Genomic DNA, 115,343 nt, shown 5'->3' on the forward strand with positions numbered 1-115,343 from the left:
GTGCGCGCCACCGGGCAGTCGGTGGCGTTTTTGTTTGGTTTGGGGATCCCAGAAGTTGCCGGTGATATACTCAATTAGTAAACACGACGAAGTGGCGATCGAGGTGGCCACTGCAACAATTAAACGTTACAATAACGAGTGATCGCAGTTACTTGGAGGATAATCGTGACAAAAACTATTGCAATCGTTGTACCCTGTCATAACGAAGAAGAAAATGTGCCGCTGTTTTATCAAGCGGTTGAAGAAACGTTCAAGGAAATTCCCGACTACCGGCCGGTGTTTTGGTATGTGAATGACGGTTCCGTCGATGGTACGTTGGCGGCAATTCAGCAGCTTCAGGCGCAAGACGCGGATGTTCACTACATTGACTTCTCCCGTGGGTTCGGCAAGGAAGCGGGGATGTATGCCGGGCTGCAAAACGCCAAGGGTGACCTGTACACCATCATGGACGCCGACTTGCAAGATCCGCCCAGCATGATTCCAGACATGCTGAAGGAAATTAACAACGGGTTTGAGATGGTCGGGGCCCAGCGGACGAATCGAGAAGGCGAGCCGCCGGTCCGGTCGTTTTTCTCGAACTTGTTCTACAAGCTGATCAACCGGATCTCCCAGACTAAAATCGTGCCAGGGGCGCGCGACTTTCGGTTGATGACGCCGAAAGTGGTTGAAGCGGTGCTGGCGATGAGCGAGCGCAATCGTTTCTCCAAGGGCATCTTTGGCTGGGTCGGGTTTCGGACGAAGTACCTACCTTACCAAAACGTGGAGCGGCAACATGGGGAGACATCGTGGTCGTTTTCCAGTCTGTTCCGGTATTCGCTGGATGGCATCGTCGATTTCTCTGATGCGCCGCTGACTTTCGTGTCGTGGCTGGGCCTGGCGAGCTTCGTCGGGGCCGCCATCGCTTTGATCGTGATCGTGGTGCGGGCTTTAACGTACGGGGACCCAACGCCTGGCTGGCCGTCAATGGTGTCGATTTTTCTGATGATCGGTGGGCTTCAGTTATTCGCCATCGGCATCTTAGGCCGCTACATTGGGCGGATCTATCTTGAGATTAAGCATCGCCCGATATACGTTGCGCGAGAAATTAAATAATGGATTCAATGCCGCGGATGCGGCTGTTTTTATGTCTAGACCAATTGACATCATCCACCTAGACCAGTATTCTGAGCGTAGACGAATAAAGGAGCTGAGAGTATGCAAGTGAAACCGACAGATTTGTTTAACATCACGACATTAAGCTACCCGTCACTAGCCGGTAACAGCGTTTTCTTTCAAGAAAACTGGATCGACCAAGCGACGAACCAATATTATAGTCGGATTCGGCAACTGGACCGGCGGACGCGGCACCAAACCGCGTACGGCCACGACGGTCAGCACGACCACGCGCCGCAAGTGAATGCGGCCGGGACGATTCTGGCGTTTTTGAGCCAGGATGCCGACCAGCATACGCAGGTCTTCACGCAGGCGGTCACCGGCGGCAACGCCACGCAGCTGACTCACGAGCGGCGCGATGTCGAGGCCTTCGAGTGGGCCGGCGACGCCGCGATTGCGTACGTCTCCAGCACCCGGCCGGACACCGACAGCAAGTTTCCGCAGGCGGTGACGGTGACCAAGGCGCAATACAAGCTCAACGGGGCCGGCTTGTTGCCAGAAGACGTGACGACGACCTTGAAGCTGCAGAAACTCAGCAATCAAACCGGCAAGCTCGTGTACGCCAGCACCGATGGCTTCTCACTGGGCGCCGTGGCGCCAGCCGGCGATCAGGCGGCAATTGCCTATGAGGCCAAGCCAGCCGATCCGAATAACTTCGCCACGGCCGCGGCGGTGGTGAACCTCACCACCGGCGAGCTGACCGAAATCACGACCAGCGTGCCCGGCGGCGAGTTTTCCCCGGCGGCGTTCAGCCACGACGGCCAGCAGTTGTTGCTGGTTGGCAAGCGCAACGAGCAGCCGAACATCGAGCAAACCGACCTGTGGCACTACGATATTGCCAGCGGTGAGCTGACGGATGCCACCGCTGACCAGAATCTGGAAATCGGCGGCTTGATCGTGGCCGACACCCAGCAAGGGTTGAGTGGCCGCATTACGGAATTTGTCACGACGGATTATTATCTCAGTCTGGGCTTTGATCACGGGGCAATCAGCTTGTATACCGGCGGCCCGGATCAGCCATTGACGCCGTTAGTTGGCGGCCAGCGCCACATCACGGACTGGGCGGTGGGCCCGGACCAGCGCGAGGTGGTGTTCACCAGCAGCAACTTGACCACGCCGAGTCAGTTGCGCGTGTTCGATTTGGTCAGCGAAGAAGAGACGTTGTTGTATGACCCGAATGCCCGGTATGCGCGCACCCACGACTTGGTGGCGCCAAGCGAATTCAGTTTTGAGCGCGCTGGCTATACCATCCAGGGCTGGTACTATGCGCCAGTCAAAACTGCCAAGAAGCATCCTGCCGTGTTGTACATTCACGGCGGGCCGCAAGCCGGCTACGGCTACACCTTTTTCCACGAGATGCAGGTCTTGGCCAGCGCTGGTTATGGCGTGATCAACGTCAACCCGCGCGGCGGGCTCGGCTACGGGCAGGACTTCACGGCCGCGGTGATTGGCCATTACGGTGAAGGCGACTACGAAGACTTGATGATGAGTGTCGACGAAGCCATGAAGCTCGACAAAACAATTGATGCCAAGCGCCTGTATGTCACTGGCGGTTCCTACGGCGGCTTCATGACCAACTGGGTGGTTGGGCATACCGACCGCTTCAAGGCGGCGGCCACGGCGCGGTCGATTGCCAACTGGATCAGCTTCTATGGCACCAGCGATATCGGCTACTACTTCACGCCGTGGGAAATCACCGGCGAGTGGACCGGCGATGTCAACGATATCGAGACGCTTTGGCGGTATTCGCCGCTGGCCTATGCCGACCACGTGAAGACGCCGACGCTTGTGTTACATGGCGAGCAGGATCAGCGCTGCCCAATCGGCCAAGGCGAGGAGTTCTACACGGCGCTGAAGCTGCGCGGCGTGGACACGAAGTTCATCCGCTTCCCGCAAAGTAACCACGAGTTGTCCCGGTCCGGGCTGCCGAATCTGCGCATTGTGCGGATGCAGGCGATCATGGACTGGTTCGACGCGCATCAATAAGGAGAACAATTGTGAAGTTAGGATTGATTGGGGCCGGCAACATGGCCCAAGCCATCGTGCGTGGGGTGGAAAAAACGCAGACGCTCACCGGCGCGGACATTATTTTGCACGGCGGCCATCCCGCCAACTACGAGCCAGTGGCCGCCAGCCTCGGCGCAACGGCCGTCGCCAGCAATCTGGCGGTGTACGAAGCCAGCGACCTGGTGATCCTGGCGGTGGAACCGAGCTTGGCGGCCACGGTGGCAGCGGAGTTGAAGCCGGCGTTGGCGCAACAAAAGCCACTGGTCTCCCTGTTGACCGGCGTTGCGCTAGCCGATTTGCAAACGGCTGTCGGCAGCGTCGACTACCCGCTGGTGCGCGTGATGCCAAATCTTAACGTCGAAATCGGTGAGGGGATGACGGCATATGCCGCCAACGCCGCCGGGGAAAAGTATTTGCCGGATGTGCTGAGTTTATTTGGCGCAATCGGCGACACGATTGCCTTACCGGAAAAAGATTTTTCCACGTTTGTCGCCTTAGCCGGCTCCAGCCCGGCCTTCGTGTACATGTTTATTGACGCGATGGCCCGGGCCGGCGTGAAGTACGGCCTGACCAAGCAGGCGGCCACGGCCATTGCCGCGCAAGCCGTGCTGGGTAGCGGGGCGATGGTCAAGGCCAGTGAGGCTAGTCCGTTCGACTTGATGGACAAGGTCTCCAGCCCGGGTGGCACGACCGTGGCCGGGGTGATTGCCATGGAATCCGCGGGCTTCATGCCGGCGGTATTCAAGGGCATCGACGCCACAATTAACAAGGATCGGGGGTAATCATGGTGGACGTTCCAGTTTATATCAAGATTCATAATGAGTTGCGCCGCGATATTGAAGGCGGCAAGTGGCGCGTTGGCGAGCGGATTCCCTCCGAGCGCGACTTGGCGGTGGATTTTCACGTCAGCCGCATGACGCTCCGCCAGGCGATTCAAACGCTGGTCGAGGAAGGTATCCTCGAGCGGCGGGTCGGCGCCGGCACCTATGTCGCCAGCCAAAAGGTGCAGGAAAAAGTGTCGGGGGTGACGAGTTTTACCGACCTGATCACCGCAGAAGGCAAGACGCCTTCCAGCAAGACGATTTCCTACCACGTCGCCAAGCCGTCGATTTCTGAGTGCAAGCATCTGAACATTCCGGAAACCGCGCAGGTTCTGCGCATGGAGCGCGTGCGCTACGGGGATGATGTGCCGATTTGTTTTGAAACCGCGACAGTGCCGTATGAGCTCGTCCGCGACTTTCCGAAGCGAGACGTGTCCAAGTCCTTGTACCACGTGTTGGAAAACAAGGCGGGGTTGACGCTCGGCGGTGCGCATCAAACCATCAGCGCGATGCTGGCCAGCGAGCAGGTCGCCGAATATCTGCAGGTCAAGCGCGGTTCGGCCATTTTGCGGGTGCGGCAGGTGTCGTACTTGCAGGATCACACGCCGTTTGAATATGTGCGGACGCAATACGTCGGCGAGCGGTTCGAGTTTACGCTCGACCGGTAATGAAAACGCGAGCCAATCGCTAATCGATTGGCTCGCGTATTTTTATTTATCTGTTGGTTTATGGCGGAAGATGATGAACTTACTGAAGGCGTAATTGGCGACGACAATCACCACTTGAGTGAGCACCTTGGCCACCAGGTTGCTTAAGTGCAAGCCGTCGATGAACAGGAACATGCAACCGTAGTCGATGCCCAGCGAGACAATGCGGGCGCCGAAGAACAGGACAATCTCAGCCATTAACGCCGCAAAGTCAGGTACATGGGAATGGAACACCCAGAGCTTATTGGTGATGAAGGCGAATAGTACCGACAAGAGCCAAGCCAAGAAATTGGCAATAATCCAGCTCAAGCCAAGTTTTGTGGCGATGGCGAAAACCACGATGTTCACTACGGTGGTCCAGCCACCGAAGAACACATAGGTAAAGACGTCCCACAAGTTATGGGCGATGAGCAACTCCTTGAACCATCGATATAAGCGCATCACGGACTCCTTCATGATTTCAATCATCGCTATATTATCCACTCCTGACCGCGGCTGGTCAACTGGATGCCGGTCTGGTCACGGAAAGGTGTGAGCAGACCGAGCTTTTCTGGTATACTATCCCCAAGTTCATGTCCATGTTGCAAAGGAGAACAGACTTGCCAACCATTGAAATTCTGGGGATCAACTTTAGCGCCACGACGCAGGCCCAGCTGGTGGCAACCGTCGACCAGCGCTTGCGTGACGGCCAAGGGACCTTTGTCGTCACGGCCAATCCCGAAATCGTGATGTACGCGCGCGCGCATCCCGAGTACGCTAAATTGTTGGCGACCCAGCCGGATGAGATTACGGCCGATGGCGTCGGCATTTTGCTGGGTGGAAAAATCCTGCACACGCCGCTGCCGGAGCGGGTGACCGGCTATGATTTGATGCTAGTGCTCTTGCAACAGGCCAATCAGGCGCATCGCCGCGTGTACCTCATCGGCGCCAAGGCCGCCGTCGTGGCGGCGTCCGCCGCGCGCGTCCGCCGCGACTACCCGAACCTCGAATTGGTGGGGACGCATGATGGGTATTTCGACCTCAGCGACGCCAAGGTGGCCCAAGCGGTGATCGATGCGCGGCCGGATTACGTCTTTGCCGCGTTGGGTTTTCCCAAGCAGGAGTATTTCCTCTCCGCGATTCGGCCCAAGTTGCCCCACGCTTTCCTGATGGGCGTCGGCGGCAGCTTCGATGTGCTAGCCGGCGTCGTGGCTCGAGCACCAGGGCGGGTGCAGCAATTGCGCCTGGAGTGGCTGTACCGGTTGATCAAGCAGCCCAGCCGCTTCGGGCGGATGCTGCAACTACCAAAATTTGTCCTGGCGGTGCGCCGTGAAGCGCGCCAGCGAGGCAAGATTGATTAAGGAGAAAATGATGGATTATCCAGATGATGGGTTAGCGTTACACACCGATTATTATGAATTGAATATGATGTACACGTATTGGCAGCAGGGGATCGACAAGAAGCAGGCCGTGTTTGAAGCCTACTTCCGCGACTTGCCGTTTGGCAGCGGCTACGCCGTGTCCGCCGGGCTGGAACACGCGGTGCAGTACCTGCAAAACCTGCGCTTTACCGCCAGCGACATCGATTACCTCCGCGAGGTCACCGAGTATCCCGAGGACTTTCTGACTTACCTGCGCAACTTTAAGTTCACGGCGACGGTGCGGGCGGCCATCGAAGGCGACTTGGTGTTCAACAACGAGCCGATTTTCCAAGTCGAAGGTGAATTGGCGCAAGGCCAGCTGGTCGAAACCGCAATTTTGAACATCCTCAACTACCAGACGCTGGTGGCCACCAAGGCGGCGCGGATTCGCTCCGTGGTCGGCGACGACCCGTTGATGGAATTCGGCACCCGGCGCGCGCAGGAAACCGCCGCGGCGATGTGGGGCACCCGCGCCGCGTACATTGGTGGGTTCAACTCCACCAGCAACGTCCGGGCCGGCAAGGTCTTCGGCATTCCCATCGCCGGCACTCACGCGCATTCGCTGGTGCAGGCCTACCGCGACGACTACACGGCGTTCAAGGCCTACGCCGAAAGCTTCCACGACGTAACCTTCCTGGTCGACACCTATGACACCTTGCGTTCCGGCGTGCCTGCGGCGATTCGCGTGGCCAACGAAATGGGCGACAAGATCAACTTCCAAGCCGTTCGCATCGATAGCGGCGACATGGCCTACATCTCTAAGCGCGTGCGTCAGCAACTCGACGCCGCCGGTTATACGAACACGAAGATTGTTGCGTCCAACGACCTGGACGAGAACACGATTCAAAACCTCAAGATGCAAGGCGCAAAAATCGACTTGTGGGGCGTCGGCACCAAGGTGATTACGGCCTATGATCACCCGGCGCTCGGTGCGGTGTACAAGCTCGTCGCCATCGAAGATGAGAATGGCCAGTTGGCCGACACCATTAAGTTGTCGAGCAACGCTGTCAAGGTATCGACGCCGGGTAAGAAGCAGGTGTGGCGCATTACCCGCAAGAGCAACGGCAAGTCCGAAGGCGACTATGTGGCGCTGGCTGACGAAGACGTCGCCGCGCAGCCGAAGGTGTACATGTTCCACCCGAACTACCCATACATCAACAAGATGGTCACGGACTTCGATGCCCGGCCGGTGCTGCGGACGATTTTTGATCACGGCGAGTTGGTCTATGACCTGCCAACGTTGACTGAGATTCGCGACTTTGCGATGCACTCTGTGGATTCGCTGTGGGACGAATACAAGCGCGTATTGAACCCGCAAGACTACCCGGTCGACTTATCGCAGGCGGCTTGGGACAACAAGATGAACCTCATCAAGGAGATTCACAACGCAGTGCACCAACCGGACCAACCTTTGTAAGCTAACCTGACAGGATTCATTGACACTCGTCACCCGGCGCTGTACGGTGACGAGTGTCTTAGTTAAAAGGAGAAAATAATGCGTCCATTACAACAACAAATCATCAATGCGCTGCGCGTCCAACCCACCATTGATCCGCAGGCGGAAATTCGCCGCAGCGTCGATTTTCTGAAGCAATATCTGCGCCATTTTGCCGGGCTGCACAGCTACGTGCTCGGCATTTCCGGCGGCCAAGACTCGACCTTGGCCGGTGCGCTGGCTGAGCAAGCCGTTACCGAGTTGCGCGCCGAAACCGGCGACGCCAGTTACCAATTCATCGCCGTGCGGTTGCCGTATGGTGAACAGGCCGACGAAGCCGATGCCATGGCGGCCATCGATTTTATGCATGCCGACCGCACCGAGCGCGTGAACATTAAACCAAGTGTCGATGCCATGGTCGCCGCGGTGCAGGCAAACAGCGAAACCGTGTCCGATTTTAACAAGGGCAACATCAAGGCCCGTGCGCGCATGATTGCGCAATACGCCATTGCCGGCGCCAATGCCGGCGTCGTCATCGGCACCGACCATGCCGCCGAGGCCGTCACCGGTTTTTACACCAAGTTTGGTGACGGTGGGGCCGATGTGACGCCGCTGTGGCGGTTGAATAAGCGCCAAGGCGCCAGCCTCTTGCAGGCCTTAGGCGCACCGGCGCACCTGTACGAAAAGGCGCCAACCGCCGATTTGGAGGAAAACCGGCCGGCGCTGCCTGACGAAGAGGCGCTCGGCGTGTCGTACTGTGACATCGACGACTACCTTGAAGGCAAAGCCGTTAGCGATGCAGCGGCGTCTACGATTGAGGGCTGGTACACGAAGAGTGCGCACAAGCGCCACCTGCCGATTACTGTGTTTGACACGTTTTGGCGAGAATAGTTGCCAGACGCCCGGTTGCCCTGTATACTGAACTTACACATAAGGGAGTAACTAGCGGCCTAGCCGTGGCAACATCATCAGCAAGACAAAATTCTGGTGTTGCCTTAAATAGTGAGACTTATGACCCTGTTTTTGACGGGTTATAAGTCTCACTTTTTTTCTCCCTGAGGCGCATCACAGCACGATTGAATCGTGTGAGCAAGGCGGCGCCTACGTTCCGTCCGCTAATCGCCTTTGCTCACAACTTAATCGTGCTCGCGGGGTCATGAGGTTGCACAGATGACCACCCGGTCGCCGAGTCGCAAAGTGCGCGACTCACCGCCCAGGCGGCGCATCTGTTCCACCTCATACCCGACCTCGCTCACAACTTTCATCCACAGGAGGAGAACACTTGACCAAACCTACTTATGCCGAATCTGCCGAAGCCGTGGTGGCAGCGCTCCAAACCGATACTAGCAAGGGCTTGACCGCCAGCGCCGCGCAGACGCGTCTGGAGCAAAATGGCCCTAACGCGCTCGCCAAGGGCAAGAAGAAGACGCTGTTGCAGCGTTTCCTCGACCAGTTCAAGGACTTTATGATTATCGTCTTGCTGGTGGCGGCGCTGATTGCCGGATTTGTCGTGCACGAATGGGCCGACGCCGGGATTATTCTGGCCGTCGTCATTTTGAACGCCATCTTCGGCGTGTTTCAGGAAAGTAAGGCCGAGGAAGCTATCGATGCCTTGGCGAAAATGGCGACGCCTAACGCCCACGTGCGCCGCGACAATCAAGTCGTGACGATTCCCAGCACGGAGCTGGTCACCGGCGACATCGTGTTGCTGGAAGCTGGGGACGTGGTGCCGGCGGACTTGCGCCTGCTGGAATCCGCCAACCTGAAAATCGAGGAATCCGCGCTCACCGGTGAAAGTGTCCCGGTGGAGAAAACCGTCGCGGCCTTGACCGCAGATAACGTCGGCATCGGCGACCGCACCAACATGGCGTTCATGAACAGTAACATCACCTATGGCCGCGGCGTCGGCGTCGTGGTGGCGACTGGCATGGACACCGAAGTTGGGCGTATCGCAGGGATGATCAACGCGGCGGACGAAACCACCACGCCGCTACAGGAAAACCTCAGCCAGCTCGGCAAGAGCCTGACCGTGATGATTCTGGTGATTGCGGCCATCGTGTTTGCCGTTGGCCTGTGGCGCCATGCCGCCAGCCTGCCGGAAATGTTCCTGACGGCGATTTCCTTGGCCGTCGCGGCGATTCCGGAAGGCTTGCCGGCCATCGTCACCGTGATTCTCGCCTTAGGCACCCAAAAGATGGCCAAGCGCCATGCCTTAGTGCGGAAATTGCCGGCGGTGGAAACGTTGGGCAGCACGGAAATCATCGCCTCCGATAAAACCGGGACGCTGACACAAAACAAAATGACCGTCGAACAGACTTATTATGATGGCGAGCTGCATCCGGCCACGGCCGGCGTCAGCGGCGACAACCCGCTGATGCGAATCATGAATTTTGCCAACGACACCCAGGTTCAAGAAGACGGCACGATGTTGGGGGACCCGACGGAAACGGCGCTGGTCGCCTTCGGGCAAGGGCATGACTTCCACCGCGATACCGAGCTGGAAGAACTGCCGCGCGTCGCCGAGGTGCCGTTTGATTCCGAACGCAAGCTGATGAGTACGATTCACCGACTTCCCGATGGCCGCTACTTTGTGGCCACCAAGGGTGCGCCGGATCAGCTGTTGAAGCGGGTGACGCAACTGGCCACCGGGCAAAACGTGCGACCGCTGACCGATACGGACCGCGCCACAATTCTGGCGACCAATACCGGCTTGGCCAAGCAGGCGCTGCGGGTCTTGGGAATGGCGTATCGCTACCTCGACGCGTTGCCTGAGCAAGTGGACAGCGATACCATCGAGCAGGACATGATTTTTGCCGGCTTGGTGGGGATGATCGATCCGGAACGGCCGGAAGCCAAGGACGCGGTGGCCGAGGCCAAGGCTGCCGGGATTCGGCCAATGATGATCACCGGCGACCACCAGGATACCGCCGAGGCGATCGCCGGGCGGCTGGGGATCATCGAACCCGGGGATGACGCCGCGGTGATCACCGGCGCCGAGCTCGACCAGCAAAGCGACGAGGAATTTGCCGAGAACGTCACGAAGTACAACGTCTACGCCCGGGTCGCGCCGGAACACAAGGTGCGCATCGTGAACGCCTGGCAAAAACGCGGCAAGGTCGTGGCGATGACCGGCGACGGCGTCAACGACGCGCCGGCGCTGAAGGCTGCTGATATCGGCATCGGCATGGGCATCACCGGCACCGAAGTCTCCAAAGGGGCCTCGGACATGGTGCTTGCCGATGACAACTTCAGCACCATCGTCGTTGCCGTGCGCGAAGGCCGCAAAGTCTTCTCCAACATTCAAAAATCGATTCAGTACCTCTTGTCCGCCAACCTCGGCGAAGTCCTCACGTTGTTCATGATGACGATGCTGGGCTGGGACATTCTGGCCCCGGTCCACATCTTGTGGATCAACCTTGTGACCGACACCTTCCCGGCAATTGCGCTGGGGGTTGAGCACACCGAACCGGGCATCATGAAGCAAAAGCCGCGCGGCCGCAAGTCGAACTTCTTCTCCGGCGGCGTCGGCCAAGCCGTGATTTGGCAGGGGCTGCTGGAAGGCTTGTTGACGCTTGGCGTGTACTTCATCGCCATCACCTGGCCGATTCATACCACCAGCGCGGCGATTCACGCCGACGCCTTGACCATGGCCTACGCAACGCTGGGCCTGATTCAGCTGTTCCACGCCTTCAACGTGAAGTCGATTCACCAAAGCATTTTCACCGTGGGCATCTTCCGCAACAAGGCCTTCAACTGGGCGATTCTTGCCTCGTTCCTGCTGCTGGCGGTGACGATTGTGGTGCCGGGCTTCAACGGCCTGTTCCACGTCACCCACCTCGACCTCGTGCAATGGGCGGTGGTGCTTGGCGCCGGCGTGGCCATCATCGTGATTGTCGAAATTGTGAAGTTCATCCAACGACGACTGAAAAAATAAGGTACACTGTTAGCAGACAGTGTTGGCAGCGCCTTTTGACCACTGGTCGAAGGGCGCTTTTTGCCACAAAAGGAGGACAAGTAAGTGAATAAAGCACAACAAAAATTGGTGCACTATGGCAACCTCATTGCCGCGGTGGTCCGCGGCATGGAGGCCGAGCAAGAAGCGTTGAACCCCAAGTTCGAGCAATTGCGCACGGCCATCGACACGGATAAGCTCGCCGACATCAACGCAGATGATTACGCGGCGACCAAGTCCGCCTTCGCTGAAGGCACCGCGACGTATCAACAACAACTGGATTCGCTGACCGCAGCGGACGCCCCGGCGCGCCTGATGGGTAACCATAAGCTGCTCGTGGCCGCGTACACCGACTTTGTCGCCGGCTGCCAGGCCATGACTGACAGCCTCGGCAAGGACAAGGCCAGCCTCGACGTCGCCGCGTTTAACGCCGCCGAGCAGGCGCAAGATGCCGCCACTGAACAGATTATGAAGCATCTGCAGCGGGTGAGTCAGCTCGCGTAACGAACAAGGCGCCTCGGCGCCTTTTTTGATGCTTAAGATTTGCCAAAGCTCGGCGCGAGGCGGGCGGGCGTAGTGTATCATTAAATGTAACGAAAACGGATCGGAGGGGTGCGAATGCTCGATGTTAAGGCAGCCGTGAATGCCGCCACCAAGGCGAGTTATCTGCATAGCCTGAAAGTATTGCCGGTGAACCGGCGCAAACAGGCTCAAGTCGTGTATTATCTCACCTTTAACGATAACGACGCCGGCTTGATTCGCCGCCTCGCCCACGAATATGGCGACCAATTCGTGGTGATTGCCACCCACAAAGCGGCCGCGCAAGCCAAGGCCCTTCAAGGCCGCGGCGTGCACGTCGAGCTGTTGGATCGCAAGCGCCTGTTGCTCGACAACGTCATCAGCTACCTGAAAAGCGCGCAGGTGATTCTCGTCGACGATTATCTGCCCGAACTTGAAGTGGTCGCCAAGCCGACGGTCATCATGTTGTGGCATGCCAACGGCGCCATCAAGCGCTTCGGCTGGGGCGACCCGGCGACCAGCACGCGCCCGGTCGCCGATCAGCGACGGTTTCAAGCCGTGTACGACAAATACACCGTCGTCGCCACCGGCTCACCGCGCATGGGCGAGTTATTCGCCGAGAGTTTTCGCCTGCAGCCCGGCGTCGTGCGGCCGCTGGGGTTTCTGCGTTCGGATACCTTGATTCAGCATCCGGCCAGCCCCAAGCCGGCGATTCCGGTGCTGTACGCGCCAACTTACCGCGACGACCCCGCCGCGATGCGCGCGGTGCTGCAATCGGCGTTCGGCGTGTTTGCCCGGCTGAGCGAACCGGTGGTGGTGAAGCTGCATCCGGCCGTCACGGCGGCGGTGTTGCCGCCGTTGCCGGATAACGTGACGGTGACCACGACGAATATCGAGGAACTGTTGCCGAAGGTCGGCACCTTGATCACCGACTATTCCTCCACCGTGTTCGACTACCTGTTATGCCGCGTCGTCCCGCGCGTCGTGTTCTACTGCCCGGACATCACGGCCTATGCGCAGACACCGGGTCTACAAGCCGCCTTCCGTAGCGGGGCGGTAGGGCCGGTGTGCGTTGACGCGGCCGCGTTGTATGATACAATGACTAACAGTTCTATCGCGTTAGACGCCGCGGCATTACAACGGGTCCGCGAGACTTGGAATCAATATAATGATGGGCATGTCGCTGATCGCTTATTGGCCCTGGTGGCCACGGCAATCGCCAACCAACCAAAGGAGAATGCAAGATGAAACGCGTCATCACATACGGGACTTTTGACTTGTTGCACTATGGACATATCGAGTTGTTGAAACGGGCCAAGGCCCTGGGTGATTACTTAGTCGTCGCCTTGTCGACAGACGAGTTTAACTGGGACAGTAAGCAGAAGAAGGCCTATTTCTCCTATGAAAAGCGTAAGCAACTCCTCGAAGCGATTCGCTACGTTGACTTGGTGATTCCAGAAAAGGCATGGGACCAGAAAGTCAACGACATCAAGCTTTATCAAATTGATACCTTCGTGATGGGGGACGACTGGAAGGGCAAATTCGACTTCCTGCGCGACGAAACCGACGCAGAAGTGATTTACTTGCCGCGGACCCCCGAAATATCGACAACGAAGATCAAAAAGGATCTCAACATGAAGTAATGACTTGGCTACAATCTTCTAAATGAGATTGTAGCCATCTTATTTTTAATCAAACTTTCGTGACAAGCAAAAACTGAACGCGTATGATACATAAGTTTGAAAAATGCGTCTGCGCAGAAGGGATCATTTTCATTTTGGAGAAGAAATTAAAAATTCGTGCCCGGTTCCTGACCAAGGAATACGACATGATGAAAACCAAAAGTGACATGTTAAAAACTTTGTTACCGTTCGGCAATACTAACATCGAGAAGTTCTGGGCGCTTAAAGGCGTCAGCTTCGACGTTTACGAAGGCGACAGTGTCGGCATCGTCGGCCTGAACGGTGGCGGGAAGTCCACGCTGCTCAACATCGTGTCCCAGATTATTCCGCCGACGTCAGGTGAACTGGAAGTCAACGGCCAAACCAACATTATTTCCGTTGGGGCGGGACTGAATTACAGCTTGACCGGGCGCGAAAATATCATTATGAAATGTGAAATGCTGGGGATGAGCGATGCTGAAATCAACGCTAAAATGGATGATATCATTAACTTTGCCGGCGACCAGGTCATTCAAAAGATTGACCAGCCAGTTAAGACCTATTCCAGCGGGATGAAGAGCCGGCTGGGTTTTAGTGTGCTCGTACATCAGGATCCCGATATTCTGATTATCGATGAAGCCCTATCTGTCGGCGATGCGCCGTTCTTTGAAAAAGGTGTCGCCCGGATGAAGCAGTTTAAGGCGGAAGGCAAGACGATTATGTTTGTCAGCCACAGCATCGCCCAAGTCGAGGAACTGTGCGACAAGGTGATTTGGATCGACCATGGCCGGGTCGTGATGGAAGGCGATACTAGCGAGGTGTTGCCAAAGTTTGATGAGTTCCAGAAGACCTATAACAAGAAGTCCAAGGCGGAGCGTAACAAGATTACCCATGATTCAGGCACCAACTTCACCTTGGAAGAACTGCGCGAAGCCAACCCAGACGAACCCGACCGTTATTTTTCCAAGCGGCTGTATGACAAGCCATTTAGCTGGCAGACTTGGACGGCAATGATATTCCTGATGTACGTCTTGGTGCTTACGATTGCTGCCAGCATCAAAAATAAGTCCATTCTGTTCGCCCTTATTCACCCGCTCGCCATTATTAGCATTCGTACTGTCATCATCTTCGCCATCGTCGTGGTGGCAATGATTCTGGCGGGCAAGCTGACTCGGCGGAATAAAGAAAGGCACGTGATGGACTGATGAAAGAAGTTTGGCTAGTAATCAAAGAGCAGCTCACCAATCTAGGCGTGATCAATCGGCTCGCCAAGTATGATGAAAAATCGACATTCCAAGCACACATTCTCGGCAACATCTGGCAGATTCTCGATCCGCTGATTAACATCTGTATTTATTGGGTGGTGTTCGGCATGATTCTTTACGGGAACCGCCCGATGGATGGCCATCCCTACATCGCCTGGTTGTTGCCCGGCTATATTGCTTGGCAGTTCATGCGCTCGGAAGTCCTTGGGGCCAGCCGGAGCATGGTTAGCCGGGTGCAAATGGTCAGTAAGATGCAGTTTCCGGTGTCGACCATTCCCAGCATGACGTTGGCTAATCACCTGATTAACTATTGGTGGATGTTAGGCATCACCGTCCTCATTGAATTAAAGTACGGCGTCTACCCAAGCGCTTCTTGGATTCAGTTCGTGTACTACTTCATCTGCATGATTGCGTTCCTTTACTCTGTTGGACTGATTACGTCGACTTTCACCGTTGTCGTCCGCGACTTCCACACGTTGTTGAACAGCATGATGCAGCTCATGTTCTGGGTCAGTGGGACGATATTTAACATGAATTCCAATAACGTCATGAATTCCCACCCGACCATCATGAAAATCATTCAAATCAACCCGTTTTACTACATCATTAATGGGATGCGTCAAGCCTTTCTGGGCACCGGTTGGTTCTATCAGGATCCCAAGGCAATGATTATCTTCTGGTCGATCATCGGCCTGTTCCTGATTATCGGCAGCCATATTCACCTGAAGTTCCGGAGCCGGTTCATCGACTATATCTAAAATTGAACTTAGTGTTAACGCAACATGTAACTCATTGGCTCGCGGCTCAGCGCGAGCCTTTTTGCTGGGATTTTGGTAATTTCACCGAATATTGGTATGATGAGTGACGATAACCAACAGAACTGTGGGAGTGTCCAATGGCTTACGTAAAGAAGATTGTCAGTTACGCGTACCGCATCATGTTCAATTTTATCGCGACCGTGACGCGTCCAGTGCCGAAAACGGTGCTCTTTGAGTCGTTTAGTGGCAAGTTGCCTGGCGATAGCCCGTATCCCGTCTATCAAGCGCTGCAGCAAGCGCATTCCGATTGGCGGTTGGTATTTGGCGTCAAGGCGCGGTATTACGATCAAGCAGTTCAGGCCTTTCCCGATGTTGTCTTTATGAAGCGATTTTCCGCGCGCTGGTTATTTTTTGCTCCGAGGGCGCAATACTGGATCTTTAATGCGCGGTTCCCGGAGTGGCTTAAAAAGAATTCTGGCACGACCTATATCCAGATCTGGCATGGCACACCGTTAAAAAAGCTCGGGTTGGATATCGATAATGTGACGATGCCAGGTTATACGACGGCGCAATACCATGAGCGCTTCGTGAAGGATAGCCACCGCTGGGATTATCTGGTCGCACAGAATTCGTATTCCGAGCAAATTTTCTCACGAGCATTCGATTTTCACGGCCAATACCTTGAGATTGGCTATCCGCGAAATGATCGCTTGGTCAAGCACCGGGATGACGCAGCTTATCAGCGTAAGCTGAGGGAACAACTGGTTGGCAGCGTTTCGGGTAAGGTAATCATGTACGCCCCGACTTGGCGCGATGATAACTTCGTCCGGCCAGGGGTTTATCGGTTGAATCTTCCGTTCGATTTGGGTAAGGTTTCGGCGCTGCTGGGTCCGGACAATCATCTGATCATTCGGCCTCATTACCTGGTGGCCGATGCCATCGATGTGAGCGCGTACTCGAACATTTCCGTTGAGTCAAGCGTGGATATCGCCGATTTATACTTAATTTCGGATGCCTTGGTTACCGACTACTCGTCCGTGATGTTTGACTATGCGATTATGGGCCGGCCAATGTTGTTCTTTCCGTACGATGAGGCCCACTATGAAGACGACACTCGGGGCTTCTATTTTGATTACGAACAGGTACCGGGCCCAATTATTCATTCTGCGACTGAATTTTACGATCAGTTGTCAAAGCTGATTGCTGGAGAGACAAAGAATTTAGCGGAAGTGGCCGCTTTTCAGCAACAATACTGTCCATGGGATAACGGTCAGGCGAGCAACGCCATTGCCACCCTGGTGGATGAAAAGCATCAATAAATTGGTCTCACGCATGACTGAAGCACGACGTCAGCGGCAAGGCGTCGTGCCTTTTATTGTCAAAAATGAGATATAAAGTCATGCCTACCAAGGCGTGTGCTAAACTACGAGGCATGCGCTGTGCAAATATATTAATATAATTTCAATTAGTTTACAGCATGACCAATTTACAGACAGCACAGGCACTATCCCGTTATAATGGGCATACATACCAGTGGGGACGAGGAGAACACTATGAATTTAGGCAAACATTTAACTGTTAAACATAAGTTGATCCGGCGAGTAGGTGGGATTGGTATTCTACTGTTGGCACTTGGCTTCGCGGGTGCCTTAAGTGTAAAACATTCGCAGGCAGATACGCACGTTGTGTCGGCAAGCGGGTACAATGTTAATAGCTATATTTCAACGCACAACATTAAGCCAGTAAAAAAAATAACCAAAGAGCTTCATAAGTTCGAGATGTTTAAGTACTCGACCAGCAATAAGCGACCGAATGGGATTGTCTTTCATTGGACAGCCAGCGGTAGCAAGTACGATACAGCGCGAAATGAAGCTGATTATGAGATCAATGGTGGCCGGTGGAAGAATGCCTTCGTCCATACTTTCATTGACAGTAAAACCATTTTAAACATTCACGATACGAGTTATGGGTGTTGGGGGGCTGGACCTAAAGCAAACGCGAGGTTTGTTCAGTTCGAGTTCTGTAATGTTGAGAAGGGAAACGAGAAAAAATTTGCCCAGTCTATTACTAACGCGGCTTACTACACGGCCTACCTCCTTCGACAATATGGGCTAAAACCAACTCTGGCCACAAAATCTGGTGGCGGGACGCTTTGGACACATCATCAGGTTTCTTCTTATTTAGGGGGGACGGATCACACTGATCCCGACGAACAATTTAGTCGATACAATTATTCGATGAGCCAGTTTTCCACTCTAGTTAAGAAATATTACGCTGAATTACTTGGAGCAAAGATTCCGGTTGATGACGGGCAGTACGTTACTGTTACCCAACCGTCATGGGATATGTGGCAGACATTGTCACCGTTTAAGTCAAAAGCCAAGGCAAGTTCGTTAGGTAGTGCCGTATATCAGTCTAGGGTCCTCTATTACAACGCCAATGGGAATACGTATCTTTCGCTGTATGATAACAAGGGCAACTGGCGCGGGTATATCAATGATAAAGGGACCCAGACTACTGGCGGACAAGGTAAGTATATTTCTTTTGGCAAATACGTGACATTTACTAAGTCTAACTACAATCTATATAAGGACTTTAGCTGGACTAAGAATGGGAACACTTCTACGAAGTTACTACATCACACCTATCTTGCTAAGGGTGAGTACAAGCATTTTAACGGTAGTACCTATTACTCTCTTTATGATCATAAAGATAAATGGGTTGGATACGTTAACGCCGATAGTATGACTGTCGCTAAGAACCAAGGCGGTGTTGCATACAACAATCCGAAGAATCAGTACGTTGCAATTACTCGCGATGATCTTAACCTTTGGAAAGATCTTGAGTTTAAGACGTCCTATGGTTTGTCAAAGAGCATTCGTACGCAACCGGTTATCGCCAGGGTCGCATATCAAGCGTATAACGGCATGACCTATGAGTCACTTTATACCAAATCGGGCAAGTGGCTTGGCTATATCAATAAGGACGGCGTTAAGACTACTGACGGCGTTACCATCAACTTATCGTTTAACAAGTACGTGACGATCACGAAGCCGAAGTATATTGTGTGGAATGATTTCACTTTCAAGAAACAGAAAGCAAATACAACGAACTTAATGAATCACGTCTATCTGGCAAAGTGGCAGTATAACCATCAGAATGGGAGTAGCTATTACTCGCTATACAATGATGGTGGGTCCTGGGCTGGTTACTTAAACCGAGACGCGACCAAGACAATTAGTGGGAAGACCGTCAAAGTTTCGGCAAATGAGTATGCTGCAATTGCCAAAAATGGGTATTCATTGTGGAAGGATCTCTCATTTAAAAAAGAGCTGAATAAGTCGCAGAAGCTATTAACTGTCCCGCTTAAGGTTAAAGCCAAGTATTATCACGCGAATGGCTCAACATACTATGAGTTATATGACCGTAATAATAAATTTCTTGGGTATATGAATTCGAAGGCTCTGAAGAAGACTGACGGTGTCAGTGCCATCCAGTCATACAATAAGTATGTCACGCTTAAGAAGACGGGATATTCACTCTGGAGTAACTTTCTCTGGGGTGGGCCAATGAACACCTCGAATGGCTTACTAAACAAGACTTTCTTAGCGAAGGGGAGGTATTTCCACGTCAACGGTTCGACCTATTTAACGTTGTATGATCACAATAACAAGTGGAAGGGGTATATCAATGCTTTAGGAGCCAGTGTGGCTAGCAATGCCGGTGGTGTTGCGATTAACTACAATAAGAGCGTGAAAGTTAGCCGTAAGAGTTACCCTTTCTGGAGTAGCTTTAGCTTTTCCCACCAGCGGGGGACTACCACTAAGTATCTGAATAAGACGGTTACCGCCAAATACAAGTATGTCCATTACAACGGTAGTACGTATTATTCCATATACTCTGGTAGTAAGTGGCTCGGCTATGTGAACGCTACAGCAACCGTCGCAAAGAAAAGCACAGGTTTATACGGGCTGAATGTGAGTAAACTCTCATCAGCGAACCAGTCTTTCCTGAAGACGTTGATTGCGTACGCGATTCCGTCAGCCAAAAAACACGGACTATACACATCAATTCTGGTTGCTCAGGCGGTCCGTGAGTCAGCATGGGGAACAAGCGAATTGGCGAAGAAGGCACACGCTTACTTTGGGGTCAAAGCTGATTCCACTTGGAAGGGCGCCACATATACAAAAGTCACTAAGGAGTATTACAACGGCGCTTATCACTCGGTGTCACAAAAATTTCGGAAGTACTCCTCGTTTAATGCATCGATTGATGACTATGGCGATAATATCTTAAAGAAAATGGCCGCAAATTCAAGCTTGAGTTATAAGTTGTTGCTAAAAAAGAACTCTAAGACGTGGACTGCGGCAGTTAAAGGGTTGAAATCTTACGCAACTTCACCGGCATATGTAACAGACACGACAAACTTTATTAATCAATACCAGCTTTATAAGCTTGATCAATATTAATGGAACAACCTCAACTGGGTTTTGGAGGAACGGCTTGGCCGTTCTTTTTTCTTGTTACAGAAACGTTGATTTTTCTTAACGTTTCAGCGTACCTCAAGCTTTTCTGGTATGATGGAAAATGTAAATTTTCAGGCGAACTGGAGCAATGTAGCGCACGAAAGGAATGAACAATGGTGTTGGATAAGTTGAGACGGTGGGTCAATTGGGTGCATCCATCATTGAAGAAGCATTTGGCCCGGACGTACGCAACCAAGTATGAGCAGGCCGCGATTGACCCTGATCTTGTCGTCTACGAAACACGCGATGGCCAGAATATTGTCGACTCGCCGTTGGCAATTTTCGAGTACCTCACGCAAACGCCAGAATACGCGCATTTTAAGCATATTTGGGTAGTGGACGGTGCTGAGAATCAAACTGAGATCAAACAGTCTATCCCGGCGGCTTTACGCGATCGCGCCACCTTTGTGCAACGGGACACTGACGCTTACGTTGAGGCCTTGCTGACTGCCAAGTACGTGATCAACAATTCAACTTACCAGTATTTTGTCAGCAAGCGTCCCGGGCAGATTTTTATCGACACCTGGCACGGCACACCATTGAAGCATATGGGTTTTGATGGCAACTTTCCGGCGGATGACGCGAAGAACGTCTTGCGGAGTCTGCTGATGACAGACTACCTGTTCTCGCCGAATCGGCATACGACCGATATCTTCCGTCGTGGCTACAAACTGGATGGCATTTTCCCTGGAACGATTGTAGAAGGTGGCTATCCGCGCATCGACCAGACGCTCAATACGCCTCGCGAGGACGTAATCAATGAATTGATTGCGCAGGGCTTGAATGTCGATCCAAAGAAGCAGACGATCCTGTATACGCCGACTTGGCGTGGCCAAAATGTTCATCAAGCAACCGACGATATTGAGCAGATTGTTCACGAGACGCAGGAGCTGGTGGCGCGCTTTGGCGACACCTATAATGTCTTGGTCAAGGTTCACCCATACGCCTTCGACAGTATTCGCCACGATGCGCGCGTGCAAAAGCAGCTGGTTTCAAACTACGCCGATCCAAATGTTTTGCTGGCAGCAGTCGACGTGCTGGTTACGGATTACTCGAGCATCTTCTTCGACTTCCTTGTCACCGACAAACCGATTATTTTTTACGCCTGGGACAAGGACCTTTATGATGTCCAGCGGGGGATGTACTTCGACCAAGCAGAGTTGCCTGGCCCGACCGCTGAAACCATGAATGAGCTATGCGATTTGATTGCCGCGTTGCCGGCAAGCTGTGCGCCTTACCGGCCACAGTATGAGGCGATGAAGGCGAAAATTGTGCCTTATGATGATGGCCAAGTGACCAAGCGTTACGTGGATTATATCTTCGGCCAGCACGAGGCAACTGGCTTAACGCTCATCAAGCCTAACTCCGACAAGATTAAGCTTCTCATCTATCCCGGCGCGATGAAGAAAAATGGTATCACTACTAGTTTTCTAAATCTCACTGCCAATATCGATTATTCTCGGTACGATGTTACCATGATTACCAGTACTCCACGATCATATCAAGCAAGAGCAACAATATCACGGCTTGATTCACACGTTCGTTCCATGTTTCGATTTGGGTATCCTTTGTTCAGTGCTCGTGATGAGCTACTTAATCATCAGTTGATGGTTCATGGGATTCCTAAGAATAAACGTTCAAAATTTCCTCTGAAAATGTATCAACGTGAGATGGATCGGCTCACAGGTGGGCTCACGTTTGACGTTGCAATTGATTTTAGTGGTTACTCATACTTCTGGAGCAGACACATTATTGGAGCTCGTGCAAAACATCATTATGTCTTTATGCATAATGACATGGATGCCAATGCGCACCGGGTTGTCGATGGTAAGATGCCAATGTTGCAGAGCTTACGCAATGAGTTCTCCACCTATTACCTCTATGACCGCATTTTTAGCGTCTCGCCTATGACGCGCGATGTGAACCTGAGCAAGTTAACTGATTACGTCACTCCGGAGCAGATGCACGACGTTGTTAACACGATTAACATTGAACACTTACTTCAACCAACCAATCGCGAAGCTGATGCAACGCAATCTTTGAGTATTGAGCGCGCAAAATTAATGGTTTCGAAGGAAATAACGGTGCCTGTAGCAACCAATTTGGAAAATCTAAGAACTAACCTAACTACGTCACTTTCCCTTAATCCAAATCAGCTGATAACCCAATATGCCACTTATCAATGGGGTGGGAGACAATATGCCAAAGTTGCGGTTGACTCTGACTATCGTGGCTGGATTCCAACTGATAAACTTATGGATGCCCCAATTCGAGTGCTCGAAGAACGGCGTACGTTCGGGATTGGTACCATGAAGACACGTCCTGTTGTTCCGGTTTGGGCCAGACCAGAACAGCAACCCTTGTTGAACAAAATGCGTGCAACTTCAGATTATCTCGCAAGGCATTACGTTAGGATAGATCGGTGCTTAATGACAAATCAAGGCGAGTTCTATCAAGTTCGACTTGCGCACAATGATAGTGGCGTCGTGGCTTCTGACGTAGTAGTTCGAATCCATTTTATGGCTTGGTGGTCCCCATTACGAATATACTTTTCATTTAGAGAGTGGCTATTGCAGCGTGCTCAGCCTGTGCGACTGCCGAAACAAATAATGCCCATTAATGAATACTACGTGGTGGCGTCAAAGCTGACGGACGACATGATTTGGACGCAACCCCCGCAAACGACAGGAGCACAACCTCTTAACCAACTGAGTAATTTTGCCGGTACGGTTTTTCTGGGCAAGTGCGACGTGGTGGTTGGCGATGTCCACTTTGTGGAATTGACGCTGAATGGTGAAGTGGTTGGCTACACCAACCAGAATAATCTCGTGGCCGCACCGGCACCGGCGAATGAGAGTCCTGAGTCAACTACGGCCGTTGCTGTACCGGAAGTTGATCTGACCGGGCGGCCATTGCCAGAGTTTGATCCCGATGCGTATAATGTGGTCAACATGGGCAGATTGTCCGTGGAGAAGAATCAAGCCAATCTCATCACCGCTTTTGAACAGTTCCACCGTGAGCACCCGCACAGTCGCTTGTATATCTTAGGCGACGGTATGCTGGCAGACGAGTTAATTGCTCAGGTGAAAGGCTTAGCCGACCCAGACATGGTGTATCTACTGGGACATGTGGATGGCCCTTACGCGTTCATGCGTAAGTGTCAGCTGTTCGTCTTGCCTTCGACCTTTGAAGGCCAACCGATGGTGTTGCTCGAGGCAATGACGTTGAAAATGACGATTCTCGCCTCCAACATTCCTGCGAATATCCAAGTCGTCGGGGCTGACGAACGCTATGGTCAGCTGACCAAGGGGACTGATGTCGCGGCGATTGCGGCCGGGCTTTCTCGCGTGTTCGAAACGGGCGAGCCGGCCAGCGATTTTGATCCTTATGCTTATAACCAAGCAGCGATTGAGAATTTCTATACTGAAATTGCGGGAAGCGAAGACAGGAGCTAGACATGGCAACAACGCAACCACGAAATCATAACTTGGACTATCTCCGGATTTTGGCGATGCTGATGATTGTCTGTCATCACATGTACCTGAAGCTTGGCGGTTACTTGACTGCGCCTGGCGTCGGCCGGGCCACTCGATTTATTTTGATGGTGTTCGGCAGTGGCGGGAAGCCCGCTGTCAATTTGTTCATGTTGATTACGGGCTATTTCTTGATTACCCGCACCTTTAAATGGCAGCGGTTGTTAGATTTTGTGGTTAAAGTCTACGTGGTGAATACGGCGCTCACGATTGCGGCAATTTTCCTCACGCAATCGAAGCCGTTGAACTTGCTGAATTTTGCGCTGACGCCTGTTTTCCCGCTGAATTCAGCAGGCTGGTGGTATATCACCGGCTATGCAGTTGTCCTGATTGCGATGCCAATGCTCAACCGGTGGTTTAATGGGTTATCCCAACGAGAAGCCACCTGGTTCATGGCGATTCTGCTCACGTTAACTTCAGTCTTGCCGTTTTTCAATTTTGCCACTTCGATTATTCCGATGTACGCTACAAACGGCGGGTTGTGGATGTTGGTGATGTATTGGGTGGGAGCGTATTTACGACGCTATCCGTTCTACCAGGACTGGTCTCTGCAACGTCTATTCGGCGTTCTTGGTGTTGTCTCCGTGGTGATTGTGGCGCGCTTCGGGTTGATGATTTGGCGGCCGGTTGGGTTTCGTGGACTGCTCGACACCCTTCACTGGATTCCCACTTGGCCATGGGCGGATCACGATCCAATGTTCTTAATCTGGGCGGTGGCGTTATTCCTCATTTGCCTCAAGCTTAAATCGTTGCCAATGCCAAAATTGTTCGTTTACTTGTCTGCTGAAACGCTGGCGCTATACATGCTGCACAATTCCAATCCAGTTTCCTTTAAATACACCTCTGCGTTGTTCGCCAACATCCGGCGGGCTCAGCTGCACGGCGCGGCCCTGATTGAACGGGTGGTGTTGATTGCCTTGGGGTTGTTCTTGATTGTGTGCGTAATTGCTTTGCTTTTGCGGCCGCTGGAGAACTGGGCGGTTCGTGCCAGCAACGCCTGGCTCTCCCGTCGCACTGCAGCCAAGCCCACAGATTCACCAAAATCAGTCTGATGAGGTATGGAGTAGACTTATTAACAGTCGGATGAGAAAGATGCTGCAATACAGAGTTTTATAGAATATCATGTTAGTTCTCCGACATATTAAGCCCTCAGTGGCAAGACATAGTCTGATTGATCTTAGATTATCGTGTGTTGTGGGCCTTGTGTCTGTCAATCAATTGTTTCTGTGCATGCTTCTTTTGAAATTGTTTCTCTTATCATTACGAAACAGACTCCTGAAAGAGATTTGTTTTTTAATTATGAATTAATGGTTCTCGTGGAGTTGTTCAGTAACCACTTCTAATTCAGCGTACTTTGTAAAAATGGGTCTTACCAGTTTACCAGTAAGTAATGTAATGACAATTAGAAAAAATTTCTTGACGGAATGTCCAAAGCGTGTTTATACTGTTGACAATCACATCGAAGGAGGAACCAACATGACCAATCTGATGACTACTGTAAATAAGAGCTGGCAAAGCCAACAGTAGGCAGGAGCGGAGACGCAACCTGCCAGACGCGCAGGTTGTGTCTATGTTGGCTTCTAGTTTGAACGTCCGCATAGATACCCATTCGTCGGGAATCCATGCGGACGTTTTGTTTTCTCCAAAACTTCCGCGAACCTGTGCGGGAGTTTTTTTGTTAGCTGAGAATTGAACAATTTGGAGGAGTAATCATGAAACGAATTTATGCCTTTATTGCCGTAATCGTTGTGTTCTTAGGGGCCGCGTTTTTCATCACCCGCAAGCCTGCCGCTGATACCACCAACAAGCCTCAGGTGAAAACCGTCGGGATCCTGCAGCTGATGACCCACCCGGCGCTGGACTCGATTCACAAGGGGATCATCGCCGGCCTCAAGGAACGGGGCTACACCGTCGGCAAGAACCTGAAGATCGACTACCAAAACGCGGAAGGCGATCAAAGTAACATGAAGACTATGTCCGAACGCTTCGTCAACGAAAAAGAAGACCTGGTCATCGGCATCGCGACGCCGGCCGCCCAGGCCCTCGCCAACGCGACCAAGAAGACGCCAATCATCCTCGGCGCCATCACGGATCCCAAAGGGGCCAAGCTGGTGTCCAACAATGAACGCCCCGGTGGTAACATCACCGGTGTGTCCGACCAAGCGCCAATCGAAGCGCAGCTGAAGCTGATTCGGAAGTTAATGCCAAAGGCGAAGACACTCGGGGTCATCGCCACCAGTTCCGACGATTCCGCCCAGACCCAGGCCAAGATGGTCGAAAATCTTGCGCCAAAGCAAGGCTTTACCGTGAAGCGCTACTCGATCAGCTCTACAAACGACTTGGAACAGGTTGGCGGCCAAATGGTGTCGCAAGTCGATGCCGTGTTCGTTCCGACTGATAACACGATTGCCAGCGCGATGCAGACGCTGGTTTCCGCGGCCAACGCCAAGAAGATTCCGGTGTTCCCAACCGTTGACACCATGGTCAAGGATGGTGGCTTGGCCACCATCGGCATTAACCAGTTCAAGCTCGGCGTGGAAACTGGTAAAATGGCAGGTGACGTGTTGAACGGCGACGGCAAGCCGGCGACGATGCCAATTCACTTCGAGAAGACCGGTCAGCTGATCGTCAACTTGAAGGAAGCTAAGAAGCTCGGCATCACCATTCCAGCTGACATTGTGGCGCAAGCGAAGAAAGACGGAGAGGTTATTCAATAATGGGACTCGGCGTATCGGCGATTGGCCAAGGATTACTATACGGATTGCTCGGCATCGGGTTATTCCTGACGTTTCGCATTCTGGATTTTCCCGACATGACGGTTGAAGGGACGTTTCCCTTCGGCGCGGCGGTGACAGTCAGTGCAATTACGCACGGCGTCAATCCGTTGCTGGCGACGGTGTTGGCCTTGCTGGCTGGGATGCTAGCGGGGTTGGTCACCGGGCTGCTGTCCACCAAGGGGCACATTCCCGTGCTGCTGGCGGGGATTCTGGTGATGACCGGGCTGTTTTCCGTCAATCTGCGGGTCATGGGCCGCGCCAATTTGTCCTTACTGAATCAACCGAATCTGTTTGAGGCCAAGTGGCTGAAAGCATTGCCGGAATATTTTGACAGCGTGGCGGTGGGGACTATCGTGGTCATCGTTGTGCTGACGCTGGTGATTCTGTTTCTCAACACGCAAATCGGCCAGGGCTTCATCGCCGCCGGGGATAACCCGACGATGGCGCGCAGCCTTGGCATTAACCCCGACGGCCAGCAAGTCTTGGGCCTTGTGGTCGGCAACGGTCTGATCGGCTTGTCTGGTGGCCTGATTGCGCAAAATAACGGGTATGCCGACGTCAACATGGGGATTGGCACCATCGTCATCGGCTTAGCCGCCATCATCATCGGGGAAGTCGTTTTCGGTGAGCTGACGTTGAGCCAGCGCCTAGTCGCCGTCATCCTCGGCAGTATCATCTACCGCTTCGTGTTGTTGTTGGTACTGAAGCTCGGCTTCAATCCAGACGACTTGAAGGTGCTATCCGCCGTCGTGCTCGCTGTGGCCATCATGGTGCCAAGTATCGAGCACAAGATTCACGTGCGGCAGGTGTTACGAAATGGGGTGCAGGCGCATGACTGAGGCACAGTTAAAGTTAGCCAACGTGAATATTAACGTGGTCGTCGGGCAAAGCGTGCGCGCGCTGATCCAAGACGTGAACCTCGAGATTCAACCCGGCGAATTCGTCACCGTGCTCGGGACCAACGGCGCTGGGAAATCGACGTTGTTCAACGCCATCACTGGAGACCTCCCCCTGGCTTCCGGGACAGTGACGCTGGCCGGCCAAGACATCAGCACCGAGCGTCCCGAACGCCGCGCGCGGCTCATCGCCCGCGTGTTTCAGGATCCGAAAATGGGTACCGCACCCCGCATGAGCGTGGCGGAAAACCTGGCGCTGGCCAGCCGCCGCGGGCAACGCCTCACGCTAGCCTCGCGGAAGCTGAACAGTCAGCTGGCGCACTTCAAGGAATTGGCGGCACAAACCGGCAACGGCTTGGAAGACGCCTTGAATAAGCCTACCGAGCAACTCTCCGGCGGCCAGCGCCAGGCGTTGTCGCTGTTGATGGCGACGATGCGGAATCCGGAGCTGTTGTTGCTGGATGAGCACACCGCGGCGCTGGATCCGCATACGAGTGCCGCCATCATGACGCTCACCGACAAGATCGTGCAACAGAATCACCTGACCTGCCTGATGATCACCCACCAGTTGGCCGATGCCCTGAAATACGGCAACCGGATGATCATTCTCGACGCCGGCCGTATCGTGGCGGATTACGACGCTGAAGCCAAGGCGGGCTTGCAAGAAGCGGACCTGTTGCAGTACTTTAATTAACGAACCGGCTCACACTGTCGTGCGAGCCGGATTTTTTGGTCAAGTAGCGGAATTACTTAATGCTATTCTGTCGATTCGGCGTCTTTCTGGAAACATGACGTCGTGTTCAGTTTAACGAGCGAGAAAACATTTCTATGGAGGTGGCATACTGTCATGTGTGCTAAGGTATGAGAGGGCCGTCCTTCTTCCGGGAATCGACCAAAGTAGTTAACGAAGGAGTAGTCTGATCAGTGCATGTAAAACAAACGAGCCATTCTAAATATTTGAAGTTCATCGTGTTGGTAGCAATCTTGGTCGTCGTAACGATTGGTGGGTTACTTGTTTTTCGATACCTGTCGAATGACAGCAAAGATTCACAAGCTACTTTACGCAGTCGCACAGTATCGGCCATCATCAAAAGTTGCGATCCTCAACATCCCATTGTCTTTTCTCATCGAGGGTCGATTTATGACAATCCTGAGCACAGTTTTGCTGGATATGATGCAGCCATTCGGGATGGTTCTGCATTCATTGAGCAAGATGTGATGTTGAGCAAAGATGGCAAATTATTCGTGACCCATGACGATAATTTGTTTCGGACGACCGGAAGAAACATTCAGGTCTCTAAAACTTCCGCAAAGCAGTTGCGCACTGTGCCACTGGGAAATGGCGAAAAATTGCACGAGCTTGCGGATGTCTTTAAGCACTATGGGAACAAGATTCACTACATTATTGAGGCGAAGCACAACAATGTAGTTGGTCAAAATGCGACTGAGGTCGATCGCCAGTTAGCACTGGCCATCCAAAAATTCGGCCAAGGGAAAAACGTCATCGTTCAGGACAGCTCGGTAGAAGGTTTAAAGGCCTTTCATGCAGAATCCGGAATGGGGACCGTGCCGCTGCTGTATTTAGGTCCGGCTTCGCTTAAATCGATTGAGCAAGCGCCAAGTTTCATTACGTTTTATTCCATGAATATCGCGCAGACGACACCACAACTGATGAGCGCCGTGAAGCAGCGCGGATTTCTGACGGATTTATGGACGCTACAGGAATATGCGGATAATCGGCGCGCGTTTAAAGACTTGCATCCGGATAGTGTCTTTACGAATGAAACAAAAATCACTTTGAAATATCTCAATCGCGTGTCAGAGTAACCGTGTTTGAATAGTAGTGAAGGCTTGTTTATGCGCAGGGTGAGAAAGTATGACCAATCAGGAGTTACAAGCATGGGTGGAGCGTGTGTCACTCGCCGACTTTCACCTGCCGTTCCGCCATCGAGCCACCTTTAACGCGCGGCTGCGAATCACAGGCGGCCGCTTCAATTTGCGTGACGAGAATCTCGACTTCAATCCGAGCATGTTTGCGACAATCACGGTGGCCCAACAGCTCGGCATCATTCGCCACGAGCTGGTGCATTATCATTTGTACCGGGCACATCAGGGCTACAAGCACCGCGACGCCGACTTCAAACAGCTGCTGGCGGCTGTTGGGGGGTCGCGCTACGCCCCAAGCGTTGCCCGGCGGGAGCCGCGGTATGTGTATGTCTGTACCCAATGTGGCCAGCAGTATCCGCGGCAGCGGCGGATTAATGTGCGCCGGTTTGGGTGCGGCCGGTGTGGCGGGAGGTTGAAATTAGTTAGTAGCCATTGAATCCAGGGGGACTTGGCTCTGAGCGATTAATGCCGTGTTATACTAATTAGTATCTGAAATTAGAAAGTTGGAATTGTTTTGCCGAAACAGACTCGTAATGGCAATATGGACGCCTTAAAAGTATTAAGTATCTTCCTCATCATCTTGCATCACTTTGCGTTGAGAACGCATTGGGTGCCCGTAACGTTGTTGAATCCCAATGGCCTGCCGGTGGGGTTAAGTGCCAGGACTATCGTTATTGACACGCTACTGGCCGGGGGCAAGCTCGGAGTCGACTTGTTCATCATGATTACCGGCTATTTTATGATTCGGTCCACGGCGAAGCTGAAGAGTATCATCACAGTGTGGGTCGAAGCGACGATAATTTCCTTACTGGTCCTTGCTGTGGTCAATATATTCGATATTAGCGGGCAGACATTTTCCATGACGTTGTTGATCAAAGCATTGTTTCCAGCAGTCTTTGCGCAATACTGGTTCATCACGGCCTACACGTTACTCTTCTTTGCCATTCCCTGGTTGAATCAATGGTTTCTCGGTTTAACCGACCAGCATCAGCGGCAGGCGCTGGGGTGGAGCTTTGCCATTCTGGCGGGATATGCGACCATCTATTACCGCTTCGGCATGACCTTTAGCTACGTGCTGTGGTTCTTCTTTCTTTACTTGAGCGGGGCGTACCTTCGGCTTCACCAACAGCAGGTGCAGACAATTGCCACTGGGAAAATCTGGCAATGGCTTGGTTGTGTACTGGTCGTTGGTGTCATCTTGAATGTCATCCTCGCGGCCGTCTTTGCGCACGCGCAGTCGCCAATCGCCCGGGTGCTGACGAACTTTAATTGGGACCAAACCATGTTTTACACGCGTGATGCCAGCCCTTGGGCGTTTGCCGCAGCGGTACCGATCTTCATGCTGTTCATGCGGGGCCACATTCAGGCGCGGCGTTGGTTACAATACGCTGCTCGTTGCGCGTTTGCCGCCTATCTGTTGCATGACTCAGCCTTTTTGGGTCAGGACTTCTTGTGGACGAACGTCGTGGGCGCCCGGCACTTGACGGCCAACTGGGCCATTGTGGGTACGGGACTGGTCAGCGCCGTCCTGATTTACTTCGGCAGTGTGATCATCTTTACTTGCTTGTTTCCGCTTCGTCAGGGACTTTTACGTCTGCTGACCCCGGTGATTACGAAGGGACAGCGCTGGTTCGTCTCGGTGGTACCTGGACCACCAACCGCTGGACGTGAACAATAAGCATTGGCGGTTCAATGCCGATTATCCCTGTAATTCAGCGATTTGCGTTGACTTTAGCATGGGGGTTTCATATAATATTTCTTGTGCTAATCGTCATGCGGGCATGGCGGAATTGGTAGACGCGCAAGATTAAGGATCTTGTGGCTAATTATAGCCGTGGAAGTTCGAGTCTTCTTGCCCGCAGACTTTGCCAACCTGGAAAAGGTTGGCTTTTTTGTTTTGTTTGGGTTTTTTGCCGAGTTGACCTTGACGTTGGCTATTCAAAGTCGCATATTAGGTTCTGGGGGAATTATTAATTAATAGGAAGTGTAAGCTATGAAGCGTAAAGATTTAACTGGCCAAACTTTTGGTCGGCTGACGGTCGTGGAGTACGCGGGACACGCAAAGAACGGCAATGCCCAGTGGCTTTGCCAGTGCACCTGCGGGAACACGGCTGTGGTAGATGGTTACCGGTTGCGTCGGGGGACAACAACCAGTTGCGGCTGCTATCGCCGGGAATACATGGCTAAGGCCATTCGGGAGAATCCGAAGACCGTTGCCCAAATGGGGAAGAAAGCCCAATTTAAGCAGACTGAAGGCGTCAACGTTGCCGCAGCGACGAAGCTGCGCTCGACGAATCGCTCCGGCGTGATTGGTGTCAGTTTCGATCGCCAGTCTGGTAAGTGGAACGCCCGCTTGTTCATGAAGGGCCGCCTGCTCCTTAATAAGCAATTTGTTAATTTTGATGAAGCGGTTCGCGCGCGTCATCAGGCCGAGAAAGAATTTCTTGAGCCACTGATTGCTCGCGTGAATGACGTTGCGCCTTGCGACGTGCCGGTGAACTCCCAACCGGTACGTCGCCAGACGCGCGCCAGTGCGAACTAAGACAAGTCAATAAACCGGTCGTTGATCGGTTTATTTTTTTGCCCTTTGTAGCCAAATCCACGCAGACTTGACCAAAATCCTTTCATGTGAGGACAAATTTGCTACAATTAAACTATTCATTAAGCAGGGGTAGAAAAATGAAAAATCAACGCAATACATTACTTCGGGGAATGAGTCAGTTAATTGCCGCTGCGGCTACCATGATTGTCATTAGCGGTGGGGAACCGAGCCAGCCAGTCGCGGCTGCAACAGCACCCGCACAGACAGTGGCGAAACCGACGACGAAAACAGTCGCAGTTCACCAGTATGTGACCGTGACAAAACACGCATCGGTTTGGCGCGGAATGGATCATTTTCAAACCGCTGATGTCGTCTTAAAGGACGCCTACCACAAGACCTATTTGGTGAGCGCGACCAATACGCTCGCCAATGGGAAGACCTACTATACTGTCCTGAATGCTGCTGGCCAGCAGTTAGGGTATCTAGATACGACTGCCGTTACGAATGCGGGTCAGCATCCGGAAGGCGTTAAACAGTCGGCGTCTGGCTATGCCTCTTTGACCCAGCGCAATCGCACGATTTATCGCGACTTGCTCGGGCACGTGAAGGCCAGCTCCAATTCGTTTCTTGGCCGGACCTATCGGGTCAAAGCCATGTATTACCCGAGTATCGGGGGCACCTATCTAGCGTTATACGACTCTCATAATCAGCTTTTTGGCTACATCAAGGCTGGCCAATACTCGGCCAGCAAGGTTTCGCAAGGCGTGTGGCAGCACTTTAACCAATACGCGAAGGTAAAGTCGCCGAGTTACACGATCTGGCGCACGTTCGGCTGGAAGAAAAGCACGACGACTGCCAAGTACAAACATGGTTATTTCAAAATCAATGGCGTTTATCGACATAGTAATGGTTCGACGTATTATTCTGTCTACACGCTATCGGGCAAGTGGCTGGGTTATTTGAACGCCAACGCGGTGTCGACGTTTGCCCATGCTGAAGGTAGCAAGCATGCGGATCATCGTTATGTGACGGTTAAACGCACCATCTACCCGTCATATACGAGCTTCAGTTGGGGCCGCCGGTATAGCGGCAAGACGCTTTACCATCACACGTACTTGTCTACCGGGAAGTACTATCACATCAATGGTTCAACCTATCTTGCCATCCAAGACCATACCGGGCGGTTCATGGGTTACATCAACCAAAAAGCGGTCGATGCCGGCACTAAACCGCAGGGCCGCTGGTATAAACTCAACAAGTATACAACGTTCACATCTACTCGCTACCCTGCATACAAGGGCTTTAATCAGTCAGTTCGGACCAGTGGAAAAAAACTTTATCACCACACGTATCGGGTCAATGCCGTTTACTATCATTATAATGGCACGCAATACTATTCCGTTTATAATGGTAAAACTTGGATTGGCTATGTGCCGGCCAAGACAGTTAAGCTGACTAGCAAAAGCACCGGGCTTTGGACGGCGGCCAATTACTATGCCACCACCACGCGGCGCGGTGAGAAGATGTGGTCGAGCTTCAGCTGGCGGTCAGGCAAGTCGACGTCAACCTACTATCAGAAAACTTATCACGTGACCGGACAATATTTCCGTTATCGTGGGGCGACTTACGCGTCCCTCACCAATGGCAAGAAGAAGTGGATGGGGTATCTCAATACTCGGTTCATGAAGAAGGCCAGTGGACAACAAGGTATCTGGCTGAGAGATAGCGGCAGCGTGATAATTGCTAGCAAGAATTACCGGATGTATAGCAACTTCGGCTGGAAGGTGATTCATCTCAGCAAAAATTATTACGGCAAGACTTACCGGGCCACTGGAAAGTACAACCATTTCAATGGCAGCGTCTATTATTCCTTGTACTCTGGCAGTAAGTGGATGGGGTACATCAACGCTTCCGCCACGCGGTCGACGGGCTATCGAATGATGGGTGTCCCGTGGCTCAGTCAGTTTACCCCTGTGAATGCGCCTGAAGGTTGTTCGGCCGTCGCCTTGGAGATGTTGTTGAAGTATAAGGGCAAAGACCCTGGCCACATGTATCTCCTGCGGCATCTGCCGATGTACCCACGATACTCTGGTGGTCAAATTGGCAACCCACTCACTGGGGCCGGCTTTAAGCGTGTTGTTTCTGTTGGCACGTTGACGAGCTATGGGCGCCGGTTCTATAAGGGGTTGAAGAATATCTCGGGTTGTTCTGAAAATACAATTGTGGCTGAGGTGTTAAGTGGCCATCCCGTCTTGTATTACGGCTTCAGCCCGTACCAAAAATCAGGCTATCGGAATCACTGCAAAGTGATTACTGGGTATAGCTCGAAAAAAGGGTTCCGCGTTTTGGATCCATGTTACTCGAGCAAGTCTTCACGTGCCCACAGTGGTGGCGGGTCCGCTTGGGATCGCGGTGCCGTCAGCTGGGTTTCGCTGGGTTCGTTCTATAATGAATGGGCGAGAAACACCAACGGCGGAGCCACTCGCCGGGCAATTGCGCTGGATTAACAAGTTAATGAAGTTGAATGAAAACCAGACGCTGGTCAACGTCTGGTTTTTGCTTTCTAGAAATAATTGATTCGTGAATCCAGCACCAGCCGACTGACAGCGGGCGGTAGAAATCGTCGGCCATTTTAAGACATCTAGTGAGACATCTGGTACAATACAAGGCAAAATCATCAGCTGGAGGCATCACCATGACCCGTAAAAGCTCAGCCTATACCATCAGCATCCTGGGCATCCTCGGTGCATTGATTATTTTACAGGCCTACATTCCGATGGTGGGCTACATCCGCATCATTCCCGGCTTGCCGGCGATTTCAACGATTCACCTCACCGTGATTTTAGGCGGGGTGATTCTCGGCGTGCGCGGTGGGGCGACGCTTGGCTTGTTGTGGGGATGCATCAGCCTGCTGAAGGCTTACACGAGTGCGGCGGATCCGGTGACGTTATTGCTGTTCCAGAATCCCATCATCGCCATCGTGCCGCGCATCATGGTCGGCGTCGTGGCGGCGCTGATTTTCAATCACATTGCCAGCAAGACGCGCACCGGACTCGGCGGTACGATCAAGATGGTGCTGGCCGGCATCGCTGGCGCGTTGACGAATACGCTATTGGTCATCGCCTTCACCTGGCTGCTTTTCGCCAGCCAAGCGGGCAAGGTGGTTCACGGCGCCAACGCCAGCAACCTCGGCTGGCTCTTGATTGCGTCGCTGGCGGTGAACGCCATTGCCGAGGCAACGATGGCCGGCATCGTCACGCCGATTCTGGGGCAGGCATTGTTGCGGTTCAAGCGGTAGGAGGACATTTTGACACACGAAAAAGCGATCCAGTTCTTGCAAACCTTGATTCAAGCCCCCACGGTGGCGGCCAATGAGGACCAAGTTGTTGCGGCCATTGTGGCGCAGCTGCAACCGGAACTCGACGCGGGCCTCATTCACCTTAAGCGGCTACCGTTTGCTCCGGGGCGCACGACGCTGGTGCTGAGCACCGGCGATGCGAAAGCGACGCGCGTGTTGGCCTTCGATGGCCACGCGGATGTCGTTTCGGCAGGGGATGAAGCGAACTGGACCTATCCGCCGTTTGCCGCCGAGATTCATGACGGCGAACTGTACGGCCGCGGCGCCACCGATATGAAGGCGGGCCTGGCCGCTGCCGTGCTGGCTTTTCAAGCCGCGGCACACGAGCCGCTGAAAATTCAGCTACGCCTGTTTGTCACCGTCGGGGAAGAAATCGACAACTATGGCGCGCGCCAAATTGCCGCCGCGGGCCTGGCGGATGACGTGACGGACTTACTGGTGGCGGAGCCAACGGCCGGCCACATCGCCACGGCGGAGCGAGGAATCATCGACTACACCGTCACCGCCCAAGGCAAGGCCGCCCATTCGTCGCGGCCGGAGCTCGGGGCGAATGCGATTCATGGCTTGTTAGCATATTTTCAGGTGGCCATGGCGGCCACGGCGCCGCTGACGGCACGAGTCGATCCGTTGCTGGGGCAGGCGACGCACAACGTCGACCTCATCGCCGGCGGCAACCAGATTAACAGCATTCCCGAGGCGGCGCATTATCGCGGTAACATCCGCAGCACACCTACGGCTTCCAACGAGGACTTTATTGCCGCCATGCAAGGGGCAGTGGCGGCCGTCGCCGTGCCTGGCGTCACCATCACGTTCCAGCCCGATTCTGTGTTGGCTGCGGTCAGCACCGATAGCGACAACGCGCTGGTCAGCGCCATCCAAGCGGCACGGGCGACGATTGGCGAAACGCCGTTGCCGGTACAGGCCGAAACCGGCATTACTGACGCGGCGGTGCTGTACCACCCGGAAATGGCGTTGACCATTGTTGGCCCGGGCAACGAGACCTCGCACCAAACCGACGAACACGTCAACGTGGCCGAATATCTCTCGTATATTGCGTTATATCGCACGTTGATGACGCAGAACTAAAAAATGATCAACCGCGGCTGCTGGCGGTTGATCATTTTTTAGTTAGTCCTTCATTTTCACGACGGCTTTCTTCAGGGCCTGATTGTCCTCCTGCACCGTGCCAAGGTTGGCGGTGAGGATGTCGGTTTGCTGACTGAGCGAGCCGATGTACTGGTTCAGTCGGGTTAAGGCAGCATCCGCGGCCTTGGCGGAAGGGTCGGTGGCGACGTCGCGGTAAAACTGGTTGACGGCTTCGCTGAGTTCCTTGTAATAAGTGGCGTAGGTGCGATTATCTAGCTTGGTCAACCGCAGGCTCGTTGCCAGGCTTTGCAGCGACGTGGTCGGGAGATTGCTGGCGTGCTGGTTGGCCAACTTGTTGAGCGCGGTTTGGCTGCTGTCCAGCGCATCATGTGCGGCTTCAAACTTGGCGAAGGCGGTTTTTGCGTCTTCGGTCAGCTGAGTTAAGGCCTGGTCTTGGGCGAAATCGGCTTTCGGGTCATCCTGATATGCGGTTTGGAAGGTTGAAGGGAAGGCGTTGAACGCCGCATCAATCGCGGATAGCGCCTTTTTCTCCTTAGTGACGGCGGTGCGCACGGCCGTCGTGTGCGTAGTCAAAGTTTGTTTCTGGTTGAACACCGGCCCGCACCCGGCCAAGAGGAATACTGTGCTAATGGCGAGTAATAGCTTCTTCACGTGGATGACCCCTTTCTTAAAGTTATCGTAGCGTACTCGGCGCGGAAATACTAGCGCAATCGCTTGGTAGCCGTAGTCGAATCGGCGTGGCTAAATTCTTGAATGCGCTCTCGCACGGTGGTACACTTTAGGTGTACTTTTTGAATGGTCATGTGGCAAGTTCCATTGGAATTTCTCCATTATGTACCAAACAGAAAATGCAATTTTATCAAACGCGCTTTGGCGCAAGGAGGATTCATCTAATGGAACACGGCACTGTGAAATGGTTCAACGCTGAAAAGGGTTACGGGTTCATCACTCGCGAAGACGGTAGCGATGTATTCGTACACTTCTCTGCAATCCAGGGTGATGGCTACAAGACGCTTGAAGAAGGCCAAGCGGTAACGTTCGAAATCGAACAATCCGATCGCGGTCCTCAGGCGGTTAACGTCAACAAAGACTAATTCGCCCGAATTGGCGTCGCGCTTGCGCGGCGCTTTTTTTGTTGGGTTGGACTAAAAAAGCCGCCATTGCGGCGGCTGTGAGTATTATTGATAATTTTCCATGTCAGATTCTTTAACGGTATCCCGCCCAGCGGCGCGCGCATTCTTAATGGCGGCTTTGATGTCATTGTCGCTCCATGCGCTGGCGTCAACGCCTTGGTCCTTCAGCTGTTGACGGGCTTTAGTGATGTCGGCGGCGGTGATACCGGTATCGGCATCATTCGTCGTATTCTCGTTACTTTCGCTATCGTTGGCTTTCGTCGATGTCGCCGGCTTGCTGCTGGCAGCAGTGGTGGCTAGCGTCGTTTTGAGTTGAGATTGAAGCAAGAGGACCTTGACCCGCAAGTCGCGGAAGGCTGGCTTCAACAGGCTGTCTTCATTCAGCACACTATTGGTGGCCGTTAAAGCGCCATTCGTGTCAGTATCTTGCTTGGCCGCAGCCGCCTGGTAGGCGTCGAACAGCTTAGTATAGGCAGTGCGTTCCTTCGTGATGGCTTGTTGCAACTTGTGCTTGGTTGTCTTCACTGTGGCGTTGGCGCCCTTAGCCGCTTTGACCTTATCTAAGGCGAGGCTGTAGTCATGCTTTTGCCGCGCCGATTCCGCAGCAACAAAATCGCCAGCCGCCGCTTTTGCCGCCTTAGCCGTTTTGTTTGCCTTCGTGGCGTTAGCTGCATCGTAGTAGGCTTTTGCCCCTGAATAATTGGCATTGGTTAAGGCGGTATCGCCTTTTTTGATCAATGCTGTCGCGCTAGTGCCGGAGCCCTTGCTGCACGCAGCCAAGGTGAGTAATCCTAGTGCAGCGACAAGTAGTGCAGTGCCCTTGATTTTCATGAATGTTCCTCCTTCTAATCATGGATATTATAACATGAAAAATTAGCCGGAGTGGGCAAGTACCAAGGCGTGTGGTATATTTGACGAGATAAGAATTGGGGATAAAGGGGCAAGATCGTGCAAGTAGCAAGTAAACGAAATCAATGGTGGGCTTGGGGCTTTGCCGTCATCAACTGGGTGGCGGTGGTCTTAAGTTTTGATGCCTTTCCGCTAAGTCGGCGGCTAGGCAGTCATGACTCATCGATGTTCATGTACTTTGGTCACGCGATGAACCACGGGATGACGCCATATCTTGATATGTTCGACCACAAGGGCATCGTGTTGTTTTGGTTAGAGCAGTTCGCAGACCTCATTGGCTTCGGGCATCAGATGACTGGCGTGTGGGTGTTAGAGGCTGTCTTTTATGCGGCATTTCTCATCATGCTGTGGCAATTGCTGATGGAATTGACCAAGCGAGCGGTGGTGACGGGCCTGACCATCCTCATGCTGACCCCGCTGACGATGCTATGCATTCAAGGGGGCAACCTGACCGAGCAATTATCATTGCCCTTTATTACATTGGCGTTGTATTTATTTGCCAAGCTCCTGCACCGTGATGCGTCCACTCGGGAAACGCTGGGCCTAGTCCTCATTGGCGTCACCGGTGGCTTGGTGTTCTTTATTCGAGCCAATATGATTGCTCCTTGGGTGGTAGGGTGCCTAGCCTTGGCCGCGCAAAGCATGATGCAACGAGACTGGCGAGAGTTGGGGCGGCGTTTTCTGTGGGTCTTTGTCGGCGGAGCCGGCGTGGTCGCGATTGTCGTGATATACGGACTGCTGGCAGGCAACCTGCGGCCGATGTTTGAGCAAACCTTCACCTTAAATCTGGCCTATTCGCGGCAGATCAGTCCTGCAGACCGTGCCGTGGCGATAAAATACTTTATCCACCAAGGTCTCACCTTTGGACTGCCACTGATCGGGTTGCTGTTTATCGCGGCGGGGTGGCTTTCTGGCGCTTCCTGGTGGGTGATCCTGACAGTATTGGCTTACGGCGGGCTCAACATGCTGACGGTGATTCTGTCTGGCCGGCCGTATCCGCATTACTTTGTCACGATGATTCCAGTATTGGCCATCATGGTTGCACTGGGGCTGGCCTGGTCGGTCACGTTGATGCGTGAGCGTCCCAGCACCGCCGTGGCAATGCTGGGGACGCTAGTGGCAGTGGGGACGGTCGTTTCGATCACGCCGCGGCTGACGCTATCGCAAGCTACTCGCTCTGTCAGACAGGGCCTGTACCGCTTGCCAATTGACCAGAAAACTAGCTCCGCTCAGATGCAAACGGCGCGGTACATCAAGCAACATTCGACAACGACGAGCAAAATTTACGTGCACCGCGTTGACGCCTTCATTTACTTGGCCAGTGACCGGTGGGCGAATTCACGCTACTTTACGCTGCCGTCATTGGATTATGCGAAGCATCCGCAGATCACCAAGGACTTCGAGCAGCGTTTGGTGCGGAATGCGCCACAATTCATCGTGACGCATCGCGGTTTCACCACCAATCCTCAAACCGGCATGAACCAATTCCTGAAGCAACGAATTCAAACCCGTTATCGCCTGGTGAAGACATTCAAAGATCCATTCATTGCGCTGACGCTTTACCAGAAACAGTAACCAGATTGGGGCTGGCGCGGCCAGTCCCTTTTTTGCTGGCTGCGGTTTGGTATAATGGGCTCTAACGAAAAGTGAGAGAGGCAACTATGCAAGGACAACGACAGACGTGGGTGACGCGGGGGATTAATAGCGTCATCATCTTAGGCATCATTTTTACCCAACTGATTATGGGCAGCGGCCGAATGTGGATGGCGGCAATTGGTGGAACCCACCTGACCCTCCTGTGGCTCGCCGGCGCATTATTATACTATGGCACCTTGGTGATGCTGGTTGTTGGCATTTTGTGGTGGTTGCTGGCGTTAGGCACCCGGCCGATCGCCTTCAAGCGGGTTGCCCAGGCCTGGTTGACGATCGTGGTGACTGGCGTTGGCATCGTGGCTACCGGTATTGCCACGAATAGCATCAACAGTGTCCAGACGATTTATGACGTCGTGATGCCGATTACTCGTCAAGCCCTGCCGTTAGTGACGGGACTCATCGCATTCCTGCTACTGCAACCTGGGCTCATTCGGTTAGCCAAGAACAAAGGCTTTTCAAGGCTGGTGTGGGGCCTGCTCGCCATCAATATCGTGTTTGGTCGCGACGGGCTAGGATTTGGCAGCGGTGCGACAGTTACCGGCGTCATCTTGCTGGGGGCGTTAGCGCTAACGCTGGCGCCGGCGACGCACTATCGACGGTCGATTGGTGTGACGTTGGCGAGTGGCGTGATTGGTTACGCGACCATTATCATCATGGCGTGGTTACGGGTTTCTCGGGAAGCGAGCATCGATGTGGCGTTCCGCTTCGTCACGGCTTTGTCTCCGTTGACGGTTCTGCCTGCTGTCGGGATTGTCTCGCTGTTGTTAGCGTGGCGCGGTGGCCAATCTGACCAGCCCAACGAGGAGATGCCGAGTTCGGTGACGAACTGGGGAATTTTCGTAGCCTTATTCTTGACGACACAGCCAAGTGTTGTTGGTCTGTTTCGGTGGCTACTCACCCTGATGCGCGTTCGCATCTTCAATTGGTGCGGGGGCTTGTGGGTCGTTCCCGCAGCCATCAGCATTTCGCTCCTTGTTTTTATTGGGGCTTGGCTGGTGTGGCAAATCGTCATGCGGTTGCCATGGTGGCAGGCGATGGGGCGTTGGCGCGAGGGAGATCTTCTCACTTTTGCAAATCAGCTGATGCCACAGTGGCTGCAGGCGCTGAAGAAGTTTTGGCACGTCAGTTGGCCAGCCGTTGTTGCGGGCCTCACGTTGTTTGTCGTGCAGTGTTCGTCAACAATGCTGCTGCACTTGTCCTTTAAATTTGTCGAAAAATGGGGTAGTGGCAACCAAAATATTTTTTCTAGTGTCATCTTTGGCGGCCCCAGCATTATGATCGCGGGGACGCTGGTGTTGCTCATGGCATTCTGGGTACTTCGCGGTTTAACCGGCCGGTACTGGTTATCTTTAGTCTTGGTGAGCGCGGCGACTTTAGTCTTCGGTGTCGCCAACCGCTTAAAAATTGAGAATCGCTCTGAGCCGGTGGTGCCTTCTGATATCGCAGAGTTAACTGGGATTCAAGAGTTGCTGGGCATGGTGAATCGTGGTGTCGTAATCGCTACGGTTATTGGGTTAGTTTTGTTGATTGGCGTCATTATCTGGCTTGAACGGCGGCACCAGGTTCAGGCCCCGGTGTGGTGGTGGCGCATCACCACAGTGGTGATTGGGCTCGCCTTTTTGGCTGGGAGTGCCTATATGCACGTTGCCCGTTCACCGCTCACCCGATTCTACCAGGTGCTGGGCATTCAGCCTGATAGCAATAAGGACATCTTGTATTACGCGCAAAAAGAAGGCCCGGTGACCTTCTTTCTGTCGCAGTTAAACGTGCCGACGATGGACCAGCCGACAGGATACAGCGAGGCGGCCATCAAGGCGTTGGTGACAAAGTATGACAAAACTGCTCAGGTGCTGAATCGCCAACGGACGACGGCGTCGAATCAATTGACGGTGTTGTTTAACCTGTCGGAAAGTTTTGCGACGCCGACACGGTTGGCTGGCGTGACCCTGAATCAAAATCCGATTCCAAACATCACCCAGTTGCGCCAACACGCCACCAGTGGCTCGATGATGAGCTTTGGGTATGGAGGGGGCACCGCCAATATGGAATACATGTCGCTAACCGGCATGTCGATGGGGCTATTTTCCTCGTCCACCTTGGTCCCGAATACGCAGGTGGTGCCAGCAGAGAAGATTGCGCCGAATGTCGGGGATTGGTTCGACTATGCTTCTGCCATTCATCCCTACAAGGGTGCCTTTTATAACCGAATCGGCGTGTACAAGAAATACCAGTTCAACAAGTTTGTCTATCTCGGCAGCGCGGATAAAATTATCGACCAAAAGCGCATCGGGACCTCTCCGTATTTGTCTGATGAAACGGCGTATGCGAATGCTTTGAATCAGATTAAGTCGCGTCAAGGTGGACAATTCATCAATTTGATCACCATGCAAAACCACATGCCGTTCACTCAGGATACTTACCCGGACCACCAATTCAAGGCGTCTGGCAAGCTTGTGAACTCGAGCAATCGCTTTGAAGTTGAGCATTATAGTCAGGGCATTCACTATACAGACACCGACGTCAAGCGCTTTGTGGCCCAGCTAGACCGCATCAACAAACCGATTATCTGGGTATTCTATGGTGATCACCTGCCGGCCATCTACAATCTGCCGACCTCGGTTGATAAATACGCCACTGATTACTTCATCTATGCTAATCGGTATGCCCGAGACCATGGTGCCCAACAGAAAATGACGACTAACACCAACTATGTCGGCACCAATGACTTCATTGCCATGGCGCTGGCCCAAGGTAATGCCAAGGTCGATGCGTATGGGGCATTGTTGACGAAGGTGCAACAAGAGCTGCCTACAGTTTGGTTTCCAGGCACCAATGCGCAAGGTAAGCAGGTGCCCCAATTTGTAAACGAGCAGGGCAAGCTCATTCCTCTCACGAAATTAACCAAGCGCCAACGCGTTCTGTTTCATGACTATCAATTGTTACAATACGATATCACTGCAGGGAAGCAATACGCGTTGAAGGCCGGTGTAATGAAGACGGTGAAAAAGTAATTGCCGTTACTTTGTCGCCGTTTCGTCACGTCTCCGCCTCGCGAATTTGCTACAATAGAGCCAGGAGGCGAGTCTCATGAATGATCAAACCCTACTGACCCTGGCGGCCGCGATTCTCACGGGCCGCATCGGTGACGGCCCGGCGGCGCTGACCAAGGCGCTGCATCTGGCCCCGACCGCGCTAACAGATGAGCACGTGACCTTGACGCACGCCCAGCGCGATCGGTTGCGCTATTTATTCACAGATTACGAATGGATGTTGGCGAAAAAAATGGCGGTGCTCGATGCGACGGATCCCGAGGAAGGCGGCATTGTGGCGCGGTACCAGGCGGCCAAGGCCCGCATTGCCCGCTCGTGGTTGGCGGCACCGAACTTGGCGACGCGCTACGTCAAGGAGCCGCTGCCGGATGGCGGCCAGCTGATGCACCTGCAACTGCGGCTGGATTACGGTGAACACGGCTTGGTGGATGTGCTGGATTTTGTGGTGCCAGAAACGGTGGCCAAGCATATCGAAGCTAAGCAAATCGACTTATTGACCTGGGCCAAGCAGTACTTGCTGGCCGAACCGAAGACTGAATAAACCCCACTGGAGGCATGTGAATGGCGCGTTGGCGCAAACGGAAACGAAGGCGAAAAACGCGGCGTGTGCCCGGCTTAGTGTGGCTGATTTTGCTGGTGCTGGCCGGCAGTGTGCTGGTCGTCGGCAATCAGGTGTACAGACAGCGGCAAGCGATGATTCAACAGCGTCAAGCCGTGGCGGCCAGCAGGGCGAAGGTCGCCGCCGCCAAGCGCGCCTTCATCGAACGCCTGGCGCCATACGCGGAGACCTTGCAGCAGCAGTACAACATTTTGCCCAGCGTGACGCTGGCCCAGGCGATTCTCGAATCGGACTGGGGGCAAAGCGAGCTGGCCAGCAAATACCACAACCTGTTTGGCGTGAAGGGGACGGCGCAGCAGCAAACGGCCATCATGAGCACCAAGGAATTTCAGCATGGCAAGTGGGTGACGGTGCGCGCGCGGTTTCGGGTGTATCCCAGCGACCAGGCGGCGATGCGCGACCATGCCTTACTGTTCGTGAATGGCACGAGCTGGAATCGCCGGCAATACGCGGCGGTGGTGGCGGCGCAAGACTACCGCACGGCGGCGCGCGCCTTGCAACAGGCGGGCTACGCGACGGATCCGGAATACGCCAGCAAGTTGGTCAGCGTGATTCAGCAATACAAGTTGACGCAATACGATGAGTAAAACCGAATAATCGTTTTTCCGGTGGAATCACCGAAACCGGCCAATCCTGTGCGCTTTTTCCGAGGTTGGCCGGTTTTTTGCGCGAAAAAAGTGTTCGCATTTCCCGCCACGTTTGGCTTTGGTGTGTTGTTTAGGTGCGTGATTTATTGTATGATTGTTTAAAATTCGCCGCCTGGTGCGGCATCAAAGGGAGAAGCAACGGTGAAATTACTTGAAACGCGAATTCAGCAGGATGGGCAAGTGCTTGGAGCGGATGTGTTGAAGGTGGACAGCTTCTTGAACCACCAAATCGACCCGGACTTGATGGCGGCACTGGGCCAGGCCTTTTACGATAGTTTCAAGGATGCGCCGATCACGAAGATCCTCACGGTGGAAAGCTCCGGCATCGCCCCGGCGTTGGCCACGGGGATGGCGTTCCACCTGCCGGTCGTCTTCGCGCGCAAGCACAAGAGCCTGACGCTGAAGGACAATTTATACACCGCCGAGGTTTACTCCTTCACCAAGAAAACCACGAACCAAATTTCCATTTCGACGAAGTTTCTCAGCGCCGACGACACCGTTTTGATCATCGACGACTTTCTCGCCAACGGGCAGGCGGTTGAAGGCCTGATCGATATCATCGGCCAGGCCGGCGCAACCTTGGCCGGCGTTGGTATCGTCATCGAGAAGACCTTCCAAAAAGGCCGTAAGCTCTTGGACGACCGCCACATCAAGGTGACGTCGCTGGCGCGGATTCAGGCGTTTGAAGACGGCCAAGTCGTCTTCGCCCAGGACTAGGAGGGCAGGATGGAAAACACACAGTTATCCAATCCAAAAGCGGCGGTGTTGGGGCTCCAACACCTGCTGGCGATGTATTCCGGCTCCGTCTTGGTGCCGATTCTCATCGGCGCCTCGCTGCATTTTTCCAGCGAGCAAATGACCTATCTGGTGTCCATCGACATCTTCATGTGCGGCGTCGCCACGGCGCTGCAGGTCTTCGGTAACAAATTCTTCGGCATCGGCCTGCCGGTGGTGCTGGGGTGCGCGGTGCAGGCCGTGGCGCCGTTGATCGCCATTGGCCAGAAGTATGATTTTCAAACGATGTACGGCGCAATTATCGTCGCCGGCATCTTCGTCTTCCTGGTTTCCGGCTTGTTCGCCAAGCTGCGGCGGCTGTTTCCGCCGCTGGTCACGGGGACGCTAATCACCGTCATCGGCTTGTCGCTGATTCCGGTGGCGTTTCAAAATCTTGGCGGCGGCAGCACGACGGCCAAGGACTTCGGCAGCATGACGAACCTTGCCGTCGGGGCCTTCACCGTGCTACTGATTCTCGCCTTAAACGTCTGGGGTCGCGGCTTCATTCGCTCGATTGCGATCTTGATTGGCTTGATTGCCGGCACGTTGCTGGCCGGCGCGTTGGGCATGGTGAGCCTGGCGCCGGTGGCCGAGGCGAGCTGGTTCCACGTGCCGACGCCGTTTTACTTCGGCACGCCGCATTTTGAATGGAGCTCCATCGTCACGATGATTTTGATTTCGCTGGTGTCGATGGTCGAGTCCACCGGCGTGTTCTTCGCGCTGGGGGATGTCGTCGACCGCAAGATTGGCGAAACCGACCTGAAGCGCGGCTACCGCGCCGAGGGGTTGGCGGTGCTGCTCGGCGGGATCTTCAACACCTTCCCGTACACCACGTTTTCCCAAAACGTCGGGCTAGTGCAGCTGTCCGGCATCAAGACGCGCAAGCCCGTGATTTTCTCCGCCATTTTCCTGGTGATTTTGGGTCTGTTGCCGAAAATCGGCGCGCTGGCCACCATCATTCCCGATCCGGTCTTGGGCGGGGCGATGCTGGTGATGTTCGGCATGGTCGCCGTGCAAGGCATTCGCATGCTGCAGCAAGTCGATTTTCACGATGATAAAAACCTGCTGGTGGCCGCGATTTCTATCGGCCTCGGCCTCGGTGTCACCGTGCAGCCGAGCATCGTGCAGTTCCTGCCGAAAACGATTCAGTTGCTGTTCGGCTCCGGCATTCTGTTGTCGAGCGTGAGCGCGGTGGGGCTCAACCTGCTGTTCAACGCGAAGACGCCGCAACCGGAAATGGCCAGCCACGACGGCTTAAACGAAAAAGATTGATGGCTATTGGTGGTCACGCTGCGGCGTGGCCACGACTTGATTGGAGGGAATCGCTTGGCTCGATTCACTGAACCCGGGGCCATCCTCGGGATTATCGGCGGCGGCGTGGAAGCCTACCGTCTGGTCCTCGCGGCGCATCGCCTCGGCTTACAAGTCGTCGTGTTGAGCCCGCTGCCTGGCGACATCGCCATGCAGGCAGCCGACATGGCGTTAGTGGGCACCAGCAGCGACGCGGCGGCCTTGCAGCAGCTCGCCGACCGCACGACGTTGATCACCTATATGGATGAAAATGTCGACAGCGAGGCGCTCGCCGCCGCCACCGCGCCGGAGCAGCTGCCAAGTGGCGTTCGCATTCTCGACGTGGTGCAGGACCGGTATTTGGAGAAGGTCTTCTTCGAGGACCTCAACTTAAACATTTTGCCTTACGCCCAGGTCGTCACGGCCAACGACATCGCCAAGGCCGTGGAGGTCGTCGGGTTCCCGGCGATTCTCAAGCCGATTCAAAAAAGCGTCGGCCAGGATCAGCAACTGCGCCTTGATACCGCGGCCGATGTCGCCCGCGCCGGCCAGCTGTTACAGCAGCGGCCTTATGTGCTCGAGGCGTGGCTGGACGAGCCGCAAGACTTCACGGTGATGGTGGCCAAAGCCGGCGACAGCGTGCAGGTGATGCCGTTAGTCGAAACCAAATTTGCCGGCCATCAGCTGCAGGCAGCCATCGTGCCAGCCAGCGGCGGCATGCCCGTCGCTAAGGAAGTCACGCGCATCGCGCAGGTCATCGCCGACAAGCTCGATTATACCGGCGTGTTTGCCATCGCGTTTTACCTCACCGCTAACGGCACGCTATACGTGAAGCGCCTGTATTCCGCACCGCAACTGAACGGCGCGGTGCTCCCGGCGGCCACCGGCGCGACGCCGGAGGAAGTACACCTGCGGGCGCTACTCGGTTGGCCGTTGCCGAATATGACGCGCCGCCAGCCGGCCGTGACGCTGTTTCTGCACGATACCGACCGCAGCGCCGCGTTGACCCAGCTGCAAATCAAACCTGAGTGGCGTTTCCGGTTTTATCCATTGAATCACGCGTTGCTCGGTGATGTGACGATTATCGGCGACCGCGCGGTGGTGGCGCAGCAGCTGAGTGCAACCGGGTACTTTTCGCTGTAATCGTGCTCGCCACCGCTCACAACTTAATCGTGCTCGCCGGGGCAAAAGGCTGCACGTAGGACCACCTGGCACTTGAAAGGTAAAAAGCGCCTTTCAAGCACCAGGCGGCGCCTACGCTCCGCCTTTTACCCGCCCCGGCTCACAACTTAATCGTGCTCGCGGTGGCAAGAAGCTGCACACAGGACCACCTGATGGCCGACTCGCAAAGTGCGCGAGTCAACCCTCAGGCGGCGCCTGTGTTCCGCTTCTTCCCGCCACCGCTCACAACTTTGATAGGAGGATTCCCATGATCGATCGTTATAGTCGTCCGGAGATGGCGGCCATTTGGTCCGAACAGAATCGGTACCAGGCCTGGTTGGAAGTTGAATTACTGGCCACAGAGGCGTGGCGCGAGTTAGGGGAGGTGCCGGCGGCGGATGCCGCCGCCTTGCGCGAGCACGCGACGTTTGATGTCGACCGGATTCACGAAATCGAAGCTGTGACAAGGCACGATGTCGTGGCGTTCACCCGTAACGTGTCGGAGTCTCTGGGCCCGGAGAAAAAGTGGGTGCACTTTGGCCTGACCAGTACCGACGTGGTCGACACAGCGCAAGGTTATTTGCTGAAGCAAGCCGACGTGATTCTGCGTCAGGATATCGAGGCCTTGATTGCGGTGTTGGCGGATTTGGCCAAGCGTTACAAGGACACGGTGATGATGGGCCGCACCCATGGCGTGCACGCGGAGCCGACCACGTTTGGCTTGGTGGTGGCGACATGGTATTCGGAGATGCAGCGCAACCTCAAGCGCTTCGATGAAGCCGCCGCGGAGGTCGAAGCCGGCAAGATTAGCGGCGCGGTGGGGACGTTTGCCAACACGCCGCCAGCCGTCGAGGCGTATGTCTGCGCACACCTCGGCATTCACGCGCAGGAGATTTCCACTCAGATCCTGCCGCGCGACTTGCACGCGCACTACATTCAAACCCTCGGCCTGATTGCCAGTTCCATCGAGCGCTTCGCCACCCAGGTGCGGCACATGCAGCGCACCGAGGTTCACGAAGTCGAGGAGCACTTTAATCCTGGGCAAAAAGGGAGCTCGGCGATGCCGCACAAGCGCAACCCGATTGGCTCGGAAAACGTCTCAGGCTTGGCGCGCATCATTCGCGGATACGCGACGCCGGCGCTAGAGGATATGAACCTGTGGCACGAGCGCGACATCTCGCATTCATCTGCCGAGCGCATCATGCTGCCCGACGCCACGGGGCTGCTGGATTATATTTTGCATCGTTTCACCGGCATCTTGAGCCACCTCGACGTGTTCCCGGAGACGATGCTGGCCAACATGCAAAAAACGCACGGCCTGATTTATAGCCAGCGTGTCATGCTGAAGCTGATTGAAGCCGGGTTGTCCCGCGAGGAAGCCTACGACCTCGTGCAGCCGAAAACGGCGCAGGCCTGGGACGAGCACCGCGACTTCCGGGCGCTACTGGAGGCCGATCCGCAGGTCACGGCGCGCTTAACGCCCGCGGCAATCGCGGATGCCTTCGATTATCATTATCACCTCAAGCACGTGGACGAGATTTTCGCGCGACTGGGGTTGGCCTAGCGTCATGGCGGCCGGTGGGGCATTCCTGCCGGCCGTTTTTGAATGGTATACTAATTGCAATGACGTAAGGAGAACAGGCATGAAGAAACTCATCTGGCTGGCGGTGGCCGCCGTGTTTGCGGGGCTCACCAGCCTGGCGCAACCGGTGCGAGCCGACGGGGTCACCTATAGCGTGATGCCGCAGCTGCCCAACAATCAAATCGACCGCTCGGCCGGATACTATGACTTGCTGGTGAAGCCGGGGACGACGCAAACGCTGCGCATGACCATCACCAATCAAGATACGGCGACGCAGCGCTACCGCGTGTCGCCGAACCGCGCGGTGACCAATGCCAATGGCGTGATCGATTATAGCCGCCATGGCAGTCCGGCATCGGCGGATTTGGCCGTAAACATTGAGCAGTTGTTCAGTGCGCCGCAAACGGTGACGATTCCCGCCGGCGGTAGCCAAACGGTGCGGGTGAAACTCACCGTGCCCAAGCAGCGCTTTACCGGCGTGGTGCTCGGCGGGCTGTACGTGACGCAGGTGGCCGAAGCTGATGCCAAAGCCAAGCAAGGCGTGGGCTTCACTAATCGCTTCGCTTACGCCACGGCGGTGCAACTGCAAATGAGCCGTAAAGCCGTCGAGCCGCAACTGACCCTCACCAAGGTACAACCGGCCAGCAAGCAGCAAACACCGCCGCTCACCGCCACGCTGGCCAACATCAAGCCTGCGGTGGTCCACGACCTGAGCGTGACGGCTAAGCTCACGCGCCAAGGCGCCAGCAAGCCCGCACTCACCGCCAGTAGAACCCAACTGTCCATGGCCCCGAATAGTACGCTGGCGTTTGCCCTGGGCCAACCGGGTCAACGGCTCAAAGCCGGGCGTTACACCTTGACGCTAACGGCGAAAACCGACACGACGACTTGGCGCTTTACCAAGCGGCTGACGCTAAAGGGTACCACCGCGGTATCCAGCAAGACCAAGCCAACCGCCCGCCGTTCCGTGTGGTGGTTAGTCTTTAGCGGTGCGCTGGTGGCTGTAGGGGCGGTTGCCGTGGGGTGGATGCGCCGGCGCAGCAGTCGCCACCGCCATTAAATTCGTAGAAAATTGCGCTAGACCGGTTGCAATTCCTGTCGTGACCGGGTAGTATGGCCACAAGAGATAAATTTGAAGCACTGCTCACCTTCATTCACGTGAAGGACGACCCGTCCACGGGGGCATTTGCCCGTCGTGAGCTGGGTCTTTTTTTGTTAAAAACGGCTTTTGGCCGTGATTGGTCGACGTGAATATTCTTCGGGCGCAACCCGCTTACACTTGGGCCCTGGTGAAGAATCGTCACCGATCGCGTTCCCCCGATTCGCCAAGACCGTTGGCTTCAAATTGAGCCGCATGCCGCCCCCCACGGTTGCGCGTTCGCTTCTCTTTTCTGGTGCCGTCTCCACGACGATGCGCGGGGTCACGCTGGTATGTGATCCGCCTCGCGCATAAGCCACCTAATCGCATGTTGGCAGGCCGCTTCCATTTTGGAAGCGGCCTGTTTTTTTGCGGCGCGGCATCGGCTTCGGCTTGACAATACTGAAAAAAGTCTGTCACGACATGGTGCTTACGTGATATTTTCTGAAAATTTTTCTGTTTTTTAATTAGTAGAATTCCGAATTTACTGGCATGAAGCGGGCGGCAGCATTGCTAATTAGCGGCTCTTGGTTTCGGTTACATTTATTCAGTAAACCGAATCAAATTGTGCACGGCTCATTTTCGTTCGGTTTTTCATTAATTAATTGTAGTTATATCGATAAGTTTTTTACAATTGGCTCGGTTTTTCGTGTATAGTAGACCTCGACGCAAAAAGTCAATGTGTAAGTCAATGACAATGAATTGTCCGGTGTGCTTGGGGTGTAAGCCAAGGCACGCGTCGCGAGGAGCGATTGGCAATTCGTCATGTTCGGGGGAACATGACCATATTAAATGGGGGATTTAATTTTATGATCAAGCGTGGCTTGTTGAAGACCATGCTCTTTTTGGGAGTGTCAGTTAGTGTGTTAGCGAGTGGTGTGATTAGCCATTCGGTAGCTGCGTCTGCGGAACAACCGCAAGTTTCCGTAAGTAATCAAGTCGCGCATACCGATGCGCTACGTCAGTCAGCCGCCGCTGCCGCCTTTGCTGAAAACCGCGCCAGCCACCTGGTCGTCGCCGTGAAGCCGACGGCCACGGCGCCGGTCGCGACAACAAGCACCACGACGCAGGCGACCACCACGCGCCAGCCAGTGGCCAAGCAACAGGTTGCGGCTAAGCCCGCAGTAGCAAAACAAGCGCCTCGCGTCACTCCGGTGGCCACGAAGCGGGAAGCCGCCCACACCATCACCATGGGCGGCGTTGCGATTCGCTACATCATTGGCAACCGCAGCATGGGCGCCGCGCCTGGCAATGGCGCTGCCACTTGGGGCGGCCGCACCAACTACAGCAATACCAGCGGTCAAAACACGCACTTCATCGGGCACAATCCCGGTTCGTTTGCGGTCATGACCAGCTTGGGCATCGGCTCCGCGATTCGCGTGACCGACGGACAAGGCACTGGGCGCACGTACCACGTGTACCAAATCGCCAAGGTTAACCCGAATGGCGTCACCGCCAACAAGGTGGACCTGTGGAACCAGATTGTCGGCACCGGCGGCGGCCAGCGCATCACGCTGCAAACCTGCCTCGGCAGTTACTGGCGCGAAATCGTCTTTGCCCGGTAAGCTCAGTTAGACCCGCTTGCGGGTTTTTTTTATTTTCAGAGGCAGCCGGCCGCGGCCATGAACGTCTGCAGGGGCAGGCGTTTTTTGGTACAATTGAGGAACGAATGTAACGGGAAAGGACGATACAACCATGGATGCCTTGTTGACTGGCATGAACGATAAACAAACGGAGGCGGTGCTCGCCACCCAAGGGCCGGTGCTGATTATGGCCGGCGCCGGGTCCGGGAAAACGCGGGTGTTGACGCACCGCATCGCGTATTTGATCGAGCAGCAAAACGTCAACCCGTGGCGCGTGTTGGCCATCACCTTTACCAACAAGGCGGCGAAGGAAATGAAGGAACGGGTGGGGAAGCTGCTGGATCCCGAACTCGCCCGCGATGTCTGGGTGTCGACCTTTCACGCTTTGTGCGTACGCATCTTGCGCCGGGACATCGAGCAGCTCGGCTACACCAAGGCCTTCACCATCGCCGACCCGGCCGAGCAGCTGACGCTGGTCAAGCACATCTTGAAGGACATGAACCTCGACCCGAAGCGCTTCGATCCGAAAAGCATCCTCGGCGCTATTTCCACGGCGAAAAACGATTTGCTGACGCCGAGCGACTACGCCGAGCAAGCGGCCAGTCCGTTTGAAAAGGTAGTCGTCGATGTCTATACCGAGTACCAAAAGCGGCTGAAAAGTGACCAGGCGCTGGATTTTGATGACTTGATCATGCAGACCATCGTGTTGTTCAAGCAAAGCCCGGACACCTTGAAGTTTTACCAAAACAAGTTTCAATACATCCACGTCGACGAGTATCAGGACACCAACGAGGCGCAATACCAGCTGGTGACGATGCTGGCGGCGGGGTATCGCAACCTGTGCGTCGTCGGGGATGCTGACCAAAGCATCTACGGCTGGCGCGGGGCCAACATGCAAAACATCCTGGACTTTCAAGACGACTATCCGGACGCTCAGGTGATTTTGCTCGAGCAAAACTACCGCTCGACCAAGACGATTCTCTCGGCGGCCAACGACGTTATCAAGAACAACGCCAAGCGCCAGGTGAAGACCTTGTGGACGGAGAATCCCACCGGCGACAAGATCACCTATTACCGCGCGCAAAACGAAACCGACGAGGCCTTTTTCGTCATCAAGCAAATCGAGGCAGAAATGGCGGACCACCACCGCCAATTCGGTGATTTTGCCGTGCTGTACCGGACCAACGCGCAGTCGCGGTCCATTGAAGAGGCGTTCTTGAAGGCCAGCATTCCGTATCAGGTCATCGGCGGCCACAAGTTCTACGACCGCAAGGAAATTCGCGACGCCTTGGCGTACTTCCGGCTGGTGATCAACCCGGCCGACGACATGAGCTTCGCCCGCATCGTCAACGAACCCAAGCGCGGCATCGGCGCCACCAGCATCGAGAAGCTGCAGGCTTTCGCCACGCAAAACGGCTGGTCGCTGCTGGAAGCGGCGATCAACGCCGAGCTGTCCCCGGTGGGCGGCAAGGCGCGCAAGGCGCTGGCCGACTTCGGGCACACCATTCAGCAGCTGATTGCCAAGAAACCCGGCCAAACCGTCACCGACTTGATGCAGGCCATTCTCACCGACACCGGCTACCTGCCGACCTTAAAGGCGGCCAACACCGTCGAGGCCGACACGCGGGTCGAGAACCTTGAGGAATTGCTGTCCGTGACGCAAAACTTTGATTCAAGCTACGAGCCTGAAGAAGAAGACAGCGACATTTTCGTCGACTTCATCGCCGACCTGGCCTTGGTGTCCGATCAAGACACGGAGGACGAAGACGCCCAAGAAGTCACGCTGATGACGCTGCACGCCGCCAAGGGGCTCGAGTTCCCGGTGGTGTTCCTGGTCGGCATGGAAGAGGGCTTGTTCCCGCTAGGCCGCGCGGCGATGGATGAAGACGACTTGGAAGAAGAGCGGCGGCTGGCCTATGTCGGCATCACCCGGGCGCAAAAGAAGCTGTATCTGACTAACGCGTATGGCCGCCTGCTTTATGGCCAGCGGCAAACCAATCCGCAAAGTCGCTTCATCGACGAGATCGCGGATGATTTGCTGACGACTGCCGGCAACGCCGCACCGACCAGCGACATTCCGTTCATCAACCGCACGCAACAGGCGGTGACGCCGACCTTTTCACCGAAGCGCCGCACCGGCACCAAGGCGACGGTGGTCAGCGCCGGACCGACCAGCGCGGCAGGTAAAACCGCTTGGGTCGCCGGCGACAAGGCGGAACATCGCAAGTGGGGCGTCGGCACCGTGGTCAAGGTGTCCGGCACCGGCGACGATCAGGAACTCGACATTGCTTTTCCAACCATGGGCGTCAAGCGCCTGCTGGCCGCATTCGCCCCAATCGTGAAAAAATAGGAGGACATCATGGCAGCCTATACGCAGGAGTCGGCCGCGCCGGTCATTGCGGCGCTGGTCACGAAGCTAAATACCTGGCGGCGCGAATACTACACTAATGATGCGCCGAGCGTCGAGGATAGCGAATACGACGCGACTTACCGCCAGCTGCAGGAACTCGAGGCGCAGTTTCCCGCGCTGATTCAGCCGGACTCGCCGACGCAAGCCGTGGGCGACGTGATCAATCCGGCCTTCACCAAGGTGCCGCACGCGGTGCCGATGCTGTCGATGGGTGATGTGTTTTCGCTGGGCGAGCTGCAGGACTGGGCCGCCCGGTTGCAAAGCGGCGTGGATGAAGCCGTGGCGTACAACGTCGAGTTGAAAATCGACGGGCTGTCGCTGTCGTTGGTGTATGAACAAGGCCGCCTGGTGCAAGGCTCGACGCGCGGGGATGGCAACATCGGCGAAGACGTGACGCCAAACGTGTTGACCATCGCCGACATTCCCCACACCTTACCGGAGCCGCTGGACCTCGAGGTGCGCGGCGAATGCTACATGCCAAAGGCCGCCTTTGCCAAGCTCAACGCCGCCCAGGAAGCCGATGGCGCCAAGCCGTTTGCCAATCCGCGCAACGCGGCGGCGGGGTCGTTGCGCCAACTCGACGCGGCGGTGACGGCCAAGCGCGAGCTGGCCACGTTCATGTACACGCTGGTGGCGCCGGAACAATACGGCGTGACCACGCAGCACGAGGCGATTGCCTTCATGCGCCGGCTGGGCTTTGCGACGAATCCCAGCTCGGTGGTGGCCCAAGACCTCGACCAAATCGACGCCTACATCACGACGCAAACCGCCGACCGCGACGCGTTGAGCTACGGCATCGACGGCATCGTCGTGAAAGTCGACAGCCTGCCGCTGCAGGCGCAACTGGGCAACACGGTGAAGGTCCCGCGGTGGGAAATCGCCTATAAGTTCCCGCCGGAAGAGGCGGAAACCGTCGTCCGCGAAATCGAGTGGACCATTGGCCGCACCGGCGTCGTGACGCCGACTGCCGTGATGGATCCGGTGCAGCTGGCCGGCACCACGGTGGCCCGGGCGACGTTGCACAACGCCGACCTGATTGCCGAAAAGGATATCCGCATCGGCGACACGGTGATGCTACATAAGGCCGGCGACATTATTCCCGAGGTTTCGCGGGTGGTGCTCGCCAAGCGGCCGGCGGGGCTGGCCCCAGCCCCGATTCCAACCAACTGTCCGAGTTGCGGCCAGCCCTTGGTGCACCTGGAAGACGAAGTGGCCTTGCGCTGCATCAACCCGATGTGCCCGGCGCAGGTGCAAGAGCAGCTGACCCATTTTGCCTCGCGCAACGCGATGAATATCGACGGCCTCGGCCCGAAAATCATCGCGCAACTCCTGAGCCTGAAGCGGGTCAAGGACGTCGCGGACCTCTACCGGCTGACGGCAGAGGACTTGAGCCAGCTCGACAAGTTTAAGGCCAAGTCCATTAACAATCTGTTAAACGCCATCGATCGCTCGCGCCAAAACTCGTTGGAACGGCTATTATTTGGGTTAGGCATTCGCCACGTCGGCGGTAAGGCCGCGCGGCTGCTTGCTGAGCACTTCGGCGACATTGATGCGTTGATGGCCGCGGACTTTGACACGGTGGCGGCGATTGACCATGTCGGGCCGATCATCGCCGACTCGGTGGTGACCTATTTTGCCAAAGCCCCGGCCCAGGAGCTGATTCGCGAGCTCGCGGCCGCCGGGGTCAACTTGACGTTCACCACGGCAGTGGCGGCGGTGCCGGCGGATTCACCGGTGGCGGGCAAAACCGTCGTCATCACCGGCAAGTTCACCGCGTGGTCCCGCCAGGCCCTCACCGCGCAGCTGACGGCGCTGGGCGCGAAGGTGACCGGCTCGGTGTCGAAAAAAACGGATCTCTTGGTGGCCGGGGAGGCGGCCGGCAGCAAGCTGGCCAAGGCCCAAAGCCTGCAGGTCCCCATTATGAACGAGGCCGAGATCCAGGCGGTCCTAGAAAAGTGAGGCGCTCCATGAAGAAATTGTTTGTGCTGTTGGCCACCGCGGCTACGCTGATGTTGGCCGCTTGCGGCAAGCTCAGTTTTGATTCGGATACCACCAGCACGGCCAAAAGCGGCACGACTACCGGCGCGTACCAAACCACCGGCACGGTCGACAACTCGATGTACCAAGGCGTCATCAAGAACGGCCGCTACCAAACCAGCTCGGCGCGCGGCTTACAGCTGACGCAAAACACCCAAGGCAGCAACATGTTCAACGTCAAAAGCATGGAAAACGGCTTGTTGACGCTGGCCAAGCAGCAGTTTTCCACCAGCAAGTACGTGTTCCAAGAAGGCCAGCTGCTGTCGACGGCGACGGCCGAGAACTGGCTGGGGCGGCAAAGCAAAAGCAATCCCACCGGCTTAAACCCCGCCGATAACGGCAAGAATGGCGAAACCACCCGCGCGCCGATTTACCTGCAGACGCTGTTGGAGCAAGACTTCATGGTGCAAGCCGGCAACAAGCTGAACCTCGGCGGCGTCGCGATCGCGCTGGGCCTCAACGAATACGACTATTACACCAAAGAACAATACGGCGCCACCTACACGACGCACATCGGCGATGCCGCGCTGACCAAGCAAGGCAAGGCGATGGCGCAAACCGTTGTGAACCGCCTGCGCAAGCTCAAAGGCGTCGGCAACGACACCCCGATCATCATCGGCCTGTACAAAAACGCCGGCGCCGATTCGCTGGTCGGCGGCACCTTCATCGATTACGTCGTCAGCAAGTCCGGCACGAGCCTGGGCAGCTGGAGCAACGTCAACGAGAAAAACCAGGTCCTGCCGACGGTGGAAAACGCCAAGCCAATCAACCAAACCGTGGCCGACGACTTCGACAACTTCAAGGACAAGGTGCAAAACTTCTTCCCGACGCTGGCCGGGGTGACGGCGCAGACGCATTACACCAACAACAACCTCACCGGCATGAACGTGACGATCAACACGCAGTTTTACGGGGAAAGCGAGATTCAAAGCTTTACCCAGCTGGTGGCCACCAGCGCCACCAAGTACCTGCCGGCTGGCGTGAAGCTCGAGATCACGATTCAATCCACCGGCGGGGTGCAGGCCTTCATTGCCCGCGAAAGTGGCAGCAAGGGCTTGTACACGCACGTCTTCAGCAGTTATTAACCCTCGAGGTGGCGACGCAGGTTGCCGCCTTTTTTCGTTCGGCCGTGGGCTCGCAGCGCGCATTGGTATGGTAGAATAAACTCAGTTTGCAAGAAAGAAAGTGGGGATCACATGATCAGCAAAGAAAGCGTGGCGCATGTCGCCGATCTCGCGCGACTCAGCTTCACTGAACAGGAATTGCAGGAGTTCACTGGGCAACTCGATGAAATCCTCGGCATGGTGGCCCAACTCGATGAAGTCGACACCACCGGCGTGCCGGCGACGACGCAAAGCATTGCGTTGAACAACGTGATGCGCCCCGATGAGGCCACGGCGCCAATGAGCCCCGACGCCTTGATGCAAAACGTGCCGACGCACAAGGGCACGTTGATTCAGGTGCCGGCCATCATCGACAAGGAGGAAGACTAGCGTGGACTTTTTCAAGCATGATTTAGCAGCGATTCACACCCAGCTGGTCAACGGGGACCTGCGCACCAGCGACTTGGTGCGCGACACCTTGGCCGGGATTCACGCCACCGACGCCGACTTGGCCGCCTTTATCAGCGTCAACGACGACGCTGTGGCCGCCGCCGAAGCGCAAGACGCGGCGGGCATCAAAGCCGACGCGCCGCTGGCCGGGATTCCGATTGGCATCAAGGACAACATCGTCACCAAGGGGCTGACCACCACCGCGGCGTCGAAAATGTTGGCCAATTTTACGCCGATTTTTGACGCGACCGTGGTGGAGAAGCTTCACGCGGCCGGGGCCATCACCGTCGGCAAGTTGAACATGGATGAATTCGCCATGGGCAGCTCGACGGAAAACTCGGCGTTCCACCCGACGAAAAACGCCTGGGATCACAGCCGGGTGCCTGGCGGTTCGTCAGGTGGCTCCGCGGCGGCCGTGGCCGCCGGCGAGATTCCCGTCGCGCTGGGCAGCGACACCGGCGGCTCGATTCGCCAGCCGGCTGCCTTTAACGGCATCGTCGGCATGAAGCCGACGTATGGCCGCGTGTCGCGCTGGGGCTTGATTGCCTTTGCCTCGAGCCTCGATGTCATCGGGACCTTGACGCGCACGGTGCGCGACTCGGCCACGGTGCTGAATGTCATTGCCGGCCACGACGACCGCGACGCCACCAGCGCCACTGAACCCGTGCCGGATTTCACCGCCAAAATCGGCGACAGCATCAAGGGGATGCGCATCGCCTTGCCTGAGGAATACTTAGGCGAAGGCGTCGATCCCAAAGTCACCGAGCGGATTCAAGCCGCGGCCACGCAGTTGCGCGCACTCGGCGCGACGGTGGAAACCGTCAGCCTGCCACACACCAAGTACGCCGTGCCGAGCTATTACATCATCGCCAGCTCCGAGGCCAGCTCGAACCTGCAGCGCTTCGATGGCATTCGCTACGGCTTTCGGGCCAAGGACGTCAAGAATCTGGACGATGTTTACGTGCGCTCGCGCTCCGAAGGCTTCGGCCCCGAGGTCAAGCGCCGCATCATGCTGGGGACGTTTAGCCTGTCCGCCGGGTTCTACGATGCCTACTTCAAAAAAGCCGCGCAGGTGCGCACGCTGATTGCGCAGGACTTCGCCAAGGTGTTTGCCGATTACGACCTCGTGATGGGGCCGACCACGCCGACGCCGGCGTTTAAGCTGGGCGAGCGGGTCAGCGATCCGGTGACGATGTACATGAACGACATTCTCACCATCGCGGTGAACCTGGCGGGGCTGCCGGCGATTTCCGTGCCGGCCGGTTTTGTCGACGGCTTGCCGGTGGGGCTGCAGCTCATCGGCCCGCAATTCGCCGAGCCGACGATTTACCAGGCGGCCGCGGCGTTTGAGGCGGCCAACGACTATGTGGCTCAAATCCCGGGAGGTGCGCGCTAATGAATTTCGAAACCACGATCGGGTTGGAAGTCCACGTCGAACTCAAGACCCATTCCAAAATGTTTTCGCCGGCGCCGGTTAGTTATGGTGCCGAGCCCAACACGCAAACCAACGTCATCGACTGGGGCTTCCCCGGCGTCTTGCCGAGCATCAACAAAGGCGCCTACAGCTACGGTTTGATGGTGGCGCTGGCGCTGCACGCCGACATCACGCGGCAGACCCATTTTGACCGGAAGAATTATTTCTACCCGGACAACCCGAAGGCCTACCAGATCACGCAAAACGAACAGCCGCTGGCCACCAACGGCTGGATCGAAGTCGAAACCGACAACGGCAAGAAGCGCATCGGCATTGCCGAGCTGCACATCGAAGAAGACGCCGGGAAGAACCAGCACGATCCCGATGGTTATTCCTATGTCGACTTGAACCGCCAAGGCACGCCGCTGATCGAAATCGTCTCCAAGCCCGACATCGAAACGCCGGAGGAGGCCTACCAATACCTCGAGCAATTGCGGCAAATCGTGCAATTCACCGGCGCCTCCGACGTCAAGATGGAGGAAGGCTCGATGCGGGTGGACACCAACCTCTCCGTGCGGCCTTATGGACAGGCGGATTTTGGCACGAAAACCGAAATCAAGAACTTGAACTCCTTCAACCACGTCCGCGACGGCTTGGCCTATGAGCAAAAGCGCCAGATTCAAACGCTGATGGCCGGCGGCATCATCCAGCAGGAAACGCGCCGCTGGGACGTCGACAAGAAGGAAACGATTCTGATGCGGGTCAAGGAAGGCGCGGATGATTACCGCTACTTCCCAGAGCCCGACTTGCCGCCGGTGACGGTGGACGACGCTTGGATTCAAGAGGTCCAAGCCGCCTTGCCGGAAAACCCGGCGCAACGTCGCGCCCGCTACGTCAACGAGTGGGGGATTCCCGCCTATGACGCCGGCGTCTTGACGCTGACGCTTGAAATGGCGAACTTCTTTGAGGAAACCGTGGCGGGCGGCGCCGATCCGAAGCTGGCTTCCAACTGGCTGATGGGCGAAGTCTCCGGTTACCTGAACGCCGAGCACCTTGAGCTTAAGGACACGAAGCTGACGCCGGCGCACCTGAGCAAAATGATTCAGCTGATTGAAGACGGTACCATTTCCAGCAAGATCGCCAAGAAGGTCTTCCAGCAAATCATCGCCAACGACACCGACCCAGAGGAATGGGTCCGCGCCAAGGGCATGGTGCAGGAATCCGACCCGGCGGTATTGACGCCGATTATCACCGCGATTCTGGATGCCAATCAGCAAAGTATCGACGACTTCCACAACGGCAAGGACCGCGCCGTTGGGTTCTTGGTCGGCCAAATCATGAAGCAAACTCACGGCCAGGCCAACCCGAAAGTCGTCAACCAGATCCTCATGAGTGAAATCAAAAAACGTTAGACTGAGAGGTTGCATCATGCCACGTGCGCGGTTAATTTATAATCCAACTTCTGGTAACGAAGGCATGCGCCGCTATGTTGCCGATATTTTAGACGTGTTGGAACAAGCCGGCTACGAAAGCTCGGCCTTCCAAACCACCCCCAAACCGTTTTCTGCCAAGCAGGAAGCCGCTCGCGCCACCGCGGCCGGCTTCGACTTGATTGTCGGCGCCGGCGGGGATGGCACGATCAACGAGGTCATCAACGGCATCGCCCCGGCGCCGCACCGGCCGAAGCTCGCCATCATTCCGGCGGGCACGACCAACGACTACGCCCGGGCGCTGCGGATTCCCCGCGATGATCCGGTGGCCGCGGCCAAGCTCGTCTTGAAGGGACAGACCCTAGCGATGGACATTGGCCGCGCCGGCAAGCATTACTTCATGAACATTGCCGCCGGGGGCTTGTTAACCGAGCTCACGTATCAGGTGCCGAGCGAATTCAAGTCGATTTTCGGCTACTTTGCCTATGTCGTGAAGGGCGCGGAGATGTTGCCGGCGGTGTCGGCGGTGCCAATGCACCTTGAGTACGACGACGGCGTGTATGACGGCCCCGCCAGCATGTTTTTGCTGGGGATGACCAACTCGGTCGGCGGCTTTGAGCAAATCGTGCCGGACTCGGCACTCGGTGACGGGACGTTTTCGCTGATTGTGGTGAAAACGGCCAACCTTGCCGAAATTCTGGTGCTGATGGGCAAGGTCTTAAACGGCGGCAAGCACGTCGACGATCCGAACATCATTTACACCAAAACCGCCAAGCTTTCCGCCACGCGCACGGATGGCGAGCCGATGAAAATCAACCTCGATGGCGACTACGGTGGCGTCACGCCGATGCAGTTTGAAAACCTCAAGCAGCACATCGAAATGTTCGCCAACGTCGACGAGATTCCCAAGAAAAATCTCGGCCCCGACGTGATCCCGGCCAGCTACATGGCCGAAATCGAGGAAGTCGCGCACCACGACGTCGATGGCGATGGGAAGATTGGCTGAGGAAAGCCGGCTCGCAATGAGCCGGCTTTTTTGGTAGACTGAATCGTGCTCGCCGGGGCAAAAGGCTGCACACAAGTCCACCTAGCACTCGAAAGGCAAAGAGCGCCTTTCAAGCACTAGGCGGCGCCTGTGCTCCGCCTTTTACCCGCCACCGCTCACAACTTTTACTTAATCGTGCTCGCAAGCCCAAGGGACTCCGCGTAGGTCCACCTAGCACTCGAAAGGCAAAGTGCGCCTTTCAAGCACTAGGCGGCGCCTACGCTGCGTCCCTTAAGCGGGCTTGCTCACAACTTTTTCCAATAGGAGGATACCTGGATGGCAGTCGAAACAGCCCCGGTAACGAAGAATCAAGAACTGACGGTGACCATCACCGATTTAACTTATGAAGGCATGGGCGTCGCGAAGGTGGGGGACTTCCCGCTGTTTGTCGCGGCGGCCTTGCCCGGCGAAGAAGCGCTCATTCATGTCGTGAAGCTGCAGAAACATTTCGGCTTCGCGCGCGTGGTGAAGCTCCTGAAGACTTCCCCGGATCGGGTGGCCCCGCGCGATCACGCATATGCGCAGACCGGCATCGCGCCGTTGCAGCATTTGGCCTATCCGGCGCAGTTGAAATTCAAGCAGCACCAGTTGGAGAATGTGTTTGAAAAGCAGCACCTGGCGATTACCGTGAAGCCGACGCTGGGGATGGCGACGCCAAGTGGCTACCGCAACAAGGCGCAGATTCCGGTGCGGTTGGTGAATGGCGAGCTCACCACCGGTTTTTATAAGCAGCGCTCGCATGACTTGATTCCGCTGGAAGATTTTTATATTCAAGATCCGGCCATCGATGCCGCGATTATCGTCGTGCGGGATTTATTGCGCCAATATGGTTTGACTGCTTATGACGAGCGGACCAACACGGGCTTGGTGCGGCACATCATGGTGCGGCGCGGGTATTATTCCCACGAGCTGATGATTGTGCTGGTGGTCACCAGCTGGTCGGTGCCGCACCTGGACACGATTGCCCAAGCGCTCGCCAAGCAACTGCCGGAGCTTGCGAGCTTCATGTTGAACCTCAACGACCAGCGCACCAACGTCGTGTTAGGCCGCAAGTCGCGCGTCGTGTCGGGCAACGATTACCTCACCGATCAGCTGTTGGGCAACACCTTTCATATTTCCGCGCCGAGTTTTTATCAGGTCAACCCGCAGCAAACCGAGGTCTTGTACGGCCAGGCGATTGCCGCGGCGGGGCTCACCGGCAGCGAAACCGTCATCGATGCGTATTCCGGCATCGGCACCATCAGCCTGGCGCTGGCCAAGCACGCCAAGCAGGTCTACGGCGTGGAAGTCGTGCCGAGTGCCGTGGCCGACGCGAAGAAAAATGCGCAGCTGAATGGCTTAGATAACGTGACATTTACGCTGGGCAAGGCCGAAGAGGTCATGCAAACCTGGCGCGAGCAGGCGTTACCCGTCGACGCCTTGGTCGTGGATCCGCCGCGCAAGGGCTTAGCGCCGGAGTTTATCGCCGCCACCGGCGTGTTGTTGCCGCCGCGCATCGTCTATGTGTCCTGTAACCCGGCCACGCTGGCCCGCGACATCGCGGCGCTGACCGAGTTCGGCTACAGCGCCACGACGACGCAACCGGTCGATATGTTTCCGCAAACGACGCATATCGAGTCGGTCACCGTATTGACCCTCACCAGATAAAACAAGCGCCGCCTCAACTCGAGGCGGCGCTTGTTTTCACATTAGGCTCGGGCGTGGCGCCTGCGCACCAGCGCCTTTCTGCCTTCTTCAAGCAAGAAGAGCGGAATTGGAATGATGATCAGGAACAACCAGTCGCTTAACGCCAGCGGGGCGGTGTTGAAGACTTCCTGCACGCCTGGGGTGTACACCAGGAATGCCAGCAACAAGACTTCAAAGGCAATGCCGAACCAGACGCGGCGGTTGGAGAAGATGCCCGCCTTGATGACGGACTGGGAAATCGTCCGGCAGTTGAGTGCCGCGGCGATTTGCGAGAAGACGATGGCGGCCAGCACCATGGTGGTGGCCCGCGAGTACGTCAACCCGGTGGCGGCCAACGCGCGCGCCGGCCAGCCGGCTTGCATGTTGACGAAGAAGTAGGCGATGGTCGAGACCACGCTGGCCAGCAAGCCGTACCAAGCAAACGCGGTGAACAAGACGCGCTTATTCATCAGATGCGCGGTGCGGGCGCGCGGCGGCTGGTGCATGATGCCCGGCTCGGCTTTTTCGGAACCTAAGCCAAGTGCCGGCAGCATGTCGGTGCCGAGGTCGACGGTGAGAATCTGCATGACGGTCATCGGCAGCGGAATCAAGCCGCGGGAGAATAGGAACAAGACACTCGGGATGGCTTCCGGCACGTTACTGGTGAGGATGTAGGTCAGGAACTTCTGCAAGTTGCTGTAAACCGTGCGGCCTTCTTCAATGGCGGCCACGATTGACGCGAAGTTGTCGTCGGTGAGGATCATGTCGGCGGCGTCCTTGGCGACGTCGGTTCCGGTGACGCCCATGGCCACCCCGATGTCGGCTTTCTTCAAGGCCGGCGCGTCGTTCACGCCGTCACCGGTGGAGGCGACGATTTCGCCGTTTTTCTGCAAGGTGGAGACGATTTTATACTTTTGTTCCGGGGCGACCCGGGCAAAAATGATTTCACCCTTCAGCGCCTCTTGGAGCTCGGCTTCGCTCATCGCGTCGAGCTCGGTGCCGGTGACGACGCGCGCCTTGTCCGAGGTCAGGCCGATTTTCACGGCGATGGACTTGGCGGTCAAGGTGGAGTCGCCGGTGACCATGATGATCTTGATGTTGGCGTCGTGGCACTTGGCGATGGCGTCGTAAATTTCCGGCCGCGGCGGGTCGGCCATGATGGTCAAGCCGATGAAGGTCAGCTCCTCTTCGACGCTAGCGATGGTCAGGTTGTCGAGTTGCTTTTGCTGATCGGCTTCGGCCGGTACTTCGCGGTAGGCGACCGCCAGGCTGCGCAGGCCCATTGCCGCATATTTGCGGTTGGCCGCGTCGATGTCTTGCTTATCTTGAGCGGTCAGCGGCCGGTTTTGCCCGTGGTCGATAATCGTCGTGCACTGCGGCAGCAAGTCGGACAGGCTGCCCTTCACGCAAAACGACAAGGTGTGAGCGTCGTGTTGGTGCACGGTGCTCATGCGCTTGCGGTCGGAATCAAACGGGAACTCGCGCAGCCGTGGGGTTTGCTTGGCAATCTTGGCGGTGTCAAAGCCGGCCTTTTCGGCGAGAATGACCAGCGCCGCTTCGGTTGGCGTGCCCAGCAGTTTCGGCTGCTTGGTGGCCTTGTCCATTTCGACGGCGGTGTCGTTGTTCAAGGCGGCAACGCGAATCAGTTTTTCCAGATCCGGGTCGTCTTGCCAGGTGTACGGCTTGTCCGCTCGGCGAATGTGACCGTTGTTGACGTAGCCTTGGCCGGTGACCTCATAGGTGCCGCTGGCCAGCCACAGGTGGTTGACGGTCATTTGGTTTTGCGTCAGCGTCCCGGTTTTATCGGAACAAATCACCGTGGTTTCGCCCAGCGTCTCGACGGAATTCAGGTCCTTGACCAGCGCGTGCTTCTTGGCCATGCGCTGCACGCCTTGGGCCAGGCTCAAGGTAACGGTCGGCAACAAGCCTTCAGGAATGAAGGCGACGATCATACCCAGCGCGAAGATGAAGGACTTGGCGACGGGGTAGTGGACGAAGAAAATCGCCGCGATGAAAAACGCGATGCCGATGCCAATGGCAATCATCGAGATCTGCTTGGTCAAGCGGTTGAGCTCGATTTGCAAGGGGCTGGCGTGCTTGGTTTGTTGCTGGGTGAGGCTAGCAATCTGGCCAAACTCGGTGTCCATCCCAGTGGCAAAGCACACGGCCTTGGCGGTGCCGGCGCCAACGGTGGTGCCGGCGTAAATCAGGTTGCTTTCGGCAAATTCGCCGTCGCCGGCATCGTACTTGGTGTACTTAGACTCGGGGACGGATTCGCCGGTTAACGCGCTTTGATCGACTTGCATCGACGTGGCTTCTAGCAAGCGCGCGTCGACGGGGACGGAATTGCCCGCCTGCAAGGTAAAGACGTCACCAGGCACGAGCTTGGTGGCGTCCAGCTTGGTCAATTTGCCGTCGCGGTACACCTGCGTGTAAGTCGGCAGCATGGCCATCAGGGAATTGGTCGCCTTTTTGGCCTGGAACTGCTGCCAAAACGAGAACACGCCGTTGATGATATTGACGAGCCAAATGGCGATCCCGAGCTCCAAGGTGCCGGAGAGAATCGCAATCAGTCCGGACACCCAAAGCAATATGGCCATCAGGCTCGTAAAGTTCTTCAGGAATACTTTCAGTTGTGAATCGCCGACTTCACGATGAATCGTGTTATCGCCGTAACGTTTTAACCTGGCGTCGGCTTCTTCGGCAGACAACCCAGTAGCACTGGATTGCAAGGTCTGAAGCACCGCCGCATTATCGGCGACGGCATATTGTTGACGCTTTTTTTCTGATGCACTCATTTAGATACCCAGCCTTTCTGGACAACTGTTTGTCCCTATTTTAACGCGTTGACCCCAAGGTGCACGACTTTTCGGATGGAATTCAAAATATTCACCTAATCAGGCGACACGCGACCAATCCACGCGGTGGCCGGCTTGGGGGCGTGGTATAATACAACCATCTATGGTCCGGGCTCACACGATGGCCGGATCTGAGGTGGGCGGGCAAGGCGCGGGAGTTGGGGCCTTCGCTCACAACTTAATCGTGTTCGCCGGGGCAAGAAGCTACACATAGGACCACCTGAGCACCGAAGCACAAAACCCGTGCTTCAGCACTCAGGCGGCGCCTACGCTCCGTCCGCTAACCGCCTTCGCTCACAACTTAACCGTGTTCGCCGGGGCAAGAAGCTACACATAGGACCACCTGGTCACTGAGTCGCAAAGTGCGCGACTCACCGCCCAGGCGGCGCCTATGTTCCGCTTCTTACCCGCCCCGGCTCACAACTTACATTTTGGAGGTTTCGCATGCCGAAAATGATTGCCGACCTGTTGACCTGGTCGACTGTGGCAAATATTATTGATATTTTGGTCGTGTGGTATGTTGTGTACCGCTTGATCATGCTGATTCGCGGCACCAAGGCCGTGCAGCTGTTAAAAGGAATCTTCATCATTGCCATCATCAAGATTCTGTCTTGGTTCCTGCAACTGGAAACCGTCGGCTACATCATCGACATGATCATTACCTGGTCGGTGCCGGCGATGGTGATTATTTTCCAACCCGAGATTCGGCGGGGGCTGGAGCACTTGGGGCGCGGGTCGATGTTGCCGTGGCGCAAGGACACGGCGCATGAGGTCGAAACGCGGATGGTGCGCGAGCTCGATAAGGCGATTCAGTACATGAGCAAGCGCCGCATCGGAGCCTTGATCACCATTCAGCAAAACACCGGGCTCGAGGATTATATCGAAACCGGGATTCCGCTTGACGCCGACGTGTCTGGGGAGCTACTCATCAACATTTTTATCCCCAACACGCCGCTGCATGATGGCGCGGTGATTATTCGCGACAATCGCATCGCCGTGGCCGCCGCCTACCTGCCGCTGTCCGAAAGCAACATGATTCCCAAAGAGTTGGGCACCCGGCACCGCGCGGCGGTCGGCATCAGCGAAGTGACCGACGCCTTGACGATTGTCATCTCCGAGGAAACCGGCGGCGTGACCGTGACCAACAACAACCACCTGATCCGCGACTTGAGCCGCGAGGATTACCTGAAGTTGCTCACGGCGCAGCTGGTGCCGGCGCCGGAAACCGATGCCAACCCGGTGGCGACATTTTTCAGTGACCTGACTCACAAAGGAGGCAAGCGCTGATGAAATTCAACTGGAATGCAATTTGGGACAGCAAATGGTTTTACCGCGTGCTGGCCTTGCTGCTGGCGGTGGGGTTGTTCGCGTATGTCAACGCCGAGCACTACAGCAACACGCGCCAAAGCGCCAACAACGACAGCACGATTACGGCCACCAGCAAGCGGACGCTTAGCGTGCCGCTGCAACTGAACGCCGACACGGATAAATATTTTATTACCGGTTATCCCAGCAAGGTCAAGGTGGCCATCGAAGGCAGCAACTCCTTGGTCACCGTCACCAGCAACACGCAAAATTTCCGCGTGATTGCTAACCTGAAGGGCCTCGGCGTCGGCAAGCACAAGGTGACGTTGAAGCAAGAGGGCCTAAACAAGGGGCTGACGTATTCGATCAAGCCCAAGACCATCACCGTGAACATTCAAGACCGCCAGACCAAGACGATGCCGATTCAAGTCAAGTACAACAAGGACAGCATCGCGCCAGGCTACTCGGTCGGCACGCCAAAACTGGGCGCGGCGACGGCCGAGATCACCGGGGCCAAGGGCGAAATCGACCGCGTTTACCAAGTCGTTGCGAGCGTCGTGTTGAAGCGCAACACCACCAGCTCGGTGAACCAAACCGTCATGCTGCAAGCCCTCGACGAAAAAGGCAACACGGTCAACGTGGTGACGAGTCCGGAAACGGTCAACGTCCATCTGCCGGTTTCGCTGCCGAGCAAGCAAGTCGATTTGGCGCTGACGCAAAGCGGCAAGGCGACAAAGGGGTATAGTTATGACTTGAGCAGCAAGACTGGGCAAGTCACCCTGTATGGCAGCAAGGAAACGCTGGCCAAGCTCGACACCTTGGCTTTGAAGGTCGACGTCACGGGGATTACCCGGACGACCACCAAGGAAATCCGCATCGGGGATGCGCAGCCGAACCTCGTGGCCAGCGACCCGACTACCGTGAAGGTGACCATCACCGTCACGGCCACCGACGACGCGAAAAGCGCCAGCTCCAGTGCGAGCTCAAGCGCCAGCTCCAGTAGCGATCAAGATTAGGAAATGAGGAAAGTTAAAATGACAAAGTATTTTGGCACCGATGGCGTCCGTGGCGTCGCGAACCAGGAATTATCACCCGAATTGGCCTTTCGCCTCGGCCGCTGCGGCGGCTATGTCCTGACGCAACACGCTGAAAGCGACCACCAGCCCTTGGTCTTGGTGGCCCGCGACACCCGCGCTAGCGGCGAAATGTTGGCCTCTGCGCTGACGGCCGGCTTGCTGTCCGTGGGCATCGAGGTGTTGAACCTCGGCGTCATCACCACGCCGGCCGTTGCTTACCTGATCAAGGTCCAAGGCGCCGCCGCCGGGATCCAGATTTCCGCGTCGCACAATCCGGCCGCGGATAACGGCATCAAGTTCTTCGGCCCGGATGGCTACAAGCTGTCCGACGACACCGAAGAAGAAATCGAAGCCTTGCTCGACGCGCCGACGGATGAGCTGCCGCGCCCGGCGGCTGAAGGCTTGGGCACGGTCGCCGATTATCCAGAAGGCGCCTTGAAGTACACCCAGTTTCTGGAGCAAACCTTAAACGACAACCTCGCCGGCATTCACGTCGCCTTGGATGCCGCCAATGGCGCCACCAGCGGCCTGGTGTCTCGGCTGTTTGCCGATTTAGACACGCAGTTTGACACGATGGCCACCAGTCCCGACGGCATCAACATCAACGCCGGCGTCGGCTCGACGCATCCTGAGGCCTTGGCCAAGTTCGTCGTAGACAAAGGCGCACAGGTCGGCTTGGCCTTTGACGGGGACGGCGATCGCTGCATCGCCGTCGACGAAAACGGCGCCATCGTGGATGGCGACAAGATCATGTTCATTTTGGCCAGCGCGATGAAGGCGGCCGGGCGGCTCAAGCACGACACCGTCGTCACCACGGTCATGAGCAACCTCGGCTTGTACAAGGCCCTGGCGGCCAACGACATGCAGTCCGTTCAAACCGCGGTGGGCGACCGCCACGTCGTCGAAGAAATGCGCAAGAATGGCTACAACATCGGGGGCGAACAATCCGGCCACGTGGTGCTGTTTGATTACCACAACACCGGGGATGGCATGCTGACCGGCATCCACCTGTTGAACGTGATGAAGCAAACCGGCAAGTCCTTATCCGAACTGGCCGCGGCGGTGCACACCTACCCGCAAAAGCTGGTGAACATTCCGGTTGCCGACAAGGACAACTGGCAAGCCTATCCGGCCATTCAAGACGCCATCACGGCGGTGGAAACCGAAATGGGCGATGAAGGTCGTGTCTTGGTTCGCCCCAGCGGCACGGAGCCGTTATTGCGGGTGATGGCCGAGGCCCAGACGCAGGATTTGGTGGACCAATATGTCGATCAAATTGCCGAAGTGGTCAAGCGGGAAATGGGCCAGGCCGAGTAAGCGACCGATTGGCCGGTTGACGGGTGTTCACGAATCGTCACCAGTGGTCACGATTCGTGAACAAAAAAGGCCATTTGCCAAGCGAAAACCTACCGCGATTTTTGGCCGAAAAGCCAACCGGGACGCGGGATTCAGCCGCTTGGCCCCGATTTTTCCGGCGGATTTTGGGCGCTGAGCTGCCCAGTTATCCGGTGAACGGGCGTATTCAGCGCCAGAATGCGCGTCAATTTTTTGAATGAATCGCGCTAACGCATGAGCGACTTGCGTTAGCGCGATTTTTTTACGGTTCGCCCGGGCTTGGCAAACCCGAAATTGCTGCATAAAAACGACTGTGCACCGTCTGTTCATTCAGAATTTATGCAGCGGCCAGTAAAGTGCCCAGCATGAGCATTTTCCAAAAAATGATCGTGGGTTTAGACCAATTTAAGGAAAACTAAGTATACCAATCTTCAGAAACGACTTGACAGGCCCGACTCATCAGGTTATATTTGCTAACATCAACCGACAACCAATTACGGGAATCGGCCTAAACCAATTATGAGATGAAGGATGGGATACTATGTGTGGAATTGTTGGCGTCATTGGCAAGACGGATGCGACGGCGGTGTTGCTCGGCGGCTTGAAGCGCCTCGAGTACCGGGGGTATGATTCGGCGGGCGTGTACGTCAACGACCAGGCTGGCCACGATCACCTGGTGAAGGCCGTGGGCAAAATTGCGGCGCTGGAAGCGGCAATCGGCCCCGACGTGCAAGGCGTGATGGGCATCGGCCACACGCGTTGGGCCACCAATGGCAAGCCTACTGAGGCCAACGCCCACCCGCATGTTTCTAACGACGAGCGCTTCTACCTCGTGCACAACGGCGTCATCACCAATGCCGCCGCGTTGCGCGCCGAGTACTTAAGCGACGTCACGTTTGCCAGCGACACCGATACCGAAGTCGTCGTGCAACTGGTGGCCGCTTTTGCCCGCGCCGGCGAGGCCACCAAGGCCGCCTTTCGCCACGCCTTGCAGCTGCTGGACGGCTCCTACGCCTTTGCGTTGGTCGATCGCCTCGACCCGACGGCGCTGTATATCGCCAAGAACAAAAGCCCCTTGCTGATTGGCAAGGGGGCTGGGTTCAACGTCGTGGCGTCAGACGCGTTAGCGATGCTGGACCAAACCGACCAGTTCGTCGCGTTAAACGACGAGGAAATCGTGACCTTGACCAAGACGGCGATTCAGATCGAGACGCTGGCCGGCGACCCGGTCACCCGCGAGCCGTTTACGGTGCACCTCGATGCGCACGACACCGGCAAGGGCACCTACGAGTATTACATGCTCAAGGAAATCGACGAGCAGCCAGCGGTGATGCGTCGCCTGGTCGCCACCTACACCAAAGACGGCGCCGTGCAGTTGCCGGCCGCTTTGCTCAAGGCGCTGGCCGGCGCCAGCCAGCTGGTCATCGTGGCGGCCGGGACGAGCTACCACGCCGGGCTGGTCGGCCGCGGCTTGTTCGAATCGCTAGCGGGGATTCCCACCAGCGTCGAGTTAGCCTCTGAATACGGCTACCACCAAGGGCTGCTGACGGCCAAACCATTTTTCATCTTCCTGACGCAAAGCGGGGAAACCGCCGATATTCGCCAGGTGCTGGTGCAGGTGAAGGCCAAGGGTTACCCGAGCCTGACCATCACCAACGTCGGTAGCTCGACATTGGCCCGCGAGGCGGACTACGCGCTGGAGCTCCACGCCGGTCCGGAAATCGCCGTCGCGTCGACGAAGGCCTACACGGCGCAGGTCGCCTTGCAGGCGCTGGTGGCCAAGGGGCTCGGCGTGGCGTTAGGGCAACCGGCCGCCACGGCCTTCGACGTCGTGCATCAGCTGGGGTTGGCCGCCGCCGGCCAACAAGCCTTGATCGACCAAAAATCTCGGCTGCATGAGCTGGCCCGTGACTTGTTTGCCACCACGCGCAACGCCTTTTACATCGGGCGCGGCACAGATTATTACATCAGCTTGGAGGCGGCGCTGAAGCTCAAGGAAATCTCCTATGTGCAAGCCGAGGGGTTTGCCGCCGGTGAATTGAAGCACGGCACCATTGCCTTGATCGAGCAAGACACGCCGGTGGTTGCCATCATCACCGACCCGGCCACCGCCGCGCATACCCGCAGCAACGCCGAAGAAGCCGCGGCGCGTGGCGCCAAGGTCCTGTTCATCGCCGCGCGAAGCGAAGCCGAGCCGAGCGATCAGCTGATCATTCCGGACATTGACCCGCGCCTGTCGCCGCTGTTGACGATTATCCCCGGGCAACTACTGGGGTATTACACCAGCTACGACCGCGGCTACGATGTCGACAAGCCGCGCAACCTCGCCAAGTCCGTCACGGTTGAATAACCTAAAAAGCACCGCGCGCAGATTTTTGCGCGCGGTGCTTTTTATTGGTTAAAGATATTGTTGGCTCAAGTCGATGAATTGTTGGGCGTCCTTGGCGGCGAGGTCGATGCCTTGCTGCCAAAAATCCGGTTGGGTCAAGTCGACGCCGAGGTGCTTTTGCGCCAATTCCTCGGTGGACATGTTGGCCGTATCCTGCAACAAGGCGATGTAGGCGGCTTCGAAGTCGCCGCCGCCAGCTTGCGCCTTGGCGTAGATGCCGCTCGAGAACAGGTAGCCGAAGGTGTACGGGAAGTTGTAAAACGCCACGTCGGTAATGTAGAAGTGGAGCTTGTCGGCCCAATACATCGGGTCAAAAGTGCTGATGCCACCGGCGTAACCTTCTTGTTGCGCGGCGGTCATCATCGCCTTGAGTTCCGGCACCGTCACCGTGCCGTGTTGGCGAGCGTCGTAGAACTTGCGCTCAAACAAGTAGCGGGCGTGAATGTTCAGCAGCATCGCCAACGGGTTGCTCATTTTCGCGTCGAGCAAGTTCAGCTGCTCGGCGGGAGAGGTGGCGGCCTTGACGGTCGCGTCGGCGACGATCAACTCGGCAAACGTCGAGGCGGTTTCGGCGACGTTCATCGCGTAGTCGCGGCGCAGCGCCGGGAAGTCCTTCAAGACGCTGTTGTGAAAGGCGTGGCCGAGCTCATGGGCGATGGTGGAGACGCCGGACGCCGAGCCGTCGAAGGTCATGAAGATCCGCGCCTCTTTGGTATCGGGGACGCTGGTCATGTAGCCGCCGGCGCGCTTGCCCGGCCGGTCTTCGGCTTCGATCCAGCCATGTTCAAAGGCGTGCTGCGCAAAGGCGGCCATTTTCGGCGAGAACTTGCCGAAGTTATCGATGATAAACTCGGCGGCTTCATCGAAGGTGTAGGTCTTGGGTTGATAATCGCCCACGACCACCGGGGCCCACTGGTCGTACCATGGCATGCTGGCTTGGCCTTGCAGCTTGGCTTTTTGCTGAAGGTAGGCGACGAATGGGGCCTTGTTGGCGCTGACCGTGCCCCACATTTGGTCCAAGGTGGCGCGACTCATGCGGGTGGTTTCCAGCGGCTTTTGCAGGTAGTCGGTGATGCCATGCGCACGGTAGTTGGCCAGGCGGAAGCCGGCGAGGTGGTTCAGCGTGTCGGCAAAAGCCGGCGCATTCTTGCTCCAAGTCGCCTCCCAGCGGGCAAAGGTGTCCTTGCGATCGGCTTCGTCCAGGCTAGATTCGAAGCGGTTTTGCGTTTGGCCCGCCGACAGCTCGCTGCCGTCTGCCATGGTGAAGCGCTGCTCACCGGACAACAGATCATAGTGGTTGCCCCAGCCTTGGAAGCCGTCGATGGCCAGATTGTTGATGAGCGCTTCAGAGGCGTCGTCGAGCAATTCCTGGCCGTGTTGGCGCAGCTCGGTGAGGTTAAAGGCGATGGTGGTGAAGGCCGAATCGGCACACAACCGGGCAAAATCGTCATCGCTCATGGCCACGAGTTTCTTTTGCAGCGCCGTGGTGGCGGCCGCGGCAGCGGTGGCGACGGTTTGGACCTGATTCATCACGACGCCGGCTTGTTCGTTGGCGGTATCGGCGGATTGAATCATGTTGGCAAAGGTACCGGCCGTGCTCAGCCCGTTTTCGACGTCTTCCAGCGTGGTCAGAATGGCGCTGAGCTTGGCAAAATCCGGGGCGCTGGCATCCCAGTCGGCGATGGCACTGGCCACGGTCGGAATCTCCGCGGCGACGGCTTGGATGCGGGCCTGCAGTTGGGGTGACGTGATGCCCCCGGGGAAAATGGACTCGAGGTCCCAATTGATTGGATAACTCATAGATGCCTCCTAGATTTCACAGAATAGTCTCATTCTACGCGTGATGGCGGCAATATGGTATGCTAAATCTCGTGGAGGTGGGGAAAATGCGCAAGCAACGCAAGTGGTGGCTGGTGATGGGCGCCGTCGTCGTCGTGTTGTTCATCAGCTCCAGCATGACCTATGGCCAACAAACTTTGATCCCATTATTGCAGCGCCTGCTAGCCCGCCAGCCCGGGCGGGGGCTGCTGAGCGGCATCGACTTCACCTATGCCGGCACGCGGATTTCCATTCGCCACCTCGGCTATTTTGCCTTCATTGAATTTTTCCTGCGCAAGTCGGCGCATGTCGCGATTTATTTTCTGCTTGGGCTCGCCGGCAGCTTCGGGTTGCAAAAACGGGTGACGCCGACTTGGCTGCGCGCGGTGCTGACGGTGCTGGCCTGCGCCGGCGTGGCGGCGTTTGATGAGTTTCACCAGCTCTTGACCGGGGGCCGCTCGCCCTTATTTCAAGACGTGATGCTCGACACGGTCGCCGCGGCGGTGGCGGTCGGGCTCGGCTTGCTGCTGACGCGGCGGCGCCGTTAATTCCGGTGGCATCGCTGGGTGCAGTTTGGTATACTACTATCGGTACATTTCCATATCATCTACGAAAGAGGGTTTATCATGTCAGGACACAGCAAATGGCATAATATCCAGGGCCGTAAGAATGCTCAGGACGCCAAGCGTGGCAAAATTTTCCAAAAAATCTCACGGGAACTTTTTATGGCTGCAAAGCAAGGTGGTTCTGACCCCAACAACAACCCTGCCCTTCGGTTAGTAATGGATAAGGCTCGCGCGGCTAACATGCCTAAGGACAACGTGAAACGGGCGTTGGATAAGGCGGATGGCGGCGACACGACGCGTTACGATGAAGTGACCTATGAAGGGTATGGCCCAGGCGGTGTTGCCGTCTTGGTTCATGCCTTGACGGATAACAAGAATCGGACCAGTTCCAGCGTCCGCGTGGCCATTACTCGCCATGGCGGCACGATGGCTGGGGCCGGCGCGGTGGCGTACATGTTCAACCGCCGCGGCTACTTCGTGATCGATCGCGAAGACCTGGACGTCACGGAAGATCAAATGTTGGAAGCGGTGCTGGAAGCCGGGGCCGAGGACTTACAAACCAGTCCGGAAGCCTTTGAAATCTACACCGATCCTAAGGACTTCGCGGCCGTGCGCGATTCGCTAGAGGAACAAGGCTTCAAGTTCTCTACCAGTGAGTTGACCATGGTGCCGCAAAACCTGACGCCGGTGCCGGCAGACAAGGTCGAAACCATGCAAAACATGATCGACGCCTTGGAAGACGACGATGACGTGCAAGACGTCTACACCGCCGCCGACTGGCCGGACGAAGACTAGCGCAGCGAAGAAAGGCGGTTTGAATCCGCCGGGTAGCCTAGCTAGCTGTTCGGATTCAGCCTTTCGCAGCGACACATTACTGAAATCACCAAGCACATGACCGCGGTCATGTGCTTTTTTGTTTGCCGCCCCGTTGCATTTTTCCCTGATAACGTTAAAATGGCGCCAATGCAGGAGGTGGCATCATGACAGTGACGATTGGCGATTGTTTGCGCCTGCCCGCGTTGCGCGGGGCGAATTTACTCACCGACGCGCGCGGGCTCGACTGGCCGGTGACGGCGGTGTCGGTGTTGGAATATTCCGAGGTGACCCCGATTCAACAAACCCTCGTCGACCAGATTCACTACCAAGGCCACGAGCTTGTGCTCACGGCCTTCGCCGACGTGCGCGACAACGTCACCGCCCAGTGCGAAAACATTCGCCGGCTGAAAAGCCAAGGCGACACCGGCTTGGTGTTGTTTTACGTCGGCATCTTGATGCCCAAGGTCGACCCGCTGGTGGTGGCGCTAGCCAATTCGCTGGATTATGCCATCATCATGATGCCGCTAAACGACCCGCACCCGGCGTACAGCGAGGTGATCAGCGACGTGATGCAGGCGATTTTTCTCGACCACATGCACAACCCGATGTTTGCCATGGATCTGCTGGAGCAGGCGACCAAGCTGCCGCCGGCGCAACACACCGTCGACACCGTGGTGCGCATGGTGGCCGACCGGCTACACGTCGGCGTCGCGTTGTTCAACCGCGACGGGCAGGTGATCACGGCGTGTGCCTGGCCGACGACGGCCAGCGAAGACTGGGGTGCCTTTGCCCGCGTCCATTTCGACGCGGGGACCGCGCCGCTAGACGCCCGCCACCAATACTGGGAGAAAGTCTCGGATGATCCGCGGCTGGGCACTGTGTGGCTGCTGTTGCTGCAAGACGGCGGCACGCTAGACGTCTATGCGCGCGGCGAGGTGGTGTCGACGCTACAAATCGCCTTGAATCTGTGGGGCCAAAACCCGACGGCGATGAGTCGCGGCGCGTTGCTGTCGGCCATCATGGCGGGGGACCCGGTGCAGATTCAGCGGCTGGCGGCATTTTATCACGTGGCGCTGGCGGATCTGCGCCAAGGCTGGCTGATTCCGCAGTTTACCGGCCAGGACCGCGCGCGCCAGCAAGGCCAGCTGGTGGCGCTGGTGGGCCAAACGGCGCCGGTGGCCCTGTGTGAACGCTACGATAATTTATTATTTCTGTTTCCCCGCGGCCACCTCGCACCGGGGGCCATGCAGGCGGTGAGCGCGAAGTTGGCGGCCGCCACTAAGGCCTGGGGCTACCCGGTGCCGCCGGTGGTGTGTCCCGTGCTGGCGGATGTGGCGGCGTTGAAGGCCGCCGCGGCGCTGGTGAAAACCGCGGCGATCGACGCGACGAAGATTTTTCCGCGCCGGGCCACGCTGAGCCTCGGTGACTTGCGGCTGGCTGCGCGGTGTCGCGCGGCGATTGGCACGGGGGCGGCCGAGAACGCCGCCAAGCGCGCCGCGGCGCGCCAGCTGGTGGGGCTGCCCACCGAGCCGACGCTATTTGACACCGCCAGCGCCTACTTGTTGGATTGCGATGGCAAGGTGGCGGCGGTGGCCCAGCAGCTGTTCGTCCACCCCAACACGGTGAGCTATCGGCTGCACAAGTTAAGCACGCGCCTCGGCTTCACGGTGGGGGCGATGCCAGATTCCGACTGGCTCTACGAGTTGGCCGGCAGTGAGCGATTATTAAGTGAATCATGAGAGACACCGGTCAAGATTGGGGGAATCCCCAATGCGGCCGGTGCTTTTTTGTGGCCAGCCATAATGCCATTAAAAGGTGATGAGCGTACACTGTAACACCAATGGAGTATAAATATTAATTCAAACGCCGAATGTTTGTGATTTGTCTGGTATTTATACGAGTAATATTCATAATCAGCGTTAATGATGGGAACCGGCACTCGTCGAATTCTCATGATTCGCCAAGGAGGGCTTATGGCTGCAGAGGCTGTACAAGATAAAACAAAGTTAGCGAACATGACCGATGACTACTCGTTACAACGGGTGCCGCCTGAAGGAAAAACGCCGATGTGGCGCGTGCTCATCGTGCAAATCGGCGGCTTCGTTGCGCTGAGCCAATTCATGCTCGGCGCCGAGCTGGGGTATGGCATGTCGTTTTGGGACGCCATCATCGCCACCACGGTCGGCAGTACGTTTCTTGAATTCATCGCCTTTGGCCTCGGCGTCGCCGGCCAGCGCGAAGGCCTGTCGACCTCGCTACTATCCAAGTGGACCGGCTTTGGCACGCTGGGTTCGGCCGTGGTTGGCTTGACCTTTGGGATCAGCTTGATTGGCTGGTTTGGGATTCAAAACTCGATTTTTGCGCAAGGCATCATCGCGTTGTTGCCCGGCCACGTGAGCTTCCCGTTGGTCGCAGCGATTACCGGCCTGGTCGTGACATTTTCCGTCATGTTTGGCTTTAAGGGGCTGAGCTGGACGTCGAATATTTCCGTACCGGCGTTTATCATCGTCATCGGCATCGCCACTTACAGCATGTTCAAGGGCCACACCTTGACGGCGCTGGTGACGATGGCGGCGCCGGGAGCGGCGCTATCGATGAGCGCGGCCATCACCATGGTCACCGGGAACTTCATCATCGGCGCGATCATCATGCCCGACTTGAACCGGTTCAACCACAACGCCAAAGACGTCTTCTGGGTGTCGGTCATCGGCACGTTGATTGGCGAGCTAGGCGTCAACATCCTCGGGGTGCTCATGGCGCACGCGGTGGGTAAAGAAGACATCATGCCGATTATTTATCAGCTCACCGGCGGCTTTGGGATTTTGCTGGTGATTTTCAGCTCGGTGAAGGTCAACGACTTGAATCTGTACTCCGCGTCGCTAGACTTTGCCAACTTCTTTAAGCAGGTTTTCCACAAGGACTTCAACCGCGGCGCCATCACGGTGGTCACCAGCCTCATCGGGACCTTCCTGTCCGTCATCGGCTTGATCGATCACTTCGCCGATTTTCTGACGCTGCTGGGCTTGGTGTTCCCGCCGATTGCCTCGATCATGTTCATCGACTACTGGATCTTGCGCCGCTCGCGCAAGGAACTTGAGGAGAGCCGGCTGCGCGGCGAGTTGCCCGAGCACGCCGAGACCTTCCCGATTGTCACCATCATCGCCTGGGTCGTCGGTACGGTGGCCGGCGCCTATGCGAACTGGGGCATTCAGTCGCTGAACGTGCTGGTGATTTCTGGCGTGGTGTACTACGTGGGCATGAAGCTCATGGGTTTGCGGAAAAGTGAGGCGTAAGGCATGCGAACAATTGGCGTAGCGGAATTAAGAGAAATTGCCACCGGCGCGGCGTTAATGGGCGCTGGCGGCGGCGGCAACCCCGAAGTCGGCAAACTGATGGCGATTTCGGCGGTGCGCGAACACGGGCCGGTGACCTTGCTGGAAGCAAGCGAGGTGGCGCCGGATGCGGTCGTCACCAGCCCCAGCGGCATCGGGGCGCCGGCGGTGGGCTTGGAGAAGTTTCCCAACGGCAGCGAGTTCAAGTTAATGATGGACAAGCTGACTGAGCGCCTCGGGCATCCGGTCGAGGCCGTTTTTCCCATCGAAGCCGGGGGCATCAACTCGATGATTCCCTTCATCGTCGGCGCCAAGCTCGGCTTGCCGGTGATCGACGCCGATGGCATGGGGCGTGCTTTCCCCGAGCTGCAGATGTCGACGCTGGCGCTGGCCGGCCACCGCATTTGCCCCATCGTGATGGCCGATGAAAAAGGCAACCTCGTGCAAATCGACGTCGACGCGCCGCATGACGCCGAGAAGTTTGCCCGGGCCATCACCGTGGAAATGGGGGCGACGGCGCAGTCGATCAGCGACACTACCACCGGGGCCGCCTTGGCGCGCGACGGGGTGCTGGGCATCATCACCAAGTGTCAGCGCATCGGCCACCTGATTCACCACCTCGGCGACTACGCGACGCCGGCCGCCGCCTTGAGTGCCTTGCTCGAGATTACCTCGGGCACGCGGCTGTTGACGGCGAAAATCACCGACATTCAACACGCCACCAAGGCCGGCTTCAACTTCGGCACCGTCATTTTCACCGGGCTCGGCGCGGACTCGCAGCGTACCGGCAAGATGGAATTTCAAAACGAAAACATCGTCTTCAGCGTTGACGACACCGTGATTGCCACGGCGCCGGACCTGATCACCTTAGTGGACACGGAGACGCTGGCCCCGGTGACCAACGAAGAGTTGAAATACGGCAAGCGCGTCTACGTGTTGGGGCTGCCCGCCGATGAGAAGTGGCGCACGCCGGCCGGCATTGATTGCGTCGGGCCGCGCTACTTTAAGTACGACTTGGATTATGTGCCGGTGGAGCAGCGCATCAAGGCGGCGCGGGAGAAAGGAGTGATTGACTGATGGCATATCGATTAGGCATCGACGTCGGCGGCACCAACACCGACGCGGTCATCATGGCCGATAACACCGTGGTGGCCAGCACCAAGACGCACACCACGCCGGATGTGGCCAGCGGCATTCACACCGCCATCGCCAAGGTGTTGGCGGAAAGCGGCATCAAGCCTGCCGCCATCACCGCGGCGATGTTGGGCACGACGCAGGCGACCAACGCGATTGTCGAGCGCAAGCAACTCGCCGCAGTCGGCGTGGTGCGCCTGGGTTATCCGGCCACCGCGGCGATCACGCCGTACACGGAGTGGCCCGCCGATTTGGTGGCGGCCTTGTCTGGCACCTACAAGCTGGTGCACGGCGGCTATGAATACGACGGCCAACTCTTGACGGCGGTGGATGACGACGAGTTGCGGGCCACGTTCACGGCTTGGCGCGGCAAGGTGCAGGCTATCGCGATCGTCGGCGTGTTTTCGGCGTTGAACCGCGACCAAGAGGAGCACGCCGCGGCCATCGCCCGGGAAGTCTTCGGCGCGGACATGCCGGTGTCGTTGTCGGCGACCATCGGCAGCCTCGGCTTGATCACCCGCGAAAACGCGACGATTTTAAACGCCGGGTTGAACCAGGTGATTCGCCGGGTCACTAGCGGCTTTGCCAAGGCCTTGGCCGATGAAGGCATCACCGCCGCCAGCGTCTACCTGTGCCAAAACGACGGCACGCTGATGGCGTTGGACTTTGCGGCGCGCTACCCGATTCTCACCATCGGCAGCGGCCCGACCAACAGCATTCGCGGCGCGGCGTATCTGGCCAAGCGCAGCGACGCCTTGGTGCTCGACATTGGCGGCACCACCTCGGACCTCGGCGTGCTCGTGCATGATTTTCCCCGCGAGTCCAGCCAGGCGGTCACGGTGGGCGGCGTGCAGACGAACTTCCGCATGCCGGATATCTTGTCCATCGGCTTAGGCGGCGGCAGCATCGTGCGCACCCAACCCGATGGCAGCGTCACCGTCGGCCCGGATAGCGTCGGCTACCAAATCACCGAGCGCGCGCTGTGCTTCGGCGGCGACACGATGACCGCCACGGACATCGCGGTGCGCCTGGGTCACGTCAAGCTCGGCGACCCGGCGCTGACGCAGGTGATTCCCCAAGCCACGGCTGAAGCCGCGGCGGCGGAGATCCAGCGCCTGCTGGCCGACGCCATCGACAAGATGAAAACCAGCGCCGAGCCGGTCGACTTGATTCTCGTCGGCGGCGGCGCGGTAATCGTCACGGCCAAGCTGGCCGGCACCGCCACGACCTACCAGTCGCCGCTGGGCGGGGTGGCCAATGCCATCGGCGCGACCATCGCGCAAGTCGGCGGCCAAGCCGAAAAACTTTACCAATACGTCAGCGTGCCGCGAGCCGAAGCGATTGCCGACGCCACGCAGGCGGCCAAGCAACAAGCCATTGCCGCCGGCGCCGTGCCGGCCACCGTCGACGTGGTCGATATCGACGAGCTGCCGCTGCAATACGCACCAGGCGAGGCGACGCGCGTGAAGGTCAAAGTCGTCGGGCAAATGGCCTGAGTTGACGCAATGGGTGACGTGTGAAATCCTACTTGAGATGAGGTGACGGCATGCTGGTGCAACTGTGGGGCTCGTGGTTGGTGTTGTGGCTGTTGGCGCGGCTGCTCGGCTTAGCACTCATGGTCGGCAGTTTCTTGGCCTTGGCCTGGCTGCCCGGCCGGCGCGAGCAGCGCCTATTTGGCCTGTTTGCCCATGGCGGCCGCGGGTTTTATCTGTTACTATTAGGCGTCATGACGCTGGCGTTACTCGGCGTGGCGCTGCTAGCCAACTGGTGGTTTGCCGCCATTGGGTTTACCCCGCGGTGGCTGGCCGTGGTTGGCGCCATGGGCATTTGTCTGATCACCTGGGGCAGCCAGCTACGCCCGGCGCGGCGGGCCTTGCGCCAGCGATTTTCGGAATCTGATCCCGACGCTTGACGGGCAGGGCCAGGTCCGGTATGATAGACAAGTTGAGAAAAACAAGCAGAAGTTCCCGCTTCTCGCCCACGTGCTTGCACCGCTAGGCTGATAAATCGGTATATAAACCGGCGGGGTCTCTCTGTAGACCCCGCCGTTTCTGCGTTTTCTCGCCAAATTTATGGAGGTGAATTGCCATAGCAAAAGATATGATGGTCAACGATGGCATCCGATCCCGCGAAGTTCGGTTGATTTCTCAAACCGGCGAGCAACTTGGGGTCAAGGATACCCGTGACGCCTTGGCTTTAGCCGAGCAAGCTAGCTTAGATCTGGTCTTGGTCTCCCCAAGCGCGAAGCCGCCGGTAGCCCGCATCATGGACTTCGGGAAGTTCCGCTTTGAGCAGCAAAAGAAAGATCGCGAAGCCCGTAAGAAGCAGAAAACCATCAGCATCAAGGAAATCCGGCTGAGCCCAACCATTGGCGAAGCGGACTTCAATACCCGTTTGAAGAATGCGACCAAGTTCCTGGAAAAAGGGGACAAGGTGAAGGTATCTGTCCGGTTTAGAGGCCGGGCGATCACGCATAAGGATCTGGGTCAAAAGGTCCTCATGGAAATGGCCGCAGCCACCAAGGACATCGCCAACATCGAGGTCCGCCCAAAGATGGACGGCCGCAGCATGTTCTTGATGCTGTCGCCAAAGCCTGACCAACAAAAAAAGTAGTCAGACAATCATAGTTTACGGAGGAAATTGACATGCCAAAATTCAAGACACACCGTGCTTCCGCTAAGCGCTTCAAGAAAACTGCAAGTGGCGCTTTAAAGCGGGGCCACGCCTACACGAGCCACCGCTTCCACGGTAAGACCAAGAAGCAACGGCGCCAACTGCGCAAGTCAGGTTTGGTATCCCACTCAGATATGAAGCGGATCCGCCAGATGCTTAGCCAAGTCAAGTAATCGCTTTATAGTCAGAGGAGGAATTTCATATGCCACGTGTTAAAGGTGGAACTGTTACTCGTAAGCGCCGCAAGAAGGTTCTGAAGCTCGCCAAGGGTTATCGCGGCTCCAAGCACCGTTTGTTCAAGGCGGCTAATGCCCAAGTCATGGTGTCTTATCGCTATGCCTTCCGCGATCGTCGCGCCAAGAAGCGCAACTTCCGCTCCCTGTGGATTGCGCGGATCAACGCCGCTGCGCGTCAAAACGACATTTCGTACAGCCAGTTGATGCACGGCCTGAAGTTGGCCAACATCGACATGAACCGCAAGATGCTTGCCGACATCGCCATCAGCGATCCGACCAGCTTCGCTGCGTTAGCCACCACCGCCAAACAGGCCCTGGCCTAACGCCGACTACCGCCCTCGAGGCGGTTTTTTCTTTGCTCGGGCACAAAAAAAGCACCCGCGGTGGGGTGCCACTCGTTACCCTTGATGCGCGGCGTGCCGCTTGCGGTTGGCCTTGCGCCGGTTATCGTCGATTTCTTGAACCTTGGTTTCAACGGGTTCGATGTAACTCTTCTTGAACGCCAAGACGGAACCCGCCACGGCGCCTGCCGTCATGAATGTGCCAACGAGAAAGCCCTTGATAAATTTGTGTGCCATCGAATTTTCCTCCTCAAGCTGAAGTTTCGTGCTAGCTCAAGTATACTAGATAACGGTGATGAATGTGAAAAAAACAACGACATTGCCACGGGTGCTGATGATTGGCGGCCCGACGGCGGTGGGTAAAAGCGCCTTGGCCGTGCAATTGGCGCAAGCTTTTCACGGCGAGGTAATCAACGGCGACGCCTTTCAAATCTATCGCGGCATGGATATCGGCACGGCCAAAGTAACCGCCGCCGAAATGGCCGGCGTCCCGCACCACCTGCTGGACATCGTCGACCCAACTGAGCCGTATTCCGCCGCGCAATTTAAGCGCGACGCCAAGGCGGCCATCGCTGCGGTGGCCGCGCGCGGCCACCTGCCGATTGTCGTCGGCGGCACCGGGTTTTATCTGAACGCCTTGCGCCTAGACTTGCCGCTGGGCGGCGCGGCGCCGCCGTCGCCGGCGCGCGCGGCGTTGCAGCAACAGCTGGCCGCGCATGATCCCGAGTGGTTGTGGCAGCGACTCAACGCAATCGACCCCGCCAGCGCCGCGAAAATCCCGGCGGGCAATACGCGCCGCGTGATTCGCGCGCTAGAAGTCTGGCAGGAAACCGGCCAGCGGGTGTCGGGGCAGCCGGCGCCGACGCCGGCGTATGATGCCTTAGTCATCGGCTTGACTACAGATCGCGCCGTCTTGTACGCGCGCATCAACGCGCGCGTCGACGCGATGCTCACCGCCGGATTAGTGGCCGAGGTGCAAGGGTTGTTGCAGCGGGTGCCGGCTTCTGCTCAGGCGCTACAGGCCATCGGCTACAAGGAATTGGTGCCGTATCTGCAAGGCGATACTGACTTGGCCAGCGCCGTGGCGTTGATCAAGCAGCATTCGCGGCATTACGCCAAGCGCCAGTTAACGTATTTTCGCCACCAGCTGCCCACCGAATGGTTCGATTTGGTTGGGGACCCGGCGGCCATCACACAAGTGCAAGCGCGGGTCGCCGCGTGGTTAGGAGAAAACAGTGAGTTGGCAAGATGATTACGATCCGAAATTAATCGCCATGGTACAGGCCGTCGATGCGCAAATCGCGCCGCGCCTGGCCGCCTTGGATGACCAAATTGTGGCCAACCAAGCCAAGGTGTTGAAGAGTTTTCAAACGCATCACGTGGCCGAAAGTGACCTGACCGGCTCGACCGGCTATGGCCATAGCGACGAGGGCCGCGATAAGCTCGAGGCGATTTACGCCGATGTGCTTGGCGGTGAAGACGCGCTGGTGCGGCCGCAGTTTGTGTCCGGCACGCATGCCATTGGCGTGGCGCTCTTAGGGCTGGTGCGGCCCGGTGACGAGATTTTGTACATCACGGGGCAGCCTTACGACACCTTGCAGGAAGTCTTGGGCATGGCCGGCAACGGCGTCGGCAGCCCCAAGGAATACGGCATCAGCGCCGATTACGTCGACTTGTTGCCGGATGGGCAGCCCGATTTAGCCGGCATCAAGGCGCGCCTACGCCCGGCCACCAAGGTCGTGGCGATTCAACGCTCGCGCGGCTACGCGACGCGCGATTCCTTCACCGTCGCCCAGATCAAAACGATGATCGACGCCGTGCGCAGCGTGCGGCCGGACATGTGGATCTTCGTCGACAACGCGTATGGCGAATTCTCCGAGGAAATTGAGCCCCTCGACGTCGGCGCTGACTTGATGGCCGGCTCGCTGTTCAAAAATGCCGGCGGCGGCCTGGCCAAAACCGGCGGCTACATCGTCGGCAAGCGTGACCTCGTCGAGCGCGTGTCGTACCGCTTCACGGTGCCGGGTCTCGGCGGCGCGGAAGGGGCGACCACCGGCGCGTTAGGCGACATGTTCCAAGGCTTCTTCATGGCCCCGCAAACCACCGGCAACGCAATCAAAGGTGCGATTTTTGAGGCGGCCTTGTTGAGTAAGCTCGGGCTTGATGTCCGGCCGGCTTGGGACGCCCCGCGCACCGACTTGATTCAAACGGTGAACTTTGGCAACCAGCAAGACATGGTGGCCTTCGCCAAGGCGATTCAGCACAACTCGCCGATTGATTCCTTCGTCACGCCAATTCCGGAGCGGATGGCGGGGTACGAAGATGAGGTCATCATGGCCGGCGGCAGCTTCGTGGCCGGGGCCACCGTCGAGTTCTCGGCGGATGGCCCGCTGCGCCCGCCGTACACCTTGTACCTGCAAGGCGGCCTCACTTACGCGCATATCAAACTCGCCGCGATTGGCGCGGCGCAAGATACCTTTTTCAACAAATAAAAAATCGGTCCAGCGCCTGCGTGGCGGTGGATCGATTTTTGATTATTCGGCGAGTACATTGACGCGGGGCACGCCATCGCTGCCGGTGGTGACGCCTTGAATCTCCGGCGTGAAGCCAGGAAAGCGTCGCATGCCTTCAAACAGACAGTCGAAGTAGGCAATCGCGGCTGGCCGCCAGCGTTCGCCGGGGACGACGACGAAGATGCCGGGAGGATATGGCAGCGCGCCTTCCACGGCGATGCGGCCGGCGGCGTCGGCCAGCGGCACGAGCTCGGTGCCGCCAGTCATAAAGGCGCGGTCGGCGGCCGCGGCAGACACTGGCCGCGCGATGGCGTTGGTTTGTTCAAACAAGCCGCGCTGCTTGGCCACCAGCTCGCCGTCCAGGAACCAATCGGACAAGTCCTGGCACAGCTGGCGTAGCGTCAGGTTGGCGTAGCGCTCGCCGGTTTCGGCGCTGAGTTTTGGCAAGGCTTCGGCGACGGTGCGGTTGGCGAAATAATCCGCCTCGAATTCAGCCAACACGGCGCGCAGATGTTGCCAATCCTGCGGCCGCGACCCGGGCGTGACGAGAAACAGCAGCGAGTTGGGGTCGGCTTTTTCCGGCACGATGTTGTGATCGAGCAAGTAGCGGTCGACTACCCAGCCCGACACGCCAAATTTCTTGGTGTGCGGCAGCACCACCGTGACCTTGCCGGGATCCAGGTACGCTTGGTCGGCTTGCAGCCCGGCCAGCCCGTGCCAAGTGGCGGCTGGCTCAAGCGCCCAGGTCGCTGCCGAATCGACGAGCTGATCCGGCGTAGCCTTCAGCAAATCCGGCGCGTTGTAGGCGGTAAATAACTTTGAGTCGGTGAGGCTGCGCCGAAACGCCACTGAATCCAACACGGCCTGACGCCAAATCGCTTTGCCCGCCGCGCCTTGGTTCAGCGCGACGTTGATGGCTAGCGACACGTACACCGGGTAGGAGTAGCTGGTGGTGACGTACTTCAAGTAGGCGTGGTTGAACTGGGCGTGGCTGATGTAGCGCGCTTGGCCCTTGATGTGCGCGTCTTTTTTATGAATCTGCGAGGTTTGGGCGAAGCCGGCTTGCTGTTTGTGCAGCGACTGGGTGACAAAAATCCCCGGATCGTCGGCCGTTAATGGCACCTGCAGCGGATCCATCGGCGTCATCGCCGGCAGAAAACTTTCGTAGCCGCCCCACGCCGCGTCGAAGCACAGGTAATCGCACAGCGGGCCGAAGCGGTGAATGAGCGTCGCGGCGTCGGGCACGATGCCGTCGAAGGTTTCCAGCTCCAAGAGCCCGAGGCGAAATGGCCGCGGCGCAGCGGCGCGTTCTGGAGCGATGGTGGCCAGGGCTGCGCGCAAGTCGGCGGTGGTGGCGTGGGCCAGGTCCACCGGCCCGATCAGGCCCAACGCGGTGCGCAACGTGTCGAGGTACACCGGCGTGGCCCCATTGAGAATCAAGGCGCTATTATAAAACGACTTGTGATTGTTGCGGTCGAATAAGACGAGGTCGCCGGGCTGCAACGCCGCGGCGGCCACGATGTTGTTGCTGGTGGTGGTGCCGTTGGTGACGAAGTAGGTTTTGTCGGCATGGTACAACTTGGCCGCGGCTTGCTCGGCGGTCAAGGGCGTGCCGCCATGCGTCATCATGTCGCCTAACGCCGTCACGACGTCGCTGGTGTCGCTAGCAAAAAAGGTGTGGCCGTACGCCTCTTCATATAAATAGCCGGCCGGGCCGTGGTCGAAGTAGTGGCCGGCGTGATGCCCCGGCGTGGCAAACGTCGTCGGATCCGCCAGCGCAAAGTTCAGCAGGTCCCGGGCAAAGGCCGGGACCTGACTCGCCGTGTAGGCGGCCGCCGCGGTATTAATCTGCGCCAGGGCCGCATCGTCGAGGGTGGTCAAGGTTACGGGCGCCGGGCCGGCAAACTCGGGCGGGGCGGCCAGGTGACCGCCGACGACAAACACCGGCAGCGGTAAGCCGCTAGCCGCGATTGTCGCCAGCGTCGCCTGGTCGTGGGCGGTGATGACCACCGCGTTGAACCCGCCGATGGGGCGCTCACCGAAGGCCGTAAAGCCCGCGGTTGGAAACTGTGTTTGCACGGCGCTTGAAGCGCCAGTTACTAATCCCATGTTGTCCTCCTTGGGTGGATGTGGCACCCGTTTGCAGAAAATGATTCACACCGCCTTAATCTTACGATATACTTGGCCACTAGTGAATCATTGATTAGAAAATATTCATTCACAAATTTGGGTAGGGGAATCGGGTATGTCACACTTCGGGTATTATCACAACAAGCCGCCTGCCTTTGCAGCCGTTGATCGTCGGCTGTCAAAGGAGGAAGTCTTATGCAAGATGCACTAAATCCCGACCGGAAGTACATGTCTTGGCCAGTGCTTGGCCTGTTGACATTCGTCACGGTAATCGGGTTCGAAAATATTTTTTATCCATTCCAGAATCAAGGATTATCCGTCGTCTTTTCTTGGATTTTCCTGTTAATCGCCTACATCGTGCCTTACGCGCTGATTTCCGCGCAAATTGGCACCACCTTCATTCACGATGGCGGGGGGCTGGCGACGTGGATTCGCCACACCACCAACGACACCTGGGGCTATGTCATCAGCTGGATCTACTGGTCCTCGACCTTGCCATACCTCGTCGACGTTTCCAACTCCGTCATCGTCGCCATGTCCTGGCTGATTCTTGGCGACAACTCGCTGAGCGCGCACATGTCGACGCAGTGGTTTGGGATCTTCACCTTCTTGGTGATTCTCATCTTTATTCTGCTGGAGAACCTGTTCACGCGGTCATTGGAGGTCATGTCCTTGATTGGCGGCGCCGCGATGTTCTTCATGGCCGTGCTATTCGTCTGCATGGCCGGCGCCGGCTTGGCCAAGGGCTTTCCAATTGCCACCCAGCCGTTTAACCTGCATGCCTTCATGCCGCATTTTTCCACGCATTACTTCGCCACGACCGGGTTGTTGATCTTCGCCACCAGCGGCGCGGAACTCGGCGCCACTTACATCCAGCAGCTGCGCAACCCGAAGAAGCAATTCCCCAAGGCGATGTGGATGCTGGCCATCATGACCGGGTTCCTGGTCATCTTCGGGACGCTGGCGTTGGCCATTTTCTTCAACGCCAACCACCTGCCTAATGATATGAAAATGAACGGCGCGTACTACGCCTTTGCGATGCTGGGCAAGCAGTGGGGCATCGGCAACACGTTCATGTACATGTTCGCCGCCACGCAACTCGTGTTCATGTTGGCGCAGCTGGCCGTGTTGATCGACGCCAGTTCTCGGGTGCTGTCCGCCGACACCGCCGTGCGCTTCATGCCAAAATGGTTGCTGCAAAAAAACAAGCAAGGCCGGCCGATTCACAGCTATGTCTTCACCGCCGCCTTGTGCTTGTTCCTGTTGCTGCTAAGCTCGACCTTGCCGGATATCAACACCATTTTCAACTGGTTGTTGAACCTGAACGGCATCGTGTCGCCTTACAAGACCTGCTTCGTGTTCGTCGCCTTCATCGCTTTGCGCCTGCAGGAGTCGAAGTTTGACTCCAGCTACGTGTTCATCAAAAATCAAAAAGGCGCGCTGTTCGTCGGCGGCTGGTGCTTCTTGTTCACCTTCGTCTGCGCGACGATGGGCTTCATGCCGCAAGAAGAAGCCTTTGGGACCGTTGGCTTCACCCATCAGCTCATCATGAACGTCGTCAGCGTCATCGTCTTGTTCGGGCTCGGCTTCATCATGCCGCTGCTCGCCAAGCGTGACCACCACGAGGAGATTGCCGAGTAGGCAACGCGACGCAACCATCAATTTATAGAAAAAGACGCGGGCTCAAACTGAATCAGTTTGGGTCCGCGCCTTTTTGGTTACCGGTGTTTATGCCGCATAAATGTCGCGTAGTGCAACAGGCTGGCCAGCAGCACGAAGAAAATCAACACGAAGCTTGCCCAGCGTTGCCAAAAGCCGCCGGTGAGCACCGGGAAGAGTTGCTGGATGCCCATGGTGGCCAAGGCCATCACGGCAATCATGCCGAATAAAAGCAGGTAGCGTTTCATCGTTTCATCATCCTTTTGTTGTTTCGTCGTGAGTTTGGCGCCGAGGCGCTTCGCCTGTTCGAGTTTGGCCCCCGGCACCGCCTGCATGCCCCAGGTGTTGGGCAACACGAGCTCGGCCACCTTGTGGATGCCGGCGGCGCTCATCGCCTTGTCGATCATGGTCAACGTCGCGTCGGTTTGGTGGGTGAACGTGTTGTCCAAGCCGCTGGCAAAGCAGCTGGTGATACTGATGTAGTGCTTGTCGCGGTATTTGCCGGGCAAGGTGTCCCCAATTAAGTTCATGCGCACCATGCGATGGCGAAACACGTCGAAAAATTGCTTGAATTGGCCGGCTACCGTGCCGAAATAAGTTGGCGACGCCAGCACCCAAGCGTCGGCCGCGGCAAGCTTGGCCTCGAGTTCATCCAACGCCGGATTCGGCGCGTCGGGTCGATCCGGGTGCAGGTCGTATTGGTTCAAGTCGATGAACTCGCTGGTGGTGTTGGCGCCGGCGAGCACGGCGCGCGTCAAGGTGGCGGTTAACCCCGTGGGATCCTGGCCGCCGAATAGGGCAATGATAGACATACAATCACCTCACTGTTATGATAGCGCATTTATCCTCGCGATGCCCCTATTTTCCGGCTTCGGCATCGTATTGTTTCCCAAATTTCGCCGCGTTGGGTATGCTTCTAGTACAAAAAGGAGGGAGACTATGGCAGGAGCGTTAGATACTTTCGCCAACGAAACGCGGTTTGGCTTTGTCGCGTTGAACGTGGCGGCAATTGCCCCGGTGGTGGATTGGTATCACCGCCAGGCAGGCTTTACGATATTGCGGCAGGATCTGCGACACGCCTTATTGGGGATTCGCGCGAATCAACAGGCGTTGCTGGCGGTGCGCCAGCCCCCGCAACCGGTGGCGGCTCACGCGACAGCGGGGCTACAAGCCGTGACCATTATGGTGCCCAACCGCCGGGTCATTGGCAGCGTGTATGGCTGGTTTGCCGGCGCCGATGCTGAGCCACCAGCCGTTTTTCGCACGGGGTTAAGCACGGGCTTTGCGGTGCGTGACCCGGCCGGCAACCGCGTGAACTTCGCGTATGACGAAGGCAGCGACGGGGCGATTCCGGTGAAATACGACTGGCGCGACTGGCAAGAGCGGCCCGCCGCGGCTTCGCGCATCGCGCCGATTCGCGGCAGCAACCACCAGGAATTGCCCACCGGCACCAGCATCGGCGCGGCGGCCCTGGGCGTGACAGATTTTACCGCCGCCTTGCAGTACCTCACCGCCGGCATCGGCTTCACGCTGCAGGGCCAAGCCGGCGGCCAGGCGTGGCTCACCGTGGGGGATGCCACGCACCATATTGGCCTTACCGTCAGTCTGGACAATACGCTCGCGCGGCGCGGCCCCGACGACACCGGGCTGGATTACATTAATTTAGTTGTGCCAACTGCGTCTGCGCTCGAGTTGGTGGCGGCCACGCTTGACCACAGCGGGCTGGGTACCTATCATTACGATGAAGCACGGCATTATTTGAACGCGACCGGGCCAAACGGCATCATGTTTTGGTTCAGCGTCGCTTAGTGGGAGCGTGGCAATGTGGTAACGGTGTGGCAACAACTCAATGGTTTGGTCAACGACCGCCTGACGCCTGGCGTCAGTGCGGCGGTCGTCGCCGGCGCGCGCGTCACCACGGCGGTGTTCGGCGAAGCGACTTGGCAGCCGACGGTGACGCCGCTACGCAGCGGCGCCTTGTATGATTTAGCGTCGTTGACCAAAGTGCTCGGCACCACCAACCTATTTTTACAGGCGTTGGCCGCCGGGCGGGTGGGGTTGGACCAGCCGTTGCGCGAGTGGCTGCCGGCGTTTACACAACCGACGACGTTTCGCCAGGCGCTGACCCACACCAGCGGGCTGGAAGGCTACATCCCGCACCGCGACGACTTGCCACCGGCTGCATTGCGCCAGGCGCTGTTGACGTAGCTGCACGTCGACGCCGGCGAATGCGATCGCCGCGTGGTGTACCGCGACGTGAATTTGTTGCTGGTGGGCTGGGCGCTTGAGGCGGTGTATCACGATTCGATTCAGGCGTTGATCACCGCGCGTGTATTGCGGCCGCTGGGACTCACGCAGGCGACGTTTACGCCGGCGCCGGCGCGCTGCGTGCCGACGACATACGCGAATGGCCGGTTGCTGCAAGGCCGCGTGCACGATCCCAAAAGCGCGATTCTCGGCGCGCACAGCGGCGCCGCGGGCCTGTTTGCCAGCCTGCAGGATATGATTCGCTTTTCGCAAATCCTGATGGGCGTGCTGCCGACGCCGGCGTGGTTGAAGCCGGCGTGGCTGCTGGCGGATTTCACCCGAGCCAAACTCGGGCGCTCGCTAGGCTGGGACCTGCGGCGCGACGCGGCTCACCGCTTGTGGCTGTATCACACCGGCTACACCGGCGGGTTCTGGCTGGTGCAACCGACTACGCGCCAGGCGCTGATTGTGTTAACGAACCGCGTGCACCCCAAGCCGCAGCCCGAATTCTTGCCGCGGCGCGACGCGATTGTCGCGTCGTGGTTGCGCGGGCAGGCGTAGGGGGCGGCCGGCGCGGCTACCAGAGAAAATCATCCGCGCATGGCCTAGACCATGTGGTAAAATGGAACCGATTACGACAACTAACTTTGGAGGCTTTGACGTGACGCAACCATTATTTCTTGAACCTGTTTTCCATGAAAAAATCTGGGGTGGCCGCAAGCTGGAAACCGAGTTCGGCTACCAGATCCCGGCCGGCAACATCGGCGAATTGTGGGCGATTTCCGCGCATCCAAACGGCCCGAATGTGGTCGCCAATGGGCCGCTGGCCGGCAAGACGTTGGACAAGGCGTGGGCGGAGGACCAGGACTACTTTGGCCACCAAAGCGGCAAGGTCTTTCCGTTGTTGACCAAGATTCTCGACGCCAACGCCAGCCTGTCCGTGCAGGTGCACCCGGATGACGCTTACGCCGCGGCACATGAACGCCCCGGCGAACTCGGGAAAACGGAGTGCTGGTACGTGATTTCCGCCGATCCGGATTCCTACCTGATTTATGGCCACCACGCCAAGACCCGCCAGCAGCTCGCCGACATGATTCACTCAGGCGACTGGGAGCATTTGCTGCGCAAGGTGCCGGTGAAGGCCGGCGACTTCGTGTATGTCCCAAGCGGCACGATTCACGCACTGAACAAGGGCATCGTCGTGCTGGAGACTCAGCAAAGCTCCGACACCACGTATCGCCTGTATGACTACGACCGCGTCGGCGCCGATGGCAAGAAGCGCGAGTTGCACCTGCAGCAAAGCATCGATGTGACCACCGTGCCAAGCGTCGACCCGAAGCTCGACATCACGAGTGAAAAAGTCGACGACGCGACGATCACTACGTATGTCACCGCGCCCATCTCGCCATTCTTCTCCGTGTATGGCATCGCACTGGCCGGGCAGCTGCACCAAACCGCCAGCGCGCCGTACACCTTGGTCTCGGTGCTTGATGGGGCCGGCACCTTCTCCGCCGATGGCCAAGACTATCCGGTGAAAAAGGGCACCCACTTCCTGATTCCAAATCAAATCAAGGACTGGCAGTTCTCAGGTAAAATGCAAATCATCGAATCGACACCAGGCGAAACAGAATAAGCAAATAGGCGGCCACATTGGCCGCCTATTTTAATAGCCTTGTTTAATGTAGCCGGCGTCGGCCAGCTTCTTGCGCAACTGCAGCACCGCGGTGTAGGTCGCCAGCACGTAGACTTGCGGTTCCGGCATCGCCGCCACCGCCTTGATGACATTGCCGAGGTCGGGCTGCACCGCCAGCACCGCCGGATCGACGCCGGCGACTTGCAGGCGAAAGGCAATGTCTTTGTGACGTTCGCCGCCGACCAGGTAGCTGGTGGCTTGGTGGCTGGCGACCAATTCCTCGAAGTCGCCGTCCCAGATCCAGCTGGTGTCGATGCCATCGGCGTAGTTGGCGTTGAGTAGCACCGCGAGGCCAAACGGTTGGCTTTGGTGGGTGATCATGTGCAGGACCTCGTTTAAGCCCACGGGATTTTTCACCAGGATCAGGGTCACGGTTTTGTCGCCAATCGCGATTTCTTCCTGGCGGCCGAAGACCTTTTCGTCATAGGCGAAGGCTTGGGCGAGCTGCGTCGGCGTGATGCCGAACTCGGCGCCCACCGCGGCGGCGGCCAAGGCGTTATAGACGTTGTAGGTGCCACCGATTTCCAGGTGATAATCGTGGCCATCGATGGCAAAATCGGAACTACCTGGCGTCAGCTTGTGCACCGCCGTCACGGCATGGGCTAAGGCGGGGCGGGCGAAGCCGCAATGCGGGCAGAAGAAATCGCCGAGGTTGGCGTAGGTCATGCCGTGATAATGCAAGATGTGCTCGCAGCGCGGACACAACACGCCGTCGGTATTCGGCGGCGCCACTTGGTCGCTGGTCTGCTGGTCGCTCAAGGCAAAGCCATAGTAGCGCATCGGGTTTTGCAACTCGCGGGAGCTAAAAATCGGCGCGTCGCCATTGGCAATCACCGTGGCTTGCGGGTTGGCGCGCACGCCGGCGAGAATCTTCTCGTAGGTCGTGTAAAACTCGCCGTAGCGGTCCATTTGGTCGCGGAAAATATTCGTCAACACGAAGGCCTTGGGGTGCAAGGCCGCGGCCACCGGCGCGACGTTGGCCTCGTCGACCTCCAGCACCGCCAAGCCGCGTTCGCCACTTTTGCCATGAGCCAAAAACGCGGCGATGATGCCTTGCATCATGTTGCTACCGGTGGGGTTGGTGAGAATGTCGGGGTAGCGCTGGCGCAAGACTTTCACGATGAGGTTGGTGGTCAGGGTCTTGCCGTTGGTGCCAGTGACGATGATGACGTCGTAGTTGGCGCCGAGGCTGGCCAACACGTTGGGGTCGATTTTGCTGGCGAGCTTGCCCGGTAGCGAGCTGCCGCCATGGGTCACATGGTGCAAGAACCAGTAGCTGCTGCGGCCTAGCCAGGTGGCAAGGCCCGCTTTCAATGAATTCGTGGACACGGCGATCTTCCTTTCGGCAAAGTGCTAGGTCAATTGTAGCATACGGTTTCGGGGAATACTTTGCCGCCGCGGTGTCAATCGCCATGAAAATTCGGTATACTGATACCGGACGTTTTTAGCAAACGAAGGAGAGCTAACGGTGGCACAACTTTATTTTCGCTACGGCGCGATGAACTCGGGGAAATCCATCGAGATTCTCAAGGTCGCGCATAATTATGAGGAACAACATAAACCCGTGATCCTGCTGACCAGCGCGCTGGACAACCGCGCCGGCGTCGGCGTGATCGCTAGCCGCATCGGTCTGGAGCGCCCGGCCCAGCCCGTCGCCGGCGACACCGATATTTTCGCCTTGGTGCAGCAGCTGAACGCGGCTGCGTATTGCGTGTTGATCGACGAGGCGCAATTCTTGCAGAAGCATCACGTCTTCGAATGCGCGCGGGTGGTCGACGAGCTGCACATTCCCGTGATCGCCTTTGGGCTGAAGAACGATTTTAAAAACGAATTGTTCGAAGGCTCGCGGTACTTGTTGCTGTACGCCGATAAAATCGAGGAAATGAAGACGATTTGCTGGTTCTGCGCCAAAAAGGCCACGATGAACCTGCGCGTGCACGACGGCAAGCCGGTGTATGCCGGTGAACAGGTGCAAATCGGCGGCAACGAAAGTTACTTCCCGGTGTGCCGCCACCACTACTACTTCCCGCCGGCCAAGTTGGCATAAGGAGACAAGATGGACAAGATTTTTGAACAATTAGACGGCTTGTTGGACCGCTACGACGAGCTGCAGGAATTGATGAGCGATCCTGAGGTGCTCGCCGACACCAAGCGCTACATGGCCTATTCCAAAGAAGAAGGCAGCATGCGCGAAGTCGTCGCCGCCTACAAGCGCTACAAGCAGGTGAAATCAGACATCGCCGAAAGCGACGAGGTGTTGCGCGAAAGCCACGACCCCGAGCTGTCCGATTTGGCCAAAGAAGAGCTCAACGAACTGCGCCCCGAGCTGGCTAAGCTGGAAGACGAGATTAAGCTGTTGATGCTGCCGAAGGACCCGAACGACGACAAAAACATCATCATGGAAATCCGCGGCGCGGCTGGTGGCGACGAGGCGTCGCTGTTTGCCGGCGACTTGTTGTCGATGTACATGAAGTACGCCGAGAAACAAGGCTGGACCACCGAAATCGTCGACGAAACGCCGACGGAAGTGGGGGGCTACAAGGAAGTCGCCATCATGATCACCGGCGATTCCGTCTACTCCAAGCTCAAATACGAAAGCGGCGCCCACCGCGTGCAGCGCGTGCCGGTGACCGAATCCGCCGGGCGCGTGCACACCAGCACCGCCACGGTGGTGGTGATGCCCGAGTATGACGAAGTCGATTTGGACATCGACCCCAAGGACATTCGCACTGATGTGTATCGCTCCAGCGGTGCCGGCGGTCAGCATATCAACAAGACCTCCAGTGCCGTGCGGATGACCCACCTGCCCACCGGCATCGTGGTCACCATGCAAGACCAGCGCTCCCAGCAGCAAAACCGGGAAAAGGCCATGCAGATTCTGAAGAGCCGGGTGTATGACTACTACGAAAGCCAAAACGAATCCGAATACGCCGACAAGCGCAAAACGGCCATCGGTACTGGCGACCGCTCCGAGCGGATTCGCACCTACAACTACCCGCAAAACCGGGTCACCGACCACCGCATCGGCTTGACGCTGAACAAACTCGACCGCATCATGAACGGCGAGCTCGACGATATTATTTCCGCGCTCATCGTCCAGGATCAAACCAAGCAGCTGGAACAAATCAATGACTAAGACGATTCAAGAGGCGCTCCGCTGGGCGTCTTCTTTATTAGGACCAGTCGGCGCCGATGCCGACGGGGCGCGCTACGTGCTCGAAATGCGGCTGGACTGGTCGCCCAGCCAGCTGCAGCTGCACGCCCATGACGCCTTGACCGCGGCGCAGTGGACGCAGTTTGAAGCGGACGTCGCGCGGCTGGCCAAGTTCGAGCCGGCGCAATACGTCGTCGGCGTCGCGCCGTTTTTCGGCGACTTATTTAACGTGACGCCAGCGGTGTTGATTCCGCGATTTGACACGGAGGAGCTCGTGGCCTGGGCCGCCGCCGAGCAACAGGCGGCCGCCACCGGGTTAGACCTCGGCACCGGCAGCGGTGCCATCGGCCTCACGCTGGCCAAGCAGCTGCCCGACGTGGCGATGACGTTAAGCGACGTGTCGCCGGCGGCCTTGGCGGTGGCGCAAGCCAACGCCAAGCGACTGAATCGACACGTAACGTTGGTGGCAAGCGACATGTTTGCCGCGCTGCCGGAGCGATTTGATTTCATCGTCAGCAACCTGCCGTACATCAGCCACGCCGAGGAAGCGGTGATGGATGAAAGCACCAAGCGCTACGAGCCGGCGCTGGCGTTATACGCCGAGCACGCCGGCTTGGCGTTGTTCGAGCGCTTTGTCGTCGCCTTGCCGCAACACCTCAACGCCGGCGGGGCGGCGTATTTGGAATTTGGCTACCACCAGCGCGCGGCGTTGGCCGCCTTGGTGGCCGATGAGCTGCCGGGCTGGCAGGCGGAATTTCGCCGCGACTTGGCCGGGCAGGATCGCATGTTGAAGCTAACAAAGGAGTGAGCACCATGAAAACGAATCGTTTTACGCCGGCGCAAATTACAGAAGCTGCCGCGCTGTTGAAGGCCGGAGAAGTCGTCGCGTTTCCCACCGAAACCGTCTATGGCTTAGGCGCCATCGCCACGGATCCGAAGGCCGTGGCCAAGGTGTTTGCCGCCAAGCACCGCCCGGCGGATAATCCCTTGATCGTCACGGTGGCCACCACCGCCATGGTGGCGGAATACGCCACCATCACGCCGGCCGCGCAGCAATTGATGACCGTGTTTTGGCCGGGGCCGCTGACGATTATTTTGCCGGTGTTGCCCGGACGCCTGCCGGCGGTGGTCACCGGCGGCTTGAGCACCGCAGCGTTTCGCCTACCGGCCAGCGCCGTGACCCGCGACTTGATTGCGGCCACCGGTGTGCCGATCGTCGGGCCTAGCGCCAACTTGTCGACGAAGCCGAGTGCCACCAAGGCCGAGCATGTGCTACACGATTTTGACGGCGTCATCGCCGGCGTGGTCGACGCCGGGCCGACGCCGGTGGGGGTGGAGTCAACGGTGATCGACATGACCGTGACCCCGCCAGCCATTCTTCGGCCGGGCAAGCTGGGCCCCGCCGACCTCGAGCCGATTATTGGCCCGGTGCAGGCGGATCATCACCACGTGGCCGCCGGCGAGACCCCGAAGGCCCCGGGGATGAAGTACAAGCATTACGCCCCGGCGGCGCAAGTCGTCATCGTCGACGCACCGGCAGACTGGCCCGCCGCCTTGGCCTGGGCCAAGGCGAGTGGCACGGCGTATGGCGTGTTGGCCAGCCCGGCGATTTTGGCCACCGTGCCGAGTGGCGTGCCGACATATGCGCTAGGCGGAGATATTCAAGCCGCGACGCATAACTTGTTTGCCGGCTTGCGGTGGTTTGATTTGCACCCCAGCGTCAGCTTGGTCTTGGCCCAGGCGTATCCGGCCACGGGGCTGGGCGCGGCGTACATGAACCGGCTGGACAAATCCGCCGGCGGGCGCCACTTCGCGCAAGAGCAGGCGTAAGTTTTTTGGTATACTGACAGTGTTGGTTGTCGCCCCAGGATGGAGGAATCAGCATGGCCTTTAACGAATACGATCCGGCGGTGTTTGCCGCCATTGACGACGAAGCAGCCCGGCAGGAACACAATATTGAACTCATCGCCTCGGAAAACATCGTCAGCGCCGCCGTGCGCGCCGCGCAAGGTAGCGTGTTGACCAACAAATATTCCGAAGGCTACCCCGGCCACCGATATTACGGCGGCAATCAGTTCATCGACAAAATTGAGCAGCTGGCCATCGACCGCGCCAAGGCGTTGTTCGGCGCCGAGTACGCCAACGTGCAGCCGCACTCCGGCTCACAGGCCAACATGGCCGCTTACCGCGCCTTTTTGCAAGACGGCGATCGGGTGTTGGCGATGGACTTAACCGACGGCGGGCACCTCACGCATGGCTCCCCGGTGAATTTCTCCGGCCAAACCTACCATTTTTATCACTACGGGTTGAACCCTGACACCGGGTATCTGGATTATGCGCAAATCGCGCAACTGGCCAGCGAGCTACACCCGCGGCTAATCGTGGCGGGGGCCTCGGCGTATTCGCGGGCCATCGACTTTGCGCGCTTCCGCGAGATTGCCGATAGCGTCGGCGCCTTTTTAATGGTAGATATGGCCCACATCGCCGGCCTGGTTGCCGGCGGGGCGCACATGAATCCCGTGCCTTACGCCGATGTGGTCACCACCACCACGCACAAAACGCTGCGCGGCCCGCGCGGCGGCATGATCTTGGCCAAGGCCACCTACGGCAAGGCCATCGACTCGGCGTTGTTCCCCGGCATTCAAGGCGGGCCGCTGGATCACGTTATCGCCGCCAAAGCCGTGGCGCTTGGCGAGGCGCAGCGCCCGGAGTTCACCACGTATGCCCACCAAGTCGTCGCCAACATGCAGGCGATGTGCGAGGGCTTTGCGGCAGACGACCGCCTGAAAATGATCAGCGGCGGCAGCGATAATCATTTGGTGTTGCTGGACGTCACCGGCTACGGCGTGACCGGCCGCGAGGTGCAAGACCTGCTGGATAGCGTCGACATCACCACCAACAAGAATCAGATCCCTGGGGAAACCAACGGGCCGTTCAAAACCAGCGGCATTCGCGTTGGCACGGCGGCAATCACCACCCGCGGCTTCACGCCTGAGGAGTGCCGGCAGGTGGCGACGTTGATCAGTGCCGCCATCCAAAATCGGACCGATCAAAATAAACTTGATGAAATTCGGCAATCAGTCCTTGCATTGACCCATGCCCATCCCTTATCATAGATAAGGTTTTGAGCAAAATTTAGATTTTGCCGGGTAACTTGCACCACACTATTAAGGAGGGCCACTTGCATGGGCAAATTTACGGTTTTGAACCACCCGCTGATCCAGCATAAGCTGACGCTGATCCGGGACAAAAACGTCGGGACCAAGGAGTTCCGAGAAGTCGCCAACGAGATCGCGGAGTTGATGGTTTACGAAATCACGCGCGACTTACCACTGGAAGACGTGGAAGTCGAGACGCCAATGGGCAAAACGGTCCAAAAGAAACTCGCCGGCAAAAAGCTGGCCGTCGTGCCGATTCTGCGCGCCGGGCTGGGGATGGTTGACGGGGTCTTGGAACTGATTCCCGCCGCTAAGGTTGGCCACATCGGCATGTACCGTGACGAAAAAACGCTGCAGCCGCACGAGTACTTCGTCAAGATGCCGCCTGACATCGGCCAGCGCGACTTGATCATCGTCGACCCGATGCTTGCCACGGGTGGCAGTGCCAACATGGCCATCGAGGCGTTGAAGAAGCGCGGGGCCCAAAGCGTCCGCCTCGTGGTGCTGGTGGCCGCTCCGGAAGGCGTTAAGGCCGTGCAAGAAGCACACCCCGATGTCGACATTTATGCCGCCGCCTTGGATGACCACCTCAATGAAGATGGCTACATCGTACCCGGCTTGGGCGATGCCGGCGACCGGTTATTCGGAACGAAATAAGCAACAAGGTCTCAGCCAATTTGGCTGAGGCCTTTTCTTGTGGGGCGGTGCCGAACGATAGCCAATCGGCGCGGTGGCTTGGTTGGGGCGGCGTGGCTAGGCTAAAATTTCGCGGTCAATCTTGCGCTAGATATTTTTGAATTATTGCGCAGAAAACGCCGAAAAAGATCGATTTTGGTGGCAATAAAAACCGGCTGAAGTCGTTGTGCTGCAAGGGATACAGCCGTTTTCCCGCCAACTTGTGTGCGCTCAGTTGATTCAGCTGACCGATTGTCCAGCTTCGCGGTCGTATGCAGTCGTCTCGTGCGCGTGATTTTTCGCGGCCAGGCGCTGGCGACCGGGCGCGGCAAGGCTTTGCGCCGATTTTGGGCAAAAAGTTCTTCATGGGCACTTTACGGTCAATATACAGTGCCCACCTGGGGCATTTTAGGTTTATGCAATGAGCATGCAGCCAGCCGCCAAGGCGGCTAATTGCGTAAAAGCCGAATGCGCCCAGGCTGCGCAGATTAATTGGTCGCCTGGCCCCAAGTCGTCGAGCCCCACTTATTGAGGTGGCCGGACGCCAAGGCGGCGCTATTCAGTTCTGCCTGGGCCTGCCAGCCGGCCAGCTGGGCCATCACGGTGCGCACGACCCACTCGGGATGCGGCGCCGCCATTTGCTGAAGCGCCCCGGCTGGCCGCGCGCGGTTCGGCACGGCGCGCACCGTCGCCAGCGCCAGCACCTGCGGCGTCACCGTGAGCCACGCGGCGGCCATAGCCGGGCATGAAAAACGGTAGGCGCGCATCGAGCTCGCTACCAGCCGGCGCGGCGAGTGCGTCCAACTGGTTGAGCAACTGCGCCTGGCGGCCGCTGACCAAGCCAGCCAATATTGCCGGCAGGCCCGCGATGAGATGGGCCAGCCGCGGCTCGTTGGTGGTGTAGCGAATCAGGTGCTGACGGATTTTTTCTTCATTAAAAGGGAGCAAGGCTTTCAGCGACATGGTGCACCAGCGCGCATATTCTTCGCGCAACACGTCGCCGAAGATTTCCTCCTTGTTGCGATAACAGCGAAAGATCATGCGTCGGTCGTAGCCGCTCTTGGTGACGAGCTGGTTGACGAGGGTGGCGGAGTAGGGTGCGGCTGCAATGACGGCGCGGGCGGCTTGGTGAATTTCGGTGCGCCGGCGGGCAATTTCTGCTTGGGCAAGGGGTTGTCTGGTCATGTCATCACCTCGTTGTCACTATACTAACCGAAGCGAAATCCGGCAAATAATCCGATGAGCAGCTGCCGAATAATTTGACTGTGGCTGACTTGCCAGGGGCCAGGGGCGGCGTGGTATGGTGGAATTTAGGCAGGTGAACACGAAAGCGGTGCCGTGTTGTCTTTCTGAAAACGGCCGCAGCATCGCGGTGAAATATTCACTTTGCCTTTTGTTTTTTGCCTCGTTTGGTGTTAGAGTAATGCTTGTGTGTTGCGCAGGTTCGCCTGCATGCGTTATGAGTTTGGAAACAATCAGCGCTCTGTCTCAGAACGTTCGTTGCTTCTGTGAAGGAGGTGAATTCTGTGAAAGAAAGCTTTCCCTATTTCGAGCTGTTTGGGGTGAAATTTAACCCCGCCAACGATATCGCCATCATCGTCTCAGCCATCCTGACGTTTTGCCTGCTTTATTGGCTGGCGCGCAAGCCGCAACTGCGGCCACATGGTAAGCAAAACGTGCTGGAGTACCTGATTGAATTTACGAACGGTATCGTCAAAGGGGCCATGCCCGGCAGCGAAGGCAGCCAGTTTGGACTCTTCGCGTTAGTCTTGTTCGTCTTCATCTTTATCAACAACCAAATCGGATTGATTTTCCAAGTTGATGTGAATGGCGATACTTGGTTCCGCTCCGCCACCGCCGATCCGGTGATCACCTTAGGCCTGGCCATGATCGTCTTGGTCATGTCCCACTTCTTCGGGGTTGCCGCCAACGGGTTCAAGGGGTATTTAAAGGGATTTGCTTCGCCAGTCGCATTTTTACTGCCCATCAACTTGATTGAAGAGTTTACGAACTTCGTCACGTTGTCGTTGCGACTTTACGGGAACATTTACGCCGGGGAAGTGCTGTTGCTGCTGATTCGGCAGTTAGCCTTTTCCGGTGGGCCGCTCGCGCTGGTGTCAGGATTCCTGCTAGAAATTATCTGGCAAGGATTCTCAGTGTTCATTGGTTCGATCCAAGCGTATATTTTCGTCACTCTTGGGATGGTTTACACGTCTCATAAAGTCATTTCCGAATAATAGGAGGAAGAAAAAAATGAATTTAATCGCTGCTGCTATTGCGGCTAGTTTCGCCGCACTTGCTGCTTCATATGGTAACGGTCAGGTCATCAGCAAGACCTTGGAAAGCATGGCGCGTCAGCCAGAAATCGCTGGCCAACTGCGTGGGACGATGTTCATCGGTGTCGGCATGATCGAAGCCGTGCCAATCATGGCGATTGTTATCGCCTTCATGCTGCTGCTCAAGTAACCACGGCGAACTAGGAAGGGAGTGGACAGTCCATGTCTATTGGTGACACGCTCATTTTAATCATCTCCTTCGCCGTTTTAACGTTGTTGGTCGGGCATTTTGCCTGGGGTCCCGTCACGAAAATGATGGCCACCCGGGCCGACAAGATTGATGCCGATATTGATTATGCGGAGAACGCGCGCAAGGAGGCAGCAGAACTGGCTGCCAAGCGCCAAGCAGAGCTTAAGAACTCCCAAGCAGACGCTGTCAAAATCGTGAACACCGCTAAGGAAAACGGCGAGAAGCAACGCCAAGAATTGGTCCAAGCCGCCCACAATGAAGTGGCGACCTTGAAGGCCAACGCGCAACAAGACATCGCCCAAGAACGGACGGATGCCTTGAACAGCGCGAAGAATGACGTGGCCGAGATTTCTCTGGCCATTGCCACGAAGATTCTGGGCAAGGAGCTGAAAGCCGAAGACCAGCAGGCGCTGATCGATGATTATATCAAAGGGTTAGGTGACGCCAATGGCAGTCACTAATCAACAAGTTGCGCCAAAGTATGCCACGGCTTTGTATGAAGCCGCCGTTGACGCCAAGAATGTGGCGACGGTTCAAGCGGACCTCGCCGCCATCAACACCATCTTGGCAGGCAACCCGCAGTTCTTGACGTTACTGCAAACCCATGTGGTGGCAGAAGCTGACGTGCCGAGCTTGTTGGACACGTTGACCACCGGCGCTGCCGAGTTGACGCAGCGCTTTGTGCGCTTGTTGTTCGACTACGGCCGCATTAGTGCGCTGCCAGTCGTCATCGCTGCGTTTAACCGCACGGTGGCGACAGCTGCCGGCGAGCTGGACGCGACGGCGACGACCGCGGTGGCCTTGACGCCCGCGCAATCGGCGCAAATCAGTACCGCGGTGGCGGCCAAGTTTGGCGTCACCACCGTCAATTTGACGAATGCAGTAGACCCCAGCGTCATCGGTGGGGTGCGCATTGCGGCGAATAACCGCATTATCGATGGCACGGTAGCCACGCGGCTGAGCAAGCTACGCGCCGCCATGTTAGCGAATTAAGACACAAAAGAGGTGAACCGGATGAGCATCAAGACTGAGGAAATCAGTTCTCTGATCAAACAACAACTCGAACAATATCAATCGGCCCTCGACGTCGAAGAAGTTGGGACTGTGACCTACGTGGGTGATGGGATCGCTCGCGCTACAGGCCTCGAAAACGCCATGGCTAGTGAATTACTACAATTTGAAAACGGCTCATACGGGATGGCCCAAAACCTTGAAGCGAATGATGTTGGTATCATCATTCTTGGGGATTTTGATAACATTCGTGAAGGCGACCAGGTTAAACGCACCGGTCGCATCATGGAAGTGCCAGTCGGCGAAGCCTTGATCGGTCGCGTGGTCAATGCCTTAGGGCAACCCGTCGACGGCAATGGCCCGATTAAGACTGACAAGACCCGTCCCATTGAAAGCCCGGCGCCTGGCGTCATGCAGCGCCAATCCGTCACGGAACCGCTGCAAACCGGCTTGAAGGCCGTCGATTCTCTGGTGCCGATTGGCCGTGGCCAGCGTGAGCTGATCATCGGCGACCGGAAAACCGGGAAGACGTCGATTGCCATCGACACGATCATCAACCAAAAAGATCAAAACATGATCTGTATCTACGTCGCTATCGGGCAAAAAGACTCGACGGTGCGCGCTCAGGTTGAAACCTTGAAGAAGTACGGCGCGATGGACTACACCATCGTTGTCACCGCCGGCCCGTCCGAGCCAGCGCCAATGCTGTACATCTCGCCTTACGCCGGTGCGGCGATGGGTGAGGAGTTCATGTATAACGGCAAGCACGTCTTGATCATTTATGATGATTTGACCAAGCAGGCCGCCGCTTACCGTGAGCTTTCCCTGTTGATTCGCCGCCCGCCTGGTCGTGAAGCCTACCCAGGGGACATTTTCTACACCCACTCCCGCCTGCTCGAACGGGCAGCAAAGTTGAGTGACGCCTTGGGTGGCGGCTCCATGACCGCCTTGCCGGTAATCGAAACGCAGGCCGGGGACATTTCGGCCTACATTCCGACCAACGTGATTTCCATCACCGACGGCCAAATTTTCCTGCAATCCGATCTGTTTTACTCCGGCACCCGGCCGGCCATCGATTCTGGCCTGTCCGTTTCCCGAGTCGGTGGGGATGCGCAGATTAAGGCCATGAAGAAGGTGTCCGGGACCTTGCGGCTGGACCTTGCGTCCTTCCGTGAACTGGAAGCCTTCACCCAATTCGGCAGCGACTTGGATGCGGCGACGCAGGCCAAGTTGAACCGTGGGCGCCGGACGGTTGAAGTCTTGAAGCAGCCGGTGCATAAGCCACTGGCCGTGCAATATCAAGTCGTCATCCTGTTCGCCTTGACCCACGGCTACCTCGATGCCATCGCCATCGACGACATTCAAAAGTTCCAAGACGGGTTGTTCGATTTCTTCGACACCAACGCGCCTGAAGCCTTGAAGACCATCGCCGAAACGGGCAAGCTGCCAGAAGGTACGGTGCTTGACGATACGGTCAAGGCCTATGCCGACGGGTTCGCCGGCACTGCCGACTCAGCGAAGTAGGGAGGTGCCGCATGGCTGAATCATTAATGGACATCAAGCGCCAAATCGCGTCGACGAAGAAAACTGGGCAAATCACCCAGGCCATGCAAATGGTCTCCGGTGCGAAGCTGAGTCAAATCGAAAAGCGGGCCAACGCGTATCAAATCTACGCCAACAAGGTCCGTGAAATCGTGACCCACCTCGCCGCGGCGCAGCTCTTGCAAATCGAGAAGCTGCAAACCGGCGGCGAGCTCGGGCCTGCCGCTGTGACCATCGCCCCGCTGTTGCAACAACGCCCCATCAAGAAAACCGGTTACCTGGTAATCACTAGTGATCGCGGCCTGGTTGGCGCGTACAACAGCACGATTTTAAAAGCCATGATGCAAATGATGCACGAAGACCACGAAAACGCCGACGAATATGTCGTCATGGCGATTGGCGGGGTCGGGGCGGACTTCTTCAAAGCCCGCGGCATCAACTTGGCCTATGAATACCGCGGCGTCTCCGACATCCCGACCTTTAACGAGGTCCGGGAAATCGTCAAAACCGCGGTGACGATGTTTGACTCCGGCGTCTTCGACGAGCTGTATGTGTGCTACAACCACCATATCAACTCGCTGACCAGCGCGTTTCGCGCCGAGAAGATGTTGCCGATTTCCGACTTGGATGCCGCCGAAGTGGCCGATGACCACATCGATTACATCACCGAGCCGAATGCGGACGCCGTGCTTGCCGCCGTGTTGCCGCAGTATGCTGAAAGCCTGATCTTTGGGGCCATCATGGACGCCAAAACGGCCGAGCATGCCGCCAGCACCACCGCGATGAAGAGCGCGACGGATAACGCCAACGATTTGATTTCCCACCTGTCGATTACCTATAACCGGGCGCGGCAGGCGGCCATCACCACCGAGATCACCGAAATCGTTGGTGGCGCAGCGGCGCTGGATTAGAATTTTTAACTGTGTTCGCGAAGGCAGCGGCCTGCACGTAGGTCCACCTGAGCACCGAAGCACCCAAACCGTGCTTCAGCACTCAGGCGGCGCCTACGTTCCGTCCGCAACCGCCTTCGCTCACAACTTAATCGTGTTCGCGAGCCCAAGGGACTGCACACAAGTCCACCTGGCACTCGAAAGGCAAAAAGCGCCTTTCAAGCACCAGGCGGCGCTTGTGCTCCGTCCCTTACCCGGGCTCGCTCACAACTTAAACGTGTTCGCGGTGACAAGAAACTGCGTGGTTGACCACCTGGTCGGCGCCTTGCAAAGTGCGCAAGGCACCACCCAGGCGGCACAACCACTCCGTTTCTTCCCGTCACCGCTCACAACTTGACTTGAAAGGACGATTGCATGAGTAATACAACTGGTAAAATCGTGCAAGTGATCGGCCCTGTTGTCGATGTCGAATTTCCCATCGATAATGAACTTCCTGAAATCAACAACGCCATGCTCGTCGATAAGGGCGAAGGCAACCAGCTTGTGCTGGAAGCCACGCTTGAACTCGGCGACGGCGTGATTCGTGCCATTGCGATGCAAAGCACCGATGGGTTGCAACGCGGCATGAAGGTGACCGATACCGGTGCCTCCATTTCCGTACCTGTCGGCAAAGACACGCTCGGACGGGTATTTAACGTCTTAGGCGACACGATCGATGATGGCGAGAAGTTTGGTCCTGATCACCGCCGCGATGGGATCCATAAAAGCGCGCCAGCGTTCGAGGATCTGAGCACCAGCTCTGAAATCCTCGAAACCGGCATCAAGGTCATCGACTTGCTGGAACCTTACCTCCGTGGGGGTAAAGTTGGCCTGTTCGGTGGCGCCGGGGTTGGTAAAACCGTGTTGATTCAGGAGCTGATCCACAACATCGCTGAAGAGCACGGTGGCATTTCCGTCTTCACCGGCGTTGGTGAACGCACGCGTGAAGGGAACGACCTGTACTTCGAAATGAAGGAATCAGGCGTTTTGAAGAATACCGCCATGGTGTTTGGTCAGATGAACGAGCCGCCTGGTGCCCGGATGCGCGTCGCGTTGACCGGGTTGACGATTGCGGAATACTTCCGTGACGTCGAAGGCCAAGACGTGCTGTTGTTTATCGATAACATTTTCCGCTTCACGCAGGCCGGGTCTGAAGTCTCTGCCTTGCTGGGCCGCATTCCTTCGGCCGTTGGTTACCAGCCAACGTTGGCCACTGAAATGGGTCAGCTGCAGGAGCGGATCACGTCGACGAAGAAGGGTTCCGTAACGTCGATCCAGGCCATTTACGTGCCTGCCGATGACTATACCGACCCGGCGCCGGCCACGACATTTGCCCACTTGGACGCCACGACGAACTTGGAGCGGCGCTTGACTGAGCAGGGGATTTACCCAGCCGTTGATCCGCTGGAGTCTTCGAGCTCCGCGTTGACGCCTGATATCGTCGGTGAGGAACATTACCAAGTCGCGATTCAGGTGCAACAGGTACTGCAACGCTACAAGGAACTGCAGGATATTATTTCCATCTTAGGGATGGACGAATTATCCGACGATGAAAAGGTCACGGTTGCCCGTGCCCGGCGCATCCAGTTCTTCCTGTCTCAATCCTTCAGTGTGGCGGAGCGCTTCACTGGTTTGCCTGGGACCTATGTGCCCGTTAAGGAAACCGTCAAGGGCTTCAAGCAGATTCTTGAAGGCAAGTTCGACGATTACCCAGAAGAAGCCTTCCGTTTGGTTGGCCCAATCGAAGATGTCGTCGCCAAGGCCAAGAAGCTGGGCTACGAGCCACAAGAGGATACGAGCGACGAACCTGCCCAAGCAGCCGCCGCTAATTAAGGAGGTGTCGCCGCTTGGCTGAGCAAAATGTGCTAACCGTGAACATCGTGACGCCTGACGGCTTGGTGTATAATCACCACGCCACCCTCGTAGTCGTGAAAACGACCGCCGGTGAGTTGGGCTTGATGGCCAAACACGAACCGGTTGTTGCGCCACTGACGATCGGTGAGGTCCGCGTGCGCCGGGTGGATAACCCAGGGCACGAGGATGCCATCGCCGTCAACGGTGGCTTCATGGAAATGTCGGACAACGTGGCGTCCATCGTCGCCGACTCCGCCGAACGTGAACGCGACATCGACTTGTCTCGGGCTGAAGCCGCTCGGACCCGCGCCCAGCGCAGGATCGAAGCAGCCAAGGCCCATGACGACGTCGACGAGTTGCAGCGCGCGCAAGTCTCTTTGCAACGCGCCATCAACCGAATTCACGTCAAAACTGGCAAATGACTGTAAGCACCGCCTCGCGCGGTGCTTTTTTTATGCGATTGAACAACTGCCGGCGCAAGGCTAAAATGGCGGTATGTGGCGGTTACGCCGGAGTGGGAGAGTCATGATGGGAAAACGAGTCAAGTGGTGGTTAGGGTTATTGTTGGTGATCGGTGGCGTTTGGTTCAGCGCCGCGCGGCCCGTGGCGGCCAGTAGCGACGTCGATGCGGTGGTGCAACGCACCGGTGAGCGCAATCATTATCAGCTGCAAGTAGCGAATCTGAAAAATCAGACGCTGCGCGATTTAAATATCAAAGTGCGCTTTGCGGGCCCCAAGGTGAAGCGCGGCACCGTGATGACCTGGCACGTGGCCAAGCTCGGCGCCACGCCGCGCACCAGCGTGCCGTTTACCGTGAGCCAAACCGGGACGGTGACGGCGGGCAAGGCCGGCGTTGCCGTCAGCCGCACCGGCTACTGGCTAGCTTGGGCCGGCGGCGGGGTGGCCGTGCTCGTGCTGATTGGTGGCGCCTGGTATTTGTGGCGGCGCAAGCGCCTCGGCGCCGGCGGAGCGGTGATCATTTTAATTGCCGGCACCTTAGCCGGCACGGCGATGCTGCGGCCGAATGCCGCGGCCGCCGCCACGCAACGCACCAATCTCACCCAACGCATCACGGTGGGCGGGACGCTAACGACGGTGACCACAACGATTCGCTACCAGCGCGCCGGCGACAAGCTCGTCGCGTTTGGTGGCCAGCTGGCGAAGCACCCGCGGCAACGCCTGACGTTCTTGGATTCGAGCACCGGCCAGCGGTTGCACGTACGCACCGATCGCACGGGCCATTTTCACACGCGGCTTAACGCCAGCCACCCGTATGAAGTCAGCGGCGCCGGCGGTAGTTTTGCCGTGGAGCCCAGCAGCATCGGCATGCGCGTGACGCAGCAGCGCGGGCTGACCGTGACGCCTGCGACAATTGCCAGCAATCACATCACGACCACGTTGAAGCCTGCTGTGCAGGAACTACCAACTGGCACGCGGCACCCGACGGTTAATGCGACTCGCAAAACGGTTACCGTGCCGGGCCTGCGTGCCGACTTGCGCCAAGGCGACCTTGTCATCGTCCCGCCGACTGGATATTATTACGGCGGCATCGCGATTCGCGTCACCAGCATCCAGCGCAACCCGCAAGCTGACACCACCACGTTAGGCGTCGCTCAGCCGACGCTGAAGCAAGTCGTCAACACCGTTAAAGGGTCGAACACGGTGAATACTGAGCAGGCTGTCTTTATTCCCAGTGTGCCGAATGCCACGACAGGCACCGCCGTTTCGCCGACGGGGATGCAGAAGACGGGGTGGCTGGAATATGACCGGGCGGAGTCTTTGTCGGCCAGTAAATCGTTGACCATCGATTTGTCTAAACTCGTTACTGGACTAGCGAAGGTGAAACCGGCACTAAAAAAACTTGCCGAAAAAATCGATGGTAGCTTGACCTTTGAGTTAAAGGATACCGTGGATTCGAATATCGATCTGAACTTAGGCTGGGAACCTCACGCCAAACTAAAAGTCACCAATACGTTCAGCCAGAATGAAAAGTTGAAGGCCGAATTCGGTAAAAGTAGCGAGAAAACCTTACTGAAGAAGTCGGCGCTACCATTGGGCACGTTGCCTATTTTAATTGGCGGTGGGGCGATCCTGAATCTTACCGTTGAACTTACGGTGTCAGCCAACGGCTCAATTAGTCTGACCTTTACCCATGACACCCACCTCAGTGACACGGTTAACTTTAATACTGCCAGAAAAAAGATGTTGACGATGAGTTCGCATAATGATGTGACGAATTCGGTTGGCTATGAACTGGATGGCGAGCTGAAGGATGGCCTTGCGTTGGATGCGGATCTCTTAATTTTCCGCATCGGTTTAGTGACGGTGACCCCTGAAGTTGGGCTTAAAGCTGACGGAACTTTTTCCGGTGAGTATGATCAAAATCTCCTTCATCCCGATACTAGCAAACAGGAGATGTCACTCGTCTTAAAGGAGTATGCCGATTTGACCGTGACCTTGCCAATTGCGCATTGGTTCCCAGGGGCTGAAGCGGAACTCACCTATGAGAAGGAGGCAATTTTGGCTAAGTGGCCGCAAGATAAAGCTAAGCCAAAACCAAAAGCGAAACACGCAGAGACTAAGACTATCACCTTCCCGAAGTCTTATCAGCGAGATTGGTCCTTGAAGCTGACCAATGGCAACTACCAAGAGTATCAACCGGTGACGATTAGCGCCGATGACTTCAGCATGCAGGCGTCTGGGGGGGCGATTCACGCGCCCTCAGAATATACTGCGGCTGAGAAAGCCTGGCTCAAGGCTGGTGGCCAAGGCGATTATCCATCTGTCGAGCGGCAATTCTGGGGAACGTTGACCAAAGCCAAGGATGGCCAAGGCCGGACGTGGTATCGATTCCATCACTGGTACGATCCCGGTTCGAGCCAGGATTTCATGATTCGCCTCACAACGGCGAAAACCAAGGCGGGCAAACAGGTGCCTGAGCTCATCATTACCAATAGCCAATATAAAAACGAGATGCATGCTTACACCTCCGAAGCGGTCGGTCGCAGCGTGCCATAAGCACTTGCTATTGCTAGCGTTATCCCTGAGTTTGGCTCGCCTAAAATAGGCTGGTTACAAATCGTCAATTCCATGTTATGCTGTTTATTGGAATTTGAGCGGGGGCAGTACTGCCACCACTCACGCCGAATTTCTAAGCCAATAGGAAAGAGGAAGCACCATGACAACTAAAAAACCACGGATTCATTTCGAGGATAACGAAATCGATCCGAATCACACCAAGTCGCTTGACGAAATCAACGGCAGCATCGAAGTGCCAACCAACGCCGGCTTCATCCGGACGCTGATGGCCTACACCGGCCCCGGCATCTTGATTGCCGTGGGGTATATGGATCCCGGGAACTGGATCACCTCCATCGCCGGTGGTGCGCAGTACAAGTACACCTTGCTGTCGGTCGTCTTGATTTCTAGCCTGATTGCGATGCTGCTGCAAAGCATGTCCGCCAAGCTCGGGATCGTCACCGGCAAGGATCTGGCGCAGCTGACGCGAGAGCGCACGACCAAAGGGGCCGGTTTCATCTTGTGGATCATCGCGGAGCTAGCGATCATGGCCACTGATATTGCCGAAATCATCGGGTCGGCCATCGCCATCAAGCTGTTGTTCAACATTCCGCTGATTGTCGGCATCATCATTACCGCCGCCGACGTCTTGCTGTTGCTGCTGCTGATGAAGCTGGGCTTCCGCAAAATCGAGGCCATTGTCGCCACGCTGGTCGCGGTCATCCTCTTGGTGTTTGCCTATGAGGTGCTCCTGGCCCAGCCTAGCATCGGCGGCATCCTGCGCGGCTACATTCCAAGCGATCGCATCATCACCGACCACTCGATGCTGTACCTGTCGCTGGGGATTGTCGGCGCCACGGTCATGCCCCATGACTTGTATCTGGGCAGCTCGATTTCCCAGACGCGGAAAATCGATCGCGACAACCACGAGCAGATGAAACAAGCCGTCCGGTTTTCGACCATCGACTCGAATATGCAATTGTTCATCGCCTTCATCGTCAACTCCTTGTTGCTGATTTTAGGGGCCGCGTTGTTCTATGGCACCAAAAGCGACCTCGGCCGCTTCGGCGACTTGTTCAACGCCTTAAGCAACAAGCAAATCGTCGGCGCCATCGCCAGCCCAATGCTGTCCATGCTGTTTGCCGTCGCCTTGCTGTCCAGTGGTCAAAGCTCGACGATCACCGGGACTTTGGCCGGGCAAATCATCATGGAAGGGTTCATCCGCCTGCGCGCGCCACTGTGGGCCCAGCGCCTGATTACCCGGCTGCTGTCCGTATCGCCGGTGCTGGTATTTGCCATTATTTACCACGGTAGCGAAGAGAAAATCGAAGGCCTTTTGACCTTCTCGCAGGTCTTTCTCAGCGTCGCCTTGCCGTTCGCGGTGATTCCGCTGGTCATGTTCACCAGCAATCGCGAGTTGATGGGCGACTTCGTCAACAAACGCTGGTCAACCATTTGCGCCTGGTTTGCCACCGTCGTCTTGATTATTTTGAACGTCTGGTTGATTTTGCAGACGTTACACCTCATGTAAGGCAAAAGCGGCCCGCGGGTCGCTTTTTTTGTGGCATAATGGGGCTATTCGCATAAATGAGAAAAGAAGGTAAAACAAATGAGTCGATTGGAACGTTTATTAGCGGAAATGAAGCAACGTGACTTAGATGCGCTATACCTGGTGGATCCAGCCAACATCACGTACTTGACAGGATTTACGGGTGACGAATCGACGTTGTTAGTTAGTCCTGACAATGTGGTTTTGCTTACGGACGGCCGCTTCATCGAGCAGGCCAAAACCGAGTTGGCGGATGAGGTGACGATTCATCGGTGGCAGCATGGTTTAACCGAAGACGCCGTGGCGCTGATTAATGCGTCTTCGGCAAAGCGAGTGGGCTTTGAGGCCGGCTTGATGGATTATCTGACTGGGCAGGCCTTTGTCACTGGCGTGCAGGCAGCTACGACACCAGTATCCGGGTTGGTCGAGGAATTGCGCGCCGTGAAGGATGCGTCAGAAATTGCGAAAATCACTGAAGCAGCTAAAATTGTGGATGCGACGTTCTATCACATGCTCGACGTGATTCGACCGGGCATGACTGAACGTGCGGTAGCCGCAGAGCTCGACTTTACAATGGCAAAGTTTGGCTCGACGAAACCATCTTTCGGCACGATTGTCGCTTCTGGCCTTCGTTCAACTTTTGCCCATGGCGAGGCGAGTGACAAGGTGATTGAAGCTGGTGATATGGTGACACTCGACTTTGGCGCAACTTATCAAGGCTACGTCAGTGATACCACCCGGACAATTGCGGTGGGGACACCAGACCCCCGGATGGAGGAATTTTACGCCTATGTTGTGGCCGCTGAAAAAGCGGGATTGGCCACAATTCGTGATGGTGTGACCAGTGCACAGTTGGATGCTGCGATTCGTCAAGTATTTTTGGATCATGATGTGAATCAATATTTGATTCACGGGCTTGGCCATAGTATCGGCCTCGTGGTTCATGAGGCACCCTACATCACGCCGCGTGGAGATAAAACTATTTTTCGCGCGAACATGGTACAGACGATTGAACCTGGTTTGTATTTACCGGGGGTCGGCGGCATGCGCGTTGAAGATGACATCGTGGTTCAAGCAGGGCAGGGCATCCAAATCACGTCTAGTCCAAAATCGGAGCTCATTAAATTACCGGTGCGATAACCGTGGATGATCCAAACCGCCAACTACGGGAGCAAGAAGGGAGTAACCCACCGTGCAAACACGGCGAGCATTCACTAGTTTAAGTCTGTTGTCAGTGGGCAGTGGCGCTGCACTATACGGCGTCAGTGCCATTTTGGTATTGTACTTGTACGCTCCCGTCCATGCTGGTGGGTTGGGGCTGGACCGCATCAGCGCAGCACAGTTAGTGGCGTTATTTTCTGCACTAAGTTTTACCGCTGGGGTGCTCGGGAGTTACGCGGCAGACCGATTAGCAGGGACACGGGTGCCGTTGACTTGGGGAACCTGTTTGCGGGTAGTTGGCATCATGGTGCTGGCTTGGCCGTACCCGTCTCTAGGCCTGTTGAGCCTAAGCATTGCGCTACAAATTATCGGCAGTGGGCTCATGGGGCAGTGTTTGAACGCATTAACCGGTGCGCTGTATGCCGGTGTGCCCGGGCGGCTAGCTTCGGCATTTTCGACCCTGTACATCACTAACAATATTGGGGCAGCGGCGCCGTTAATCACTGGCATGTTGGCATTACGGTTCGGCTATCCGGTTGGTTTTTTTGCCGGGGGTGCCATCTTGCTGTTGACCGCCTTCCCTTTTATTTTGATGCAGAAGCGCTGGTTTGGCGCGATCGGATCGCTTCCGGTGTCGCCACTGCCGCGTCAACGTCGACACCGCCTGGTGGGGAATAGTCTCGCAATCACAGGGGTAATCATCCTGCTGGTTCTATTCGGCATGGCGACTCACTGGTTATCCATTGCTCGAGCAAGCACGCTTATCGGGTGCCTGAGCGCTTTGTTGCCAGTCGGTTATGTTGTTGCGATTTATGGCAGTCCGCAAACGACGAGCCACGAGCGGCCGCGAGTGCTAGGTTTCACAGCATACTTGATTGGTAATGCCATTACCATGATGATATATGGCCAGTCGACCGGAATTTTGGCCATATATGCCGCCGACTCCGTTCGACTCAATTGGCTGGGCATTCGATGGACCCCGGCAGTATTTCAAACAGTGCCGGCGGTATTTGCCATCCTGTTTGGTACATTGATGGCATTTTTGTGGTCCCGCCTCGGCCAGCATCAGCCACCAGCGAGCCTCAAATATGGTGTTGGCTTGGTCTTGTGGGGACTGGGCCCGGCGTTCATGGCGCTACCGCTGAGACTCTATCCGGCCACCCAGCGAGTTTCACCCCTATGGTTGATCGGATTTTACCTGTTGATCGTCTTAGGCGAATCACTTACCAGTCCGGTTGGCACTGCGATG

At 56.8% G+C, this 115,343-nt stretch carries 93 protein-coding genes, 1 tRNA gene and 2 pseudogenes (1 of these 96 cut by a window edge); 85 read left to right on the forward strand and 11 right to left on the reverse strand.

Features of this window, described 5'->3' with window-relative positions; genetic code table 11:
- The first annotated feature begins 165 nt into the window (after positions 1-165).
- The 4 genes from FD02_RS06075 to FD02_RS06090 all read left to right on the forward strand — a co-directional run bounded on the left by FD02_RS06075 (position 166) and on the right by FD02_RS06090 (position 4,648).
- Positions 166-1,092, forward strand: coding sequence for a glycosyltransferase family 2 protein (locus FD02_RS06075; RefSeq protein WP_056951172.1), 927 nt, complete (start codon positions 166-168; stop codon positions 1,090-1,092).
- A 102-nt stretch (positions 1,093-1,194) separates the two neighbouring features.
- The gene (locus FD02_RS06080) at positions 1,195-3,138 is read left to right on the forward strand and encodes a S9 family peptidase (protein WP_056951174.1); all 1,944 of its coding nucleotides are present in this window, start codon (positions 1,195-1,197) and stop codon (positions 3,136-3,138) included.
- A gap of 11 nt (positions 3,139-3,149) precedes the next feature.
- Positions 3,150-3,941: a pyrroline-5-carboxylate reductase gene (gene proC / locus FD02_RS06085; RefSeq protein WP_056951176.1), complete on the forward strand. Its 792-nt coding sequence runs from the start codon at positions 3,150-3,152 to the stop codon at positions 3,939-3,941.
- A 5-nt stretch (positions 3,942-3,946) separates the two neighbouring features.
- A complete protein-coding gene (locus tag FD02_RS06090; protein ID WP_056951445.1) occupies positions 3,947-4,648 on the forward strand; it encodes a GntR family transcriptional regulator in 702 nt (233 codons plus the stop codon).
- A gap of 42 nt (positions 4,649-4,690) precedes the next feature.
- Here the strand turns inward: FD02_RS06090 and FD02_RS06095 are convergent, their stop codons facing one another.
- The gene (locus FD02_RS06095; protein WP_054721797.1) at positions 4,691-5,128 is read right to left on the reverse strand and encodes a GtrA family protein; all 438 of its coding nucleotides are present in this window, start codon (positions 5,126-5,128) and stop codon (positions 4,691-4,693) included.
- Positions 5,129-5,259: 131 nt separating this feature from the next.
- Between FD02_RS06095 and FD02_RS06100 the strand changes: the two genes are divergently transcribed.
- The 24 genes from FD02_RS06100 to FD02_RS06220 all read left to right on the forward strand — a co-directional run bounded on the left by FD02_RS06100 (position 5,260) and on the right by FD02_RS06220 (position 36,282).
- Positions 5,260-6,027, forward strand: coding sequence for a WecB/TagA/CpsF family glycosyltransferase (locus FD02_RS06100; protein WP_082603328.1), 768 nt, complete (start codon positions 5,260-5,262; stop codon positions 6,025-6,027).
- 7 nt (positions 6,028-6,034) lie between these two features.
- Positions 6,035-7,504, forward strand: a complete 1,470-nt coding sequence (locus FD02_RS06105; RefSeq protein WP_054721798.1) for a nicotinate phosphoribosyltransferase — start codon at positions 6,035-6,037, stop codon at positions 7,502-7,504.
- 78 nt (positions 7,505-7,582) lie between these two features.
- A complete protein-coding gene (nadE, locus tag FD02_RS06110; RefSeq protein WP_056951178.1) occupies positions 7,583-8,413 on the forward strand; it encodes an ammonia-dependent NAD(+) synthetase in 831 nt (276 codons plus the stop codon).
- 391 nt (positions 8,414-8,804) lie between these two features.
- Positions 8,805-11,456 carry a cation-translocating P-type ATPase gene (locus FD02_RS06115; RefSeq protein ID WP_056951180.1) on the forward strand — a complete coding sequence of 884 codons (2,652 nt, stop codon included), beginning with the start codon at positions 8,805-8,807 and terminating at the stop codon, positions 11,454-11,456.
- 84 nt (positions 11,457-11,540) lie between these two features.
- Positions 11,541-11,978: a hypothetical protein gene (locus FD02_RS06120; protein ID WP_056951182.1), complete on the forward strand. Its 438-nt coding sequence runs from the start codon at positions 11,541-11,543 to the stop codon at positions 11,976-11,978.
- Positions 11,979-12,092: 114 nt separating this feature from the next.
- Positions 12,093-13,241: a CDP-glycerol glycerophosphotransferase family protein gene (locus tag FD02_RS06125; protein WP_054721716.1), complete on the forward strand. Its 1,149-nt coding sequence runs from the start codon at positions 12,093-12,095 to the stop codon at positions 13,239-13,241.
- Positions 13,238-13,636 carry a glycerol-3-phosphate cytidylyltransferase gene (gene tagD / locus FD02_RS06130; RefSeq protein WP_054721718.1) on the forward strand — a complete coding sequence of 133 codons (399 nt, stop codon included), beginning with the start codon at positions 13,238-13,240 and terminating at the stop codon, positions 13,634-13,636. The genes FD02_RS06125 and tagD overlap by 4 nt, the downstream gene beginning before the upstream one ends.
- Before the next feature lie 206 nt (positions 13,637-13,842).
- Positions 13,843-14,859 carry an ABC transporter ATP-binding protein gene (locus tag FD02_RS06135; protein ID WP_235806685.1) on the forward strand — a complete coding sequence of 339 codons (1,017 nt, stop codon included), beginning with the start codon at positions 13,843-13,845 and terminating at the stop codon, positions 14,857-14,859.
- On the forward strand, positions 14,859-15,677 hold the full coding sequence (locus FD02_RS06140) for an ABC transporter permease (RefSeq protein ID WP_054721721.1): 819 nt from the start codon (positions 14,859-14,861) through the stop codon (positions 15,675-15,677). Before FD02_RS06135 ends, FD02_RS06140 begins: the two co-directional genes overlap by 1 nt.
- Before the next feature lie 137 nt (positions 15,678-15,814).
- Positions 15,815-16,996, forward strand: a complete 1,182-nt coding sequence (locus tag FD02_RS06145; protein ID WP_056951184.1) for a CDP-glycerol glycerophosphotransferase family protein — start codon at positions 15,815-15,817, stop codon at positions 16,994-16,996.
- A gap of 234 nt (positions 16,997-17,230) precedes the next feature.
- Positions 17,231-20,146 carry a glucosaminidase domain-containing protein gene (locus FD02_RS06150; protein ID WP_056951186.1) on the forward strand — a complete coding sequence of 972 codons (2,916 nt, stop codon included), beginning with the start codon at positions 17,231-17,233 and terminating at the stop codon, positions 20,144-20,146.
- A gap of 218 nt (positions 20,147-20,364) precedes the next feature.
- Positions 20,365-23,658, forward strand: coding sequence for a CDP-glycerol glycerophosphotransferase family protein (locus FD02_RS06155; protein ID WP_162255580.1), 3,294 nt, complete (start codon positions 20,365-20,367; stop codon positions 23,656-23,658).
- A gap of 2 nt (positions 23,659-23,660) precedes the next feature.
- On the forward strand, positions 23,661-24,788 hold the full coding sequence (locus FD02_RS06160; protein WP_056951192.1) for an acyltransferase family protein: 1,128 nt from the start codon (positions 23,661-23,663) through the stop codon (positions 24,786-24,788).
- Between the two features lie 660 nt (positions 24,789-25,448).
- A complete protein-coding gene (gene trpX, locus FD02_RS06165) occupies positions 25,449-26,453 on the forward strand; it encodes a tryptophan ABC transporter substrate-binding protein (RefSeq protein WP_056951193.1) in 1,005 nt (334 codons plus the stop codon).
- Complete coding sequence (locus FD02_RS06170) at positions 26,453-27,352, forward strand: ABC transporter permease (protein ID WP_056951196.1); 900 nt, start codon at positions 26,453-26,455, stop codon at positions 27,350-27,352. The genes trpX and FD02_RS06170 overlap by 1 nt, the downstream gene beginning before the upstream one ends.
- On the forward strand, positions 27,345-28,103 hold the full coding sequence (locus FD02_RS06175; RefSeq protein ID WP_054721739.1) for an ABC transporter ATP-binding protein: 759 nt from the start codon (positions 27,345-27,347) through the stop codon (positions 28,101-28,103). The genes FD02_RS06170 and FD02_RS06175 overlap by 8 nt, the downstream gene beginning before the upstream one ends.
- A gap of 263 nt (positions 28,104-28,366) precedes the next feature.
- Positions 28,367-29,236 (forward strand): glycerophosphodiester phosphodiesterase, encoded by an 870-nt coding sequence (locus tag FD02_RS06185; protein WP_235806686.1) that lies wholly within the window; start codon positions 28,367-28,369, stop codon positions 29,234-29,236.
- 49 nt (positions 29,237-29,285) lie between these two features.
- Positions 29,286-29,732, forward strand: a complete 447-nt coding sequence (locus FD02_RS06190) for a SprT family protein (RefSeq protein WP_054721744.1) — start codon at positions 29,286-29,288, stop codon at positions 29,730-29,732.
- Between the two features lie 105 nt (positions 29,733-29,837).
- Entirely contained in the window at positions 29,838-30,974 is a 1,137-nt protein-coding gene (locus FD02_RS06195) for an acyltransferase family protein (RefSeq protein WP_054721746.1), read from the forward strand.
- 97 nt (positions 30,975-31,071) lie between these two features.
- Positions 31,072-31,157: transfer RNA gene (locus FD02_RS06200), tRNA-Leu, on the forward strand.
- A 132-nt stretch (positions 31,158-31,289) separates the two neighbouring features.
- Positions 31,290-31,838 (forward strand): alcohol dehydrogenase, encoded by a 549-nt coding sequence (locus FD02_RS06205; protein ID WP_225352381.1) that lies wholly within the window; start codon positions 31,290-31,292, stop codon positions 31,836-31,838.
- 344 nt (positions 31,839-32,182) lie between these two features.
- Entirely contained in the window at positions 32,183-34,345 is a 2,163-nt protein-coding gene (locus FD02_RS06210) for a C39 family peptidase (protein ID WP_056951197.1), read from the forward strand.
- Between the two features lie 188 nt (positions 34,346-34,533).
- Complete coding sequence (locus FD02_RS06215) at positions 34,534-35,136, forward strand: ECF transporter S component (RefSeq protein WP_054721756.1); 603 nt, start codon at positions 34,534-34,536, stop codon at positions 35,134-35,136.
- A gap of 9 nt (positions 35,137-35,145) precedes the next feature.
- Positions 35,146-36,282, forward strand: coding sequence for an ArgE/DapE family deacylase (locus FD02_RS06220; RefSeq protein WP_056951199.1), 1,137 nt, complete (start codon positions 35,146-35,148; stop codon positions 36,280-36,282).
- 42 nt (positions 36,283-36,324) lie between these two features.
- Here FD02_RS06220 and FD02_RS06225 read toward each other — a convergent pair whose 3' ends face one another.
- Positions 36,325-36,954: a hypothetical protein gene (locus FD02_RS06225; protein WP_056951202.1), complete on the reverse strand. Its 630-nt coding sequence runs from the start codon at positions 36,952-36,954 to the stop codon at positions 36,325-36,327.
- A 242-nt stretch (positions 36,955-37,196) separates the two neighbouring features.
- Here FD02_RS06225 and FD02_RS06230 point away from each other — a divergent pair, with 242 nt between their 5' ends.
- On the forward strand, positions 37,197-37,397 hold the full coding sequence (locus FD02_RS06230; RefSeq protein ID WP_054721760.1) for a cold-shock protein: 201 nt from the start codon (positions 37,197-37,199) through the stop codon (positions 37,395-37,397).
- 84 nt (positions 37,398-37,481) lie between these two features.
- Here FD02_RS06230 and FD02_RS06235 read toward each other — a convergent pair whose 3' ends face one another.
- A complete protein-coding gene (locus FD02_RS06235) occupies positions 37,482-38,267 on the reverse strand; it encodes a hypothetical protein (RefSeq protein ID WP_056951203.1) in 786 nt (261 codons plus the stop codon).
- 117 nt (positions 38,268-38,384) lie between these two features.
- On the opposite strand from FD02_RS06235, the gene FD02_RS06240 reads away from it, so the two are divergent.
- From FD02_RS06240 to rlmD, 18 genes are all read left to right on the forward strand, one after another.
- Positions 38,385-39,920, forward strand: a complete 1,536-nt coding sequence (locus FD02_RS06240) for an ArnT family glycosyltransferase (RefSeq protein ID WP_156408261.1) — start codon at positions 38,385-38,387, stop codon at positions 39,918-39,920.
- An 86-nt stretch (positions 39,921-40,006) separates the two neighbouring features.
- Positions 40,007-43,009 (forward strand): LTA synthase family protein, encoded by a 3,003-nt coding sequence (locus tag FD02_RS06245; protein ID WP_056951207.1) that lies wholly within the window; start codon positions 40,007-40,009, stop codon positions 43,007-43,009.
- Between the two features lie 76 nt (positions 43,010-43,085).
- Positions 43,086-43,589 (forward strand): hypothetical protein, encoded by a 504-nt coding sequence (locus FD02_RS06250; RefSeq protein ID WP_056951209.1) that lies wholly within the window; start codon positions 43,086-43,088, stop codon positions 43,587-43,589.
- A 20-nt stretch (positions 43,590-43,609) separates the two neighbouring features.
- A complete protein-coding gene (locus FD02_RS06255; RefSeq protein WP_054721780.1) occupies positions 43,610-44,254 on the forward strand; it encodes a glycoside hydrolase family 73 protein in 645 nt (214 codons plus the stop codon).
- Positions 44,255-44,455: 201 nt separating this feature from the next.
- A complete protein-coding gene (locus FD02_RS06260) occupies positions 44,456-45,031 on the forward strand; it encodes a xanthine phosphoribosyltransferase (protein WP_054721782.1) in 576 nt (191 codons plus the stop codon).
- 9 nt (positions 45,032-45,040) lie between these two features.
- Complete coding sequence (locus tag FD02_RS06265) at positions 45,041-46,360, forward strand: nucleobase:cation symporter-2 family protein (RefSeq protein ID WP_054721784.1); 1,320 nt, start codon at positions 45,041-45,043, stop codon at positions 46,358-46,360.
- 54 nt (positions 46,361-46,414) lie between these two features.
- Positions 46,415-47,521 (forward strand): ATP-grasp domain-containing protein, encoded by a 1,107-nt coding sequence (locus FD02_RS06270; protein ID WP_056951211.1) that lies wholly within the window; start codon positions 46,415-46,417, stop codon positions 47,519-47,521.
- Positions 47,522-47,807: 286 nt separating this feature from the next.
- Positions 47,808-49,103: an adenylosuccinate lyase gene (purB, locus tag FD02_RS06275; RefSeq protein WP_054721790.1), complete on the forward strand. Its 1,296-nt coding sequence runs from the start codon at positions 47,808-47,810 to the stop codon at positions 49,101-49,103.
- A 79-nt stretch (positions 49,104-49,182) separates the two neighbouring features.
- Positions 49,183-50,181: a WxLIP family cell surface protein gene (locus tag FD02_RS06280; protein ID WP_056951213.1), complete on the forward strand. Its 999-nt coding sequence runs from the start codon at positions 49,183-49,185 to the stop codon at positions 50,179-50,181.
- Between the two features lie 941 nt (positions 50,182-51,122).
- Positions 51,123-51,824: a sortase domain-containing protein gene (locus FD02_RS06285; RefSeq protein WP_225352383.1), complete on the forward strand. Its 702-nt coding sequence runs from the start codon at positions 51,123-51,125 to the stop codon at positions 51,822-51,824.
- A gap of 130 nt (positions 51,825-51,954) precedes the next feature.
- The gene (pcrA, locus tag FD02_RS06290) at positions 51,955-54,192 is read left to right on the forward strand and encodes a DNA helicase PcrA (protein WP_056951215.1); all 2,238 of its coding nucleotides are present in this window, start codon (positions 51,955-51,957) and stop codon (positions 54,190-54,192) included.
- A 9-nt stretch (positions 54,193-54,201) separates the two neighbouring features.
- Positions 54,202-56,211, forward strand: a complete 2,010-nt coding sequence (gene ligA, locus FD02_RS06295; protein WP_056951217.1) for an NAD-dependent DNA ligase LigA — start codon at positions 54,202-54,204, stop codon at positions 56,209-56,211.
- A gap of 8 nt (positions 56,212-56,219) precedes the next feature.
- Positions 56,220-57,374 carry a CamS family sex pheromone protein gene (locus FD02_RS06300; protein WP_054721796.1) on the forward strand — a complete coding sequence of 385 codons (1,155 nt, stop codon included), beginning with the start codon at positions 56,220-56,222 and terminating at the stop codon, positions 57,372-57,374.
- Positions 57,375-57,485: 111 nt separating this feature from the next.
- Positions 57,486-57,782 (forward strand): Asp-tRNA(Asn)/Glu-tRNA(Gln) amidotransferase subunit GatC, encoded by a 297-nt coding sequence (gene gatC / locus FD02_RS06305; RefSeq protein WP_056951220.1) that lies wholly within the window; start codon positions 57,486-57,488, stop codon positions 57,780-57,782.
- Between the two features lies 1 nt (position 57,783).
- A complete protein-coding gene (gene gatA, locus FD02_RS06310) occupies positions 57,784-59,238 on the forward strand; it encodes an Asp-tRNA(Asn)/Glu-tRNA(Gln) amidotransferase subunit GatA (RefSeq protein ID WP_056951222.1) in 1,455 nt (484 codons plus the stop codon).
- Positions 59,238-60,668, forward strand: a complete 1,431-nt coding sequence (gene gatB, locus FD02_RS06315; RefSeq protein ID WP_056951224.1) for an Asp-tRNA(Asn)/Glu-tRNA(Gln) amidotransferase subunit GatB — start codon at positions 59,238-59,240, stop codon at positions 60,666-60,668. Before gatA ends, gatB begins: the two co-directional genes overlap by 1 nt.
- 13 nt (positions 60,669-60,681) lie before the next feature.
- Entirely contained in the window at positions 60,682-61,692 is a 1,011-nt protein-coding gene (locus FD02_RS06320; protein WP_156408272.1) for a diacylglycerol kinase, read from the forward strand.
- Positions 61,693-62,007: 315 nt separating this feature from the next.
- Complete coding sequence (gene rlmD / locus FD02_RS06325) at positions 62,008-63,378, forward strand: 23S rRNA (uracil(1939)-C(5))-methyltransferase RlmD (RefSeq protein ID WP_056951227.1); 1,371 nt, start codon at positions 62,008-62,010, stop codon at positions 63,376-63,378.
- Between the two features lie 41 nt (positions 63,379-63,419).
- Here rlmD and FD02_RS06330 read toward each other — a convergent pair whose 3' ends face one another.
- Positions 63,420-66,194: a cation-translocating P-type ATPase gene (locus tag FD02_RS06330; RefSeq protein WP_056951229.1), complete on the reverse strand. Its 2,775-nt coding sequence runs from the start codon at positions 66,192-66,194 to the stop codon at positions 63,420-63,422.
- A gap of 504 nt (positions 66,195-66,698) precedes the next feature.
- On the opposite strand from FD02_RS06330, the gene cdaA reads away from it, so the two are divergent.
- From cdaA to glmS, 4 genes are all read left to right on the forward strand, one after another.
- Positions 66,699-67,541, forward strand: a complete 843-nt coding sequence (cdaA, locus tag FD02_RS06335; protein WP_056951231.1) for a diadenylate cyclase CdaA — start codon at positions 66,699-66,701, stop codon at positions 67,539-67,541.
- Positions 67,541-68,575 (forward strand): CdaR family protein, encoded by a 1,035-nt coding sequence (locus FD02_RS06340; protein WP_054723138.1) that lies wholly within the window; start codon positions 67,541-67,543, stop codon positions 68,573-68,575. The genes cdaA and FD02_RS06340 overlap by 1 nt, the downstream gene beginning before the upstream one ends.
- An 18-nt stretch (positions 68,576-68,593) precedes the next feature.
- Positions 68,594-69,952: a phosphoglucosamine mutase gene (glmM, locus tag FD02_RS06345; RefSeq protein WP_056951233.1), complete on the forward strand. Its 1,359-nt coding sequence runs from the start codon at positions 68,594-68,596 to the stop codon at positions 69,950-69,952.
- Between the two features lie 559 nt (positions 69,953-70,511).
- A complete protein-coding gene (glmS, locus tag FD02_RS06350; protein WP_056951235.1) occupies positions 70,512-72,320 on the forward strand; it encodes a glutamine--fructose-6-phosphate transaminase (isomerizing) in 1,809 nt (602 codons plus the stop codon).
- A 48-nt stretch (positions 72,321-72,368) separates the two neighbouring features.
- On the opposite strand, the gene FD02_RS06355 is transcribed toward glmS, so the two are convergent.
- A complete protein-coding gene (locus FD02_RS06355) occupies positions 72,369-74,159 on the reverse strand; it encodes a M3 family oligoendopeptidase (RefSeq protein ID WP_056951237.1) in 1,791 nt (596 codons plus the stop codon).
- An 86-nt stretch (positions 74,160-74,245) separates the two neighbouring features.
- On the opposite strand from FD02_RS06355, the gene FD02_RS06360 reads away from it, so the two are divergent.
- The 10 genes from FD02_RS06360 to rplT all read left to right on the forward strand — a co-directional run bounded on the left by FD02_RS06360 (position 74,246) and on the right by rplT (position 83,257).
- Complete coding sequence (locus tag FD02_RS06360; RefSeq protein WP_056951240.1) at positions 74,246-74,725, forward strand: VanZ family protein; 480 nt, start codon at positions 74,246-74,248, stop codon at positions 74,723-74,725.
- A gap of 78 nt (positions 74,726-74,803) precedes the next feature.
- The gene (locus FD02_RS06365; protein WP_056951242.1) at positions 74,804-75,538 is read left to right on the forward strand and encodes a YebC/PmpR family DNA-binding transcriptional regulator; all 735 of its coding nucleotides are present in this window, start codon (positions 74,804-74,806) and stop codon (positions 75,536-75,538) included.
- Between the two features lie 185 nt (positions 75,539-75,723).
- Complete coding sequence (locus FD02_RS06370; RefSeq protein ID WP_056951244.1) at positions 75,724-77,298, forward strand: PucR family transcriptional regulator ligand-binding domain-containing protein; 1,575 nt, start codon at positions 75,724-75,726, stop codon at positions 77,296-77,298.
- 234 nt (positions 77,299-77,532) lie between these two features.
- Positions 77,533-78,852 carry a purine-cytosine permease family protein gene (locus FD02_RS06375; RefSeq protein WP_056951245.1) on the forward strand — a complete coding sequence of 440 codons (1,320 nt, stop codon included), beginning with the start codon at positions 77,533-77,535 and terminating at the stop codon, positions 78,850-78,852.
- A gap of 3 nt (positions 78,853-78,855) precedes the next feature.
- Positions 78,856-79,968: a DUF917 domain-containing protein gene (locus tag FD02_RS06380; RefSeq protein WP_056951247.1), complete on the forward strand. Its 1,113-nt coding sequence runs from the start codon at positions 78,856-78,858 to the stop codon at positions 79,966-79,968.
- Complete coding sequence (locus FD02_RS06385; RefSeq protein ID WP_056951249.1) at positions 79,968-81,521, forward strand: hydantoinase/oxoprolinase N-terminal domain-containing protein; 1,554 nt, start codon at positions 79,968-79,970, stop codon at positions 81,519-81,521. Before FD02_RS06380 ends, FD02_RS06385 begins: the two co-directional genes overlap by 1 nt.
- Positions 81,522-81,571: 50 nt before the next feature.
- On the forward strand, positions 81,572-81,937 hold the full coding sequence (locus tag FD02_RS06390) for a hypothetical protein (RefSeq protein WP_056951251.1): 366 nt from the start codon (positions 81,572-81,574) through the stop codon (positions 81,935-81,937).
- Positions 81,938-82,107: 170 nt separating this feature from the next.
- Complete coding sequence (gene infC, locus FD02_RS06395) at positions 82,108-82,638, forward strand: translation initiation factor IF-3 (RefSeq protein ID WP_056951253.1); 531 nt, start codon at positions 82,108-82,110, stop codon at positions 82,636-82,638.
- Positions 82,639-82,670: 32 nt separating this feature from the next.
- Positions 82,671-82,871, forward strand: a complete 201-nt coding sequence (gene rpmI, locus FD02_RS06400) for a 50S ribosomal protein L35 (protein WP_054723674.1) — start codon at positions 82,671-82,673, stop codon at positions 82,869-82,871.
- 29 nt (positions 82,872-82,900) lie between these two features.
- Entirely contained in the window at positions 82,901-83,257 is a 357-nt protein-coding gene (rplT, locus tag FD02_RS06405; RefSeq protein WP_056951255.1) for a 50S ribosomal protein L20, read from the forward strand.
- Positions 83,258-83,332: 75 nt separating this feature from the next.
- Here rplT and FD02_RS06410 read toward each other — a convergent pair whose 3' ends face one another.
- Complete coding sequence (locus FD02_RS06410) at positions 83,333-83,512, reverse strand: DUF3042 family protein (protein WP_056951256.1); 180 nt, start codon at positions 83,510-83,512, stop codon at positions 83,333-83,335.
- 97 nt (positions 83,513-83,609) lie between these two features.
- Between FD02_RS06410 and miaA the strand changes: the two genes are divergently transcribed.
- Positions 83,610-84,527, forward strand: a complete 918-nt coding sequence (gene miaA / locus FD02_RS06415) for a tRNA (adenosine(37)-N6)-dimethylallyltransferase MiaA (RefSeq protein WP_235806698.1) — start codon at positions 83,610-83,612, stop codon at positions 84,525-84,527.
- Positions 84,511-85,767, forward strand: coding sequence for a methionine gamma-lyase family protein (locus FD02_RS06420; protein ID WP_056951261.1), 1,257 nt, complete (start codon positions 84,511-84,513; stop codon positions 85,765-85,767). Before miaA ends, FD02_RS06420 begins: the two co-directional genes overlap by 17 nt.
- Positions 85,768-85,809: 42 nt before the next feature.
- On the opposite strand, the gene FD02_RS06425 is transcribed toward FD02_RS06420, so the two are convergent.
- On the reverse strand, positions 85,810-87,897 hold the full coding sequence (locus tag FD02_RS06425) for an Orn/Lys/Arg family decarboxylase (protein WP_056951263.1): 2,088 nt from the start codon (positions 87,895-87,897) through the stop codon (positions 85,810-85,812).
- 216 nt (positions 87,898-88,113) lie between these two features.
- On the opposite strand from FD02_RS06425, the gene FD02_RS06430 reads away from it, so the two are divergent.
- A complete protein-coding gene (locus tag FD02_RS06430) occupies positions 88,114-89,559 on the forward strand; it encodes an APC family permease (RefSeq protein ID WP_235806688.1) in 1,446 nt (481 codons plus the stop codon).
- A 77-nt stretch (positions 89,560-89,636) separates the two neighbouring features.
- Here the strand turns inward: FD02_RS06430 and FD02_RS06435 are convergent, their stop codons facing one another.
- Positions 89,637-90,389, reverse strand: a complete 753-nt coding sequence (locus FD02_RS06435) for a flavodoxin family protein (RefSeq protein WP_054723563.1) — start codon at positions 90,387-90,389, stop codon at positions 89,637-89,639.
- 127 nt (positions 90,390-90,516) lie between these two features.
- Between FD02_RS06435 and FD02_RS06440 the strand changes: the two genes are divergently transcribed.
- The 3 genes and pseudogenes from FD02_RS06440 to manA all read left to right on the forward strand — a co-directional run bounded on the left by FD02_RS06440 (position 90,517) and on the right by manA (position 93,457).
- The gene (locus tag FD02_RS06440) at positions 90,517-91,386 is read left to right on the forward strand and encodes a VOC family protein (RefSeq protein ID WP_056951265.1); all 870 of its coding nucleotides are present in this window, start codon (positions 90,517-90,519) and stop codon (positions 91,384-91,386) included.
- A gap of 15 nt (positions 91,387-91,401) precedes the next feature.
- Positions 91,402-92,385, forward strand: a pseudogene (locus FD02_RS06445) (serine hydrolase domain-containing protein).
- A 100-nt stretch (positions 92,386-92,485) separates the two neighbouring features.
- A complete protein-coding gene (gene manA, locus FD02_RS06450; protein ID WP_054723434.1) occupies positions 92,486-93,457 on the forward strand; it encodes a mannose-6-phosphate isomerase, class I in 972 nt (323 codons plus the stop codon).
- A 30-nt stretch (positions 93,458-93,487) separates the two neighbouring features.
- Here the strand turns inward: manA and FD02_RS06455 are convergent, their stop codons facing one another.
- Entirely contained in the window at positions 93,488-94,846 is a 1,359-nt protein-coding gene (locus tag FD02_RS06455; protein WP_056951268.1) for a Mur ligase family protein, read from the reverse strand.
- Positions 94,847-94,985: 139 nt separating this feature from the next.
- On the opposite strand from FD02_RS06455, the gene FD02_RS06460 reads away from it, so the two are divergent.
- The 6 genes from FD02_RS06460 (at position 94,986) to upp (ending at position 100,486) form a co-directional block, all read left to right on the forward strand.
- Entirely contained in the window at positions 94,986-95,564 is a 579-nt protein-coding gene (locus FD02_RS06460) for a thymidine kinase (protein ID WP_054723435.1), read from the forward strand.
- Between the two features lie 9 nt (positions 95,565-95,573).
- Positions 95,574-96,653, forward strand: a complete 1,080-nt coding sequence (prfA, locus tag FD02_RS06465) for a peptide chain release factor 1 (RefSeq protein ID WP_054723436.1) — start codon at positions 95,574-95,576, stop codon at positions 96,651-96,653.
- The gene (gene prmC, locus FD02_RS06470; protein ID WP_056951270.1) at positions 96,646-97,479 is read left to right on the forward strand and encodes a peptide chain release factor N(5)-glutamine methyltransferase; all 834 of its coding nucleotides are present in this window, start codon (positions 96,646-96,648) and stop codon (positions 97,477-97,479) included. Before prfA ends, prmC begins: the two co-directional genes overlap by 8 nt.
- 5 nt (positions 97,480-97,484) lie before the next feature.
- Positions 97,485-98,501 (forward strand): L-threonylcarbamoyladenylate synthase, encoded by a 1,017-nt coding sequence (locus FD02_RS06475; protein ID WP_054723437.1) that lies wholly within the window; start codon positions 97,485-97,487, stop codon positions 98,499-98,501.
- A 53-nt stretch (positions 98,502-98,554) separates the two neighbouring features.
- Positions 98,555-99,787 carry a serine hydroxymethyltransferase gene (locus FD02_RS06480; RefSeq protein ID WP_054723438.1) on the forward strand — a complete coding sequence of 411 codons (1,233 nt, stop codon included), beginning with the start codon at positions 98,555-98,557 and terminating at the stop codon, positions 99,785-99,787.
- A gap of 69 nt (positions 99,788-99,856) precedes the next feature.
- A complete protein-coding gene (gene upp / locus FD02_RS06485; protein WP_054723439.1) occupies positions 99,857-100,486 on the forward strand; it encodes a uracil phosphoribosyltransferase in 630 nt (209 codons plus the stop codon).
- 506 nt (positions 100,487-100,992) lie between these two features.
- Here the strand turns inward: upp and FD02_RS11490 are convergent.
- Positions 100,993-101,241 carry a hypothetical protein gene (locus FD02_RS11490; protein ID WP_235806689.1) on the reverse strand — a complete coding sequence of 83 codons (249 nt, stop codon included), beginning with the start codon at positions 101,239-101,241 and terminating at the stop codon, positions 100,993-100,995.
- 322 nt (positions 101,242-101,563) lie between these two features.
- Positions 101,564-101,689, reverse strand: a pseudogene (locus tag FD02_RS11665) (hypothetical protein); the annotation flags it as partial.
- Between the two features lie 341 nt (positions 101,690-102,030).
- Between FD02_RS11665 and atpB the strand changes: the two are divergent.
- The 12 genes from atpB to FD02_RS06550 all read left to right on the forward strand — a co-directional run.
- Complete coding sequence (gene atpB, locus FD02_RS06495) at positions 102,031-102,741, forward strand: F0F1 ATP synthase subunit A (protein ID WP_056951275.1); 711 nt, start codon at positions 102,031-102,033, stop codon at positions 102,739-102,741.
- A gap of 16 nt (positions 102,742-102,757) precedes the next feature.
- Entirely contained in the window at positions 102,758-102,970 is a 213-nt protein-coding gene (atpE, locus tag FD02_RS06500; protein ID WP_056951278.1) for a F0F1 ATP synthase subunit C, read from the forward strand.
- Between the two features lie 32 nt (positions 102,971-103,002).
- Positions 103,003-103,491 (forward strand): F0F1 ATP synthase subunit B, encoded by a 489-nt coding sequence (atpF, locus tag FD02_RS06505; protein ID WP_056951280.1) that lies wholly within the window; start codon positions 103,003-103,005, stop codon positions 103,489-103,491.
- The gene (gene atpH, locus FD02_RS06510) at positions 103,478-104,023 is read left to right on the forward strand and encodes an ATP synthase F1 subunit delta (protein ID WP_056951282.1); all 546 of its coding nucleotides are present in this window, start codon (positions 103,478-103,480) and stop codon (positions 104,021-104,023) included. The genes atpF and atpH overlap by 14 nt, the downstream gene beginning before the upstream one ends.
- 21 nt (positions 104,024-104,044) lie before the next feature.
- Complete coding sequence (gene atpA / locus FD02_RS06515) at positions 104,045-105,565, forward strand: F0F1 ATP synthase subunit alpha (protein ID WP_056951283.1); 1,521 nt, start codon at positions 104,045-104,047, stop codon at positions 105,563-105,565.
- An 11-nt stretch (positions 105,566-105,576) separates the two neighbouring features.
- Positions 105,577-106,494 carry a F0F1 ATP synthase subunit gamma gene (locus tag FD02_RS06520; protein WP_054723465.1) on the forward strand — a complete coding sequence of 306 codons (918 nt, stop codon included), beginning with the start codon at positions 105,577-105,579 and terminating at the stop codon, positions 106,492-106,494.
- Positions 106,495-106,887: 393 nt separating this feature from the next.
- A complete protein-coding gene (atpD, locus tag FD02_RS06525) occupies positions 106,888-108,345 on the forward strand; it encodes a F0F1 ATP synthase subunit beta (RefSeq protein ID WP_054723467.1) in 1,458 nt (485 codons plus the stop codon).
- A 14-nt stretch (positions 108,346-108,359) separates the two neighbouring features.
- A complete protein-coding gene (locus FD02_RS06530; protein ID WP_056951285.1) occupies positions 108,360-108,788 on the forward strand; it encodes a F0F1 ATP synthase subunit epsilon in 429 nt (142 codons plus the stop codon).
- A 103-nt stretch (positions 108,789-108,891) separates the two neighbouring features.
- Positions 108,892-111,384, forward strand: coding sequence for a hypothetical protein (locus tag FD02_RS06535; RefSeq protein WP_156408264.1), 2,493 nt, complete (start codon positions 108,892-108,894; stop codon positions 111,382-111,384).
- 160 nt (positions 111,385-111,544) lie between these two features.
- The gene (locus tag FD02_RS06540; protein ID WP_056951290.1) at positions 111,545-112,915 is read left to right on the forward strand and encodes an Nramp family divalent metal transporter; all 1,371 of its coding nucleotides are present in this window, start codon (positions 111,545-111,547) and stop codon (positions 112,913-112,915) included.
- Positions 112,916-112,993: 78 nt separating this feature from the next.
- Positions 112,994-114,073 (forward strand): M24 family metallopeptidase, encoded by a 1,080-nt coding sequence (locus FD02_RS06545; protein ID WP_056951292.1) that lies wholly within the window; start codon positions 112,994-112,996, stop codon positions 114,071-114,073.
- Positions 114,074-114,125: 52 nt separating this feature from the next.
- On the forward strand, positions 114,126-115,343 hold the 5' portion of the coding sequence (locus FD02_RS06550) for a peptide MFS transporter (RefSeq protein WP_082603334.1). 213 nt of this gene lie beyond the right edge of the window; the window shows 1,218 of its 1,431 coding nt (coding positions 1-1,218); it begins with the start codon at positions 114,126-114,128; its stop codon lies beyond the right edge, outside the window.

The organism is Lacticaseibacillus nasuensis JCM 17158 (assembly GCF_001434705.1).
GTDB classification, from domain to species: Bacteria; Bacillota; Bacilli; order Lactobacillales; family Lactobacillaceae; genus Lacticaseibacillus; species Lacticaseibacillus nasuensis.

Coding starts and splice junctions, on each gene's coding strand:
- FD02_RS06280 (WP_056951213.1), top strand. CDS start 49,183: ATGAAGAAACTCATCTGGCTGGCGGTGGCCGCCGTGTTTGCGGGGCTC.
- FD02_RS06235 (WP_056951203.1), bottom strand. CDS start 38,267: ATGAAAATCAAGGGCACTGCACTACTTGTCGCTGCACTAGGATTACTC.
- FD02_RS06245 (WP_056951207.1), top strand. CDS start 40,007: ATGCAAGGACAACGACAGACGTGGGTGACGCGGGGGATTAATAGCGTC.
- FD02_RS06210 (WP_056951197.1), top strand. CDS start 32,183: ATGGATCATTTTCAAACCGCTGATGTCGTCTTAAAGGACGCCTACCAC.
- rlmD (WP_056951227.1), top strand. CDS start 62,008: ATGGCAGTCGAAACAGCCCCGGTAACGAAGAATCAAGAACTGACGGTG.
- FD02_RS06330 (WP_056951229.1), bottom strand. CDS start 66,194: ATGAGTGCATCAGAAAAAAAGCGTCAACAATATGCCGTCGCCGATAAT.
- FD02_RS06215 (WP_054721756.1), top strand. CDS start 34,534: ATGACCCGTAAAAGCTCAGCCTATACCATCAGCATCCTGGGCATCCTC.
- FD02_RS06100 (WP_082603328.1), top strand. CDS start 5,260: ATGTCCATGTTGCAAAGGAGAACAGACTTGCCAACCATTGAAATTCTG.
- FD02_RS06145 (WP_056951184.1), top strand. CDS start 15,815: ATGGCTTACGTAAAGAAGATTGTCAGTTACGCGTACCGCATCATGTTC.
- FD02_RS06300 (WP_054721796.1), top strand. CDS start 56,220: ATGAAGAAATTGTTTGTGCTGTTGGCCACCGCGGCTACGCTGATGTTG.
- FD02_RS06175 (WP_054721739.1), top strand. CDS start 27,345: ATGACTGAGGCACAGTTAAAGTTAGCCAACGTGAATATTAACGTGGTC.
- atpE (WP_056951278.1), top strand. CDS start 102,758: ATGAATTTAATCGCTGCTGCTATTGCGGCTAGTTTCGCCGCACTTGCT.
- FD02_RS06370 (WP_056951244.1), top strand. CDS start 75,724: ATGACAGTGACGATTGGCGATTGTTTGCGCCTGCCCGCGTTGCGCGGG.
- FD02_RS06080 (WP_056951174.1), top strand. CDS start 1,195: ATGCAAGTGAAACCGACAGATTTGTTTAACATCACGACATTAAGCTAC.
- prfA (WP_054723436.1), top strand. CDS start 95,574: ATGGACAAGATTTTTGAACAATTAGACGGCTTGTTGGACCGCTACGAC.
- FD02_RS06160 (WP_056951192.1), top strand. CDS start 23,661: ATGGCAACAACGCAACCACGAAATCATAACTTGGACTATCTCCGGATT.
- FD02_RS06140 (WP_054721721.1), top strand. CDS start 14,859: ATGAAAGAAGTTTGGCTAGTAATCAAAGAGCAGCTCACCAATCTAGGC.
- FD02_RS06360 (WP_056951240.1), top strand. CDS start 74,246: ATGCGCAAGCAACGCAAGTGGTGGCTGGTGATGGGCGCCGTCGTCGTC.
- FD02_RS06125 (WP_054721716.1), top strand. CDS start 12,093: ATGCTCGATGTTAAGGCAGCCGTGAATGCCGCCACCAAGGCGAGTTAT.
- FD02_RS06150 (WP_056951186.1), top strand. CDS start 17,231: ATGAATTTAGGCAAACATTTAACTGTTAAACATAAGTTGATCCGGCGA.
- cdaA (WP_056951231.1), top strand. CDS start 66,699: ATGCCGAAAATGATTGCCGACCTGTTGACCTGGTCGACTGTGGCAAAT.
- FD02_RS06545 (WP_056951292.1), top strand. CDS start 112,994: ATGAGTCGATTGGAACGTTTATTAGCGGAAATGAAGCAACGTGACTTA.
- gatC (WP_056951220.1), top strand. CDS start 57,486: ATGATCAGCAAAGAAAGCGTGGCGCATGTCGCCGATCTCGCGCGACTC.
- FD02_RS06435 (WP_054723563.1), bottom strand. CDS start 90,389: ATGTCTATCATTGCCCTATTCGGCGGCCAGGATCCCACGGGGTTAACC.
- FD02_RS06380 (WP_056951247.1), top strand. CDS start 78,856: ATGCGAACAATTGGCGTAGCGGAATTAAGAGAAATTGCCACCGGCGCG.
- trpX (WP_056951193.1), top strand. CDS start 25,449: ATGAAACGAATTTATGCCTTTATTGCCGTAATCGTTGTGTTCTTAGGG.
- FD02_RS06440 (WP_056951265.1), top strand. CDS start 90,517: ATGGCAGGAGCGTTAGATACTTTCGCCAACGAAACGCGGTTTGGCTTT.
- FD02_RS06535 (WP_156408264.1), top strand. CDS start 108,892: ATGATGGGAAAACGAGTCAAGTGGTGGTTAGGGTTATTGTTGGTGATC.
- FD02_RS06255 (WP_054721780.1), top strand. CDS start 43,610: ATGGCGCGTTGGCGCAAACGGAAACGAAGGCGAAAAACGCGGCGTGTG.
- FD02_RS06170 (WP_056951196.1), top strand. CDS start 26,453: ATGGGACTCGGCGTATCGGCGATTGGCCAAGGATTACTATACGGATTG.
- FD02_RS06540 (WP_056951290.1), top strand. CDS start 111,545: ATGACAACTAAAAAACCACGGATTCATTTCGAGGATAACGAAATCGAT.
- atpH (WP_056951282.1), top strand. CDS start 103,478: ATGGCAGTCACTAATCAACAAGTTGCGCCAAAGTATGCCACGGCTTTG.
- FD02_RS06410 (WP_056951256.1), bottom strand. CDS start 83,512: ATGGCACACAAATTTATCAAGGGCTTTCTCGTTGGCACATTCATGACG.
- prmC (WP_056951270.1), top strand. CDS start 96,646: ATGACTAAGACGATTCAAGAGGCGCTCCGCTGGGCGTCTTCTTTATTA.
- FD02_RS11490 (WP_235806689.1), bottom strand. CDS start 101,241: ATGGCCGCCGCGTGGCTCACGGTGACGCCGCAGGTGCTGGCGCTGGCG.
- ligA (WP_056951217.1), top strand. CDS start 54,202: ATGGCAGCCTATACGCAGGAGTCGGCCGCGCCGGTCATTGCGGCGCTG.
- FD02_RS06390 (WP_056951251.1), top strand. CDS start 81,572: ATGCTGGTGCAACTGTGGGGCTCGTGGTTGGTGTTGTGGCTGTTGGCG.
- FD02_RS06135 (WP_235806685.1), top strand. CDS start 13,843: ATGTTAAAAACTTTGTTACCGTTCGGCAATACTAACATCGAGAAGTTC.
- FD02_RS06430 (WP_235806688.1), top strand. CDS start 88,114: ATGCAAGATGCACTAAATCCCGACCGGAAGTACATGTCTTGGCCAGTG.
- glmS (WP_056951235.1), top strand. CDS start 70,512: ATGTGTGGAATTGTTGGCGTCATTGGCAAGACGGATGCGACGGCGGTG.
- pcrA (WP_056951215.1), top strand. CDS start 51,955: ATGGATGCCTTGTTGACTGGCATGAACGATAAACAAACGGAGGCGGTG.
- FD02_RS06250 (WP_056951209.1), top strand. CDS start 43,086: ATGAATGATCAAACCCTACTGACCCTGGCGGCCGCGATTCTCACGGGC.
- tagD (WP_054721718.1), top strand. CDS start 13,238: ATGAAACGCGTCATCACATACGGGACTTTTGACTTGTTGCACTATGGA.
- FD02_RS06195 (WP_054721746.1), top strand. CDS start 29,838: ATGGACGCCTTAAAAGTATTAAGTATCTTCCTCATCATCTTGCATCAC.
- FD02_RS06230 (WP_054721760.1), top strand. CDS start 37,197: ATGGAACACGGCACTGTGAAATGGTTCAACGCTGAAAAGGGTTACGGG.
- FD02_RS06385 (WP_056951249.1), top strand. CDS start 79,968: ATGGCATATCGATTAGGCATCGACGTCGGCGGCACCAACACCGACGCG.
- FD02_RS06095 (WP_054721797.1), bottom strand. CDS start 5,128: ATGCGCTTATATCGATGGTTCAAGGAGTTGCTCATCGCCCATAACTTG.
- FD02_RS06425 (WP_056951263.1), bottom strand. CDS start 87,897: ATGGGATTAGTAACTGGCGCTTCAAGCGCCGTGCAAACACAGTTTCCA.
- FD02_RS06375 (WP_056951245.1), top strand. CDS start 77,533: ATGGCTGCAGAGGCTGTACAAGATAAAACAAAGTTAGCGAACATGACC.
- FD02_RS06265 (WP_054721784.1), top strand. CDS start 45,041: ATGGAAAACACACAGTTATCCAATCCAAAAGCGGCGGTGTTGGGGCTC.
- FD02_RS06520 (WP_054723465.1), top strand. CDS start 105,577: ATGGCTGAATCATTAATGGACATCAAGCGCCAAATCGCGTCGACGAAG.
- atpA (WP_056951283.1), top strand. CDS start 104,045: ATGAGCATCAAGACTGAGGAAATCAGTTCTCTGATCAAACAACAACTC.
- glmM (WP_056951233.1), top strand. CDS start 68,594: ATGACAAAGTATTTTGGCACCGATGGCGTCCGTGGCGTCGCGAACCAG.
- upp (WP_054723439.1), top strand. CDS start 99,857: ATGGGCAAATTTACGGTTTTGAACCACCCGCTGATCCAGCATAAGCTG.
- FD02_RS06340 (WP_054723138.1), top strand. CDS start 67,541: ATGAAATTCAACTGGAATGCAATTTGGGACAGCAAATGGTTTTACCGC.
- miaA (WP_235806698.1), top strand. CDS start 83,610: ATGATTGGCGGCCCGACGGCGGTGGGTAAAAGCGCCTTGGCCGTGCAA.
- FD02_RS06365 (WP_056951242.1), top strand. CDS start 74,804: ATGTCAGGACACAGCAAATGGCATAATATCCAGGGCCGTAAGAATGCT.
- FD02_RS06475 (WP_054723437.1), top strand. CDS start 97,485: ATGAAAACGAATCGTTTTACGCCGGCGCAAATTACAGAAGCTGCCGCG.
- FD02_RS06480 (WP_054723438.1), top strand. CDS start 98,555: ATGGCCTTTAACGAATACGATCCGGCGGTGTTTGCCGCCATTGACGAC.
- nadE (WP_056951178.1), top strand. CDS start 7,583: ATGCGTCCATTACAACAACAAATCATCAATGCGCTGCGCGTCCAACCC.
- rpmI (WP_054723674.1), top strand. CDS start 82,671: ATGCCAAAATTCAAGACACACCGTGCTTCCGCTAAGCGCTTCAAGAAA.
- atpD (WP_054723467.1), top strand. CDS start 106,888: ATGAGTAATACAACTGGTAAAATCGTGCAAGTGATCGGCCCTGTTGTC.
- purB (WP_054721790.1), top strand. CDS start 47,808: ATGATCGATCGTTATAGTCGTCCGGAGATGGCGGCCATTTGGTCCGAA.
- gatB (WP_056951224.1), top strand. CDS start 59,238: ATGAATTTCGAAACCACGATCGGGTTGGAAGTCCACGTCGAACTCAAG.
- FD02_RS06190 (WP_054721744.1), top strand. CDS start 29,286: ATGACCAATCAGGAGTTACAAGCATGGGTGGAGCGTGTGTCACTCGCC.
- atpF (WP_056951280.1), top strand. CDS start 103,003: ATGTCTATTGGTGACACGCTCATTTTAATCATCTCCTTCGCCGTTTTA.
- FD02_RS06205 (WP_225352381.1), top strand. CDS start 31,290: ATGAAGCGTAAAGATTTAACTGGCCAAACTTTTGGTCGGCTGACGGTC.
- FD02_RS06355 (WP_056951237.1), bottom strand. CDS start 74,159: ATGAGTTATCCAATCAATTGGGACCTCGAGTCCATTTTCCCCGGGGGC.
- FD02_RS06105 (WP_054721798.1), top strand. CDS start 6,035: ATGATGGATTATCCAGATGATGGGTTAGCGTTACACACCGATTATTAT.
- rplT (WP_056951255.1), top strand. CDS start 82,901: ATGCCACGTGTTAAAGGTGGAACTGTTACTCGTAAGCGCCGCAAGAAG.